The sequence below is a fragment of the Ruminococcus intestinalis genome (assembly GCF_014288065.1).
GTDB lineage: Bacteria > Bacillota > Clostridia > Oscillospirales > Acutalibacteraceae > Ruminococcoides > Ruminococcoides intestinale_A.
Genome location: NZ_JACOPS010000001.1, coordinates 576,715 through 692,057 on the forward strand (window position 1 = coordinate 576,715; position 115,343 = coordinate 692,057).

104 protein-coding genes, 4 tRNA genes and 1 other RNA gene (2 of these 109 only partly in view) are annotated in these 115,343 nt (G+C 38.9%); 23 read left to right on the forward strand and 86 right to left on the reverse strand.

Annotated features, from left to right (window positions below; genetic code table 11):
• From mutS to infC, 27 genes are all read right to left on the reverse strand, one after another.
• Nucleotides 1-1,633, reverse strand: partial view of a DNA mismatch repair protein MutS gene (mutS, locus tag H8R91_RS02910; RefSeq protein WP_186934796.1) — the 5' portion only. The gene continues 950 nt to the left of window position 1, outside the view; 1,633 of the gene's 2,583 nt are visible here — the first part of the coding sequence; it begins with the start codon at nt 1,631-1,633; its stop codon lies beyond the left edge, outside the window.
• Between the two features lie 29 nt (nt 1,634-1,662).
• Nucleotides 1,663-2,070: a YlbF/YmcA family competence regulator gene (locus H8R91_RS02915; protein ID WP_186934797.1), complete on the reverse strand. Its 408-nt coding sequence runs from the start codon at nt 2,068-2,070 to the stop codon at nt 1,663-1,665.
• A 15-nt stretch (nt 2,071-2,085) separates the two neighbouring features.
• Nucleotides 2,086-3,510 carry a tRNA (N6-isopentenyl adenosine(37)-C2)-methylthiotransferase MiaB gene (gene miaB / locus H8R91_RS02920; protein WP_022234913.1) on the reverse strand — a complete coding sequence of 475 codons (1,425 nt, stop codon included), beginning with the start codon at nt 3,508-3,510 and terminating at the stop codon, nt 2,086-2,088.
• 99 nt (nt 3,511-3,609) lie between these two features.
• Nucleotides 3,610-4,257, reverse strand: coding sequence for a sporulation protein YunB (yunB, locus tag H8R91_RS02925; protein WP_186934798.1), 648 nt, complete (start codon nt 4,255-4,257; stop codon nt 3,610-3,612).
• A 48-nt stretch (nt 4,258-4,305) separates the two neighbouring features.
• A complete protein-coding gene (locus tag H8R91_RS02930; RefSeq protein ID WP_186934799.1) occupies nt 4,306-4,779 on the reverse strand; it encodes a CD1247 N-terminal domain-containing protein in 474 nt (157 codons plus the stop codon).
• A gap of 21 nt (nt 4,780-4,800) precedes the next feature.
• Nucleotides 4,801-5,358: an elongation factor P gene (efp, locus tag H8R91_RS02935; protein ID WP_022234910.1), complete on the reverse strand. Its 558-nt coding sequence runs from the start codon at nt 5,356-5,358 to the stop codon at nt 4,801-4,803.
• A gap of 100 nt (nt 5,359-5,458) precedes the next feature.
• Nucleotides 5,459-6,538 (reverse strand): aminopeptidase P family protein, encoded by a 1,080-nt coding sequence (locus H8R91_RS02940; RefSeq protein WP_186934800.1) that lies wholly within the window; start codon nt 6,536-6,538, stop codon nt 5,459-5,461.
• Nucleotides 6,538-6,972, reverse strand: a complete 435-nt coding sequence (gene aroQ / locus H8R91_RS02945) for a type II 3-dehydroquinate dehydratase (RefSeq protein WP_186934801.1) — start codon at nt 6,970-6,972, stop codon at nt 6,538-6,540. The genes H8R91_RS02940 and aroQ overlap by 1 nt, the downstream gene beginning before the upstream one ends.
• A 67-nt stretch (nt 6,973-7,039) precedes the next feature.
• On the reverse strand, nt 7,040-7,216 hold the full coding sequence (gene rpsU, locus H8R91_RS02950) for a 30S ribosomal protein S21 (protein ID WP_022234907.1): 177 nt from the start codon (nt 7,214-7,216) through the stop codon (nt 7,040-7,042).
• A gap of 139 nt (nt 7,217-7,355) precedes the next feature.
• Nucleotides 7,356-9,767, reverse strand: coding sequence for a leucine--tRNA ligase (gene leuS, locus H8R91_RS02955; RefSeq protein WP_186934802.1), 2,412 nt, complete (start codon nt 9,765-9,767; stop codon nt 7,356-7,358).
• Nucleotides 9,768-9,790: 23 nt separating this feature from the next.
• Nucleotides 9,791-10,144 (reverse strand): ribosome silencing factor, encoded by a 354-nt coding sequence (rsfS, locus tag H8R91_RS02960; protein ID WP_022234905.1) that lies wholly within the window; start codon nt 10,142-10,144, stop codon nt 9,791-9,793.
• Nucleotides 10,141-10,725 (reverse strand): bis(5'-nucleosyl)-tetraphosphatase (symmetrical) YqeK, encoded by a 585-nt coding sequence (gene yqeK, locus H8R91_RS02965; protein WP_186934803.1) that lies wholly within the window; start codon nt 10,723-10,725, stop codon nt 10,141-10,143. Before yqeK ends, rsfS begins: the two co-directional genes overlap by 4 nt.
• A 4-nt stretch (nt 10,726-10,729) precedes the next feature.
• On the reverse strand, nt 10,730-11,335 hold the full coding sequence (nadD, locus tag H8R91_RS02970; protein WP_186934804.1) for a nicotinate (nicotinamide) nucleotide adenylyltransferase: 606 nt from the start codon (nt 11,333-11,335) through the stop codon (nt 10,730-10,732).
• Nucleotides 11,332-11,637: a ribosome assembly RNA-binding protein YhbY gene (yhbY, locus tag H8R91_RS02975; RefSeq protein WP_022234902.1), complete on the reverse strand. Its 306-nt coding sequence runs from the start codon at nt 11,635-11,637 to the stop codon at nt 11,332-11,334. Before yhbY ends, nadD begins: the two co-directional genes overlap by 4 nt.
• Nucleotides 11,638-11,667: 30 nt before the next feature.
• Nucleotides 11,668-12,261 carry an RdgB/HAM1 family non-canonical purine NTP pyrophosphatase gene (gene rdgB / locus H8R91_RS02980; RefSeq protein ID WP_186934805.1) on the reverse strand — a complete coding sequence of 198 codons (594 nt, stop codon included), beginning with the start codon at nt 12,259-12,261 and terminating at the stop codon, nt 11,668-11,670.
• A 10-nt stretch (nt 12,262-12,271) separates the two neighbouring features.
• Nucleotides 12,272-13,183: a signal recognition particle-docking protein FtsY gene (gene ftsY / locus H8R91_RS02985; protein ID WP_186934806.1), complete on the reverse strand. Its 912-nt coding sequence runs from the start codon at nt 13,181-13,183 to the stop codon at nt 12,272-12,274.
• Between the two features lie 15 nt (nt 13,184-13,198).
• Nucleotides 13,199-16,774: a chromosome segregation protein SMC gene (gene smc / locus H8R91_RS02990; RefSeq protein WP_186934807.1), complete on the reverse strand. Its 3,576-nt coding sequence runs from the start codon at nt 16,772-16,774 to the stop codon at nt 13,199-13,201.
• A 3-nt stretch (nt 16,775-16,777) separates the two neighbouring features.
• Nucleotides 16,778-17,764, reverse strand: coding sequence for an elongator complex protein 3 (locus tag H8R91_RS12390; protein WP_186934808.1), 987 nt, complete (start codon nt 17,762-17,764; stop codon nt 16,778-16,780).
• Nucleotides 17,765-17,774: 10 nt separating this feature from the next.
• Nucleotides 17,775-18,452 (reverse strand): ribonuclease III, encoded by a 678-nt coding sequence (rnc, locus tag H8R91_RS03000; RefSeq protein ID WP_186934809.1) that lies wholly within the window; start codon nt 18,450-18,452, stop codon nt 17,775-17,777.
• Nucleotides 18,453-18,457: 5 nt separating this feature from the next.
• Entirely contained in the window at nt 18,458-19,453 is a 996-nt protein-coding gene (plsX, locus tag H8R91_RS03005; RefSeq protein ID WP_186934810.1) for a phosphate acyltransferase PlsX, read from the reverse strand.
• Nucleotides 19,454-19,455: 2 nt separating this feature from the next.
• The gene (gene trmFO, locus H8R91_RS03010; RefSeq protein ID WP_186935003.1) at nt 19,456-20,817 is read right to left on the reverse strand and encodes a methylenetetrahydrofolate--tRNA-(uracil(54)-C(5))-methyltransferase (FADH(2)-oxidizing) TrmFO; all 1,362 of its coding nucleotides are present in this window, start codon (nt 20,815-20,817) and stop codon (nt 19,456-19,458) included.
• Complete coding sequence (gene topA / locus H8R91_RS03015) at nt 20,817-22,910, reverse strand: type I DNA topoisomerase (RefSeq protein WP_186934811.1); 2,094 nt, start codon at nt 22,908-22,910, stop codon at nt 20,817-20,819. Before topA ends, trmFO begins: the two co-directional genes overlap by 1 nt.
• A 13-nt stretch (nt 22,911-22,923) precedes the next feature.
• Complete coding sequence (dprA, locus tag H8R91_RS03020; protein ID WP_186934812.1) at nt 22,924-24,273, reverse strand: DNA-processing protein DprA; 1,350 nt, start codon at nt 24,271-24,273, stop codon at nt 22,924-22,926.
• A complete protein-coding gene (locus H8R91_RS03025; RefSeq protein ID WP_022234892.1) occupies nt 24,270-25,052 on the reverse strand; it encodes a TrmH family RNA methyltransferase in 783 nt (260 codons plus the stop codon). The genes dprA and H8R91_RS03025 overlap by 4 nt, the downstream gene beginning before the upstream one ends.
• A gap of 60 nt (nt 25,053-25,112) precedes the next feature.
• Nucleotides 25,113-25,463 carry a 50S ribosomal protein L20 gene (rplT, locus tag H8R91_RS03030; protein ID WP_022234891.1) on the reverse strand — a complete coding sequence of 117 codons (351 nt, stop codon included), beginning with the start codon at nt 25,461-25,463 and terminating at the stop codon, nt 25,113-25,115.
• A gap of 51 nt (nt 25,464-25,514) precedes the next feature.
• Entirely contained in the window at nt 25,515-25,712 is a 198-nt protein-coding gene (gene rpmI / locus H8R91_RS03035) for a 50S ribosomal protein L35 (protein ID WP_022234890.1), read from the reverse strand.
• Nucleotides 25,713-25,736: 24 nt separating this feature from the next.
• Nucleotides 25,737-26,294, reverse strand: coding sequence for a translation initiation factor IF-3 (gene infC / locus H8R91_RS03040; RefSeq protein ID WP_436286324.1), 558 nt, complete (start codon nt 26,292-26,294; stop codon nt 25,737-25,739).
• A 239-nt stretch (nt 26,295-26,533) separates the two neighbouring features.
• Here infC and H8R91_RS03045 point away from each other — a divergent pair, with 239 nt between their 5' ends.
• Together H8R91_RS03045 and H8R91_RS03050 are read left to right on the forward strand one after the other, a co-directional pair.
• Nucleotides 26,534-27,607 carry a CPBP family intramembrane glutamic endopeptidase gene (locus tag H8R91_RS03045; protein ID WP_186934814.1) on the forward strand — a complete coding sequence of 358 codons (1,074 nt, stop codon included), beginning with the start codon at nt 26,534-26,536 and terminating at the stop codon, nt 27,605-27,607.
• Nucleotides 27,604-28,053 carry a nucleoside deaminase gene (locus tag H8R91_RS03050; RefSeq protein ID WP_186934815.1) on the forward strand — a complete coding sequence of 150 codons (450 nt, stop codon included), beginning with the start codon at nt 27,604-27,606 and terminating at the stop codon, nt 28,051-28,053. Before H8R91_RS03045 ends, H8R91_RS03050 begins: the two co-directional genes overlap by 4 nt.
• 131 nt (nt 28,054-28,184) lie before the next feature.
• Here H8R91_RS03050 and H8R91_RS03055 read toward each other — a convergent pair whose 3' ends face one another.
• A complete protein-coding gene (locus H8R91_RS03055; protein ID WP_186934816.1) occupies nt 28,185-28,940 on the reverse strand; it encodes a carboxymuconolactone decarboxylase family protein in 756 nt (251 codons plus the stop codon).
• 673 nt (nt 28,941-29,613) lie between these two features.
• Nucleotides 29,614-32,730: an alpha-amylase family glycosyl hydrolase gene (locus H8R91_RS03060; protein ID WP_186934817.1), complete on the reverse strand. Its 3,117-nt coding sequence runs from the start codon at nt 32,728-32,730 to the stop codon at nt 29,614-29,616.
• Between the two features lie 718 nt (nt 32,731-33,448).
• On the opposite strand from H8R91_RS03060, the gene H8R91_RS03065 reads away from it, so the two are divergent.
• The 10 genes from H8R91_RS03065 (at nt 33,449) to H8R91_RS03110 (ending at nt 46,469) form a co-directional block, all read left to right on the forward strand.
• Entirely contained in the window at nt 33,449-39,811 is a 6,363-nt protein-coding gene (locus H8R91_RS03065) for an RHS repeat domain-containing protein (RefSeq protein ID WP_186934818.1), read from the forward strand.
• Between the two features lie 12 nt (nt 39,812-39,823).
• Complete coding sequence (locus H8R91_RS03070) at nt 39,824-40,369, forward strand: hypothetical protein (RefSeq protein WP_186934819.1); 546 nt, start codon at nt 39,824-39,826, stop codon at nt 40,367-40,369.
• Nucleotides 40,370-40,615: 246 nt separating this feature from the next.
• Nucleotides 40,616-40,774: a hypothetical protein gene (locus H8R91_RS03075; protein ID WP_186934820.1), complete on the forward strand. Its 159-nt coding sequence runs from the start codon at nt 40,616-40,618 to the stop codon at nt 40,772-40,774.
• 42 nt (nt 40,775-40,816) lie between these two features.
• Nucleotides 40,817-41,077 carry a helix-turn-helix domain-containing protein gene (locus H8R91_RS03080; RefSeq protein ID WP_186934821.1) on the forward strand — a complete coding sequence of 87 codons (261 nt, stop codon included), beginning with the start codon at nt 40,817-40,819 and terminating at the stop codon, nt 41,075-41,077.
• 204 nt (nt 41,078-41,281) lie between these two features.
• Nucleotides 41,282-41,632, forward strand: a complete 351-nt coding sequence (locus H8R91_RS03085) for a hypothetical protein (protein ID WP_186934822.1) — start codon at nt 41,282-41,284, stop codon at nt 41,630-41,632.
• Between the two features lie 393 nt (nt 41,633-42,025).
• On the forward strand, nt 42,026-43,093 hold the full coding sequence (locus H8R91_RS03090; RefSeq protein WP_186934823.1) for a hypothetical protein: 1,068 nt from the start codon (nt 42,026-42,028) through the stop codon (nt 43,091-43,093).
• 106 nt (nt 43,094-43,199) lie between these two features.
• Nucleotides 43,200-43,745, forward strand: a complete 546-nt coding sequence (locus H8R91_RS03095) for a hypothetical protein (RefSeq protein WP_186934824.1) — start codon at nt 43,200-43,202, stop codon at nt 43,743-43,745.
• Between the two features lie 142 nt (nt 43,746-43,887).
• Nucleotides 43,888-44,400, forward strand: coding sequence for a hypothetical protein (locus H8R91_RS03100; RefSeq protein WP_186934825.1), 513 nt, complete (start codon nt 43,888-43,890; stop codon nt 44,398-44,400).
• A 305-nt stretch (nt 44,401-44,705) separates the two neighbouring features.
• Nucleotides 44,706-45,758, forward strand: a complete 1,053-nt coding sequence (locus H8R91_RS03105) for a hypothetical protein (RefSeq protein ID WP_186934826.1) — start codon at nt 44,706-44,708, stop codon at nt 45,756-45,758.
• Nucleotides 45,759-45,935: 177 nt separating this feature from the next.
• Entirely contained in the window at nt 45,936-46,469 is a 534-nt protein-coding gene (locus H8R91_RS03110; protein WP_186934827.1) for a hypothetical protein, read from the forward strand.
• Between the two features lie 455 nt (nt 46,470-46,924).
• Here the strand turns inward: H8R91_RS03110 and H8R91_RS03115 are convergent.
• The 7 genes from H8R91_RS03115 to H8R91_RS03145 form a co-directional block, all read right to left on the reverse strand.
• Nucleotides 46,925-47,014: transfer RNA gene (locus tag H8R91_RS03115), tRNA-Ser, on the reverse strand.
• A 32-nt stretch (nt 47,015-47,046) separates the two neighbouring features.
• A tRNA-Ser gene (locus tag H8R91_RS03120) sits at nt 47,047-47,135 on the reverse strand.
• A 133-nt stretch (nt 47,136-47,268) separates the two neighbouring features.
• Nucleotides 47,269-47,357: transfer RNA gene (locus tag H8R91_RS03125), tRNA-Ser, on the reverse strand.
• A 104-nt stretch (nt 47,358-47,461) separates the two neighbouring features.
• Entirely contained in the window at nt 47,462-48,088 is a 627-nt protein-coding gene (locus H8R91_RS03130; RefSeq protein WP_186934828.1) for an epoxyqueuosine reductase QueH, read from the reverse strand.
• Between the two features lie 9 nt (nt 48,089-48,097).
• Entirely contained in the window at nt 48,098-48,757 is a 660-nt protein-coding gene (locus H8R91_RS03135) for an HAD family hydrolase (RefSeq protein ID WP_022235119.1), read from the reverse strand.
• Between the two features lies 1 nt (nt 48,758).
• Entirely contained in the window at nt 48,759-49,349 is a 591-nt protein-coding gene (locus tag H8R91_RS03140; RefSeq protein WP_186934829.1) for a cyclase family protein, read from the reverse strand.
• 108 nt (nt 49,350-49,457) lie between these two features.
• Nucleotides 49,458-50,630 (reverse strand): NAD(P)-dependent malic enzyme, encoded by a 1,173-nt coding sequence (locus tag H8R91_RS03145; protein ID WP_186934830.1) that lies wholly within the window; start codon nt 50,628-50,630, stop codon nt 49,458-49,460.
• A gap of 119 nt (nt 50,631-50,749) precedes the next feature.
• Here H8R91_RS03145 and rnpB point away from each other — a divergent pair.
• An RNA gene (gene rnpB, locus H8R91_RS03150) (RNase P RNA component class A) lies at nt 50,750-51,096 on the forward strand.
• A 390-nt stretch (nt 51,097-51,486) separates the two neighbouring features.
• Here rnpB and H8R91_RS03155 read toward each other — a convergent pair.
• The 6 genes from H8R91_RS03155 to feoB form a co-directional block, all read right to left on the reverse strand.
• Nucleotides 51,487-51,846 (reverse strand): helix-turn-helix domain-containing protein, encoded by a 360-nt coding sequence (locus H8R91_RS03155; RefSeq protein ID WP_186934831.1) that lies wholly within the window; start codon nt 51,844-51,846, stop codon nt 51,487-51,489.
• 167 nt (nt 51,847-52,013) lie between these two features.
• The gene (locus H8R91_RS03160; protein WP_186934832.1) at nt 52,014-53,369 is read right to left on the reverse strand and encodes a sodium-dependent transporter; all 1,356 of its coding nucleotides are present in this window, start codon (nt 53,367-53,369) and stop codon (nt 52,014-52,016) included.
• A gap of 86 nt (nt 53,370-53,455) precedes the next feature.
• The gene (locus H8R91_RS03165; RefSeq protein ID WP_186934833.1) at nt 53,456-53,767 is read right to left on the reverse strand and encodes a hypothetical protein; all 312 of its coding nucleotides are present in this window, start codon (nt 53,765-53,767) and stop codon (nt 53,456-53,458) included.
• Nucleotides 53,768-53,784: 17 nt separating this feature from the next.
• A complete protein-coding gene (locus H8R91_RS03170) occupies nt 53,785-54,255 on the reverse strand; it encodes a flavodoxin (RefSeq protein ID WP_186935004.1) in 471 nt (156 codons plus the stop codon).
• A 153-nt stretch (nt 54,256-54,408) separates the two neighbouring features.
• Complete coding sequence (locus tag H8R91_RS03175) at nt 54,409-54,549, reverse strand: FeoB-associated Cys-rich membrane protein (RefSeq protein ID WP_117704606.1); 141 nt, start codon at nt 54,547-54,549, stop codon at nt 54,409-54,411.
• A 12-nt stretch (nt 54,550-54,561) separates the two neighbouring features.
• Entirely contained in the window at nt 54,562-56,946 is a 2,385-nt protein-coding gene (feoB, locus tag H8R91_RS03180; protein WP_186934834.1) for a ferrous iron transport protein B, read from the reverse strand.
• Between the two features lie 190 nt (nt 56,947-57,136).
• Between feoB and H8R91_RS03185 the strand changes: the two genes are divergently transcribed.
• On the forward strand, nt 57,137-58,519 hold the full coding sequence (locus tag H8R91_RS03185; protein ID WP_186934835.1) for an MATE family efflux transporter: 1,383 nt from the start codon (nt 57,137-57,139) through the stop codon (nt 58,517-58,519).
• Between the two features lie 149 nt (nt 58,520-58,668).
• Here H8R91_RS03185 and H8R91_RS03190 read toward each other — a convergent pair whose 3' ends face one another.
• The 5 genes from H8R91_RS03190 to H8R91_RS03210 are packed head-to-tail and all read right to left on the reverse strand — an operon-like array spanning nt 58,669 to nt 65,438.
• Nucleotides 58,669-59,199 (reverse strand): HdeD family acid-resistance protein, encoded by a 531-nt coding sequence (locus tag H8R91_RS03190; protein ID WP_186934836.1) that lies wholly within the window; start codon nt 59,197-59,199, stop codon nt 58,669-58,671.
• 2 nt (nt 59,200-59,201) lie between these two features.
• Nucleotides 59,202-59,498, reverse strand: coding sequence for a hypothetical protein (locus H8R91_RS03195; RefSeq protein ID WP_186934837.1), 297 nt, complete (start codon nt 59,496-59,498; stop codon nt 59,202-59,204).
• Nucleotides 59,499-59,505: 7 nt separating this feature from the next.
• The gene (locus H8R91_RS03200) at nt 59,506-60,117 is read right to left on the reverse strand and encodes a hypothetical protein (protein ID WP_186934838.1); all 612 of its coding nucleotides are present in this window, start codon (nt 60,115-60,117) and stop codon (nt 59,506-59,508) included.
• A gap of 43 nt (nt 60,118-60,160) precedes the next feature.
• On the reverse strand, nt 60,161-60,664 hold the full coding sequence (locus H8R91_RS03205) for a hypothetical protein (RefSeq protein WP_186934839.1): 504 nt from the start codon (nt 60,662-60,664) through the stop codon (nt 60,161-60,163).
• Nucleotides 60,654-65,438, reverse strand: coding sequence for a phosphatidylinositol-specific phospholipase C domain-containing protein (locus tag H8R91_RS03210; RefSeq protein ID WP_186934840.1), 4,785 nt, complete (start codon nt 65,436-65,438; stop codon nt 60,654-60,656). The genes H8R91_RS03205 and H8R91_RS03210 overlap by 11 nt, the downstream gene beginning before the upstream one ends.
• A gap of 180 nt (nt 65,439-65,618) precedes the next feature.
• On the opposite strand from H8R91_RS03210, the gene H8R91_RS03215 reads away from it, so the two are divergent.
• Nucleotides 65,619-66,332 carry a LytR/AlgR family response regulator transcription factor gene (locus H8R91_RS03215; RefSeq protein WP_186934841.1) on the forward strand — a complete coding sequence of 238 codons (714 nt, stop codon included), beginning with the start codon at nt 65,619-65,621 and terminating at the stop codon, nt 66,330-66,332.
• Between the two features lie 13 nt (nt 66,333-66,345).
• Nucleotides 66,346-67,653, forward strand: coding sequence for a sensor histidine kinase (locus tag H8R91_RS03220; protein ID WP_243237726.1), 1,308 nt, complete (start codon nt 66,346-66,348; stop codon nt 67,651-67,653).
• A gap of 77 nt (nt 67,654-67,730) precedes the next feature.
• Here the strand turns inward: H8R91_RS03220 and H8R91_RS03225 are convergent, their stop codons facing one another.
• The gene (locus H8R91_RS03225; protein ID WP_186934843.1) at nt 67,731-68,072 is read right to left on the reverse strand and encodes a hypothetical protein; all 342 of its coding nucleotides are present in this window, start codon (nt 68,070-68,072) and stop codon (nt 67,731-67,733) included.
• A gap of 198 nt (nt 68,073-68,270) precedes the next feature.
• Complete coding sequence (locus H8R91_RS03230; protein WP_186934844.1) at nt 68,271-70,370, reverse strand: RICIN domain-containing protein; 2,100 nt, start codon at nt 70,368-70,370, stop codon at nt 68,271-68,273.
• Nucleotides 70,371-70,969: 599 nt separating this feature from the next.
• Here H8R91_RS03230 and H8R91_RS03235 point away from each other — a divergent pair.
• Genes H8R91_RS03235 through H8R91_RS03245 form a run of 3 tightly spaced genes read left to right on the forward strand, consistent with a single transcriptional unit; the run spans nt 70,970 to nt 71,906 of the window.
• Entirely contained in the window at nt 70,970-71,260 is a 291-nt protein-coding gene (locus H8R91_RS03235) for a plasmid mobilization protein (RefSeq protein ID WP_436286325.1), read from the forward strand.
• Entirely contained in the window at nt 71,260-71,514 is a 255-nt protein-coding gene (locus H8R91_RS03240; protein WP_186934846.1) for a hypothetical protein, read from the forward strand. The genes H8R91_RS03235 and H8R91_RS03240 overlap by 1 nt, the downstream gene beginning before the upstream one ends.
• 29 nt (nt 71,515-71,543) lie before the next feature.
• Entirely contained in the window at nt 71,544-71,906 is a 363-nt protein-coding gene (locus H8R91_RS03245; protein WP_186934847.1) for a relaxase/mobilization nuclease domain-containing protein, read from the forward strand.
• A gap of 246 nt (nt 71,907-72,152) precedes the next feature.
• Here the strand turns inward: H8R91_RS03245 and H8R91_RS03250 are convergent.
• From H8R91_RS03250 to H8R91_RS03265, 4 genes are all read right to left on the reverse strand, one after another.
• Nucleotides 72,153-72,239, reverse strand: a tRNA-Leu gene (locus H8R91_RS03250).
• A 534-nt stretch (nt 72,240-72,773) separates the two neighbouring features.
• Nucleotides 72,774-73,403, reverse strand: a complete 630-nt coding sequence (upp, locus tag H8R91_RS03255) for a uracil phosphoribosyltransferase (protein ID WP_370744007.1) — start codon at nt 73,401-73,403, stop codon at nt 72,774-72,776.
• Nucleotides 73,404-73,486: 83 nt separating this feature from the next.
• The gene (locus tag H8R91_RS03260; protein WP_186934848.1) at nt 73,487-75,046 is read right to left on the reverse strand and encodes a glycoside hydrolase family 32 protein; all 1,560 of its coding nucleotides are present in this window, start codon (nt 75,044-75,046) and stop codon (nt 73,487-73,489) included.
• Nucleotides 75,047-75,162: 116 nt separating this feature from the next.
• Nucleotides 75,163-77,745, reverse strand: coding sequence for a translation factor GTPase family protein (locus H8R91_RS03265; RefSeq protein ID WP_186934849.1), 2,583 nt, complete (start codon nt 77,743-77,745; stop codon nt 75,163-75,165).
• Between the two features lie 452 nt (nt 77,746-78,197).
• Here H8R91_RS03265 and H8R91_RS03270 point away from each other — a divergent pair, with 452 nt between their 5' ends.
• Entirely contained in the window at nt 78,198-78,410 is a 213-nt protein-coding gene (locus H8R91_RS03270) for a hypothetical protein (RefSeq protein WP_022235137.1), read from the forward strand.
• Here the strand turns inward: H8R91_RS03270 and H8R91_RS03275 are convergent.
• Both H8R91_RS03275 and H8R91_RS03280 read right to left on the reverse strand, forming a co-directional pair.
• Complete coding sequence (locus tag H8R91_RS03275; RefSeq protein WP_186934850.1) at nt 78,405-79,304, reverse strand: RluA family pseudouridine synthase; 900 nt, start codon at nt 79,302-79,304, stop codon at nt 78,405-78,407. The two genes, H8R91_RS03270 and H8R91_RS03275, sit on opposite strands and share 6 nt — an antisense overlap.
• Nucleotides 79,297-79,581, reverse strand: coding sequence for a DUF1294 domain-containing protein (locus H8R91_RS03280; RefSeq protein WP_186934851.1), 285 nt, complete (start codon nt 79,579-79,581; stop codon nt 79,297-79,299). Before H8R91_RS03280 ends, H8R91_RS03275 begins: the two co-directional genes overlap by 8 nt.
• Nucleotides 79,582-79,607: 26 nt before the next feature.
• Between H8R91_RS03280 and H8R91_RS03285 the strand changes: the two genes are divergently transcribed.
• Nucleotides 79,608-80,882: a glycoside hydrolase family 10-like protein gene (locus H8R91_RS03285; RefSeq protein ID WP_186934852.1), complete on the forward strand. Its 1,275-nt coding sequence runs from the start codon at nt 79,608-79,610 to the stop codon at nt 80,880-80,882.
• Here H8R91_RS03285 and mtaB read toward each other — a convergent pair.
• Nucleotides 80,858-82,150 (reverse strand): tRNA (N(6)-L-threonylcarbamoyladenosine(37)-C(2))-methylthiotransferase MtaB, encoded by a 1,293-nt coding sequence (gene mtaB / locus H8R91_RS03290; protein ID WP_186934853.1) that lies wholly within the window; start codon nt 82,148-82,150, stop codon nt 80,858-80,860. The genes H8R91_RS03285 and mtaB overlap by 25 nt on opposite strands.
• 120 nt (nt 82,151-82,270) lie before the next feature.
• Here mtaB and H8R91_RS03295 point away from each other — a divergent pair, with 120 nt between their 5' ends.
• Nucleotides 82,271-82,507 (forward strand): hypothetical protein, encoded by a 237-nt coding sequence (locus H8R91_RS03295; protein WP_022235142.1) that lies wholly within the window; start codon nt 82,271-82,273, stop codon nt 82,505-82,507.
• Between the two features lie 55 nt (nt 82,508-82,562).
• On the opposite strand, the gene hisE is transcribed toward H8R91_RS03295, so the two are convergent.
• The 27 genes from hisE to H8R91_RS03430 all read right to left on the reverse strand — a co-directional run bounded on the left by hisE (nt 82,563) and on the right by H8R91_RS03430 (nt 112,409).
• Nucleotides 82,563-82,895, reverse strand: coding sequence for a phosphoribosyl-ATP diphosphatase (hisE, locus tag H8R91_RS03300; protein WP_022235143.1), 333 nt, complete (start codon nt 82,893-82,895; stop codon nt 82,563-82,565).
• A 20-nt stretch (nt 82,896-82,915) separates the two neighbouring features.
• On the reverse strand, nt 82,916-83,242 hold the full coding sequence (gene hisI, locus H8R91_RS03305; protein ID WP_022235144.1) for a phosphoribosyl-AMP cyclohydrolase: 327 nt from the start codon (nt 83,240-83,242) through the stop codon (nt 82,916-82,918).
• Nucleotides 83,243-83,252: 10 nt separating this feature from the next.
• Complete coding sequence (gene hisA / locus H8R91_RS03310; RefSeq protein ID WP_186934854.1) at nt 83,253-83,972, reverse strand: 1-(5-phosphoribosyl)-5-[(5-phosphoribosylamino)methylideneamino]imidazole-4-carboxamide isomerase; 720 nt, start codon at nt 83,970-83,972, stop codon at nt 83,253-83,255.
• Nucleotides 83,973-84,551, reverse strand: coding sequence for an imidazoleglycerol-phosphate dehydratase HisB (gene hisB / locus H8R91_RS03315; protein ID WP_186934855.1), 579 nt, complete (start codon nt 84,549-84,551; stop codon nt 83,973-83,975).
• 181 nt (nt 84,552-84,732) lie between these two features.
• The gene (gene hisD, locus H8R91_RS03320; protein WP_186934856.1) at nt 84,733-86,034 is read right to left on the reverse strand and encodes a histidinol dehydrogenase; all 1,302 of its coding nucleotides are present in this window, start codon (nt 86,032-86,034) and stop codon (nt 84,733-84,735) included.
• Nucleotides 86,031-86,660, reverse strand: a complete 630-nt coding sequence (gene hisG / locus H8R91_RS03325; RefSeq protein ID WP_022235148.1) for an ATP phosphoribosyltransferase — start codon at nt 86,658-86,660, stop codon at nt 86,031-86,033. The genes hisD and hisG overlap by 4 nt, the downstream gene beginning before the upstream one ends.
• A gap of 20 nt (nt 86,661-86,680) precedes the next feature.
• Entirely contained in the window at nt 86,681-87,850 is a 1,170-nt protein-coding gene (gene hisZ / locus H8R91_RS03330; RefSeq protein ID WP_186934857.1) for an ATP phosphoribosyltransferase regulatory subunit, read from the reverse strand.
• A gap of 137 nt (nt 87,851-87,987) precedes the next feature.
• Nucleotides 87,988-89,316 (reverse strand): AI-2E family transporter, encoded by a 1,329-nt coding sequence (locus H8R91_RS03335; RefSeq protein WP_186934858.1) that lies wholly within the window; start codon nt 89,314-89,316, stop codon nt 87,988-87,990.
• Between the two features lie 15 nt (nt 89,317-89,331).
• Nucleotides 89,332-93,702, reverse strand: coding sequence for a PolC-type DNA polymerase III (locus H8R91_RS03340; protein ID WP_186934859.1), 4,371 nt, complete (start codon nt 93,700-93,702; stop codon nt 89,332-89,334).
• Nucleotides 93,703-93,719: 17 nt separating this feature from the next.
• Entirely contained in the window at nt 93,720-94,763 is a 1,044-nt protein-coding gene (ispG, locus tag H8R91_RS03345) for a flavodoxin-dependent (E)-4-hydroxy-3-methylbut-2-enyl-diphosphate synthase (protein ID WP_022235152.1), read from the reverse strand.
• Nucleotides 94,764-94,779: 16 nt separating this feature from the next.
• Nucleotides 94,780-96,153 (reverse strand): RIP metalloprotease RseP, encoded by a 1,374-nt coding sequence (gene rseP / locus H8R91_RS03350; protein WP_186934860.1) that lies wholly within the window; start codon nt 96,151-96,153, stop codon nt 94,780-94,782.
• A 42-nt stretch (nt 96,154-96,195) separates the two neighbouring features.
• Entirely contained in the window at nt 96,196-97,347 is a 1,152-nt protein-coding gene (locus H8R91_RS03355; protein ID WP_186934861.1) for a 1-deoxy-D-xylulose-5-phosphate reductoisomerase, read from the reverse strand.
• A 3-nt stretch (nt 97,348-97,350) separates the two neighbouring features.
• A complete protein-coding gene (locus H8R91_RS03360) occupies nt 97,351-98,181 on the reverse strand; it encodes a phosphatidate cytidylyltransferase (RefSeq protein ID WP_186934862.1) in 831 nt (276 codons plus the stop codon).
• Nucleotides 98,182-98,200: 19 nt separating this feature from the next.
• A complete protein-coding gene (gene uppS / locus H8R91_RS03365; RefSeq protein ID WP_022235156.1) occupies nt 98,201-98,944 on the reverse strand; it encodes an undecaprenyl pyrophosphate synthase in 744 nt (247 codons plus the stop codon).
• A gap of 1 nt (nt 98,945) precedes the next feature.
• Entirely contained in the window at nt 98,946-99,500 is a 555-nt protein-coding gene (gene frr, locus H8R91_RS03370; RefSeq protein ID WP_022235157.1) for a ribosome recycling factor, read from the reverse strand.
• Nucleotides 99,501-99,531: 31 nt separating this feature from the next.
• Entirely contained in the window at nt 99,532-100,245 is a 714-nt protein-coding gene (gene pyrH, locus H8R91_RS03375; protein WP_022235158.1) for a UMP kinase, read from the reverse strand.
• A gap of 98 nt (nt 100,246-100,343) precedes the next feature.
• A complete protein-coding gene (locus H8R91_RS03380) occupies nt 100,344-100,802 on the reverse strand; it encodes a YaiI/YqxD family protein (protein ID WP_022235159.1) in 459 nt (152 codons plus the stop codon).
• Between the two features lie 113 nt (nt 100,803-100,915).
• A complete protein-coding gene (locus H8R91_RS12480) occupies nt 100,916-102,259 on the reverse strand; it encodes a peptidylprolyl isomerase (RefSeq protein WP_436286321.1) in 1,344 nt (447 codons plus the stop codon).
• 283 nt (nt 102,260-102,542) lie between these two features.
• Entirely contained in the window at nt 102,543-102,959 is a 417-nt protein-coding gene (locus tag H8R91_RS03390; protein WP_022235161.1) for a hypothetical protein, read from the reverse strand.
• Nucleotides 102,960-102,999: 40 nt separating this feature from the next.
• Entirely contained in the window at nt 103,000-104,337 is a 1,338-nt protein-coding gene (locus H8R91_RS03395; RefSeq protein WP_022235162.1) for a glucose-6-phosphate isomerase, read from the reverse strand.
• 149 nt (nt 104,338-104,486) lie between these two features.
• Nucleotides 104,487-105,635, reverse strand: coding sequence for a D-alanyl-D-alanine carboxypeptidase family protein (locus H8R91_RS03400; RefSeq protein ID WP_186934863.1), 1,149 nt, complete (start codon nt 105,633-105,635; stop codon nt 104,487-104,489).
• A 56-nt stretch (nt 105,636-105,691) separates the two neighbouring features.
• Nucleotides 105,692-106,192, reverse strand: coding sequence for a zinc-ribbon domain-containing protein (locus tag H8R91_RS03405; RefSeq protein ID WP_022235164.1), 501 nt, complete (start codon nt 106,190-106,192; stop codon nt 105,692-105,694).
• Nucleotides 106,193-106,273: 81 nt separating this feature from the next.
• Nucleotides 106,274-106,741, reverse strand: a complete 468-nt coding sequence (gene ispF / locus H8R91_RS03410) for a 2-C-methyl-D-erythritol 2,4-cyclodiphosphate synthase (RefSeq protein ID WP_186934864.1) — start codon at nt 106,739-106,741, stop codon at nt 106,274-106,276.
• 15 nt (nt 106,742-106,756) lie between these two features.
• Nucleotides 106,757-107,464 carry a 2-C-methyl-D-erythritol 4-phosphate cytidylyltransferase gene (gene ispD, locus H8R91_RS03415; protein WP_186934865.1) on the reverse strand — a complete coding sequence of 236 codons (708 nt, stop codon included), beginning with the start codon at nt 107,462-107,464 and terminating at the stop codon, nt 106,757-106,759.
• A gap of 24 nt (nt 107,465-107,488) precedes the next feature.
• The gene (locus tag H8R91_RS03420; RefSeq protein ID WP_022235167.1) at nt 107,489-108,760 is read right to left on the reverse strand and encodes an O-acetylhomoserine aminocarboxypropyltransferase/cysteine synthase family protein; all 1,272 of its coding nucleotides are present in this window, start codon (nt 108,758-108,760) and stop codon (nt 107,489-107,491) included.
• Between the two features lie 24 nt (nt 108,761-108,784).
• Complete coding sequence (locus H8R91_RS03425) at nt 108,785-109,300, reverse strand: hypothetical protein (RefSeq protein WP_186934866.1); 516 nt, start codon at nt 109,298-109,300, stop codon at nt 108,785-108,787.
• A 190-nt stretch (nt 109,301-109,490) separates the two neighbouring features.
• Nucleotides 109,491-112,409 carry a CHAP domain-containing protein gene (locus tag H8R91_RS03430; RefSeq protein ID WP_186934867.1) on the reverse strand — a complete coding sequence of 973 codons (2,919 nt, stop codon included), beginning with the start codon at nt 112,407-112,409 and terminating at the stop codon, nt 109,491-109,493.
• 151 nt (nt 112,410-112,560) lie between these two features.
• Here H8R91_RS03430 and H8R91_RS03435 point away from each other — a divergent pair, with 151 nt between their 5' ends.
• Nucleotides 112,561-112,776 (forward strand): helix-turn-helix domain-containing protein, encoded by a 216-nt coding sequence (locus H8R91_RS03435; RefSeq protein WP_186934868.1) that lies wholly within the window; start codon nt 112,561-112,563, stop codon nt 112,774-112,776.
• 291 nt (nt 112,777-113,067) lie between these two features.
• Here H8R91_RS03435 and H8R91_RS03440 read toward each other — a convergent pair whose 3' ends face one another.
• From H8R91_RS03440 to H8R91_RS03450, 3 genes are all read right to left on the reverse strand, one after another.
• Complete coding sequence (locus H8R91_RS03440) at nt 113,068-113,640, reverse strand: dipicolinate synthase subunit B (RefSeq protein ID WP_022235170.1); 573 nt, start codon at nt 113,638-113,640, stop codon at nt 113,068-113,070.
• On the reverse strand, nt 113,637-114,512 hold the full coding sequence (gene dpsA / locus H8R91_RS03445) for a dipicolinate synthase subunit DpsA (protein ID WP_186934869.1): 876 nt from the start codon (nt 114,510-114,512) through the stop codon (nt 113,637-113,639). The genes H8R91_RS03440 and dpsA overlap by 4 nt, the downstream gene beginning before the upstream one ends.
• Before the next feature lie 292 nt (nt 114,513-114,804).
• Nucleotides 114,805-115,343: the end of a methionine gamma-lyase family protein gene (locus H8R91_RS03450; RefSeq protein WP_207722720.1), read on the reverse strand. Its footprint extends 727 nt past the window's final position; only the last 539 of its 1,266 coding nucleotides appear in the window; the start codon falls outside the window, past its right edge; the stop codon is at nt 114,805-114,807.

A 115,343-nucleotide genomic window follows, 5' to 3' on the forward strand; every position in this document is an offset into this window, starting at 1 on the left:
TCTCAAGGTTATCGGCAACCGTTTTTCTTACATTGTCGAACAGAGTGTATTCCATAGCAACAGAACGGTCTTTTGCGCCTAAAATTCTGCCCTCTATGTCTTTTAAGTCCTGAGTAATATAGCGTTCGCAGTTTGTTAAAGTCTGCTTTCTTATGTAGGTTTCGGGTACAAGGTCTTTGTATGAATTGGTTACCTCAATATAGTAACCGAACACTTTATTGTAGCCGACCCTTAATTTCGGAATACCGGTCTTTTCCCTTTGCTCCGCTTCAATTCTTGCAAGTATGCCTTTAGAATCGTTCATATCGGTAAGCAAAATATCAAGGTCAGGGTTGTATCCTTTTTTAATCATTCCGCCCTCACGCACAGAGAATGGCGGTTCTTCGACTATGGCGGAATCTATGAGATTATAAATATCTTCAAGCAGGTCAATTTCTTTATATACCTTTTTAAGATATTTGGCACTGCAGTCAGCAACCAATTCCGAAAGCTGCGGTAATTTTTGCAGAGCCGCCGCAAGCGAACGGAGCTCCCTGCCGTTTGCCGAGCCGTAAACAATTCTTGTCATAAGTCGCTCAATATCAAAAATACCGCTCAATGCGTCCATAATATCAAGCCTTAGCATATTGTTGTTTACAAGTTCTTCAACCGCAGACTGTCGATTGTTGATAGCCGATACATTGAGCAGAGGATGCTCAAGCCACGAACGAATAAGTCGCTTTCCCATTGCGGTTTTGGTTTTGTCAAGCACCCACAAAAGCGAACCTCGTTTTTCTTTATTGAGCATTGTTGCGGTAAGTTCAAGATTACGCTGTGTGTTGTAATCAAGATTCATAAACTGCTTGTCGCTGTAAAGCTCAATTTTATTTATGCGTTCAAGTCCGTTTTTCTGGGTTTCTTTCAAATAATTTATAAGTGCGCCGATAGCGTTTATAAGCACCTGCGAATCGGCAATACACTGCATTTCTTCCCCAAACTGCATATTTACCGTATCGGTGCAAAGTTTATTGTCAAAACTCTCATCCCGGAGCATTTCAACTCCGGCTGAAAGTTTCGATTTTATAAATGCAGGCAAAGACTTGATTTTAACAATATCTCCGCCTATTAAAATTTCTCTCGGATTATAACTTGCAAGCTGACTTGTAAGAGAATTTACCGAATCACTGCCCGATATTTCGGTTGCGTAAAGCTCGCCTGTTGAAATATCGCAAAAGCAGAGTCCGATTTTTTTGCTGTCAGAAAACATACAGCAAATGTAGTTGTTTCTGCCCTCGTCAAGCATACTCGACTCCATTACCGTACCCGGAGTAATTACTCTTATAATATCACGCTTTACAAGTCCCTTTGCAGTGGCAGGGTCTTCGGTCTGTTCACAGATTGCAACCTTGTAGCCTTTGGCGACAAGTCTTGCAATATATCCCTCACAGCTATGAAAGGGTACACCGCACATCGGTGCCCGTTCAGCCTGACCGCAATCTCTGCCTGTGAGTGTAAGCTCAAGCTCCTTTGACGCAATTTTGGCGTCATCGTAAAACATCTCGTAGAAATCTCCCAGACGGAAGAAAAGAATACTGTCTTTATTCTGCTCTTTAATTTTAAAATACTGTTTCATCATAGGAGATAACTCTGCCAATGTTTTCACACCCTTTCAAGGAAAATCTATCAGCCGCAACCGCCGCAAGTGCTGCAGCTTCCGGAGCATGATGATGTCGAGTAATCGGCTGTTTCAGGGTCTGCGCCCTCTGCCGACTGCTGAATAATGGCAAGAACTCTGTTTGCAACCATATCAAAAGCGTCTTTTGCCTCGTTGTAAGCAATCATATTCTTGTTTGACATAATCTTAGAGTAGTCCTCTCTCATCTGGCTGTTAAGGAGTGCGAGTTTATCGCTGTCCTTATCTTTTTTAGATGCCTCGTTGTTGATAGACATTCTCTTCATATTAAAATCGCCGATAAGGTTCTGAAGATCCATATCTGCGTCAGCGTCTGCCTGTGCTTTTTGGAGAGCGATATACGACTCTTCCTGCTGAATAAGTTTGCCAAGCTCTCTTGCCTTTTCAATAATATCCATAATTTTATCCTTTCCTTACACAAGTTCGCCCTTGAGTATCCAATTTCTCGCCTGTGTAATCTTAACATTCTGAAATGTGCCTATAAGGCTCTTATCGCCTTTAAGCTCCACTATTATATTGCCACTTGTTCTGCCGTTTAATTCACCGTTTTTGCCTGTTTCCGATTCAATAAGTACCTTTTCGGTGTTATTAACCATAGACGCACACCTTTTTGCTGCGATTTCTTCCTGAACATCAAGCAGTTCTCTGAACCATTTTGATTTTTCCTCTGCTGAAATCGGGTCATCCATCTTAGCGGCAGGTGTGCCCACTCTCGGTGAATAAATGAAAGTGAACAAAGATGTAAATTCCACTTCACGAATAAGTGAAAGTGTTTCTTTGAAATCCTCATAGGTTTCACCCGGGAAACCTACTATAATATCGCTTGTGAGCGATACTCCGTCAATTTTTTCTTTGGCATAATTTACAATATCAAGGTATTTTTTTCTGTCATAATGCCTGTTCATCGCTTTTAAAATTCTGTCCGAACCGCTCTGGAAAGGCAAATGCAGATGTTTACTGATATGTGTGCCGTTAGCAATTGTATCAATAAGTTCTTTTGAACAATCCTTTGGATGCGATGTCATAAATCTAAGCCAATAGTCGCCGTCAATAGAATCAATTTCGTGCAAAAGCTGAGCGAAAGTAGGCTTATCGGCAAGAGTTTTGCCGTAAGAGTTTACATTCTGACCAAGCAAAGTAATATCTTTGTAGCCTGCTGAAATCATCTGCCTTGCTTCATCAAGGATAAGCGACTTTTCACGACTGCGTTCTCTGCCTCTTACATAAGGCACAATGCAGTATGTGCAGAAATTGTTGCAGCCGTACATAATTGAAAGCCAGCCCTTGAAAGTGCCGTCACGCTTGACAGGTATTCCCTCGTAAACCTTTTTGTCATCATTGTCACGCTCATATACACGCTTGCCGTCTGCAAGTGTATGATACAAAAGCTGTGGGAAACGGTGCAGAGAATGAGTACCGAAAACAAGACTTACAAACGGAAAGCTCTTATACATCTTGTTTGCGATATGCTCCTGCTCCATCATACATCCGCACAAAGCAATGACAATCTGCGGATGTTTTCTCTTCAAAGACTTTAACGCACCGACATTTCCAAAAACTCTGTCCTCGGCGTGTTCTCTGATTGCGCAGGTATTAAAAAGAATAAAATCGGCGTCGTCCACGGTTTCGGAAAATTCAAAGCCCGCTATTTCAAGCATACCTTTAATTCTCTCACTGTCAGCAACATTCTGCTGACAGCCGTAGGTGCGTATATAAGCCACAGGCTTATCGCCACGCTTTCTATCCTGCATAATCTGAGAAATCAATCTCATATATTCAAACTGTTGGTCTGAAATAACATCAGAGGTAACATTACCAAGTATTGTGTTTTCAGGCAAAACAATGCACTCCTAATCCATTTTATTAACTAAAATATTGTATCACAAATTACGGCAATTTTCAATATTTTTCTTAAGTTTTTAATATTTATACAAGTATTATACAGATTTGTACCAATTGCCGTTGTATTCGGGAGTGGTGCCGACGATTATGTTTTGTGCTATTTCAAAATCGGTGGAAAATGTCATATTGCCCGAGTAGTCAAGAGATGTTGTCATAATTTTTGATGTAAGAATAAGACGGATATGGTGAATTGTCTGATTAATTCCCGCCGATTCAAAGGTGCTTACGATTTCAGAGGAAAAACTGCCCGTAAGGTTAAACGATACATTTATCATCGGCCCGTAGTTTGAAAGCACGGTAATATCAGTGAAAGAACCGAGCGGTATGTCGATTTCCACATCGTATATTTTTGCAATTTCCTGCTGTACGCTTAGCATTATATCCGCCTTAAGCTCATTGATTTTAAACGAATCGGTTGTTATTGCCTGTACTTTGCCGTCTTTGGAATATTGTATTTTTGCTAAATCGTCATAGTTATAATTAAAACTTCTTATACTGCTGTTTACAGCCTCGCAAACTGAGTTTACGGAGATAATTTCCGCCTGTATTCTGATGTATTCGCATTTAAATTCCGCAAGCTGTTGTTCACAGAAAACTATAATTAAAACGAGCACTAAAACTATCGACAAAAGAACACATTTAAGCCTTTTAAATTTTATCTTCTTTCTCTTGTAAAAAAGCAAAAAAACACCCCTCGATATTCTATACGAGAGGTGTAAATTTTGTTAATATTATTCTTCCGAAGAATTACAATTGCTGCCGCAACCCTCGCAGTCAGCCGGGTCACACTCTTCGCCGTCAAAGATGTCAGAGAAGTCAAACTCAAGAAGTTCACCGCAGTTAGGGCACTCAATTTCGCCCTCAAGGAGAACATCCTCGGATACATTAAGCTTTTGACCGCATGAATCGCAAGTCACTTCATAAAAAACATCGTCTTCGTTTTCTTCGTCATCTTCATCGTCATCATAGTCAAAGTCATCATCTTCGCCGTAAAGCTCTGTTTCAGCCTCTGCAAGATCCTGGTCAATCTCATCAACCTGAGCCGAAAGCTCGTCATAGAGGTCTTCCATATCTGTTACAGAATATGACATATCGTCAAGAAGATCGATAATTGCGTTCATAACCTTAACTTCCGGTTTTGATTCATCAAGGTTTAAACCTTCGCAAAGTTCGCGAATATAAGCAATTTTTTCTGTTAAATTCATAATAATTCCTCCGCAAAGCGATTAAGCTCTGCCCATATACTCACCGGTTCTTGTGTCGATCTGGATTGTTTCGCCCTCGTCAATAAAGAGAGGAACCTTAATCTCAGCACCTGTTTCAAGAGTAGCAGGCTTTGTAGCGTTGGTTGCTGTATCACCCTTAAAGCCGGGGTCAGTCTTTGTAACCTTAAGCTCTACAAAGTTAGGCGGCTCTATACCGAATACGCTGCCCTTGTAAGAAAGAACCTTACAAACCATATTCTCTTTAACGAACTTGAAGTTGTCGCCGAGAACGCTCTTGTTAATCGGGATCTGCTCCCATGTTTCTGTATCCATAAAGTAATAAAGATCACCGTCTGAATAGCTGTACTCCATATCCTTTCTGTCAATAAATGCAGTAGGATATTTATCGTTAGGGTTAAAAGTCTTTTCAACAACCGCACCTGTAATAACATTTCTGATCTTTGTTCTTACGAAAGCGGCACCCTTACCTGGCTTTACATGCTGGAATTCGATGATTGATACAACCTGACCATCCATTTCAAATGTAACGCCGTTTCTGAAATCACCTGCTGATATCATAAGTAATACCTCCTAAAATATACATAATTACAGCAAAATAATCCTTGCCATTATGTGTCATATGCTATTATACATAAAAAATAAACAAATTGCAAGCATTTTAAAGAATTATTAGTTCTTTTGGCAAAGATACAAAGTTATTATATCCTTTTTCGGTGACATAAAGCATATCTTCAATTCTTACACCGAACTTCTTTGGCAGGTAAATTCCGGGTTCGTCGGTAATTACCATACCCTCTTCAAGGATTATTTCTCCCCTCGGAGAAACATTTGGCAGCTCGTGAATTTCAAGTCCTACGCCGTGACCCGTCGAATGACCGAAACACTCTCCGTAGCCTGCCTCTGTTATAATATCTCTTGCAATTTTATCAATTTCAGAGCAAGTTTTGCCTGCCTTTACTTCATCTAACACGGCAAGTTGAGCCTTTAATACAATATTGTAAATCTCTCTTTGCTCATCTGTAGCAAAATTAACCGCAACGGTTCTTGTCGTGTCGGAGTGATAGCCGTCATAAACAGCCCCGAAATCCATAGTAAACAAATCTCCCGATTTAACAACATCGTCACTCGGTACGCCGTGTGGCAACGAAGTTTTACTGCCTGTGATTGTTATTAAATCAAAAGAAATTCTTTCCGCACCGTACTGCTTCATCAGATATTCAAATTCAACAGCAATCTTTCTTTCGCTTACACCCGGTTTAATGTAATTTAAAATTTCATTATATGCCTTTTCGGCAATCTGTTGAGCCTTTAAAATTTTGTCAAACTCAGATTTATCTTTAATAATTCTGATGTTTGAAACAGCCTTATCAAGCGCACTGTCACAGTAAAATTCAATTCCCTTTTCGGCAAAATGCTCTTTGTACAAATCATTTTCCGCAACGGTAAATGTATCTGCCTCTGCAACGATTTTTGTGACACATTCTTTTTTAAGAATTTCGCTTATATCAGCAATCAGCTTTTTAAAGCAGATTACTTCACAGCCGACTGCGAATTTCTGTGCCGCCTCAAAGTATCTGAAATCCACAAGCAAATATGCTTTGTCGCTTGTCAGTAAAAATACACCCTCGCTGTGATGAAAGCCGCTGAAATATCCGACATTGATTTCATTTTTTATTAAAACTGCGGTGTCGGGTGATTTTATAAAAGCTCTTAACTTTTCTGTTCTCAAGCTGTTCATTACTTCATCAAGTCCTTTAAAGCTGTAATTGCAAGGAAGTAGCTGTTTTTGCCAAAGCCTGCAATCTGACCTGCGCATACAGGTGCAATTACAGATGTGTGTCTGAATTCTTCCCTTGCGTGGATATTTGACATATGCACCTCTACAAATGGAATCTTTACACAAGCAATAGCATCTCTTAATGCATAGCTATAATGTGTAAGAGCGCCCGCATTTATTACCGCACCGTCAAAGTTTTTTCTTGCGGCATGAATTTTATCAATAAGGTCGCCCTCGTGATTTGACTGATAAATCTCAACAGAAAAGCCCTGCTCATTTGCAAATGCCTTAATCTGCTCGGAAATGCTTTGAGCGGTTTCCTCTCCGTAAATGCCTTTTTCTCTTACTCCTACCATATTAAGGTTAGGTCCTAAAATAACAAGAATTTTTTTCATTTTTATTCACCAAATTTCCTGATAAAATGACAAAAAGCGGACAGTAAAAACTGTCCGCTTATTTTGATTACCTGAATTTTCTCTTACGAGCTGCTTCGGACTTCTTTTTACGCTTTACAGAAGGCTTTTCATAAGCTTCTCTCTTGCGCACCTCAGCAATAACGCCAGCTCTTGCACACTGCTTTTTGAATCTTCTTAAAGCACTCTCAAGAGATTCGTTATCCTTAAGTCTGATTTCTGCCATCTATCTTCCCTCCCATCTGCCATTTGGCATGGGTAATTTGCATATGTTGCATTTGATATTATACAATAAACAATTCTTATTGTCAATAGAAATGTAGAAATTTAGGGAAAATTAAGTAAATTTATAAATAAAATAAAAATTATGGCTTAACTACAAGGTTTACAAGCTTATTAGGAACATAAATTTCTTTGATGATATTCATATTCTCTATAGCTTTAGCCACATTTGCGTCTGCCTTTGCCATATCAAGAACTGCGTTCTTTTCTGACTCAACAGGAATGTTAAGCTTTGTCTTAATTTTACCGTTTACCTGTACAACGATTTCTATTGTTTCGTCTTTGCACTTAGCCTCATCGTACTCAGGCCATTTCTGCTCTGCTACTATACCGTCGCCGAGTTTGCACATTTCAAATACTTCTTCTGTAACATGCGGTGCAAACGGGTTAAGGAGAATTGTGAAGATTCTAAGTTCCTCCTTAGTGATTGCGCCTGTAGCAGTAATATCATTGATAAGTGCCATAAGTGTTGCGATTGCGGTATTGAACTTAATGTTCTCAATGTCATCGCTGACTTTTTTGATAGCCTTGTGGAATGATGATTCAAGTTCCGGACGGATGCTGTCTGCATCGTTAAGAATTGTCTGGAGGTTGTAATAACGCTCAATAAATCTGCGGCAGCCTCTGATGCTTGTCTGGCTCCAAGGAGCGGCCTTTTCAAAGTCGCCGATAAACATTTCGTAAAGACGGAGTGTATCTGCACCGTATTCGTCTACGATTTCGTCAGGATTTACTACATTGCCTCTTGACTTACTCATCTTCTCGCCGTTTTCGCCGAGAATCATACCGTGTGATGTTCTCTTTGCATATGGCTCGGGAGTATTTACAACGCCGATGTCGTAGAGGAATTTATGCCAGAAACGGCTGTAAAGCAAGTGGAGTGTAGTGTGCTCCATACCGCCGTTGTACCAGTCAACAGGTGACCAATACTTGATAGCCTCTTTTGACGCAAGTGCTTTGTCATTGTGTGGGTCCATATATCTTAAGAAATACCATGACGAACCTGCCCACTGTGGCATTGTATCGGTTTCACGCATTGCCTTGCCGCCGCAGCACGGGCAAGTTGTTTCAAGCCAGTCTGTCATTTTAGCAAGCGGTGATTCGCCGTTATCTGTCGGCTCATATGATTCTACCATAGGAAGTCTGAGCGGGAGTTCACTTTCGTCAATCGGAACATAACCGCACTTGTCGCAGTGAACAATCGGAATAGGCTCGCCCCAATAACGCTGACGGGAGAATACCCAGTCACGGAGTTTGTAGTTTACCTTTGAGTGACCTTTACCCTCCGACTCAAGCCAAGAGATAATCTTTTTCTTAGCTTCGTCAACAGTAAGACCGTCAAGCATACCCGAATTAACCATAATACCTGTTGCACAGTCTGTATAAGCCTCTTCCTGCACATTGCCGCCCTTAACAACCTCAATGATAGGAAGGTCGAATTTCTTTGCAAATTCCCAGTCACGGGTATCGTGAGCAGGAACAGCCATAATAGCGCCCGTACCGTAAGATACAAGTACATAGTCGGAAATAAAGATAGGAATTTCCTTGTTGTTCACAGGGTTAATAGCCTTAACGCCCTCAACAAGAACACCTGTTTTGTCCTTGGCAACCTCTGTTCTTTCAAAGTCGGACTTTCTTGCCGCAGCTGCCTGATATTCACGGATAGCGTCAATATTAGATAGCTTGTCTGCCCACTTTTCAATGAGAGGGTGTTCCGGAGAAATTACCATATATGTTGCACCGTAAAGAGTATCTGCTCTTGTGGTGTAAATTGTAAGTGTGTCGCCTGTGGTTGTCTTGAAATCAACCTCTGCGCCCGTACTTCTGCCAATCCAGTTTTTCTGCTGTGCTTTAACTCTTTCAGGATAATTTACAAGGTCAAGGTCATTGATAAGTCTGTCTGCATAAGCTGTAATCTTAAGCATCCACTGTGACTTTACCTTATGAACAACCTCACTGCCGCAGCGCTCGCAAACGCCGTTTACAACCTCTTCGTTTGCAAGAACGCACTTACACGAAGTACACCAGTTTACATTCATTTCCTTTTTGTAAGCAAGACCATGCTTGAAAAGCTGAATAAAAATCCACTGTGTCCACTTGTAGTAGTCAGGGTCGGTTGTATTAATCTCACGGCTCCAGTCAAAAGAGATACCGAGTGATTGAATCTGCTTTTTAAAGCGGGCAATATTTTGCTTTGTAACGATTTCGGGATGAATATGGTTTTTGATTGCGTAGTTTTCGGTAGGAAGACCAAATGCGTCCCAGCCGATCGGATAAAGTACATTGTAGCCCTGAAGTCTGCGCTTTCTTGCTACGGTGTCAAGTGCCGTATAAGGTCTTGGATGACCTACATGAAGTCCCTGTCCCGACGGATAAGGAAACTCAATAAGAGCATAGAATTTTTCTTTTTCAGAGTTGTCCTCTGCGTGGAAAACGCCCTTATCTTCCCAAATTTTTTGCCATTTGCCCTCAATGGGCTTATGATTATATTTCAAAATTGAGTCCTCCTCAAGATTTATTAGTCAACAATATCGGAAATGTCAATTTCCTTACCGTCCTGCCAGAGTCTTTCAAGGTCGTAAAACTCTCTTGCCTCGTCTGAAAAAATATGAACGATAACATCGACATAGTCAAGCAATATCCATGAATTTGAACGGTAGCCCTCGATATGACTTACAGAAATGCCTGCCTCGTCAAGCTGATACTCAACCTCGTCCGCAATAGCTTTTACATGGGTTGAGCTTGTACCTGTCGCAATTACCATATAGTCTGCAAGCGAAGAAATATCGCCAATTTCGATTAACTTGATGTTAAGACCTTTTTTGCTGCTTATAGCCTTAGCTGTCAGAATTGATTGCTCGTAAGAATTCATTTGGCTGTTCCTTTCGTTGAATTATTTATTACAATTTCGTTGTAACAGGCAAGGGCGTCGGGGTGAATTATCATTGCCCTTTTAGACAAGTCTTTTAAAGTGAACTGCAATCCGTACAGCATTGCGTTTTCAAGAGATTTGCCTGCCTTTTTGCGCATTGTTTTTATGCCGTTATAATCTCTTTCGGCAGAAGTAAAATCCGCTATAAAAATTATTTTTTCAAGCAAAGACATACCTGCTCTGCCTGTGGTGTGGTATCTTACTGCGTTTAAAATATCTTCGTCTGTAATTTTAAGAATATCACGAATATACACACTTCCGCTTATACCGTGCCACAGCTTTGTCGATTTTTCCTGCACATTATCTAAAATTATACCACCATCTGTCATAATTTGCAACTGTTCTTCTTTAGGTGTTTCTTTGGTAATGTCGTGCAGTATGCCTGCAACGGCTGCTTTTTCGGTATCCGCACCGTATTTTTTGGCAAGTCTTACAGCCTCTTTAGAAACATTTACGCTGTGCGTATAGCGGTAATCGCTCATTCTTGATTTTATAAGTTTCTTATATTCGTCTGAATTCATAAAATCACACCCTGTATAAATTATTTTCCTTAATATAATTAAAAACCCTGCTGTCAATCAGATTTTCCAATGCCGCACCGTTGTCGATGTTGTCACGAACATAGGTTGACGAAACCGTTAAAACCGAGTGATTAAGTATAATCGCCTTTGCACCCATTTTTTTGAGAACATTATCGTAATGTTCTTTAAGTTCGGATACGCTGTCATCATCTCTCGGAACGGCGATTACGGTAGCAAGCCTGAAAATTATTTCAGGATTTTTCCAATTTTGCATAGATAAAAACATATCTGCGCCGACGATAAAATAAAAATCATCGTTTTCGTTTTGACTTTTTAAAAGCTGCAATGTACGGTAAGTGTAACTTTTGCCCTCTAATTTTATTTCAAAATCGGATACTTCCGCATACGGAAGTTCGGCACTTGCAAGGCGGCACATATTAAGTCTGTGCTCGCACGAAACAAGGTTTGCGCTTTCTTTATGCGGCGGCACAAAAGTAGGCATAAGAATAACCTTATCGAGTTTTGCGGCATCGTGGCTGTACTTCGCCATTTGAATGTGACCGTTGTGTATTGGGTTAAAAGTACCGCCGAGTATTCCTATTCTGCTCATTTTCTTCTGTTCTTAGGGAGAACAATTTTAGGCTCGTCCTCATTCTTTTTATAGAGAACAAATTTTGAACCGATAACCTGTACAACTTCCGCACCGCATTTTTCGGCGATAAGTTCGGCAGCTTCTCTTGAAGAATAACCGCTGTTCTCAAGCACTTTGCCCTTTATAAGCTCTCTTGCCTTGAGTGCGTCGTCTGCCTGCTTTACAATGTTATCTGTGATTTCACCCTTACCGATCATAAGGATAGTTTCAATAGGATTTGCAAGACCACGAAGGTATGCACGCTGTTTACTTGTGAGCATTTAACTGCTCCTTTCTGAAATTTATATAAATTATTTGTCAAATCTGTTTTTCAGTTCAGCCTGTAACTTGCGTAAAGCAATTCCTCTGTGGCTGATTTTGTCTTTTTCTTCGGCTGTAAGTTCGGCAAAGCTTTTTCCGTTGCAGTCAAAAATCGGGTCATATCCAAAACCGCCGTTGCCGTTCGGAGTATGAGAAATTGTACCGTTACATATGCCGTCAACTTCAATTTTTTCTTTGTCGGATAAAATACAGCAGATTGCTGATGTAAAATGCGCTGTTCTCTTTTCGTCGGGCACACCCTGCATTTCTTCTAACAATTTAGTGTACTTTTCTTCGTCAGTGGCATTTTCTCCGCAGTATCTTGCGGAATACACACCCGGCCTGCCGTCAAGTGCGTCAACCGATAACCCTGAATCGTCGGCTATGGCAGGCATACCCGTTGCTTTGAAAGCGGCATTTGCTTTTATAAAAGCGTTTTCGGCAAAGGTTGTACCTGTTTCTTCAACTTCGCCGAGGTTTACACCTGCCTCTTTTGCGGAAACCGCATCTATGCCGAGGGGCTTTAAAATTCTTTCAAGTTCTTTTAATTTTTTTGCGTTATTGGTTGCAATGATAAATTTCATACCGCACCTCTTAATTCTGCGCAAAGAGAGCCTTTGCAAAGTCCTCTGCATCAAACGGCTGTAAATCGTCTATCTGCTCACCTACGCCGATGTATTTAACAGGAATACCGAGTCCCTCTTTGATTGCAAGTACAACGCCGCCCTTGGCTGTACCGTCAAGTTTTGTAAGAACAATACCCGTAATGCCTGTTGCAAGGCTGAACTGTTCAGCCTGATTAACGGCATTCTGTCCTGTGGTTGCATCAAGTACAAGTAACTTTTCTTTCGATGCGTCCGGCAGTTCTCTGTCTATAATTCTGTTGATTTTTGCAAGCTCGTCCATAAGTGGTTTTTTATTGTGAAGTCTGCCCGCCGTATCGCAGATAATAACATCTGCGTGTCTTGCCTTAGCGGCTGAAATGGCGTCATAAATTACAGCGGCAGGGTCGCTGCCCTCGTTCTGCTTTATTATTTCACAGTGACTTCTGTCTGCCCAAATTTCAAGCTGCTCGATAGCTGCGGCTCTGAATGTATCGCCTGCGGCAAGGATAACTTTTTTGCCCTGTTTTGTAAGGTGATTTGCAAGTTTTCCGATTGTGGTTGTTTTACCTACACCGTTTACACCTATGACAAGGATAATAGACGGTGTGGTTGAAAGGTCGAGTTCTTCTCCGCCTCTCAACATATCGGAAACCGTTTCTTCAAGAAGTCTGTGAATTTCATTAGGATTTTTAATACCCTCTTTTTTAACTTTCTTTTTAAGCTCTTCACATATTTTTTCGGCTGTCGGTACGCCTACATCGCCCATTACAAGCAACTCTTCGAGTTCTTCAAAAAGTTCATCGTCAATCTTGGTAAAAGATTTGAGCATTGAGTCAATCTGACCGATAACCGCATCTCTTGTCTTTTTTAAACCTTCTTTAATTTTATTAAAAAAGCCCATAAAATCATCCCTTCATTAGTTAGCCTTAATGCCGAGTTTTTCGGCAATCTCGGTAGAACGCAGTTCAAGCAGTTTGGATACACCCTCGTCCTGCATAGTAACACCGTACAGTACATCTGCTTCTTCCATTGTGCCTCGTCTGTGAGTAATACAGATAAACTGCGTTGTATGGGTTAAATTTCTCATATAGTTTGCAAAGCGGTCAACATTTACATCATCAAGCGCCGCCTCAATTTCGTCCATAACGCAGAAAGGTGCGGGTCTGACTTTCATAATCGCAAAGTAAAGCGCTATGGCTACAAGTGCTTTTTCACCGCCCGACAGTGCGTCAAGATGAACAACGATTTTTCCGGGCGGATGTACAATAATGTCGATGCCGCTGTTGAGAATATCCTCCGGCTCTGAAAGCGAGAGCGATGCGGTACCGCCGCCGAACAGTTCTTTGAATGTGAAAGTGAAGTTTTTATTGATTTCTTCAAAACTCTCTACAAACACTTCTTTCATCTGTTTGGTAAGGTCGGTGATAAGTCGCTCAATTTCTCGTTTTGACTTTTCCACATCATTTACCTGTGTGCTCATAAATTCAAAGCGTTCTGAAACCTCTTTGTATTCTTCAATTGCGGATACATTTACATTTCCGAGATTTTTAATTTTTTGCTTTAGCTCGTTAAGCCTTTTCTGAGCTGCATTGGAATCGGGAATTTCTATCGCCTGTTCTTCCGCTTCACGCTTTGTAAGCTCATATTCTTCCCAAAGTTTGGAAATAATATTATCGTACTGATTTTGCAAGTTGATTTTTCTTTCCTCAAGTCTTGAAAGCTCTCTGCCCGACACTTCTCTTTCGGAGGTTTTGTCACGCTCAAGCGCTCTTAATTCAACACTTCTCTTTTCGTAAGTATCTTTTTCACAATTAATACTTGAAATCCTTGCGTTGTGCTCAGCAATTCTCTCTGACTTGTCTTTTATTTGAGCCTCAAGTTCGTCTATGTTTTTCTGAATCAAAGCATTTTTGTTTTTATAGTCCTCAATTTGTGCATTGAGTTCTCTCTGTTTTTCTCCGAAGTTATTTGATGAATTTTCCGCAAAAAGGATTTCGGAATTGAGTGCGTCAATATCCTTTTGAGCGGTTACAATTTCAAGTCGCACATTCTGTAATTGAGATGCAATTTCTTCTCGCTCCTCAATCATTTTGGCACGACTGCCCGTAATGCTGTTTACCTTTTCTTCTGCCTCGGAAATTCTGCGGTTAAGCTGTGCCAGCTGTTCGCCTGCATTTTTTCTGTCCTCTGATAGGATATTTACTTTATTTGTATATTCTTCAATCTGTTTATCAAAATTTTGCAAAGCAAGTTTTGAGTTTGAAAGCTCGTTTTCGCACGCTCTGCTTTCGGCTTCCATTCTTGCAAGGCTTTGTTTCTTGTTTGAAAGGTCTGCTCTTGTACCGAGCAATTCAGCCTCAACGGCGGCATAATCCTGTGCCGCCTCACTGCACAATCTCTGTGCCTGCGCAGACTTTTCTTCAATGGCTTTTGTCTGTTCTTTTAAATCTTTAATTTCACTTGCACGGCTTAGCAAACCTGTATTTCTGTTGAGCGAACCGCCTGTGAGCGAACCGCCCGCATTTACAACCTGTCCGTCAAGTGTAACGATTTTAAAACGGTACGAATATTTTTTGGCAATCTCGGTTGCGGAATTAAGATTGTCTGCAATTACAATTTTGCCGAGCAAAGAAGATAAAATATTTTTGAATTTGTTATCGCAGCTGCAAAGGTCGCTTGCAACACCGATAAAGCCATAGTTTGCTTCAAGTCCGTTTTCTCTAAGTTCTCTTGCCTTGATTGTATTAAGCGGCAGAAAAGTTGCTCGTCCGCCGTCCGATGATTTAAGATAAGCAATAGCCGATTTAGCATCGCTTTCGGTTTCCGTAACAATGTTTTGCATTGCCGCTCCAAGTGCGGTTTCAATTGCAACGCCGTACTTTTGCGGTACGGAAATTACTCGGGAAACAGGGCCGCACACACCTTTTAATCTTCCGCTTTTTGATGCGTTTACCACAACTTTAACGCTCTTTGAAAAGCCTTCAAGGTTGCGTTCGAGATTTTCAAGGAAGTTGATTTTTCTTATATGTTCCTTGCTGTCAAGCAAAAGTCTGTCGCTTTCAGCCTTGTAGCTGTCACGCTTGTGTGCTTTTGACTGCAATTTAAGTTCAAGTCCCTGAATTGAATTTGTAATTGATGTAATTTCTTCCCGCAGATTTGTAAGATTTATTGTGTACTGCTCAGAAATTTCTTCAAGCTCGTGTACTCTTGCAATTCCGTCTTTGTTTGCGGTTGTAAGGCTTTCGATTCTTTCTTCAAGGTCGGAAATCGAGCTTTCCGCCGTCATATCAATTACCCTTGCATCGGCAGACTTCGTTGTAAGCATAGAAAGTTCGGAAGTAAGCTGTTGCAGTTTGTCGCCGCTCTTGCCCGTATCAAGGTTGATAACATTCAGCTTTTCGGAAAGTGCGGTATATTCTTTCTGCTTTTCAATTATTTTTGTGTCAAGTTCAGCGATTTTCTCGTTCTTTTCTGCAATTTGAGTAGAAATAAGCTGTGAATTTTGCTGTGCGTTTTGGATTTCGTTTTCAACACGCTTTATGTTTTCTTCGTTATGAAGAATATCGTTCTTTGAAACCGAAAGCTGTGAACGCATATCGGAAATGAGTGCATCAAGTTCTGAAATAAGATGTCTTACTTCGTCGGATTTTACGGCAAGCTGTCCGTTTTTTAGATATATTTCTTCCGACTCTTTTTGAATCTGCTCGAGCATTTTTTCGGCATCATCATATTGTGCGTGAGCAATGGCAATTTTTTCGTCCTGTGTTTTAAGCGCCGCCTGACTTTTGTCAAGGGTAAGCAGCCAAAGCGCTATTTCAAGTCCACGCTTTTCTTCGGAGTATTTTAAAAATTCCTGTGCTTTTTCCGATTGTCTTTTAAGAGGACCGACACGCTCTTCGAGTTCTGTCACGATGTCACGCAGTCTTAAAAGGTTTTCCTCCGTGCTTTTCAGCTTTCGCTCCGCATCTGTTTTTCTGTAGCGATAGCGTGAAATACCTGCCGCCTCTTCAAAAATTTCTCGTCTGTCCTCGCCTTTTGAAGATACAATGCTGTCGATTTTACCCTGTCCTATCATAGAGTAACCGTCACGGCCAAGACCTGTATCCATAAAAAGCTCGTTAATGTCTTTTAGTCTGACCTGTGCTTTGTTAATGAGATATTCGCTCTCACCGCTTCGATAATAACGGCGAGTAATTGAAACTTCGTCGCCGTCGAATGCCAGCACTCTGTCTTTGTTTTCTATGTTAAGCGAAACTTCGGCATAGCCGAGTTTTTTTCTTTTGTCGGTTCCGTTAAAAACAACATCTTCCATCTTTGAACAGCGCAAACTCTTTGGAGATTGCTCGCCGAGCACCCAACGGATAGCGTCACTGATGTTGCTTTTGCCTGAGCCGTTCGGACCTACAACAGCGGTAATGCCCTGCTCAAAAGATAATTTAGTTTTATCAGGAAAGGTTTTAAAGCCTTGAATTTCAAGTGATTTTAATCGCATTTATTACCTCTGTTTTATGTAGATTTCGTATTCGTCAAGACTTTGGTCTGTCTTGATTTTCAGCTTGTAACCCATATTGTTAAGTCTGATTATGTTTGATTTATTCTGTCCCGCAAGTTTTGAAACCGAATGAGGATTTACATATGCCTCAAAAAAATCAACCTCTTTGTCGGGATAATTTTTAATCAGTTTAGTTATTTTATCAAAGAAGATTTTGTTTTCGCAAAGTTCTTTAAATGCAGGGTGATAATTATTGCCGAGGCTGTTATTTTCAAGACTTTCGGAATAATGAAGTCCGAGCCTTATTATACGGATGTTTTCGCTTTTAAATTTTAAAATGAGCTTTGAGCAAAGTTCAACCGATTGCTCAAGTGTGTAAGGAATAAACTTTTTACTGTTATAAAGATTTGCAAGTTCGGTATCCTGCATAATAACAGTCGGATATATCCTTACAGTATCCGGTCTGAGCTTTATAAATTCATCGGCAGTATAAATGTCTTTATAAAAATCAGAACCGTACAGTCCCGTCATCATCTGCAGTCCGAGTGATATGCCGTAATTTTTTATAATGCGGCAGGCATTTCTTACATCATCCGCCGTATGTCCTCTTTCATTGAGTTTAAGCACTTCATCATCCATAGATTGAGCGCCGAGTTCAATTGAAGTTACTTTATAGCTTTTCAAAAGACTTACAATTTCATCGTCAATGCAGTCGGGACGGGTAGATAACCGAATACCTTTAAAGCGGTTGATAAACGGCTTGGTCGCATCTAAAAGTTCGAGCATATATTCTCTGTCAATTGCTGTAAAACTGCCGCCGAAAAATGCAATCTCCGCCTCTTTGGTATTTTCTTTTAAAGAATCTACGGCGATTTTTACGGCATTTGTCACATCATCGGCATTTGGCTGATACGCTTGCCCCACAATGTTTCTTTGATTACAGAAAGTGCATTTGTGAGGGCATCCGTTGTGCGGTATAAAAAGCGCCACATTAGAATGTTTAATAACCCATCAACTCCAGTGCTTCTCTTGCCGCCTGCTGTTCAGCCTCTTTTTTACTTTTTCCGCCGCCTTTGCCTATAACATTGCTGTTAAGGTGAACCTCTACGACAAAGTGCTTGTTGTGGTCGGGGCCCGATTCGTCAACGAGTACATATTCGAGCAATTCCCCGGGATTTTTCTGAATAATCTCCTGTAAAGTGGTTTTGTAATCGTTTACGGGTCTTTTCTTTGATGCCTTAATCGCAGGGATTACAAAGTTAAGAATATGCTTAGAGGCAGGCTCGATTCCACCGTCAATATAAATAGCCGCAATCAGCGCCTCAAATGCATCTGAAAGTATTGACGGGCGTTCTGCACCGCCGTTGTGGCGCTCGCCTTTGCTCAAAATAAGATACTTACCCAGTCCGAGTTGTTTTGCAAATACGAAAAGGCTCTTTTCGCATACAAGCGAGGCTCTTAGTTTGGTAAGCTCGCCCTCCGGAAGCTCGGGGCAGTTTTTGAAAATGTAGTCAGAAACTACAATTGAAAGAACCGCATCACCTAAGAATTCAAGTCTTTCGTTATATTTGATATGTTTTGATTTGTGTTCGTTTGCATAAGAAGAATGTGTGAGTGCCTCTTCGAGCAAACTTATATCTTTAAATTTATAGCCGATTTTATTTTCAAGTTCCTGCACTTAAATCAGTCCTCCGAATTAATAACCTTTGAAATTTCACCGATCGCATCAGCAAGCACATAATCTCTTGAAAGTCTGATTGCGTTTTTAACGGTGACGGCTTTTGCACTGCCGTGCGCCTTGAACACAGGTTTTGATGCACCCAAAACAGGCGCACCGCCGTATGTGTTGTGGTCAAGTTTTTTCTTAAGTTTTTTTATATCGCCGAGCACGAGCGAAGCCGAAAGTTTGCCTTTAAGACTGCCTGTAAACAAGTTCTTGATCTCGTTCATAACAACCATTGCAACACCCTCATAGGTTTTTAAAATAAGATTGCCTGTAAAGCCGTCGCATACCACAACATCGCAAATCCCCTGCGGAATATCTCTGCCCTCAACATTGCCGACAAAGTTTAAGTTGCTTTCTTTCAAAAGCTGATATGTAGTTTGATAAAGCTCTGTTCCTTTGTGATCTTCGGTGCCGACATTTGCAAGGCCTACCCTTGGGTTATCAATCTTCATAACTCTGTTCATATAAATTGAGCCCATTACCGCAAATTGAACGAGCATTTCGGGACGGCAATCTACATTTGCACCGCCGTCAACAAGCATAAAGAAACCGTTTGCGGACGGCATAACGGGAGAGAATGCAGGTCGTTTAATGCCTTTAATTCTCTTAACCGCAAGAGTTGCACCCATACAAAGAGCACCGCTGTTGCCTGCGGAAACAAAAGCGTCACCCTCGCCGTTTTTAAGCAAATTAAATCCTACAGCCATTGAGCTGTCTTTCTTTGATTTAAGAACCGCATCGGCATGGTCGTCCATAGTAATAACTTCTGTGCAGTGATGAATTTCTATTCTGTCAAGAGATATATTATTGTCATTTGCAACCTTAAGAATTTTACCCTCGTCGCCTGTGAGAATAATTGATAAATCGTCAAATTCCGCAACAGCCTCCGCACAACCCTTGATTATTTCAAGCGGTGCATTATCTCCGCCGAAGGCATCTACTATAATTTTCATTTTTACACCTCTAAATTCATATGTGTAAGATAAGCCTCAAGGCTTTTAAGCGCTCTGTCCGAATATGCTTTTCCTCGCTCCTGCTTGTCACGGGGACGATTTTCGAGAGCAGGAAGTACACCGAAATTTGCGCCCATAGGCTGGAATTTCTCCACATATTTGTCGGATATATAGCCCGCAAGAGCGCCGAGCATTGTGTCAGTCGGTAAAATCACAGGTTCTTGACTGTTTAATCTTCGCACTGCGTTTATGCCCGCAAGTATTCCCGAAGCCGCCGATTCCATATAGCCCTCAACACCTGTAAGCTGACCTGCAAAAAACAAGTTTTCATTTTCTCTCAAAGAAAAATCGGCATTGAGCAGTTTAGGTGAATTAATAAATGTGTTCCTGTGCATTACACCGTAGCGGTAAAATTCCGCTTTGTGCAATGCAGGAATCAGTGAAAATACCCTTTTCTGTTCACCAAATTTCAGGTTTGTTTGAAATCCTACAAGGTTATACATAGTACCTTCGCAATTCTCTTTTCTAAGCTGAAGAACTGCCCAAGGTCTGTGCCCTGTTTTAGGATTTACAAGACCGACAGGTTTCATCGGTCCGAATCGCAAGGTGTTTTCACCACGCTGTGCCATAACTTCAACAGGCATACAGCCCTCGTACACCTTAGGATTGTTTACATCAAAGCTGTGCAAAGGTGCTCTTTCAGCGGTTACAAGTGCCTGATAAAAAGTTTCGTACTCTTCTTTATTCATCGGGCAATTTATATAATCGTCGCCACTGCCTTTATCGTATCTTGATGCATAGAAAGCATAATCCATATCAATGCTTTCGGCACTCACAATCGGAGCGGCGGCATCAAAGAAAGAAAGCGAAGTACCGAATCGCTCTATTATTTTTTCGGCAAGAGCGTCCGAAGTAAGCGGACCCGTAGCAATAATTGTAATTGCATCATCGGGAATTTCTGTGATTTCTTCTTCAAAAACGGTTATGTTTTCATCGGCTCTTATTCCGTCGGTTACAAGTCTTGAAAAAATATCTCTGTCAACCGCAAGAGCACCGCCGGCAGGCACTTGGCATTTGTCTGCGCATTTCATAAGGAAAGAATCAAGTCTGCGCATTTCTTCCTTTAAAAGTCCTGCGGCACTTTCTGTTCGCATTGCCTTTAATGAATTTGAACACACAAGTTCGCCGAATAAATCGGAATGATGAGCAGGCGTTTTTTTCTTCGGTTTCATTTCATAAAGGTGAACCTTTATTCCGTGTGATGAGATCTGTTTAGCGGCTTCACAGCCTGCAAGACCTGCACCTATTACATTGATATAACCTTTTTCCAAAAAGTTCACCTTTCCTTTTAAAGTCGTATTAATTATTCTCCGTCTTTCTCAACGAATTCCTTTTCAAATCCGCAGCCCTCTGTTGCACAATAAAGTTTCGGCTTTTTACCCTTTTTCTTAAAGAGTATGCCGCCGCACTGCGGACATCTTTCATTTACGGGTTCGTTCCAGCTTACAAAATCACATTCCGGATAATTTGAACAGCCGTAGAACACACGCTTTTTCTTTGTGTGCTTAACAATAACATCACCGTTGCATTTAGGGCATTTAACGCCTGTCTTTTCAACAAACTTAAGAACATTCTTACATTCGGGGTAACCCGGGCAGGCAATAAATTTGCCGTATCTGCCAACCTTAACAACCATCTGTCTGCCGCATTTGTCGCAGATAATGTCTGTCTGATCTTCTTTAAGCTGGAGTTTCACACCCTCCATCTCTTCCTTGGCTTTCTTGAGAGTTTTGTCAAAATCGGAGTAGAATTCGTCAAGCAATTCCACCCATTCTTCCTGACCGTGCTCAACCTCGTCAAGCTTTTCTTCCATTTGTGCGGTGAATTTATAGTTTACAATCTTCGGAAAGCGCTCTTTTAAAAGGTTTGTCATAACCTCGCCGAGCTCTGTCGGATACAAAGTTTTTGCCTCACGCTTTACATACTCACGGCTTGTAATTGTTGTAATTGTTGCCGCATAAGTTGACGGTCTGCCGATACCGTATTCCTCAAGTGCCTTAATTAACGATGCCTCGGTGTATCTTGCGGGCGGCTGTGTGAAGTGCTGATTCTTTTTAAGCTCCTTGCACTTTACAGGCATATCTTTTTCAAGCGGAGGGAGCTGTGTGGATTTTTCTTCTTCCGTATCTTTGCTTTCTACATACAAGGTTGTAAAGCCCTCAAAGTCAACATAGTATCCCGATGCCTTGAAAATGTATTCTTTAGCCGAAATTTCAGCCTGTGTGGTTTTCTGAATACAATCAGACATCTGTGACGCCATAAATCTGTTCCAAATAAGATTGTACAGCTTAAACTGGTCAGATGTAAGGCTTGCCTTTACATCTTCCGGAGAAAGGCTCGGCATTGAAGGTCTTATAGCCTCGTGTCCGTCCTGTGCATTGCTCTTGGTTTTAAATACTCTCGGTTTTGCCGGCAGGAATTTTTCACCGAATCTGTTTAAAATATACTGTGCCGCCTCTTCCTTTGCAACATCTGAAATTCTTAAAGAGTCGGTTCTCATATATGTGATAAGACCCGTTGCACCCATTCCCTCAATGTCAACACCTTCGTACAGCTCCTGGGCAACTTTCATTGTTCTTCTTGATTGGAAGCCGAGTTTTCTTGACGCCTCCTGCTGTAATGTTGATGTAATGAAAGGCGGTGCGGGGGTTTTTCTTCTTGTGCCGTGCTTTACTTTTGTAATCATATATTCGGCATCGGCAAGATCCTGTTCAATCTTTTCTGCCTGTTCTTGATTTTCAATTTTTATCTTGCCGTTGGCATCGGAATAAAGAGAAGCCGAAAACGACTTTCTGCTGCCCTTAGGAATAAACTTAGCGTCAATAGTCCAATATTCTTCGGGCTTGAATTTTCTGATTTCTTCTTCTCTGTCAACAATAATTCTTACCGCAACAGACTGTACTCTGCCGGCTGAAAGTCCTCTTCTGATTTTTTGAGAAATGAAAGGACTTAACTTATAACCTACAAGTCTGTCAAGAATACGCCTTGCCTGTTGAGCGTTTACAAGGTCGATATTTATAGAACGGGGATGAGCCATACCGTTTGTTACGCCGTTTTTGGTAATCTCGTTAAATTCAACTCTGTTGTTGTCATCAAGCGGCAAGCCGAGAATATACGCAAGGTGCCAAGAAATTGCCTCTCCCTCTCTATCAGGGTCGGTTGCGAGGTAAATCTTGTCGCTTTTTTCTGCGAGCTCTTTAAGTTCTTCTACAAGTTTTTCTTTACCTTTGATGATTTCGTATTTTGGTGCAAATTTTTTCTTTATATCAACGCTGAGTCTGGTTTTAGGCAAATCTCTTACATGTCCCATAGACGCAATTACTTCGTAATTTCCGCCGAGGTATTTTTTGATTGTTTTAGCCTTAGCAGGTGACTCAACAATTACTAAATCTGACATTTACTGCCTCCGTTTATTTTAATACATACATTCTGCCCTGCATCGCCGTTACCAAACCTTTCATTTCAAGTTGAGTAAGGGCCGTAAGCACTTTAAATACAGGGATACCGAGTTCGCTTACTATTTTATCTATATGAACAGGCTTGTCGCCGATAGTACCGTAAACTGTTACGGCTGCATCGGACAAACCCAATGCTTTCAAATCTGAAATACTTTTCCGCACATCTGCGTTTTCTTTATTATTAACATCAGCGGAAACGCTGCTGCTTTTGCGTGCGACATTTTTAGTTTCTTTTACAGCCTTTTCGGGCTTTAAGGTTTTATCGGAAGATACGCTTGCATTAATCCTTTCAGACTTTGCCTTATCTTTTTTATTTGTGCTGTTTTTTGATTTTGCAGTCTTTTTGCCTTTTACAGGCACTGCCTCAAGGTCGGTAAAACTTATATTATCAAAATCAAGTTTTTCGTCCTCAACATATAACCCTCTGTTTGAGTTAAACTCGCTCAAAACATCCATAAAATCAGTTACAGGGCAGGCAAGCCCGTTTTTTATAAGAGTATTAGAGCCCTCGTTCTGCGGACTGTTGTTTCCGAGCAGAGCAAAAACTTCTTTGCCCTGGTCGATTGCCATTCTTGCGGTAATCAGCGAACCGCTTTTTATTCCCGCCTCCATTACAACAAGACCGTCCGAAAGAGCGGATATGATTCTGTTGCGAGCGGGAAAATTATATCTTAGCGGCGGTTCATCGGGCGGATATTCGGATATAACCGCACCGTTTTGCGCAATTGCATTTCTCATACCCTCGTTTTCGGTAAGATATTTATAGTTGATACCGCAGCCAAGCACGCATACGGTAATTCCGTTTGCAGAAAGTGCTCCTCGGTGCGACGCACAGTCAACGCCGAGCGCACCTCCGCTTATAATAACAACGCTGTACTTAGCAAGAGCATATGCAAATTTGTATGAATTATCCGTACCATATCTTGTTGCCCGCCTTGTGCCAACAATTGAAACGCTTAGGCGGTTGTCAAGCTCCGGAAGTTGTCCGTTTACATAAAGAACGGCAGGCGGAGTATCAATATTAATTAATTTTTGCGGGTAATGCTCGTCGTCAATCGCAATTACCGAATATTTCAGTTCGCTGCATTTGCTTAATATCTCATCCGCAACCGAAACCTTAGTGTTGTTAAGTTTTCGCATTTCGTTCGGTGTAAAGATACCGCAGTGTTTCCACTCTTTTTCTCCGCCGTGAACAAACTCGGCAATGTCATTGTAAAGTTTAAAAATTCTCTTTACCTTTATATTGTTATAACCGAGTGCTTTTGAAATCCATATCCAGTAACGAGCATTTTCAGAAATCATTTCATCATTTCCCACATCAGTATTGCAGCAGCCACAGATGCGTTGAGTGATTCTGCCTTGCCCTCCATGTGTATGGTGATTTTGTTTTGGCAGGCTTTTTCTGTTTCTGCTTTTATTCCGTTGCCCTCGTTGCCTACAACGATTGCGCACGGAGTTTGAAATTTTACATCCGTAAGACTGACAGCGTCGCTGTTTACAACGGCAGCATACGAATTAATCTGCGGATTTTCGTTAAGGAAATCCTTAATTGAACTTTTGATTATAAAAGGTATTCTGAACACAGCGCCCATACTGCCTCTTACAACCTTTGGATTGTAAATATCGCAACAGTCACAGGAAAGTATAACTCCGCTGACATTAAATGCCTCTGCCGAGCGCAAAACAGTGCCTAGATTGCTTGGATCCTGCACATTATCAAGCGCCAAATATTTACTGTCACCCTTTATTGTATCAAACTCATTGGTTTTGTCAAGTGTTTTTATAACCGAAAGAAAGCCCTGTGGCGATTGAGTATCACTCATAAGGGCAAAAATGTTTTCATTTACACAGATTACATTCTTTGCTTTTTCTTCAAGTAAAGCAAAGTCCTCACCGTGCTTTTGCATAGCTTTTTCGGTTACAAATAATGTCTGAATTTCCGCACCGCTGAAAACTGCGTCCATACAGATTCTTAACCCCTCCGCTAAAAAAAGACCGCTCTTGCGGCGTTCTTTTGCACTTGACTTGAGTTTTACGGCTTTTTTTACATTAGAATTGTCTTTGCTTGTAACAAACAGCATCTTTTTTCTCCTAAAATGCCAATTGCGTTTGGTGTTACCCAAACGCAATTACAGTTTAAATTAAGCGTTTTTAGCCTGCTCAACAAGAGCTGTAAAAGCCTTAGGATCAGCAATAGCAATCTCTGAAAGCATCTTACGGTTCAATGTAATGCCGGCTTTTTTAAGACCATTCATAAATGTTGAATAGTTTGTGCCGTTTGCCTTGCAAGCTGCAGAAATACGAGTAATCCAAAGACGACGGAAATCTCTCTTTCTCTGCTTACGGCCGATATATGCATAGTTGCCGGATTTCATAACAGCCTGTTTAGCCATTTTGAAATGTCTTGATTTAGAACCCCAGTAGCCCTTGGCAAGCTTTAATACCTTTTTTCTTCTTTTGCGAGTCATCATCGCACCCTTTACACGTGCCATTATATATTACCTCCGATTATTATTTAAATAAAAAGCAGTACAAGCGATAAATTATTTATAAGGAATTAAACGCTTGATCTGAGCTACATTTGTCTTATCTGTAACAGCAGTCTGGCGTAAACCTCTCTTACGCTTTGTTGTTTTCTTGTTAAGAATGTGGCTCTTGTTTGCGTGTGCACGGATTACATTACCGTTCTTAGAAAGTTTAAAACGCTTTTTAGCACCACTGTGAGTTTTAATTTTAGGCATAATAAATATCCTCCTTAGCTGTGATTACTTATTGGACTTTGGTGCAAGAAACATAAGCATATTGCGACCTTCAAGCTTTGCAGGCTTTTCTACCGAGGCAAACTCTGCACAAGCTTCAGCAAAGCGGTTCATAGTTTCAAGACCGATTTCAGGATGTCCCATTTCTCTTCCTCTAAAACGGATAGATACCTTAACTTTATCGCCGTGCTTAATAAACTTAGTAGCATTGTTAAGTTTGGTGTTGAAGTCGTGTGTATCAATGTTTAAAGAGAGTCTAACTTCCTTAATATCAACAACATGCTGATTTTTTCTTGCTTCCTTTTCCCTTTTAGCCTGCTCAAAACGGTATTTGCCGTAGTCCATAATTTTACATACAGGCGGAACGCTCTGCGGAGCAATCTTAACAAGGTCAAGATTTTTTTGTTCTGCAAGTGCGAGAGCTTCCTTTGATGACATAATACCGAGCTGCTTTCCGTCCGAGCTGATTACTCTAAGCTCTTTATCACGGATTTCCTCGTTAATCTGAATATCTTTCTTGCTGATGGTTAAGCACCTCCAAAGTACCTTTTCAAAAAAAATAATGCGGACAGAAATACACCGTCCGCATTGCAATACAAATAAACTATTATGTTTAAGGTATTGACCCGTGCAGACGACACCCCACAGGTGAAAGCATTTCTGCTTTGCTTTATTGTACTTACACATTATATAACCGATTACCTGAAAAGTCAAGGGATTTTTCATTATTTTTTCATTATCGGAAAATATTTCTTGAAATATATGTGTTACTATGCTAAAATTATACCATTGGAGTGATGAAAATGCAATACGCAAATTATCAGCCCTATCCTTATTATCAAAATCATATGCAAAGTCCGCAGGAAATCAAAAAAGCGCACGATTTAAAGACTTTGCAAAAAAAATCAAGCGGATTGGGCTTTTATATTCTTACCTATTTTTTATCAATGAATATCATTGTAGTCGGTATAACATTTTTATTAACCGTGTCTACGATGCTGAATACGGATATTTCTAATTTCGATACCGAAACTTTAACGCAGTATATAATAAGTAAATTGACTTCCGATCCTGTTTTTTATTATATGCAGATTTTCGCAGCAGCCGCCTCGGCGACAATCACCGGACTGATATATTTAAAACTAAGCAAAACGCATATTTCAGACTGCCTGTCGGTTAAATCCGTAAAACCCGCTATGCTTATCGCCCTCGTACTTATGGGTATGGGCGTTTCAATGGTTTCAAATGTTGCCGCCGACCTTGTAAGTTCCAACTTTTCGTTAATCGGCATTGAATACAGTCTGAATATGAATATGTCATCAAGGTCTGTATTTGAAAATATTTTATATGTTGTTGCCATAGCCGTTACCCCTGCATTTGCCGAGGAATTTGCTTTTCGAGGTATTTTAATGGGTTCGCTTAGAAAATACGGAAATTCATTTGCAATAATTGTATCTGCCGTCATGTTCGGCGCAATGCACGGAAATATTATTCAGATTCCGTTTGCGTTTATACTCGGACTTATTTTTGCTTATATTGACTGCAAGGCAAACTCAATTATTCCGTCAATAATTATTCACTTTATAAATAACTTCTACTCGGTAATTATGGATATTTTGCAAAGTCAGAACATTGTTACCACCCGTTCTTTCTATATAATATACTATTCAATATTTACCGCAATGCTTGTGTTCGGAGTTTTGGCTTTCCTTTATATAATGAAAAAGGATAAAAATTTCCTTAGCATAAGCGATACCTCGAATGTTGTTTCTCTCTCACTTAAAGAAAAGATAAAATGTTTCTTTACAAGTGCAGGTACAGCTACAATAGTTGTTATCTTGATTCTTGAAACTATCATTGCTTCTGTAGCGCTATGAGTGAATTTAATATAAAGTATATGGAAAAGGCGCTTGAGCTTGCAAGAGAGGCTTTTCAAGATGACGAAGTGCCTGTCGGTGCGGTGATTGTGCGTAATGGCGAAATCGTTGCTACAGGCAGGAACAGACGAGAAAAAGAAAAGAACGCACTTTTGCACGCAGAAACCGACGCAATTAACAATGCCTGTAAGGTGCTCGGCGGTTGGCGGCTTTGGAACTGCGATATATATGTAACCCTTGAGCCTTGTCCGATGTGCGCAGGCGCAATTATAAACGCTCATATTCCGAATGTGTATTTCGGTGCGTACGATTTCAAAAACGGTTCTTGCGGTACTATAACAAATCTTTTTGAAATGCCGTATAATTTCAAACCGAATTGTAAAGGCGGTATTATGCAGGAAGAGTGCGCCGACCTTCTAAAAAGTTTTTTCAAGCGGTTGAGATAGTTTTATTTGGAAAATATAATAACAAAAGCAAAACCGATAAGCGATTTTCAGCTTATCGGTTTTTTAGGTTCTTAGTAAAACGGTTTTAATTACTTGATAAAGCAGTTTGCTAAACCATAATTAAATAATAATTATTTTAATTTAGAATAATCTTCATCACTTACAGGTTCAAGCCATTCGTTTGATGTATTTGTACCCGGAACTTCTACTGCAAGGTGTGAGAACCAACTGTCGGGTGCCGCACCGTGCCAATGCTTAATGCCTGTAGGAATATTTATTACATCACCCGGGTTTAACTCAACAGCCTCTTTGCCCCATTCCTGATAATATCCTCTGCCGCCTACGCAAACAAGTATCTGTCCGCCGCCATTTTCAGCATTATGAATATGCCAATTATTACGGCACTTCGGCTCGAAAGTTACATTATAAATACCGACCTGTGCTGTAGACAACGGTGCAAGATAGCTCTGACCGATAAAATATTTTGCAAATGCGTCATTAGGTGCGCCAATCGGGAAAAGAATTGACTGCTGATATTTTTCCTTTTCGCTCAAATCTTCCGCATCATCAGCCCATACTTCGGTAGCCATTCTGAATGCTGCCCAAGCCTTTGGCCAGCCGGCATAGAATGCGGCGTGTGTGAGAATTTCTGCAATTTCCGTTTTTGTAATACCGTTCTTTTTTGCTGACATAAGGTGATATTTAAAGGATGAGTCGGTTAATCCCTGTGCCATAAGTGCGGTTACTGTTACGAGTGAGCGGTCACGAAGTGAAAGTTTATCTTCTCTTGACCATACTTCACCGAAAAGTACATCGTCATTAAGTTCTGCAAATTTAGGTGCAAATTTTCCGAGCGAATCTCTGCCTGCGGTTTGTTTTACAGCCATAATCATACCTCCAAGTTTAAAATAAAAGTATTATTTTACCGTGATATAAAATTATCACTTCTTTATCAGTATTATAATACTTAAAGCTGACTTTAAGTCAAGAGATAAATAAAAATTTTTGGTTCTGTTTTTTAATATTGGAAAATTATGGTTTAGCGGAGTGTCGGTCGGTGATTGAAATTTAGCTAATGCTAAATAATCCTCCCAAAAGCAAAAAAGTTTACTCAATTTTTTCAAAAATTGCGGGTTTGGGCAGTGCGCATAAAAATCTTCCGATATGAAAATTTATCAGGCACAAAAAGCCATGCTGTTTGCGTGCTTGCACCGAGTTTAAAAAAACAGGCGGTAGCCTTTTAGAGAAAATTTGCTTATTTATTCTTTATTGAATGGCTTTCTTGTTGCTATCGCATTTTTAAAGGCTAATGCCGTTGCGTTTAAGCCGCCAAACAGCAAGCTGTTTGGCTATCGTCAGATTGCGTAAGCGGAAAGTATTTGTGGGCTTTGCCCACACCCATGAACTTTGAAAAGGTCGACCAAACTTTTATAATTGCTTGATAAAGCAATCAGCCAAACAATAATTTACCACAACTTTTGATAAAAAATCAAAATTTTTACATAAAAAAAGCGAGCATACTTTTGGTATGCCCGCAAAATGAGAATTTAAACTTTAAAATCACTCTTCGTAAGTGCCTGACCAAGCCTGTGCTTTTCCGTCATAAAGATTTTTACCTTCTACAACCTTTACATTCTTAGTCTTTTTAACCCAAGTGCTTTCTGTATTCTTAAAAAGGAAACTTTCTGTACCCGGATAAATAGGTTCGGGAAGTTCGTATTTCCAGATGTCTGTGCCCTCAATTTGAGTCATTTTATATGCCTCTTCGGAAAGACCGTTGCCCCAACCGTAAATATAAACTTCTCCCCACTTTGTTTTTGAATTATCAAAATATACTACATCAAGTGTCCATTCGGGAGCCTCTTCTTTTACATACGGACCGACTGTTGCTGTTGCTTTGTCTGTTGCTTCATCAACGCTTTCAAGGTTGTAGCAATTGTTTGTGCTGCTTACAGTTGCTGTCCAAGCGTTGTATACAGGGCCTGAACTTGACGCCTTTGTCATTTCGTCAACCATATCTAATGCTCTGTAGAAAGTAACACTTGTAAGTGTGTTTGCTACCTCTGCCTTAAATACATTCGGATAATCGTCGGTATCCTGCTCAAGCAGATAAGACTTCTTTGTATTGTTATCAAAAGCATAGAGATTTGTACCCATTGATGTCATCCAAGGAAGCTGTGTCTTTAAGTAAAGTGTGTAAGTAGAAGGTGCGGGAGCAGTTGTCGGCTGTGTAGAAGGCTTGGTTGCCTCTGTAGGTTTTGCAGGCTGTGTAGGCTGTGTAGGTTGTTCAGCCTTATAAACTTCGCCTGTTTTGCCTGTGTCCTCTCTAATACCGGAAATATATCTCTGGATCATTGTTACATCTCTGATATCTACAACACCGTCAGCTGTAACATCGCTCAATGCATATATAAGCTGTGAAGGCTTTACGGACTCTGCAACAATAAACTGGAGTGAGGTTACATCCTGAACATTAAATTTTCCGTCTGTGTTTACATCACCGTATTTATATGTTTTGTCGCCTCTTGTAACTTCAGTTGCAGGCTGTGATTCAACAGTAGGTACAAGTGTTGTTTCTTCCCATGAAGTTGTCTTTGTAAGACCGAAAATTCTAGAAGTTCCTTTTAATTTAAGGCCTTTTTCCGACGGATACTGACGAGGAGCAGAGTTTACATTTGAGCTGTCGCAGAAGATAACTCTTGTGTTTGGAGAGTGTGCAAGGTCAAAATTTGACTCAGACTCGTTTTCATCTGCATCTGTTGCAATACAGGTTGTAGGAACTTCTGCATAGTAATAACCTGTTGCCTTATCATAGTTCATCTTTGTACCCGGCCAGTTTGATGCCTTATAAGTTTCTTCCTTTGAAGATTCTTCGTCATAGATGTAAACATAGTAAGGAGCTTTCCATTTTGAGCTTGTTTCTCTTTTTTCAGAAGCAAAGAATACATACACACCTGAACTTGCAGATTTCTGCTTGGTATATTTGTAAGTAGTGGTTGTTGTATTTTTGCCGTCTGTTGCTGTAAGAGTAAGGTTGATTGTTTCGCCGTAAGCGTAGTCTGAACCTACTCTGATTGCAATGTCACCTGTGTAAGCTACAGGCTTAGAATTGTCAATGCAGTATGTACCTGATGCTGCGTTGTCAAGACCGAGGTTGAGTGTAATTGTGTCACCCTTGAAATCACCGCTCTCTACAGAACAAGTATTTCTCGGAGTTGTTGTGCCGTTGTAAACAACAGCTACACCTGTTGAACCGATATTACCTGTAAGAACGCCGTTAGCTACAGTGAATTTAGCGCCTGAAATTGTATCTGTGTAAGTACCGTTTGCAAGGCCTGTGCCTGAAATACTTACAGACTTTTCGTTGCCGTCGCAGTTAGCAAGAACTACACCGCTTGTGCCTCTTGCAACATAAGCTACATTGTCAACGGCACCGAGTTTTTCACTCTGACCAACAAAGAGGTTATGGAACTTATTAATTTCAGAAACAGCTGTGCTCTTATAAGTTATATCGCCTGCTGCCTCACCCATTAACGATGCACCCGGACGGGCAAAGTAAAGAGAAGTAGCGTCTTTTCTTGCGGCTATGATAGCCCATGCTTTAGTGATGTTTTCGTCAGATACTTTAGCGGTATTGCTGATACCGCCTGAACCCGACTCGCCCTCGTATGTATCGTGCGACTCTGCCCAAAGAACTACATCGGATGCGGCAACGCCTGACTTGTAGCTTGAGTTTGCGGCATTTGATGCCTTGCCTTTTACCACATTTGCGAGTACGGAGTCACCTGTTTTGTTATCTGTTACATTAATGTACTTTGTGTAAGAACTGTAACTTCTGCCGGAACCGCAGTTGTTAAGAATCTCACCGTAAATATAAAGATTGTCGCCTGTTTTTGCTTTGTAATATGAGCCTGCAGACTCTGTAATGTTCTTCCAATAATCAGAAGCATATTCACCGTCATCGGGAGTTTCAATGTGTTTCGCCGCATCAAAACGGAAACCGTCAACACCGCAGTCGATACATTCCTTAAGGAGTGAGATAACCTTATCCTGAACAACTTTGCTGTTTGTGTTGAGGTCAGGGCAGGAAGTAACATGTCCCTGAACTACATTTTTTACACTGCTGTCTGATGCAACAATATCGTTGTTACGGAAGAAAGCACTTGCATTGTCGTAAATTTCAGGATCATATGTTTTAACCTGTGAGCTTACAACATTAGGTGTATCTTCGCTTTCATTGCCCATATGGTTAGAAACAATGTCGCAAATAATTTTTACACCGTACTTTTCAGCCTCTGTACAAAGGTCTTTGAGTTCGTCTTTTGTACCGAACCATGCGTTTTTAGCTACAGAAAGGCTTACAGGCTGATAAAGTTTCCACCACTGACCTGTAACATCTCTTGATGTTGAGTAGTCTTTCGGCTGCTGAACAGGTGAAGTCTGAACTGTAGAATAACCGGCTGCTGCAATTGCAGGCAGGTTTTCCTTAATTGTTTTGTATGACCAGTTAAAAGCGTGTAAAATTACGCCGTCCTGAACATTTCTTTGCAGATTATTGTCCGCTGCGGAAACCGCATTATCATTTTCAGCTGCGGATGCGGTCAATGCCATTGCAGATGCAGAAGAAACGATAGTTGCCGCAAGCACAATGCTTGTCAGCTTTTTAAGTTTACTCATAAACGAAATCCGTCCTTTCCAAGTATTTGATTTCCTTTTAATTATACCAAAATACTCCACAAAAATATATGTTTTATTTTAACAAATTAGCCGCAGTATTTTTAGTTATTATGACAAAGAAACGCTTTATTATATACGCAAGAAACAAGCATAGTAAATAAATTTATTTTTATTTGAATCGGACAAAAAATTCGGCTCACGCCGCAAGTTTCTCGTGGCAGTTATTTCTTGTCTGTTTGTATTCTTATTTTACTCTCCGTACATTTTCAACCGAAGTGCAGGGCAGAAATAGATGGTAAAACCTACAAAGCCGAGATTACAGTAAACTAATAACTATTTGGTATATATAAATGAAAGGACGGATTAATATGAAATTTAAAAGAGTTTGCATAGCATTGATAATATAAAAAGGCTTGTGAAAAAATTAGATGTAAGCTATGATCATCTGTTTTTGCAGTTTCAAGATAAGAAAACAGTAAAAAAGATAAATGAAATTGTGAAAGATAAAATAAGATTTTAAAAGGCTGTTACAAAATTTGTAGCAGTCTAAAATATTGCACAATTAAAACAATAATACATAGTGTAATAAGACGAATTTGTGCAATATAATTAATTGTTGTTGCTTATTTATCTTTTGTATGGTAGAATTAAGCTAAGGTTAAAAACAGTCACATTTTTAAAACCCATATAATATTTAAAATAATGAGGAGGAATTTAAATGAAAAAAGCAATAATAACAAAAAGGATAGTTTCGATATTTCTTTCATCAATTACAGCTTTTATGTTGCCGTCACAAGCATTTGCAACAAATTTATCTGATAAAAATATCAAATATTCTTCGTTTGATGATATTCAGGGTAACGGAGAAAAAGTTGCAAATATTGTAATGGAATTAGAAGAAGAGCGTACTGAAAATACAAAACTATTTTTACTTGATGATGGGTCAAAAATGTTAGCTGAATATACTGAACCTATTCATTATAAAAACGATAATAATGAATGGGCAGAATATAATAATACACTTGTTGCGGAAAATGCATTGTATTCAGCTGACTATGATACTGATTACACTAATAAAAGCAGTAATCTTAATATCAAATTGTCGAAAAAGGCTAAGCCACAGAATATGATAAATATTTCTGATGACGAATATTCTATTTCTTGGGGATATGAAAACACCAATAAAAGTAATATCATAATTGATAATAATGATGTTGATTTAAATGAAAATGATAAATTTACTTCAGTTGAAAATATTACATCTCAAGTAACATACGAAAATGTTTATAAAAATGTTGATTTGCAATATTTTGTAACTACAACAGGTGTCAAAGAAAATATTATCTTAAAAAATTCTGATGTTCAAAATGAATTTTATATTTCTTATAAAACAAAAAAGCTTACTGCAAAACAAACTGACGATTATACAATCACATTATATAATAAAGATAATACACCGGTGTATATGATTAATGCACCCTATATGGTTGATGAAAAAGGAGAAGCAAGTTCTCAGTTAAAGCTTGAAATATTAAATCAAAATGGAGTCAATCTGAATATTAGGCTTACTGCTGATTATGATTATGTTCATTCATCAAATAGGAGTTATCCAATTACAATTGATCCGGAACTCACAAATAAATTTTCAAGTGAATTATATTTAAACGAGGTTTACGGTAACAGCACACTTAACCACGGTCCGTATTATATTTCAAATGATCATTATATTGTTGCAAATTTATTAAAATTACCCGAACTTGATGAAGGAGAAAAAATAATAAGTGCAAAATATAATTTTGAGATAAAAAACGGTAGTTCTTTATTTGCAAATGAAACAGATAGCCCAATAATAATCAATGCACATAAACTTAACGGAATTGAAAATGGCGTAGTTTCATATGAATCCGATATTTTAGATTATGACTCTTTGTCATATAACGATAACAGTAAATTTACTTTTGATCTCACAAAGCTTACTAAAGAATGGTACGATAACGGAGATAAAGTTGACGGTTTTGTAATTGAAGGACTTGATACAGCAGAATCAAGAATTGCAAATCTAAAAGAATCTACAAGAACATCTGCAACACCTTCTATAACAATAATTTACAAGGATTATTCAGGCACAGAAAGTAATCTTTCATATCATACTGTTTCAGCCGGATATAATGCTCAAGCAAAGGTATCCGATTATCTTGGAAATCTTGTTGTTTCTCAAAAATTATATGAAGGAACAGGTGCAAGAATGCCGGTCACTATATCGGCAACATATAACAGCATAAAAAACAATGATATTAGTGGTTGCGGTTGGTATTTTTCTTTTGAACAGTGTATAAAGGAAACTAATAAAAATCTTTCAAATGCCGGATACAACTATATATACATAGATACTGAAGGAACAAGTCATTATTTGAAAAAGAGTAGTAGTGAAGAAAAATGGCTTGATGAGGATGGATTAGGTATTACGCTCTCTGTCAAAGAGGACTGCATTATAGTTGAAAACGGTAATACAACACAAACATTTGATACAGTTGCAAATGGCGGTAAAATACTAAGTGAAACGGATAAAAACGGTAATACAGTTACTTATTCTTACACAAATGGTTATTTATCATCAATTACTGACGGTTCGGGAAGGATTATTCAACTTGGTTATACAGGGAAACCGGACGGTTCTAAACGAATTAATCAAGTTACTTTACCTGATAATGAGAAAATATCAATTTATTATAATTCATCTGAAATTGATACAATAAGTGCATTTGTGTTTCCTGATAAAAAGACATCTGCTTTTTACTACGATAAAAATAATAAGATTACAAAGGAACAACTTCAAAATCGCACATTAGAAAATACTGCTGTTATAAGTAAACACTGCTTTATATACAATGAAAAAGGACAAGTAACAAAAATAACCGAATACGGAAAAAATAATTCTGAAGGTAATTATCTTAATATTACTTACAGCAATGACAACACAACTATTTTTGAAGATCGCAACGGATTAAAGACGACATATACCTTTGACAATAAAGGCGTTTTGATGTCGGTATTAAATGCAAACGGATATCTTGAAAGCAATCATTCGTCAGGATTGCAGAACACAAGTGGAGCTGATTCTTTTACTAAGAATATCTTGACGGAATCATATGAATTTAGTACAATAGGTACAAATAAATATTATACTAAATCTAATGGTAAGATTAACGGAGTACAAAGCAAAGACGGTATTTGTGAAATTGATTCTTCAAAACCGAGTAAAGAAGATGGTACTTTTCAATATTTCGGTTCAAATTCAATTAAAATAAGTAATCCTGTTAGCGAAAACAACGCCTCTTTCTATACTTCTGCTTTTCACGATATAAGTATAACAGATGAAAATTATATAGGCAAAGAATTAACTCTTTCCGCTTATGTTAAAACAAAGAATGTTAAATGGAAAACATTAGATGAAGCATTTGGAGCTTTGCTTGAGGTTGAGTTTTATGATTTTTTTGCAAATTTGCTTGACTCCAAAACAAGCATAGGTATATCAGAAACAGAAGATTGGCAACGCATAAGTGTTACTGTAACTGTTCCTGAAAGCACAAGAACAATGCGTATAAAGTGTAGTGTTAAAAATGCAACCGGTACAGCTTGGTTTGACTGCTTGCAGCTTGAGGAAGGCAATTGTGCTAATGATTTTAATGCTTTGCAAAACAGCAATTTTGAAAGCAATGATTATTGGTTTACAAATGATAAAAAATCAATTTCTACTAAAGAAGGGGTTGTTTCATTAGGCGGCAAAGAGGGCGTGTTTGTTGAACCTACATCGGTATCTGAAACTATGCAAAGTGAAAATAAAGAAATTGAAGAATCAACATCAGTAAAAATAGTTGATGTTGCTGTGCCTAATTCTTATATTTATGAATATGATGATTATGGTAATGTGATAAGTGAGTTTCACGGTACTGTTGACAAAAAGGTTAAGAAGTATTATTTCGATGAGCCAACTGAAGAAACAAATACAAGTCAAACAGAAACCACACAGCCTATTGCGACTTCAGGCGAAGGAGAAACTGAAAGTAATGACAATAATTCTTACATTTACCAAAATATAAATGTAGATAGAGCATATGTTTCTTTCAATCTTGTTGGTGAGGCACAAGCTAAATCTGTTCCTCTTACTAATGATACAAGAACTTTTGGCATTGTTCTTAATATTTTCTATGATGGAAATTCAATTCCTGAAACTCATTATCAAGAGTTTAATGCATATACAACACAAAAGCAAACTGTCAATATGACGGTTGCTCCAAATTTAATGGATAAAGTTATCGATTATGTTTCTTTTGCATTTGTTTATAACAATAATAGCAATACTATGAAAATTAGCAATTCAATGCTCAACATAATCAGTTATCCGGTTAAATTTGAAAGTGATACTGTTGAAGATAGTTCTACCGAAAAAGGAAATACAGGAAATTCTGACATTGAATATGATGGATATTTTTACTGTGAAGCTTTGTCGGAATCGCCTAATTACAATAATACATATATTCAAAATAATATGACATATGATACAAGCGGTAACTATGCTACAGCTAAAACTAATCAGGCTGGAAACACAGTTTATTATTCATATGATGTTAATGGTAATGTAACTTCTGCTGAAGATGGCGAAGAAAATCAAACAAGTTACACTTATAATAAAGACAACAGTATGGCAAGTGTAAGTAGTGAAGAAGTCAGAAATGAATATTCGTATGACGAAAAAGGAAGTATTGTTACTATTACTCATAACGGATTCAACTATGATTTTAGTTATGATGATTATGGAAATTTGTTATCAACAAATGTTGGAAATGCAGCTCTTACTACTAACACTTATTTAAAAAATAATGGTGAGCTACAAAAAACTGATTTTGCTAACGGCGATTATGTTGAATATTGTTATGATAACTTTAATAGAATTACTCAATTAAAAGGTGAAAACGGCGTAATAGCAGAGTTCATTTATAACAAGAAAGGTAAAGTAGCAAAGGTTGTTGACTATTCGGCAAAACGCACAACAATGTACTACTATGATTTTACAGGTGCTGTGTCAGGTAATTATTGCCAGACGGAAGATGATATTGTTCTATACTTTCTCGGGGTTAATGAAAATGGCGAAAAAGTCGAGAAAACTAATATTGCCGGTTTTGAAAGAACAATTACGAGCGGTGTTGATAACGGAGCTCCCTTTGTAGAAAGCGATGGAGTATCTGTTAGCAGAAAATCTGATGAATTTGAGAGAGTTACCTCTGTGGAAACAGAAGATACACAAAAAAATGCCGTATTCATTACAAACTATGAGTACACAAGCGGAAATTCTGCAAATTCAACAACATCTCTTGTAAGTAAGATTACTCAAAAATATAAAAATAATAGCTTAGTTAATTATGAATACTCGTACGATGGAAATGGCAATATCACCGATGTAAAACGAAATGGTACAAAAATTGCTCAGTACGGTTATGACGGATTAAATCAGATTACTAATTATGCAGACAGTACAACAGGCATTTTCGCACGATTTAATTATGATAATTCAGGTAATATTACAAAGATTAATATTTACAAATTAAAACAAAACGGTTGGATTCCGTCTGATTTGATTTCAGTAAAAACATATACTTACTCTGATACGAATTGGAAAGATAAGCTAACTGAATATAACGGAACGAACATTACTTATGACGAATCAGGTAATCCTCTTTCTTATCGTGACGGAATGTCATTTGCTTGGGAAAAGGGAAGAAACTTGAAAACTGTCAGCACAGGAAGTAATACTATTACTATGCAGTATGACAGCGAGGGATTGAGAACACAGAAAAAGTATAATGATGAACGAATCAATTATTATTACGATAATAACAAAAACCTTACAGGAATGGACGCCTCAGGTATTGTTCTTTTCTTCCATTATGACTCAAATGGAAATGTTATAGCAATGTCCCGTTATGGTAATAAGTATTATTATGTAAAAAATTTGCAAGGTGATATAGAGAAAATTGTAGATAGTTCAGGTAAAACTGTTGTAACTTATACATATGATGTATTCGGTAAAATCATATCACAAACAGATACCTCGGACTGTGATCTCGCAAATATAAATCCGTTCCGTTATCGAGGATATGTGTATGACAGTGAAACCGGTTTGTATTATCTCAAGAGCCGTTACTATGACCCGGTTACAGGCAGATTTTTAAATGCAGATATGTATTGTGACACTCAATCAAATATCTTTGGAACAAATATGTTTGCATACTGCAACAATAACTGGGTAAATCAGATTGACCCTGAGGGTACAGACGCTTATATGGTACAATTTGGTAATGCGGTTAGATTATTTGATACAGCATTTTTACCAGGAACAATAAGATTGGAATTATGTGATTACTTCGACCTTGATTTAAATTCTCTTGGTTCGCATTTTTCTGTCAAATTTGGACATACCTCTTTGTTGTTGCAAGATTCGGCGAATAATTGGTGGTACTTTTATTGGGGACCAAAACACGTAATACTTAGACCTTGTGGAAAAGATGATTTTGGAAGTTATATGGAGTTATCGTCTTATCTATGCGGCTTTGACCCACGTCAACATCATAATTACTATGTTTATGCAACAAATTCAATTGAAAAATCTTATTATACTAAATGTAACGATGAAAAAGTAACAGATTGGTTGTATATAGGTGGTAATTTTGCCAAATCGTTTAAATATGCTTATGAAAAGGTAATGAAAATGTATTCTTGGTCAAATGCCAATAATCTAAAATTTACTTGCTACGAAAACGGTAAACGCATAGTAATTTTTGATGTTTGTGAAAGAGCGCGTGATTATAGGACTGGCAATGAATGGCTTAATGATTTACATACAACTAATTACGAATTAAATAGAGAATATGATTTAGATGGATATAATTGTGTACAAGTATCAATGGAAACTTTATTGAAGGGAAAATTTTATAGCTACTATGAACATCTAAGAAATATACTTAATGAAAATAAAGATAAACGTATTCCTAATTATGTTTACGAAAAGCTAAAATCAAATTAAGTAGGTGATTTAATGAATATTACATTTATGGTAGTAACAGTATTTTTATTTTTCTTTGGATTAATATTTTTAGGCAAGCTTATAATTTCCGGCTATGTTACATACCTCCTTTCGGTTAAGTTTGGCGATGAATACATAACTTCTCAGATGAAGAGAGATACCTATATATTTGGCATTGTGGCTGACTTAGCAGCGATTGGCATTGTTTCTTCGGTTTTAATAATTTTAAGCAATACTACAAATATCTCTGTAATTCAAATTGATGATATAACATTTCTGCAGTATTACTTCTGTCTGTTCTTCTATGCCATTTATCCTGAATATTCATACTTGGGCGTTAACAATCAAGCATTTGCTGAGGGCTTTTACATTATTCTTGCCTTGATTGCGGTTTCTCTCATAGCAAGCTGTATTATGTATTACTTTTTCGTGTTCAGAAAATCCGAATTAAGCAAGCCAAAAAAATTCTATTCGGTTTTTATTTTAACTATTACAACTGCACCGTATTATTTTCTATTTTCATTTGCAAGTTTTGTAGACCCTCTGGCTTTGCTATAAGTCATAGAACAGTAGATTAATATCAGCGGATAATAGTTGGTATAAGGAATATAGTTTAAAGCAAATTCCAATTAATTAGCAAAAATTACAACTTAAAATTAAAAAATCAACTAAAGGCTGTTACAAAATTTGTAGCAGCCTTTAATACTATGATAATAATTAAAACCCGATTTTTCTACATAAAGTCTAAAAGTGTGATACTATATAATCATAAACTAAAAATCAAAAAGAAAGAAGTGCTGTAAAATGAAAATCGAAAAATTATATAAATTAACTCTCAATTATGACTATACCGAAAACGATAAAATGGTGTTTAAATACGCTTTTGATATGCTATTTGATATAGGATTGGAAAGAAATAAAGCTGAAACCATAAAATTTATACAAGCGATAATAGATGAATGATATTTCAATAGGCAGGAACTATATAAAGAAAGGAGTAGAAAAATGGATATGTCGTTTGCTTATAACCTTAATCTTGCAAGAAAACGCTGCGGATTCACTCAAACAGATATGAGCAAAAAATTGCATATTGACCGAACAACATATACGAAGTGGGAAACAGCAAAATCCGAACCGAGCATTGATAATATAAAAAGACTTGTGAAAAAATTAGATGTAAGCTATGATCATCTGTTTTTGCAGTTTCAAGATAAGAAAACAGTAAAAAAGATAAATGAACTTGTGAAAGATAAAATAAGATTTTAAAAGGCTGTTACAAAATTTGTAGCAGCCTAAAATATTGCACAATTAAAACAATAATACGTAGTGTAATAAGATGAATTTATGCAAAATAATTAATTGTTGTTGCTTATTTATCTTTTGTATGGTAGAATTAAGCTGAGATTAAAAATAGTCATATTTTTAAAAACCTTATAATATTTAAATCAATAATAGGAATTAGGTGATTATATGAAAAAAACTATAACAACAATACTTATAGCTGTCACATCAATATTCTACCTCTTTTCCGGTTGTTCGTTTGCCGATAAAATTCCGGTCGGTGTTTATCTTTGTGAAACGCCATATATAAGACTTGAGTATCTCAGCGAAGAAATAGAAGGAGATAAAATTGAAATTAACGGTACGATTTATCAAGCAGAAAATCTAACCGGACCTGATGACAAAATTCGGTTTGTTGAACCTGATGATTATAATAACTATCTCGCAGTATTTAGGTATCAATATAATTCAGAAAACAGGCAACTGATTTTAACTGACCAAGAAACAGGCAACAGATATTATCTGAACAAAATTGAGTAATTTTTTATCAATCAAAATAAATATGTTGATGACTTAATTAATACAACGCACTCAAAATAGAGTGTTATGAAATAGTACGCAAGCAAAAATTACAACTTAAAATCAAAAATTTAACTAAGAAAATGCTTGTGTACCTAATTATATCTACAACGAATTGAAAAAAACAAGCTAATGTTAAGAGGTGTTTTTATGAATTATATTGGTTTTTTGCGATGTGTTTTGCAATGTTAGTAGGTAGTTTTTTGAAACTGATTATTACGAATACAGCCTTATCTGTGTTTTGGCAGAATAAATTAAATTGTAGCTGTTATGAATTTGATATATTAAAAGTTTCAGAGTAATTAATACATAATGATTACTGTATTTGTAAATTTCTAAGGAGAAAGTGATATTATGAAAGTAAAAAAGAAATTATCGCCGTTACTCATATGTTTAATTATATTATCTGCTTTGCTTTTGGTTATTGCTTTTTTTGTTTTGAGCAAAGAAAAAGTTGACCTTAAACAAGATAGCGATACTTCGTATTATAACAGCTATGAATACGGTTGTAACAGTATGCGTATTTATAACGGTAAAAGGTTTCCTATGTCAGATGATTATATGGTATATAAGGACGGCAATTTATATGTAAAAGACCCTATGTATTTTAGGGCTGATATTTATTATTCTGACAGAAAAGAAAATGTTTCAACTTCAATTACTTCGCAAAGAATAGAGAATATTGAAGTTTATTGCGATGACGGCAGTTTGTATATGGAAAATCACGCAACACAAGAAAAGCAAAAATTAGATGAACAAAGCCAAATCCTTTTCTTTGATGGCGACAGGGTTTTATATTCAGTTGACAAAAAGAAACTTGTAATTGTTGATGCTAAGAATATAAACGACAGGAAAGAAATAGATTATATCGGTGAAATATTCTATATTTCTATAAACAGCAATACACTTAATGTTATTACAAAAAATGAATACAAATATGAAATTTTTCAATATGATGTGGATACATATTTGCAGAAATCACACTTCGAACATAGTACATTGAGTAACTTGGACGAGCCGGCTATTATTAATGATTACTTTTTATATTGCTGCAAAGATCTGATAAACACTTCTGAAGAATGTACTTTCTTAAAATACAATTTAAAAACCGGAGAAATATCACGAGCAGCCTTACATAATTATGTTCAATCAGTTACTTACAATAATAATAAAATTTATTTTTCGGCTGAAAAGTCAGAGTGGAATATAGTAAGAACAACCGTTGAGGATGAAAATAACGGTTTGTGGGAGGTCGATATAGAAACCGGAACTAAAAAGAAGCTTTCTGATGAATGTGTATTTGACGATTTGCTTGCAACAGAAAATTATCTTTATTGCTACAGAAAAGACTATTTACTGCCACGAGGAATGGATAACGCTCGGTATAAGGGATATATTTTAAAGCAAATTCCAATTAGTTAGCAAAAATTACAACTTAAAATCAAAAATTCAACTAAGAAAAGGCTTGTGTACCTAATTATATCTACAACGAATTATAAAAGCAAGCTAATGTTAAGAGGTGTTTTTAATGAATTATGTTTTTATGTCTGTTATGATTTGCTTTTTATTTTTAGCCATTTCTATTGCTATTAAATGTGTAACTTGTTTTATAACTTCAGAAATACTTTCAAATACTTTGTGTAAAAGCAACTTTACAAAAGAAATGAAAAAGAAGACTATAATTTGTGGCTTTATATCTGACTTATTATCTGTTGTTATTCTACCACTTATTTTGATTATTCAAAATCTGTTGGGGTATGATAGTTTTTTGAAATTTGACGATATAACCATATATAATTGTATTTTTTATATTTTTTATATTGCAGTATATCCTGATTACTCAACCATTGCTTCTGATGTTGATTGGTATATTTATTCTGTTCAGCCTCTATTATACTTAATTATTCTTTCGGCTTTGATAGGATTACTAATTAATTACTTGTTTATATTTAAAAAATCTAATTTAAGCAAAATGCAAAAAATATGTTCTTTGGGTATATTGGCTATTACTACAGCTCCGTATTATTTTATGATTTCATTCGGACCATTAGTTGATCCATTAGCAAAAATTTAATATTGTAATTGTGATTATAAAAAGTTAACAAAAATGTATTCTTGGTCAAATGCCAATAATCTAAAATTTACTTTTTAGAATTCATTCCAAACAATATATTCGGTGAATTAAAAGAAATTAAATAACGAAAGGTGATTTTACTATGGATATAATTTTATATATATTACCGGTTTTTCTCATAGTTTTGCTTTTGCCAAAATATTTTATGGTACTGTTGGCGAAATGTGTGGATAACGCTTTGTTTAGAGAAAAAATAATTGATAAAGAAATCAGGAGAAAACTTTACCGCAATGGAGTGTTTGCTGATCTAATAGCATCTTTTAGTATGATTGTGATTGGCTTTATTCAGAACATAATTGAGTCCCCAAGCTATTACTTTACAGATTTAGAAGACTATTTTGAGTGTTTTAATCTTAATGTTTTTTCATTTTTTAACGCACCTTTTTACTCCAGCCAAAGTATGTTTAAAGGTTCTTTTCTTTTTATTTTAGTGACAATTATAATATCAGCTCTAATCAGCTTGTTTTTTGATTATTTCACAATATTCAGAAATCCGGATCTAACAAAAAAGCAAAAAATCTGTACTCTGATTATTTTTGTGTTAATGACTGCTCCATACTATTTCCTGATTTCTCCTACTTTATTTTATAATTGATATATATAATAAAATCCTTTTTATAAATACAATTTGATAACCGGAGGTTTTTCACGAATAGTTGAACATAATTATCTTACTAAGAGCAGAGGAAAACAAGGTTATGATGAAGAAGATATATTTACACTAATGATGGTTTATGCTTCCAAAAAATGGTATTGATGAAAGTTTAAACCTTTGGGAATGGTGCCAAATATAGTCTTTAGTGAATTAGCAGTATATATAAAAACCGGAAAACAAATTCGGTGCAAGATAGATAAAGCTTTAGAAATCATTCGTGGTAATAAATATAGGTGGGTGATTTTATGAAAAAGTACAAAAAGAAATTATTGTTGATTTCGGTTATATTATCTCTTATAATAATAATTTTATTGCTAACTTTTTATAATTCAGGTGATAATTTTAAACCGGATTCAGATCATAGCTTTTATAAATCCGAATATATGGTTTATTCTGACGGAATGATCACTATAAAAAATCCAAACAATTACGAATTTGATATATATAAATTAGGTGAGAGCAAGCATAGTTATAAATGCAAAGAACTTTCTGATATTTCTAAATATGCAGCTGAAGCAAAAGGTAATTATGTTATTTATGATGATCATGGACTAACAATATACGATAATGGAAAGAAAAGTGAACATCTGATAGCTAATAATTATGATATATCAGAATTAGGAAATAATTGCGTTTATTATACTAAGAATAATCAGATTTATTGCTATAATATTTTAAATGAAGATACTTGTATAATAAACGATGTTCCGTATGAAGATATAAATTCATTAGTTTTTGCCGATAAATATTTATTAGTGTATTATAATGATAATCATTTTCGGAAAATAAATATTTATGATGAAAATAATAAATTAATATCAGATTTTAAACTACATTCCGACTCTTTAGATTTTCATGATTTTGATGATGTTTATATAGATTTAATCAAAGAGCAAATAATTGTTTATCCGGGTCGGGGAGAGAATACTGAAGTGCTTTTTTATACTTTTAATGGTGAAAAATATCAGAATGAATATTTTAATTATTATTTTAATAATACCATTTGGAGTGTAGACCATAGCTGTTTTCAAGGAAAATATGTTACTTACAGCTTGAGAGAGAGAAAAACAACTGTTATTTATGACAAGACAATAAGAAGTCAGGATAATGGTTTGTATATTGAAAATTTAGAAACGGGTGAAACAAAAAAATTATCAGAAAAATGCGAGTTTGATGATATTTTAGTGACTGATAATTATGTTTATTGTTATAAGATTAATTATTTTATTCCTAAGTCTATTCTGTATGTAAAAGATTTAACTGTAGGCTATGAACTTACTCAGATACCGATTCCATAATGTCTTGATTATAATCTTTTTGATTATAATTGCGTACAGGTATCAATGCAAACTTTATTGAGGGGGAATTTTTATAGCTACTATGAACATCGAAGAAATATACTTAATGAAAGTAAAAATAGATTTATTCCTAATTATGTTTACGAAAAGCTAAAATCAAATTAAGTAGGTGATTTAATGAATATTACATTTATGGTAGTAACAGTATTTTTATTTTTCTTTGGATTAATATTTTTAGGCAAGCTTATAATTTCCGGCTATGTTACATACCTCCTTTCGGTTAAGTTTGGCGATGAATACATAACTTCTCAGATGAAGAGAGATACCTATATATTTGGCATTGTGGCTGACTTATCAGCGATTGGCATTGTTTCTTTAGTTTTAATAATTTTAAGCAAAACTACAAATATCTCTGTAATTCAAATTGATGATATGACATTTCTGCAGTATTACTTCTGTCTGTTCTTCTATGCCATTTATCCTGAATATTCATACTTGGGCGTTAACAATCAAGCATTTGCTGAGGGCTTTTACATTATTCTTGCCTTGATTGCGGTTTCTCTCATAGCAAGCTGTATTATGTATTACTTTTTCGTGTTCAGAAAATCCGAATTAAGCAAGCCAAAAAAATTCTATTCGGTTTTTATTTTAACTATTACAACTGCACCGTATTATTTCCTATTTTCATTTGCAAGTTTTGGAAACTTATAAGTCATAGAACAGTAGATTAATATCAGCGGATAATAGTTGTTATAAGGAATATTGTTTAAAGCAAATTCCAATTAATTAGCAAAAATTACAACTTAAAATCAAAAATTTAACTAAGAAAAGGCTGCTACAAATTTTGTAACAGCCTTTAATACTATGATAATAATTAAAACCCGACTTTTCTACATAAAGTCTAAAAGTGTGATACAATACAAAATAATGTGAGCCTGTCAAAAGTGTGAAGGAATAGAGATAAAAAGACTCCATTCGAGCCAACTTGTGAAAGTTCGCATAAAACAATCACCCTGTTGGGAGATAGTGTGACATAGACTGTAGAGTATGAAAGCGTTATTCACCTACATCTGTTCATTGTCGAGGAAAGTTTTTACTGAACGCCAAAAAACTTTTATTAGTAAATAAAAAGGATAGTCTGAAGTATAAAACCTCAGACTATCCTTTGGCGGAGGACAAGGGATTTGAACCCTCGCGCCGCGTTAGCGACCTACTCCCTTAGCAGGGGAGCCTCTTAACCACTTGAGTAATCCTCCGTGTAGTTAAACTACAAAAAATATTGAATAAATGGCGGAGAGAAAGGGATTCGAACCCTTGGTCCCTTGCGGGATCACTAGTTTTCAAGACTAGCTCCTTAAACCACTCGGACATCTCTCCGTATTGAATGTTATCACAACTCAACGATATTAATTATATCACTTTGTGATATATTTGTCAACAGTTAAAATAAATTTTTATATAAAATATTTTAAACCGTATATATAAAGCGATAAGAAAATCGGCAATCAAGTGGCGGAGAGAAAGGGATTCGAACCCTTGGTCCCTTGCGGGATCACTAGTTTTCAAGACTAGCTCCTTAAACCACTCGGACATCTCTCCGTATTGCCGATTATCTTACGCAACGATATATTTTATACCATTTTTTCAGCCGTTTGTCAAGATTTTTTTGAATTTTTTTCAAACTTTTTCAAAATTCTGTAAATTTATTCTTTTTCCGCCGCCTCACGCTTTGAAAAAACACAGCCGCAGTAATTTTGTCTGTACAAATTATGCTCGGCAGAAAGTACGATTGAGCGTTTGTAACCCTCTTTTTTCTTAAAATCACTGTTTAACCACTTTACATTGTAAACATCAGCGAAACGCTCGCCTATTTGATTCAGTAACGGTGCGTTTTTCAGCGGACTTATCGTCAAAGTGGTTGTAAAGTAATCGAAATTCATTTTCCGGGCAATGCGGGCGGTCTTTTCAAGGCGCAGTTCAAAGCATTTTTTACACCTTTCCCCTCCCTCGGGTTCGTTTTCAAGACCTTTTACGGCAGAAAAATATTCTAAAGGAGAATATTCGCCCTCAATAATATTTACGGGATACTTAAAATTCATTTCGGAAATAAAGCGTTTTTCTTCGTTTAATCTGTGCTGATATTCAGCCTTTTCGGAAATATTGGGATTATAAAAGAAAACCGTGATTTTAAAATACTGCGACAAATACTCAAGACAATAGCTTGAACAAGGCGCACAACAGACATGCAAAAGCAGTGTCGGAGCAGTATTTGTCTTTTGAAGATTTGAGATTATTCCGTCAAGAATTTTCTGATAATTTACCTTGTTCATCGCTCGTCCTTATTTCTGTGCCAAAATCATATTCAAAAGTTCGTCGGCGGTTGCGGCAACCTGCGGAGCGCCTGCCTCCGTAAGCTCTTTCCTGCCTCTGAATCCCCATTCAACGCCAAGCATACTTACGCCTGCATTCTTTGCGGTGAACACATCAACATCGCTGTCGCCGATATAAATACACTCGCTCTGCTTTACATTGTGCTTGCTCAAAATTGCGTTTAAAGCCTCGCCGTCGGGTTTGCACTTATATTCCTTTTTGTTGCCCCAAGCCTCGGTAAACTTATGGTTCGGGAACACTTTTGCAAGGATAGCGCCTACAAATTCATCGGGTTTGTTTGAAAGTACGGCAGTCATAATGCCGTTTTTGTCGAGCTGCTCCAAAAGTTCGGTACAGCCCTTGTACTCGGCTGTATGGTCGTTGCTGTGAGCGCCGTAGTAAGTGTTAAATCCGTTCATAACCGTATCAAAAAGTGCCTTATCTTCGCTTTTCTCGCCCATTGCACGCTTTACAAGCATTTCTCTGCCGTTGCCTACAAAATGATTGTAATTCTCCATAGGATGTACAGGCAAGCCTGCCTGCTTAAGTCCCTCATTGGTGGCAATACCAAGGTCAACAAGAGAATTTACAAGTGTGCCGTCCAAATCAAATACTACCATTTTTACCATATCAAAGACCTCTTTCCTGTTCAAACAAAATTGCACGGCAAGGTGCCGCCTCCAGACCGCCAAGCTTAATAGGAAATGCAAAAAGCTCATAGTCGCCGTCTGCTATATCCGATAAATCAAGGTTTTCCAAAATCGCAATGCCTGCATTTGCAAGGATTTTGTGCGTTTCGTTTTCGTCAAATTCGGGTGCGATTGACTGTGCGTCCGTGCCAATCATAACCACATCGCTGTCAGCGAGCACTCTGGCGGCAAAAGCAGACACAAAAGCCTTGCAGTTGCCGTGCAAAAGCAGTTTCTTACGGCTGTGCGCAAGAATTTTGTCCATATCTTCGCCCGTAAGAATACCGTTGACCGTGACTACCGTACATTTGCCCGTAAAGGTATTAAGGCGCATTTTGGATATAGAACTGCCGTCGCTCGAAAAATGCAGAGGAGCGTCAATATGAGTGCCTGTGTGGGTGCTCATACTAATGGCAGAAAGATTGTAATCATCGCCGTTTTCAATACTTTTTATTCTGTTTACCTCGGTCTGCGGGTCGCCCTCGTAGACCTTGCTTGTGAGAATATCCCTTGAAATATCGTGAATTATCAAGCTATGCACCAACTTTTTGTCTTAATACATCTATTATACTATATAATTACAAAAAATTCAAATACAAAAGGGACTGCCTTTCGACAGCCCCGTAAATTTATACATTTATCAAATTCTTGCAACGCCTGTTTCGATAGCGGCTTTTTTAACAGCCTCGGCAACAGTCTTACCGATTCTCTTATCGAAAGCCTCGGGAAGAATGTAGTCGGCATTAAGCTCACTGTCGCTTACAAGTGAAGCGATTGCAAATGAAGCGGCAACTTTCATCTCTTCGTTGATGTCGCTTGCACGGCAGTCAAGAGCACCTCTGAAAATGCCCGGGAAAGCGAGAACATTGTTAATCTGGTTCGGGAAGTCACTTCTGCCTGTACCTACAACGGCAGCGCCTGCTTTCTTGGCAAGGTCAGGCATAATTTCAGGAGTAGGATTAGCCATAGCAAAGAGGATTGGGTCTTTTGCCATAGAAGCAACCATTTCTTCGCTTACACAGCCTGCGGCTGAAATACCGAGAAATACATCTGCGCCCTTCATAGCGTCTGCGAGTGTGCCTGTCATATGTTCAAGGTTAGTAATTTCTGCCATTTCACGCTTAACGGCATTAAGTCTTTCGTCACCCTTGCAGATGATACCCTTACTGTCGCAAAGTATAATGTTCTTAACGCCCATATTTAAAAGGTGCTTGGCAATGGCAATGCCTGCTGCGCCTGCGCCGTTCATAACCACCTTAATATCCTCAAACTTTTTGCCAACGAGCTTTAAAGCATTGATAAGTCCTGCGGCAACGATAACTGCTGTACCGTGCTGGTCATCGTGGAAAATCGGAATGTCGCACTTTTCTTTGAGCTTTTTCTCAATTTCAAAGCAACGGGGAGCGGCAATATCCTCAAGGTTAATACCGCCGAATGAACCGCTGATAAGGTAAATTGCATTTACGATTTCGTCAACATCTTTACTTCTTACGCAGATAGGAAATGCGTCAACATCGCCGAACTCTTTAAAGAGAGCGCATTTGCCCTCCATAACAGGCATACCTGCCTCGGGGCCGATGTCGCCAAGACCGAGAACCGCTGTACCGTCTGTTACTACTGCAACAAGATTGTTTCTTCTTGTAAGCTCAAAAGACTTGTCGTAATCTTTCTGAATTTCAAGGCAAGGCTCGGCAACGCCCGGTGTATATGCAAGAGATAAATCCTCGGCATTAGAAATAGGAACTCTTGATATTACCTCGATTTTACCGTTCCATTCGTAATGCTTTTCGAGTGATTTCTGTCTTATGTCCATTATAAACTCTCCTTTGTTACAAATCTTTATTTATTATAAACTGAAAAATCGGATATATCAAGCTATTTTATGAAAATTTAAGTTGACATTTTGCAAAAAATCATATAGTATTATAGATATGAGTGTATTGAACAGCTGCGGGAAATTGCCGAAAGGCGTTTTGCGAGGAAAGTCCGGGCTTCACAGAGCAAAAATAACGGCTAACGGCCGCCGGAGGCGACTCCAGGGATAGTGCAACAGAAAATTACCGCCACTTTTGTGGTAAGGATGGAAAGGTGAGGTAAGAGCTCACCGGAGATAGCGAGAGTTATCTGCCGTGTAAACCCTATTTGAAGCAACACCGTGGTAGGACATTATACGCTTGCTCGGCGTGTCCTTAGGAGGTGGCATTGAGCAGTTCCGGCAACGGGCTGCCAAGATAGATAGCTGTTCACGACAGAACCCGGCTTACAGATACAGTCATATTTTTTAAAGACTGCTGCATTTTTGCAGTGGTTTTTATTTTTTTTGCTTTTTGCGTTCTGTTCTGAATGTCAGCATTAGTAAATTATGGTTTAGCGGAGTGTCGGTCGGGCATTGAAATTTAGCTAAGGCTAAATTATCCTCCCAAAAACAAAAAGTTTACTCAATTTTTTCAAAAATAATGCTTTTCAGCAAATAAAATTCACTGTTATTTTGCAGTAAAAAGAAAATACAAAAAGCACTCACAATCGGCGACCGACTGCGAATGTTCGGTTAGTATTTTTTAATAAGTTTTCTTTATTTAGTTTTATTAGGGTTCAGATTATGAAGCAGGCAGGTGCAAAAAATAAAGCGGTTATCCTCAATATTTTAAGCACCCTACTGCATTGATTTTTTAAGGTTGAGCGTTTCTCTTTGTAAAATAATCCACAAGATTTGCTCTTGCAAAACCTTCGTTGTAAAAACTCGGGTTGAGTTCATATATAAAAGAAGTGTTCTGCTCCTTGCCGAATTTGCTCGCACGAAAGCCGCCGGACTTTGAGATAATCTCTCTGTCCTCAAGTTTTCGCACACACTTGCGTACTGTATTGTCTGACATTGCGCAAGCTGTTGCAATTGTATGAATAGACGGATAGCAAATGCCTGTATCGTCACTGCAACGCACAAGATAGCTTAGAACGGCAAGCTCGGACGGAGTGAGCATAAGGCAGAAAACCTCGTTTGGTAATGTAAAAAAGTTTTTAATGTTTTTCAAAATTATCACCTCAATTACATTGCAAAAAAGGTAAAAGTTGCACTAATTGCAATAATTTTTCTGAAAATATTTCTGAAAATTTTAGAATTACGGTTTAACTAACTGTTTAGACAAAAAAATCTCCCGATACGCAAGATTAATGCAATATCGGGAGATTTGATTTTAAATTATTTTATAAAGCCCTGTACAAGTACAATAAGCACAAGAATCGGGAGTACAAATTGGAAATAAGGCTTTAAAAATCTTGCAAATTTCATACCCTTGCCTGTATTACATTCAGTAAGGTAATTGTCAAATCCCCAACCGAATTTTGTAACGCAGAACAGCAGATAAATAAGTGAACCTACAGGCAACAGAATGTTGCTTACGAGAAAGTCCTCAATACCGAGAACATTCTGTCCGAACAACTCAAAACCGCTCCAAATGTTAAATCCGAAAACGCAAGGCAGGCTTGCAATCAGAATTATAACCGCATTTATGACTACCGACTTCTTACGGCTGATGCCGAACATATCAATGCAGAACGAAATAATATTTTCAAACACGGCAATGATTGTTGAGAAACAGGCAAATGTCATAAACAAAAAGAACAGTGTGCCCCAAATTCTTCCGCCTGCCATATTTACAAATACATTCGGCAGAGTAATAAATATGAGTGCAGGGCCTTGGTCGGGCTCAACTCCGTATGAGAAACACGCAGGGAAAATAATAAGTCCCGCCATAATTGCCACAAAAGTATCGAGTGCGCAGATTTTCACGGACTCGCCCGGAAGAGTATTGTTCTTAGACATATAGCTGCCGAAGATTTCCATAGCCGCAATACCGAGGCTCAAAGTAAAGAAACTCTGATTCATAGCGGCGGAAACAATGTTGCCGATACCTATTTCGGATACTTTTTCAAAATCGGGAACAAGGTAAAACTTAAGTCCCTCGCCTGCACCGCTAAGCAAAATGCTGTTTACGGCAAGTGCGAGAATGAGCACAAGCAAAGCAATCATCATAACCTTGCTCACCTTTTCTATTCCCTTTTGAATACCTCTGCTGCACACCAAAAAGCCGAGTATGGTAATAATAGCCATCCATATAACCATTTCAATCGGGTTTGACTGCAACTGAGAGAATACACCGCTGACTTGCTCAGAGGTCATTCCGCTTTCAAAAGTGCCTGTTGCAAATTTGTAAAAATAGCTTGTCATCCACCCTGAAACGGTTGTGTAGTACATCATCAGCAGATAACAGCCAAGCATACAGAACCAACCGTGAATATGCCATTTGCTTTTTGGCTTTTCAAGTTTTTTGTAGCCGAGCACGGCGCTTTTTCGGCTTGCTCTGCCCACTGCAAGCTCCATTGTCAATACGGGAATACCCATAAGAACGAGGAAAATAAGATAGAGCAAAACAAAAAGACCACCGCCGTTTTCACCAGCAACATACGGGAATCGCCATACATTGCCGATACCGATTGCACAGCCCGCACTTACAAGAATAAATCCAAGCCGTGACTTAAAACTTTCTCTTTCCATAGAAACTCTCCTAAAAACAAACTGTTACAATTATATAAAAAATAATCATACACTGTCAAGCATAATGTAAAATATTTATCTGTATTTTAATTTTCGCTTAATGGCACATAGAGCTTATTTTTCGGGATTTTGTCACCGAAGTTATCGCAAAGTTTCCATTCGATCGGTTTTTCGCTTAAATTCATTTTAGATTTATAAGCCATCTTGCTTTGAAGCTGTTTTTTCGGCATAAGATAAGTTTTGCTGTCTTTGATAAACACAGTACCCGTTTCTATAAAGCAAAAAGTGACATTGTACTTTTCACATTCCTCTCTAAGGTGCTTTACCCAATCAAAATTACACGGTCGTGCGCCGTCATAGTTTTCTTCGCCGCACCAACACTCATACAGCCTATCCATAGCTTTACCTTATTAAATTAGAGCTTTTCTGCCCAATCGGCAAGGGCTTTTTCGCTCATACCGTTGATTACTTTACCCTCAACCCAATTTGCGCCCGGGCAGCTCGGCTTTAGATTTGCCAAAGTCTTACCCATTCCGCTGCCGCCGGAAGTTGCAAACGGAATAACCTTTTTACCGTCTAAGTCAACATTTTCTACAAATGTGTTGATAATTGTTGGAGCAACATACCACCAGATTGGGAAACCGATAAAAATTGTATCGTAATTTGCAAGACTGTTAGGAAGCTGGGCAATCTGCGGACGAAAGCTTTTATCGTTCATTTCAACCGAAGAACGGCTGTTTTTGTTTGTCCAGTCGAGGTCGGCTCTTGTGTAAGGCGTCTGCGGCTTGATTTCAAACAAGTCTGCGCCTGTTGCCTTTGCAAGCTTTTCTGCCATTGCCTTAGTGTTACCGCTTGGTGAAAAATATGCTATTAACTTTTTCATTATAATCAACCTTTCAAAGAAATTCAGCTTGTATTTAAACTGTATTTATATTATACTCCTTTGTTTTACAAATGTCTAATGCCTATTTCAAATTGCTTGCTATGCCATTTGGTAATCACAAAAAAGCAAGGCGGAAATTAAACCGCCTTGCTTAAATTATTTTTTATTGCATTTTAGCGTGCAGGCTGAGCAATTACCGCCACACTTTGAAATCATCTTATCCTTTTTAGCTTTTCTTACGGCGAGAATAACCAAAAGAGCTACAATTACTAAAATTATAATACTCGGTATATCCATATTCGCCCTCCGTTAAGCCAAGCCAAAGGCAAGACCGACTGCGTGAATAAGAAAAGCCACACACCATGCGATTGCGCACTGAATAATAACAGTTGCGACAGCCGCCTTAGTGCTGCCCATTTCTCGCTTTACGGTTGCAATAGCGGCAACGCAAGGAGTGTAAAGCAAAGTAAATACAAGGAATACAGCGGCGGTAAAAGGAGTAAACAATGTACTTACAAGCTCGGCATTTCCGCCCATAAGTACAGTAAGTGTAGACACAACGCTTTCTTTTGCGGTAAAGCCTGTAATGAGAGCTGTTGATACTCGCCAATCGCCAAATCCGAGCGGAGCAAAAATAGGAGCAACCAAGCTGCCAATCATTGCAAGCAGGCTCTGTTCGGGTGATTCGGCAACATTAAATCTTGCGTCAAAGGTCTGCAAAAACCAAATTATAATTGACGCTACAAAAATAATTGTAAATGCCTTTTCTATAAATCCCTTTGCCTTTTCCCAAATGAGATGCACAACGCTCTTTGCCGATGGAAGTCGGTAATTAGGCAGCTCCATTACAAACGGAACAGGCTCGCCCTTGAACTTTGTGCTTTTTAAAATCAAAGCATAAATAATGGCACAAATAATGCCGAATATGTATAGCCCCACCATTACAAGCGCCTGATACTGCCTTGGGAAAAATACGCTTATAATCAGCGAATAAATCGGCAGTTTTGCACTGCAACTCATAAACGGAGTGAGCAGGATTGTCATTTTTCTATCTCTTTCGCTTGAGAGTGTTCGTGTTGACATAATTGCAGGAACAGAACAGCCAAAGCCTATAAGCATTGGCACAAAACTTCTGCCTGACAGTCCTATTTTTCTTAACAGCTTATCCATTACAAAGGCAACCCTTGCCATATACCCCGTATCCTCAAGAATAGACAAAAAGAAAAACAGAGTTACGATTGTAGGCAAAAAGCTGATTACACTGCCCACACCGTTGCATATGCCGTCTACAACAAGCGAATGCACAACAGGGTTAATCTGTACGGCGGTGAGTGCGTTGTCTATAAGCGATATAACAGAATCTACGCCTAAACTCATTAGGTCAGAGAGCCATGCGCCCACAAGGTTAAAGGTCATAACGAATATGAGTGCCATAATTGCAATAAAGCAAGGAATAGCGGTATATCTGCCCGTAAGCAATCGGTCAATTTTCATACTTCGCTTATGCTCTTTGCTTTCGTGCGGACGGACAACTGTTTTTTGACACATTTTTTCTATAAAGCTGAATCGCATATTTGAAATGGCGGCCTCTCGGTCAAGTCCCGTTTCATCTTCCATTACGGATACAATGTGCTCAAATGCCTGCTTTTTGTCATCGGTCAGGTTAAGCAGCTTTTCAATAGGCACATCGTTTTCTATCAGCTTTGTTGCGGCAAATCGCAGCGGCAGTCCCGATTGCTTTGCCTCAGGCTCTATCATATGCACTACGGCGTGTATGCAGCGGTGAACCGCTCCGACAGGGTCTTTTTTATCTACACTGTCTGTGCAAAAATCTATTCGCCCCGGCTTTTCCATAAATCTTGCCACATGAAGTGCGTGACTTACAAGCTCGTCTATACCCTCATTTTTTACGGCTGAAATAGGAATAACAGGTATTCCGAGAATTTGCTCAAGCTCGTTTACTCTGATACTTCCGCCGTTTTCTCGCACCTCGTCCATCATATTCAGCGCAAGCACCATAGGAATACCAAGTTCCATAAGCTGCATAGTAAGGCATAGATTTCGCTCAAGGTTTGAGGCGTCTACAATATTTATAATTCCGCTCGGCTTATCTTTTATCAAGAAATCTCGTGTAACTATTTCTTCGCTCGAATACGGCGACAATGAGTAAATACCCGGCAAGTCGGTAACTGTTGCCTCAGGGTGATTTTTAATTGTGCCGTCTTTTCTGTCTACGGTAACACCCGGAAAATTGCCCACATGCTGATTAGCGCCCGTAAGCTGATTAAACAAAGTGCTTTTGCCGCAGTTTTGGTTTCCTGCAAGCGCAAATGTAAGTTTGCTGTCTTTCGGCAGTGCTTTGCTTTCATCGTGAATATGATAATCGTTTGCCTCGCCAAGCTCGCCTACTCGTGGATGCGGAATAGATTTATGCCTTTGCGGTTTGCTGTCGGCAACAACTTTTCGTTCGTGTATGTTTTCAATTTCAATTTTCTTAGCCTCATCAAGTCGGAGCGTAAGCTCATAGCCTCTCACTTCAATTTGAATCGGATCGCCCATCGGCGCTATTTTCTGCAAAGTAATTTCAGTGCCGGGTGTAAGTCCCATATCAAGCAAATGGTGTCTTAATGCTCCGTCACCGCCAACCCTTGTAATAAAAGCACTTTGTTTTGGCTTTAGTTTATCCATTTCCATAAATAATGCCACCCCTATAAATGCAAATGTTCATTTCATTTTTTCATTTCATAATTTTTCTTTCCTTATATTATAATAAACCTTATGTCTATATGCAACAACTTAGGTGTTGAAAAATGTAAAAATAAGGAATATAATTTATTATATATGAAATATATATGTTATGTGTGAATACGAAAAGGTGGATTGAATGGAAAAAGAATTAAAAAAGCAAAAACTTGATATGCTCAACGGCAGTATATGGAACAAACTGCCTGTTTTTGCCCTGCCGATTGCGGCAACGGGAATACTCGAACAGCTTTTTAATGCGTCCGATATAGCAATAGTAGGCAACTTTGCACAAACCGACAAAACCGCAGCGGTAGCGGCAGTCGGCGCAAACAGTCCTATCATAGGACTGATACTGAACTTATTTATCGGCATAGCGCTCGGCGCAAATGTAGTAATAGCAAACGCTGTCGGTCGAGATGACAAACAGACGGTGCAAAAAGCCGTGCACACTTCTATGGTAGTGTCGGTAATCGGCGGTGTATTGGTTGCGATAATCGGCGAACTTATAGCCGAGCCACTTCTTACGGCGCTTAATGTGCCAAATGATGTGCTTGAGCTTGCACTGTTGTACTTGCGAATATATTTTCTCGGAATGCCTGTCATACTGCTGTACAACTTTGAGGCGGCAATTTTCAGAAGTATAGGCGAAACCAAAATGCCGCTTATTGCGCTTACGCTGTCGGGAATTTTGAATGTACTGCTTAATCTGTTCTTCGTAATCGTACTTAAAATGTCGGTAAACGGAGTAGCAACCGCAACAGTGCTTGCAAATGTTGTGAGCGCAGGCATTCTTTATATAAAGCTCGTAAAAAGCGACAAATACATAAAAGTAGAATTTAAAAAGCTAAGAATAGACGGAAAAGTCTTTGCGAAAATTATGCAGATAGGACTTCCCGCAGGAATACAGAGTGCGGTGTTTGCCGTTGCGAATATTGTAATTCAAGGTGCGATTAACAGCCTCGGCACTACCGTAATAGCTGCCTCAAGTGCGGCATTCAACATAGAGATTATCGCTTACAATGTAATGAACTCGTTTAGTCAGGCTTGCACAACATTTGTCGGACAAAACTTTGGCGCAAATAAGATTGGCCGTTGTAAAAAAACTCTTTTCCTCTGCCTTATTGAGGACGCAATTGCATCGGGCACGGCAATACTTATAGTGCTTATAACAGGAAAATTTTTGCTGTCAATATTCAACAACAACCCCGAAGTAATAGAAATAGGCTATACAAGACTTGTAATTATTTTTATAGCTTACATATTCTCAATGCTGTATGAGGTAATGTCGGGATACTTAAGAGGCTTCGGATTTTCACTTGTTCCTGCAATTCTCACTACCGTAGGCGTATGCGTGTTGCGAATAATATGGATAAATACCGTATTTACCGCAAACAGAACTTTTGTAACGATAATGACCGCTTACCCTGTCAGCTTAGCTACAACGGCAGTGCTGATATTTATAGCGTTGATTATCTACAGACCGTCAAAAAGATTTGCAAATAAGGGTAAAGAAAAAGCGTAATTGATTGATAAATCAATCTGCTAAAATATAATTTACCGATATTACTCCAACATTTACTCCGGAACCAAATATAAAAAGCACAACAGCCTCTTGATGTAAAAACACCGAGAGGCTGTTGTTTTATATAAGGGAAATGAGTGGATAGCAAATTAATTTTTAAATGCCGAAAGAATCAGTCTTATACCGTATGTCATAAGCAAAATGCCCATAAACAGTCCGAGTGTTTGCGCTGTGAATATAAGATTAAATATTCCGTATATGCCTGCAAGCAGTACGAGCACTCCGCATATAAGCGGAAGTACCCATACACTTGAACCTGATTTTTTAACCTTGAATGATGTTGCTATAGAGGAAATTCCGTCTACAATAAGCCATACCGCAAAAATCGCAAGGATTAATATATCAAACATCACTCTTATGCCGGGCATAAACATTGCGAGCGCAGACACAACCGCCGCAGCTATGCCTGCTATAAGACCTAAAGTTCCCATTAAAGCTTTTTCTTTATTATTACCGTCGTTGCGTGAAACTGCATACGAAACAATTGTGGAAATTCCCCATAATCCGAGAATTATCGTTACAATCCAACCGATGTTAAGAAATGTAAGTCCGGGATAAAATATGCAATAAATTGACGCAAGAACAGTCAAAATACCCAAAATACAATTAAATACCTTCATAGTCACCTCATATGTTTATTGTGAATAAAAAATAATAATATAACAAATGCAAGCAATGCAATGCACAACAGCAAGGCTATCAGCAAATATGTTTGTGTTCCCGTTACCATACTCGTGTTATCCTGTACGGGTACGGTCGGGACTGTGGAATACGGTTGAGTTGTCGGTGATAAAATGTTAGCCGTAATCTGCGTACTGCCCTCATCCCTTGCCGTTACCGAAACGGTAGCCGTTATAAAGACTGCGGCAATCACCGTACAAACCGCAATTGTGCTAAGCAATTTTTTAAAATCAGTCATTTCATAATCATATTGTTACAATTGAGCTGTGGAATGTCATTGTACCGCTGTAATTGCCTGCAATAGCGTCAAGGTCTTGTCCGTAGAGTGCCTGCTGATTAAGTACAAGTGTACCCTCCTGAACCTGACCCTGTGAATCGGCGCTGAAGGTTGTAAAGTGGAAACCGTTTGCACCCGGAGCACCTGCGTCATTGATAGCGATTTTGTCGGCAACATTATCGTCATTTACTTTTTCCGAATAAATATCATACTTAATTTTGAACGGGTTGGTTGCGTCTTTCTGTGTAATGTAGAACTTATCGTCAATGTCCTGACCGTTAATATAAACAGATACAAAGTTGTTATCGTTAAGTTTAAGCTCTGTTGCAGTCACATCAAAGTTGAGATACTTGTTGCTCTGTGTATCTGTCTGCGGCTGTGTAAGAGTGCCGAAATCAACCATATCGGGGATTGTAATAACATAGCTTACATCTCCCGGTTGTGTACCCTCAATTCTTGCGGTAACTTCTGTGGAAGAATCGGGATTTTCGTTTGTAAGGGTTGCCGCCGATACGGAAACCACGCCTGTTGCGGCGAGCATAGCCGCCATAATTGCCGATATAAATTTTACTTTTTTCATATAAACACTTCTTTCTTTATTTTTTACCGAATTTATCGGTATTTTACTTAACTTTGAGTGTGAACTCCGATTCCGCCGAATTGAGTCTTTGATGCGAATCGTCAAGAGTTACACATTCATACAAAACCATTGCTTGATACTCGCCTTTCTCAAGCGACTTTGAAAGCGGTACATCTGTAAGACCGCTGCCGGGTTCAAGCAAATCCGATTTATAAAGCACAGTTCCGTCGGAAAGCCTTAGCGTTGCGTATAAGCCGCAGGTGTTTGACTTTGGATTACCGATACTGATGTGCAGAGAGGTATCGCCCGCATTCATTTCAGCAGTGCTGTAGCCGGGTATCTGCACGCCTGTTTTTTCGGTATTGTCACTGCCTTTTGAGTTTTCGTCTATGCCTGTATCCCAATCAGTGCGTATCTCCCCTACCACACCCTGTGTGGGTGCGGCAGGTTGAGAGTTTATGTTATTGTAGATTAATACTGCACTTAGCGCTCCGATTGCAACAATAAGTGCCGCTATAATTGCAATATATATTTTTTTATTTTTCAATGCGTCCTCTTTTCTTCAATACAGCAAAGGCAAGCAAAGCGATAATAGCCGTAAATGAAATTGTATAAATCACGGTTGCACCAGTCTTTATTGTTGTATTGTCAATCTGTGTATTGCCTGTGTTGTTGCCGCCGCTTGACGAGGTTTCCACAAGTGCAAAATCAGTCGGCTGTGATAATGTAAACACTGCTTTTCCGTTTTCAAAAGAGTCGGGCTTTATGTATTTTATGCCGCCGTCGCCGTCAAGTACCGCAAGGCTTACATTTTTGCCGCTTACCGGCAAGGTGAGTTTTAAATTATTGTCACACCAAAATTCCGCAAATGCAGAGTTTCCGTTATTGTCCGAAAGTGTGCCCTTGTAAAAATCAAGAATTTTTCCGTCCTTAATAAGCGACTCGAATTTTTTATACTGTTCGTCATCTGTTGAATAAGCAGTGTAGCTTACATTGAGTGACGAGTGCATATTGCCTGATAGAGTAATACCACTGCCTACAGATTTAACACTGTACTTTAGGAAGTTGCCTTTGATGTACGGATAACCTCTGTTAAAGTCAGAGCAAATAAAGTTTATACTGTCATCTGTAACACTGTTTAACTTATCCGCAAGGCTTGCGCTTGCCATTTCAACCGTTCTTTCGTATGCAATATTTGTACTGTCGGCTTTTGCCTGTGAATCCGTGCCTACTGCATTGAGTGAATTTTGTGCTGTGTAAAATACATTCTTGACTGTTACACCGTCAGTTCCCGCAACGCCGTTCAAGCCGACAATTGAACCCTTTGCAGAATTGATTTTGCAAAGTACATTGCCGCAGTTATAGGAGCTTTCAATTTTGCCGCTGTTCCTGCCGACTAAACCGCCTGCAACCGTTGAAGTATCGAGTCCTGTCTTGCCTGTGTTTGCACAACCGTAAATTTCGCCTGTGTTAATTGCCGAAATACCGCCGCACTCGTTGCCCTTTACGATTGAGCAATTTCGTGTGCCTGTAATTTTACCGTTGTTAATACCCGCAACACCGCCGCAGACATCTGCGTTAAGAATCGAGTTAAGATCCGATGCGTTGATTTTTAAATTTTTGATAAAGATTGTACCCGATACAGCGTTTATACCGCTTACGCAATGGTCAATCACACCGTCATTTACAGCCGCAATTCCGCCGCCTGTTTTTGCACTGCCCTTAAAGTCGCAGTCATAAACAAACAAATCTTTTACAATGCCTTTTTCTCCGATAAATTCAAACAGTCCGCCGTATTCGCCTGTGGAAATATTAAGTGCGCCTATGCTGTAGCCGTTGCCGTCAAATGTGCCGTTAAACGGTTTGTTTTCAGCAACAGAGCCGATTCCCTGTGCCCAGCTTGAATTTTCATCTGCGTAAATATTATTTACAAGAATATAATTCTTGTCGCCGTATCGCTTGTAATCGGTTCTTACAACCTGTGAAAGTTTTACAAGGTCGCTGTAGGTTTTTATAATAAATCTGCCGTCGTCGTCCTTGTCAAACTCATCGGGTGTTCTCTCAAAGTTTGAATATGTATTGTCAAAGTCCGCATAATAAACCGTACCGCCGTTAAATACGGGGTAATCGTCAGGAGTAAGACCGTTGTCTATGTTCTGATACCAAGCCTGTGTGCCGTCGGTAACACCGTTGTTGAGTTTAAAAGCAACTTCACCGCACTTAAATTCGGAAATTGTTTTTTCGTTTGCCGATAACCCCAACTTGCTGTCTGTACCGAACGGAGTGTTTCCCGTATCTTTGTTGTAATAATTGTTTGCGATATTCGACTTGTTAAAATTCCTTGCCCAACCGATAATTGCGCCGCAATGTCTGCCGCTGTCATTATCGCTTATCTTTGTGTAATTGTAACAGTTTTCGATTGTCGGGTTTGTATTGTTAAGGTAGCCGAGAATACCGCCGACATATGCGCCGCTTTGCGTTGCTGTAACTGTGCCTGAGTTTGCGCAGTTTTTAACTCTTGCGCCGCCGTTTGAGTAAGCTATTACGCCGCCGATACAATCGGAAGAATTATTGAGGTGAATGCTTCCGTAGTACATACATTTCTCAATATCTGTTTTATCATTTCCTACAGAGCCGATAATGCCGCCTGCGTGCGTTACCTGCGAACCGTATTTGTCATTATTTATATTTACATAAGAAACTACATTTTTGACAGAACCCAAATTAATGTAGCCGACAACACCGCCGATATGACTTGCGGAATTTTTGACTGTAATGTCGCCGTAAACCGTAATATCGGAAACACTGCCATCGTTTACAGAACCGAAAAGTCCTGTGTAATCTGAAGCCTTGCTTATATTAAGATTTAAAATACTGTGTCCTTTGCCGTTAAAATTGCCTTTATAATTATTGACAGGCGCCCATTCCTTATTTTCAAGGTCAATGTTTGCGGCAAGTTCTGCGTTTGCACCTGCATTTTGCTTATCAAAATCAGCATAGCTGTGGTCGCCGTTTACAAGTGATGAGAACCAGAAAAGCTGACCTGCGTTGTTTATCGTATACACATCGGTGCTCTTATTATAAACGGCAGGCTGATACTGACCGCAAATTGTGCAAAAGCCCTTTTCATTATATGTATGAGTGTGTTGGGATACAAAGTTTGTCATATAAATTCTTTCGCTTAGTTTTGCGTCAATATAGTTTGCCATAACAAAACCAATGCTTTGTATAGCGCTTGATGTGGCAGGCTGTGACAAAAAGCTGTCCTCCATAAGCGACCTGTTTACTATTCTTGGCTGATTAATATTATCCTTAGCACCCGAATAGTTAAAAAGATAATTTCCTTGCTCGGTATATTTATTCTTAGTAGCATCGGAAATTGTGCTGTAAAAATAAAGGAGTTTTGTATCTGCGTCGCGCTCGCCGTAATTATCCTGTACATAAATATTGCTGTTTCCTACACGAACGGCATTTTTATTAAGAGAATAATCATTATCGTCCCATCTGCTTGCATCCATACCGAAAGCGTCCATTACAGAAAAGCCTAAATCTTTGCTTTCTGCTTTTTTTATGTAACTGTCCGAAAAATCAAGTCTGCGAATAAATACAATTTTTCCTCTTACATCCTTGAGCTTAGGCGAATACTCACTTCCGCCCTTCTGCGGTTTGTAAATCGGATAATTTTTATTATTCAGATATTGCTTTAAAACAATATCACCGATAATTTCGTCGCTGCCGTTTGAATCTCCTTTCAAGGTCATCACGACAGTTTCGTAAGGATGTTCTTTAAGAAAATCCTTGGCAGTGTCCATTATATTACGCAGAGTCATATCACTGCCGTCCCTGTTGTGGCAGGTGTAAAAATTTTCTCCGTGAATAATAGTAGGATTACTGTTTTCGTTAATTGATTCTTTTCTGTTAATTCTTATATCCCATGCTCTTACTCCCGAATTAAGCTGTTCGTCAGGATAAAGCCGCTGACAACATACGATTGAGAGTTGTTCTGCGACATCAGTCATATAAGTTGCGCCTGTGTCATGCGTTCCGGGCATATTAACCTCTGAAAGATACATATCATCAGGCAAATGTGACATCCAATTGCCGCTGTTTATTGCATAGCTTTTATCGGTTTTGTTTTTTACATCTTCGGCAGTATATGAATTTAATGAATTCATGTTAAGAAATTTCAAATCCCACTTAAAAGCTTTTTTGGAAAGAATAAGTTTTACATCATTGTTATCGTTTTTATTTTCATATCCCTCAATCGAAAGATACAGCTTGTTGCCTACATTATAAATGTAATAAACATTAGCTTCGGAATCAACAGGAATAAATCTCCAAAGCTGACTCAAATGATTGTCGCCTAAATTTTCCCAAACATGAATAACAGCCTTATCGGGGTTATTCGTACCGTCTACATCCCATACGGCGTCATACGAGAGTGACGGATCATAAATGTTATACGGAACATTCTCGTTAATATCATAACTTCTCAGTCTGTAAGCTCTTCTTGAGCTGACCCATTCCGCAGTAATTTTAGGAGTTGTGCCGGTGTAATAAAGCTGCAGGCAATTACCTTCAACTTTTGCGTCATTATTTACATTTACATCACTGATATAATCTTTTGGATAAAGCATAAAAACAGGAGCGTTTTCCTGCGGCCTTATTTTATTGGAATCTCCGCCGGGAATCTGCTGTTCTCCGAAATTTTCGGATACATCGTCCGTAGCCCTAACAACCCACTCTGTTTTTTTAGATGTCAATGCAATTTTTGATTCTTGTTTATAAGCATTATTCTCCGTACCGACATAAAGATTGTTGTTTTTTTGGTCGGTAATTTTAGCAATTATGTAGTATGTATCTGCTTTGTTCGGTACAGGCTCAAATCTGAAATATTGATTATCATTTTTCAATGTGTCGTCCCATTGATGAATAACATTACCTACCTCCGACTTTTTATGTTCAACATCGAGCCATTTTTTAAAATCATCACATTTTATACCGTAATAATCATCTTTTTGCTGAAGCTTCATCTTACATTGCTTACCGCCGAGATAATCAAGATGAGCTACATTTGCTCCATATCCTGTACCGTTGATGTTCCAACGGAACTCGTTGCGGGCAAGCGGCTTATCGGTGTCATTATCAGGCAAATTAAGATAAATATAATACAGCTTGGCTGTATCAAACTTTGCCGATTTTGAGGCATCCATACTTTTTAGCTCTGCCGCATTTGCAGTCACTGCAAAAGTGCCGAGCGTAATAATCGCTGTGAGCAGCAGTGCCGTGAACGATTTAGTCAGTCTGATTGCTTTGTTCATTTGTTTCCCTTCTTTAACAATATTTTTATTTTTTATAATTATACCTATATTTTGCGGTTTATTCTATACAAATAGCACGAATTGCAGAAATCCGTCACAAATTGATACGCAAAGACAAGATTTTTACAAAAAAATGTGGTACAATGTTGAATATAGTTATATCATACCGAGGGGATTACAATGCGCATTGCTGTTATTGACGATCTGAAAAGTGACAGACAATTGCTGATAAGCAGGCTTAACAAGTTACTTTCGGATAATAGCATTAACGGAGAAATATACGAATTTGAAAAAGGAATTGATTTTATAAATGCCTCAAAGCAAACAGCATTTGAAGTTGCATTTATGGATATTTACATAGATAAAGAAAACGGAATAGAAATTTCAAAACTGCTTAGGGAATTTGATAAGGAATGTATCCTGATTTTTACAACCACTTCGTCGGACTATGCACTCGAGGGCTTTAAAGTAAGGGCATTTGACTACCTTGTCAAACCATATACGACAGATGAACTTAAAATTGCATTTACGGATATTTTAAACCGCCTGCCGTCATCGGACAAATATATAGAAGTAAAAGTAATAGGCGGCACACAGAGAATCAGGCTGAATGAAATAATCTACGCCGAACATTTTAAGCACTGCATCAACATATACAAAAGCGACTGTGCAACCACCGTGGTTCGCAGTACATTTGCGGAGTTCAGCAAACAGCTTGAAAGCGACGAAAGATTTTTTATGTGCAACCGTGGAGTAATTCTTAATTTTGATTACGCAAGCGATTTTGACGGAACGGAATTTATACTGAACAACGGAGTGAGAATTTCGGTCAGCCGAAGTCTTACAAAATCCGCAAAAAGTCGGTTCGCCGATTTTATCTTTAACAAGAGGTGATATTGTGACGGAAATGCTACGACCTATGCTTGAGCTTGCCGTGCTGATACCCGGCACTTTACTTGCATATCTGCCTATGAAACAGCATTTAAAAATAAAAATGGGCGCATTGACGGCAATTTGGCTGTCAACACTCCTTATGCTTTGCATAGTGGGCGGACTGTTTTGTTATTCGTTTGAAATAAAAACAATTTCTTTTATCCTGCCTGCCTTTATGCTTATGACCATTGCCTACTGCGCAACGCTTAGGACATCTATATTGAAATCCGCAAATATTGCACTTGCCGTGTGCGGCGTTTATGCCTGCCTTGCAAGCATAACACGAGCCATTGACTCAATAGTTTATCCTAAAAATATCGAGCCTTGGTTCGGGCTTACGGGCGGAATTGTTTTCAATATTTTTTGCTGGATATTTGTAATGCTTGCGTTTTACCCTGCCTCTCACGCAGTATGCGACCTAATAGATGACGAAAACATTGCTCACACATGGTATGTGTTCTGGATATTGCCCACTGTTTTTATCGCCATAAACATATTTATAATACCGTGGAATCCAAACATTCTGCATACAGGAAGAATTATGCAGGGATATATTGTAATCTGTTGTACGATGCTCGGTTTGCTTTTGCTTTTTTACGCTCTGTTTTACATAATGGCAAAAAGCCTTAATAACAATCACAAGCTCACGCAGGAAAACACAATTCTGTATATGCAGCAAGAGCAGTACAACACGCTTAATAAGGCGATTGAAGAAACCCGACATGCCCGTCACGATATGCGGCATCATCTGTCGATTCTTAATTCGTTTGTTAAACGAAAAGATTGGGCAGACCTTGAAAATTATTTAAGCAAAATGAGCAAGAGTATTCCGAGTTCGGAACTCAAGCTGTGCGAAAACAATGCGATTGACGGAGTAGCGGGGCATTATTATCATAGGTATAAAGATTTGGAAATACCGTGTGTATTCAAGCTCGAACTTCCAAAAGAGCTTTCCGTATCTGAAATTGATATTTGCCTTGTGCTCTCTAATTTGCTTGAAAATGCGCTTGAGGCAAGTATGCGAACCGCACCCGACAAACGAAGAATAAACGTGCTTGCAAGAATGCACTCGGATAATGTAGTGCTTATTAAAGTAGAAAACTTCTACAACGGAGTTGTAAAAGAAAAGAACGGAATTTTTGAATCAAGCAAACACAGCGGCGAAGGCATCGGCACACAATCCGTCCGCCGCATAGCCGAAAAGGGCGGCGGCTACTGCCGTTTCACGCAAAAAGACGGCATCTTCACCGCCGATGTAATGCTTAGAGGAAAAAGTAAATAGTTGCAGGAAAATAAAAAGCACAGACTTTCGTTATTTTGAAAAGCCTGTGCTTTTTAATTTTAAATACTGAATTTTATTCATATCCCCTTATCCTTACCGCAAAAACCGTTTTTTAAATTTTCCGGTAAAAATCGTTTATTATGATTTTGTGAAGATTTTAATATTTTGTTAAAAGCTGAAATTATATTACTTGAATCGTTGCACTCAAACCAAGTGTGTCCAACAGTTTTTGCAAGTTTATATTTGCCGAATTTTTGAAATTCTGAAATCAAACAGTCGGATTGTTCTTTACTTGTAAAAGCGTATTCAGTTGATATAAGCACAAACTTCTCTTTAAATTTGTGCTGCACATCCCAATCTCTGTCCCAAAGATGCTTATCATCGTGAACTTCATTATTCGGTTTCGTACTGAATTTCATATTATTAGTTTCGTAAAATCCATTATTATCGGGTATATAAATTTTATCTTTTCTTTTTTCGGAAACATCGGAAAAGTATTCGCAAAAAGTTTTCACATCAAGTGAATATTAGCGCATATAAACATAATTGTCAATATATTTGATATGTATTAAAAAATCCTATCTGACTGCAATAGCCAGATAGGATTTTTTAAAGTGTTATCCGAGTGAGGGGATAAGTTGTGCAAGATATTTCTGAATTTGTGTCACATCTGCTATTGAAACACTTCCATCGCCGTTTGTATCTGCAACAGCAAGCTGTTCATCATCAAAATCTATGATGTTTGCAAGATGTTTTTGAAGTTCGGTGGCATCTGCAATGCTTACTATTCCATCGCTATTTACATCTCCAATTAACTGATCTTTATACTCGATTTCAAAATCCATACTATCAGATACAACATTATTATCCGATATAATTCTAACAGAGTACTTTCCGCTATCAAGAAATGTTATAAAACTATTTTCAGTCAAATTATTTTTAGATATGACTCCATTGTTTGATTTATTTATTATTTCAAGATTATAAGACTTAGCTTTTAACACTTCATCCCAATTAAAAACTACTGATTTATTATTCATAATTCTTGTATTAATTTTAGGTTTTACTGTAAACGAAACGACATTACTCATCCTTACATCATAATAATTACCAGTATCCACATACGCTTCAAAATTACCTGCTGGAAGCTGAATGTCGGTTTCCGTTTTATTTGCAGGAATATTCCAAAGATTCAAATAGCTGTCATTTTCCCAGTGCTTTTCATTCCAAATCCTCAAATTATAATAATTCTCTCCGTAAACATTATTCCAAGAGAATTTAATATTTTTGGAATCAACATTAACATTTAACACAGGCGAGCTTAACTTACATTCTTCTCCGTTATAAAATGAAAAAATTTGAGATTCGCTATAATTCCTACTCCACAAATCAATGTTATTGCCTTCGTCAGGTATACATTGATATAAATCTAAAAATAAGCCAGATAGTTTTGACTGTAACATATATCCGCCGTTATAAGAGAAAATATACCATCTTTGCGCATCGTGAGAATGGTCTGTAAAAACTTGAACATTTGCTCCACCTTCGTATGATGCACCTTGAACATCCAAGCACTTTCCATCTAAACAAGAAACAATTTTATATGAACCATCAGTCTGTCTTAAAAATCGCCAAACCTGATTCGCCGTGCCGTTTTCGTGTCCTATAACAACATTATTGTTTTCATCATTCTCAATTGGTAACCAATGATATAAATTAAAAATTGGTGCCGTAAAATCATTACCAATATTTAACGCAAACGAATTAGAGTCAACCTTATAAATTGAAAAAATTTGAGCATCAGAATCATTTTCTATGTTCATCTGTACATTAGTTCCATCTGTCGCATTTCCTCCGTTAACTTCCAGAACACAATTTGATATTTTAGACTTAAGAACAACACCGCCATTACGCTCAATAACATACCATCGTTGAGCATCATGACCATGATCGACAAAAGCCTGGACATTTGCTCCAGGAGATGTTGAAGCACCATCAACATCTAAACAATCTTGATTTGATGCACTTATGATTTTATAACTACCATCAGACTGTCTTTCAAATTTCCAAATCTGGTCAGGACAATCATAATATTTACCACATTTTATATCTACATTTTTGTTCTGCTCAACAGTTAATGGTTTCCACATTGCTTTGTTCATTATTAAAGCAAAAAAATCAGTGCCTAAATCTACTGGATTGTTGCCAGTTTCAATCCCCGGGCTTTTTCTGATATAAGAAAAACTATATCCAAATAAACTACTTCCTATAGTGGTCGTATTGTCCCATTTTACAACACACTTATCTGGTATCCATACACCATTTGTTACATTTCCATTTCCGTTACAGTCAACAAATGTTATTGTACTTCCAGATACACTCGTTACAAATATGGAGTGACCGCCACTTCCATTGTTTCCGTAACGTACAATATCCCCTGCTTTTACGCTGTTGAAATCATATGATACCGACCAAGTAGAAGGATAAGAGCCAAACACTTCATATCCCATTAATCGTGCAAAACCAAAGCATTGTGAACCGCCATCAAAGGAGCTATACCATGTACTGTAATTTGGATATTTTGAGCGAAGTGAATTTAGTTTACTGTCAAATTCCGATTGAGTCAATGCGCTTGCCGTGATTGGTGACATAGTAATTACACTTATTATAATCACCACAAGCAATACTGATGTGATTTTTCTTAGTTTTTGTTTCATTAATTTATGCCCCCTAAAATAAAAAGTGCGCAGCCGAAGCCACGCACGAAAAACGCACTGCTCCGATTGCTGCGACACAAACTTAAACATCTAATACAAGTATGCTTAATAGAGCATGCATTTTTACCGAAATAAAAATACACACTTGTATAGATGAAAATATAAAGTTTATGTCGCAATTTAATTCTATCACATTTAATATTAAAATGCAATAATCATATAAAAATTTAGTAACTATTTTTCAGAAATGAGCCTTGATGCAGGGCGCAATCTCCGGTAAAATAAATGCTCACTCAAATTGTTTTTCTGCTGTAAGTGCTCTTTGACAAATGCATAAACGCAAAACAAATCCCTGCGTGGATACTGTCAAGGTATATCTATACAGTATTTACGCAGGGGTTTTTATATATCATTGAAAGGAGTTGTTGCTGTATGATAGCAGTAGAATACTATCCCGTTGGGATAGGCAAACATATTGTTTGTATATACGACCGCCGCAATACGGCAGCCGATATACAAACGCTTGTCGGGGAATCCCCGAACCCCTTATTTTACAGAAAGAGAGGATTACAACCAAAACAATTACTAAAAACAAACTGGTGGCATTGAGATTTTGTGAAAACGAATACAATCTAATAAAATCAAAAGCGGATAAGGCAAGTATGAATTTTACTAAATTTGTCACACACTCGGCATTGAATAAGCAAATAACGATTGTTGACGGATTACCCGAAATTCTTAAAGAGGTTAAAGCAATCGGCAGAAATCTTAATCAGCTTACGACTATTTGCAATATGGGCAAAATTATCTGTCCTGAGCTATCGGATTTGAAAGAACAATATTCAAACGCTGTTGTTATGCTTGATGAGATAGCAAGGAGGTGTTCGTAATGGCAACCTTTGTAGCTATTTCCGAAAAAACGCAAACTGCAACGGCAATGAAAAGAGTTCTTGATTATGTAATGCAGGATAAGAAAACTATGTTTTATGACAGGGAGAATGACCGTTCATATAAGCTTGTCAGCGGTCAGAATTGTATTCCGAAAGCCGCTTTCAATGAATTTTTGGCGACAAAACATCGTTTCAATAAAGCAAAAGGCGTGTTCTTCAAACAGTATGTGCAATCCTTCAAGCCGATTGCGTAGCAACTCCTCAGCAGATACATCAGATAGGTTTGGAAACGGCAAAAGCCTTTGAAGGATTTGAGGTAGTCGTGGCTACGCATATCGACCGTGACCATTGGCATAATCACTTTGTTGTAAATTCTGTGAACAGCGAAACGGGATTAAAGATTCAGATAAATGAGAAAGGCTTGGAAGAACTGCGGAATCGTTCGGATCAAATATGTCAGCAGTTCGTGCTTGAAGTATTAACGCCCTATCAGAAACCGAAACAACGCTCAATGAATCAACGAGAATATAGGACTGCAATTCGTGGTGACAGTAAAAAGCTCCGACTTATGAACGCTATAGATATGGCGGTTGTTCATAGCCAGAGCAAAGAAAAATTTATCGAGAATATTGGGATACTGTGTTAAATGGATTGACAGATATAAATATATAACTTACACGACACCTGACGGTCAGCGGGAAAAAGAAAATCAACCAAATCATAAAAATATAGCATAAAATCAAGGCAGAGAGTATATGTGTAAACTCTCTGCCTTGATTCAAATCTCATAAACAATGTATTTATTGATTTTGCTGTTAAAGTTAGGATATTGGAAATAATAGACAAATCCGAACCTTTCACCGATTGGTTTAAGGTTCGGATTATTTTCGTTTGGTGCAGGTAACAGGACTTGAACCTGCATGAAATTGCTTTCATATGGACCTGAACCATACGCGTCTGCCAATTCCGCCATACCTGCATATTTATTAATTTGTGTTCTTGCGACAGGTTAGTCTGCCTACAAAATCTATTAAAATAGATTTTGCATAAGTTCGTATTGCCAAATCACAGATTTGGATACTCACTTAAATTCCGCCATACCTGCATATCTATTAATTTGTGTTCTTGTGACAAATTAGCAATACTAAAAAATATTATGCCAACAGAATTATTATATCAAATCAATTAATAAAAGTCAATCGGATAGGCGAGATTTTTATATTTTGTTTTACAGCAGACAGCACAAAAATGCTGTCCGCCTTAATCAAATATAACTTAGACCGTGAGAATAAATATCATTCCAATTTCTGTGTATAACTATATATGCTGTCAGGTCAGTATCATTATACACTATATTATATCAAAGAAAATTGACCTACTGCTTTGAAGGCAGTTGCTCTGTCATAAAAAGGAGTAACCGTAAATTTGAGCCGCCCCAAAAAGTTAGACTGAAAATCTAACTTTTTGTAGGTCGGTTTTTTATGGCTACTCCTATATTTATCAGCGTTTTTTATTATTTAGTACCGAAAATTCTGTCGCCGGCATCACCAAGGCCCGGACGAATGTATGCGTTATCATCAAGCTCACGATCGAGTGCTCCAACATAAAGCTGAATGTCAGGGTGCGCTTTCATAAGGGTTTCAACGCCCTTAGGTGCTGCGATAATTGACATAAATTTAATTTTTTGACCGCCGTGCTCTTTGATGTAATCTACAGCGGCAACTGCCGAACCGCCTGTTGCAAGCATAGGGTCTACAACAACAATCTGTCTTTGGTCGATCGGCTCGGGAAGTTTGCAGTAATATTCGTGAGGCTCGTGAGTGACAGGGTCACGATAAAGTCCGATGTGACCTACTCTTGCTGACGGTACAAGTGCGAGAATACCGTTTACCATACCAAGACCGGCTCTTAAAATCGGTACTACGGCAAGTTTTTTACCTGAAATTACAGGCTGTTTTGACTCTTCAAGCGGAGTTTTAATATTAATTTCCTGTGTTTCAAGGTCAGAAAGTGCCTCGTATCCCATAAGCATAGCAATCTCTTCAACAAGTTTTCTAAACTCGTTTGTAGATGTGCTCTCTTTTCTGAGCAATGTGATTTTGTGTCGGATAAGCGGGTGTGTCATATATGAAACAGACATAATTTTCCTCCGTATTTTTTAATATTTTATAAACTTTATATATAATATCACATTTTCTAAATATATTCAAGCAGTAAATAAAATTTTTAGTGAATTGAATTTAACTCGGAAACACTTATATTGTGAATTATTGCGTTTTTTGATTCGATACTCAAGCTGTTCAGATTACTGTCGGCGATATATGTCATACCCATAAATACAGTGCCGAAGTCGGCGAAAATTTCAGTATATAAAGTATCGAAAATTATTCTCAAATCTACTGTGCCGTTCTCACATTTAAGCGGTGCGGATTTATCAAGACACTGCAATATTTTATCATCTGCATTAAAAGATATTTTAAGACCGAAAAGCTCCAAAGAAAAAGATTTTTCTGCACTTGCAGAAACAGAAATATCGCAGGCTTTGCTTTGAATACTCTTAATAAACGGCATATCCGAATTAATCACAACATCGGTTTTGACATCTCTGTTTTTATAAAGCGTTTCAAATTCTTTTACAGGCAATGCCGATAGATACGGTTCACCGTTAATTGTTTTTATAGTCATATTTTGCGGTATGTTAAGACAACTGCCAAACGGATTATTCGGTATTACAAATGACGCAAAAGCAGTTCTCACTCGTCTGCCGTTAGGTATATCCGACCAGGATTGAGCGGCATATGACGCATTACCGAAATTCAGTCTTTTTTGTTCGGTTTCAATAATAAATTTATTGCCGTCAAACGAGCCGATATAATACCTGTCGGAGGCGGCTGAAAATATCCATTTAATATTTTTGCTGTCGCCGTCTGCGCAAAGTGGATAAAAGTCGGGACATTCCCCATCGTCGGGTAATGTAATTTCCTGTATTTGCGACCAATCAAGCAGATTTTTGGATTTTAAAATCGCAAAGCTGTGACTGTCAAGGAACAGCACCATAATATAACTGTCATCAGGTTCACAGTATATTACTTTAGGGTCACGGTTTTCTTTTATAATATTTTTAATTATAGGATTTTTGTCATATTTAATCAGCGTTTTGCCGCCGTCATTACTGTAAGCAAGACATTGTGTAAACGGTTTGCCTTTAGAGGTTTCTGATGTATTTCCCGCAGAAGTATAAAAATATAAGATTGCAGGCTCATTACCTCTCTGTAATCCTGTCAGATTTTTCTTGTCAATTATTGCACTGCCCGAAAACATTGTGCCGTCTTTATCGGGAAAAAGTACATCTCCGATTTCCTGCCAATGTATAAGGTCATCACTTACTGCGCCACCCCAATGCATATTTTCCCATGTTGTGGCAACCGGATTGTGCTGAAAATACATTAGATATTTTCCGTTTGCATACACAAGTCCATTCGGGTCATTTATCCAACCCTTGGCGGCTGTAAAATGCACCGAGGGTCTGTATTTTCCGTCATAATCGAATTGTATTTTATCGGCTTTATCAAAGCAAATATTCATCATAGGATTGGATATAATTTTCACCTTGTTACCCTTAAATCTTCTCATATTAACAGGAAATTTATAATCGGGAGAAGCATTGTCAAGTTTTAAAACTATATCATAAACGAGTTCATTGTCAATATAAAAATACAGCCTTTTATTTTGTGCGTTATCGCTTGTCGGGAACAATATATAATTAGTATCACATAAAAATTCCATTTTATCACCTTGAAAAATCAGTAATATTAATAACAATTTAATTATATTATCAGTATTTATATTTGTCAATACTTCACAAAGCAAAAGCCGACAGATTGTATTCTGCCAACTTTCGTTTAATCGTTATTTATAATATTTCTGATTTCTTCTTCCGCCTGTCTTACTTCTTTAAGAAAAGCAAGTGAGGATACACGCAATGCGCCGTTTCCGAGAATTATCATTTGCTCAAGTGCGTCAGAAGTGACAACACGCACTCTGTTGTTTTTCGCAAGTTTATGTGATACTTTCTCTATGTACATATCAGCCGTTTCCGCCTCTTTGGTGTAAACAATGCTGATTCCGTTCACGGTTTCCACTTCTCTGTACTGCCCTTTTACACGGTAAGCATCAAATACGAGAATGAGATTGCACTTGCTGTATCCCTGATAATTGCAAAGAATATTTATAAGCACCTGCCTTGCACCGTCAAGACTGCGTTCCGTCAATTCTTTGAGGTGCTCCCAGGCAAAAATCACATTGTATCCGTCTACAAGCAAATATTCCGTGCCGTTGTACTGCGGATTTTTCATTAATTTTTCAGCCGCCTTGTCTATTGCGGAAACCGCAGTAACCTTTCGCTTTTCGGGTGCTTTTTTATGAGTAATTGGGCCGTAAGTCTGCTCAAAAATTTGCATAAGTTCTTTGTCAAGAGCAAAAACATCGTCCTGATTTTTGCATTTTTCAAAGGCGTTTTTGCAGTTTGTACTTACGCTGTCCTCCTTAACGGGTTCAAGAATACTCGGCAAATGCATATGCTGTTCAACTTCATTCCAAGGCACATTGTAACCTGCACCGTGCGAGCAAAAGACAGAGCCGCAGGGATTTTCCAAGTCGGCATCGCAGTCATAACCGATACCTTCAATAACTTCTTCTGCATTGTGACACGGCTCATATCCCTTTAAAATACACGCAAGTTTGCCCTTGCCGTGAGTGTATTGCATAACCTCTTTTGTGTAACTTCCCATTTCCGAAACAGGGCAGGTGCCGCTCAAAACCGTAACATCTCCCCTGCTTTCCGGTGATGAAAATGTACCGTTCATACGCTGAATATCCGTCATTGCCCTGCCGATATTTTCATTGGGAACTTCAAGCGTAAATTCATAAACAGGTTCAAGCAAAACGCTTTTTGCCGAGCGCAAGCCTTGTCTTACAGCTCTGTAAGTTGCCTGTCTGAAATCTCCGCCCTCGGTATGCTTTGCGTGCGCTTTGCCCGATACAAGCGTAATTTCAACATCAGTAATCGGTGAACCTGTCAACACTCCGATGTGCGTTTTTTCGTGCAGATGAGTAAGAATAAGCCTTTGCCAATTACGGTCAAGCAAATCTTCTTTACAGCGTGAATTAATGATAATTCCACTGCCACGCTTAAGCGGTTTTATCAGCAGATGAACCTCCGCATAGTGCTTGAGCGGTTCAAAATGGCCTACTCCCTCAACGGTATTTTCAACAGTTTCTTTATAAATAATACTGCCTGTGCTGAATTCAACCTTCATACCAAAGCGTTCGTAAATTATACTTTTGAGCACTTCAAGCTGAATTTCGCCCATAAGCTGAATATGAATTTCCGCAAGTCGGCTGTTCCAAACCACATTAAGCTGTGGATCTTCATTCTCTATAATCTTAAGTTTTGTAAGGGCAGTGTGTGGGTCTGTTCCGTCCAAAAGGTCGACACGATAAGTGAGAACAGGCTCAAGCATTGGCAAATCGGAATCCGATTCCGCACCGAGCCCGTCACCGGGTTTTGCAAAGGTAATGCCTGTTACTGCGCAGACAGTACCTGCCGCCGCCTCGTCAATCGCAGTGAATTTCTCTCCCGAATACACTCTGATTCGGTTCACTTTTTCGGCATTGACATTTTTGTCGCTCTTAAGCACTTCACGCACCTTTAAACTTCCGCCCGTCACTTTCAAAAAAGTAAGTCTGTTGCCATGATTATCCTCTGCGATTTTAAAGACTTTCGCACCGAATTCATCGGGATAATCGGGCATTTGTGTATATAAGTCAACGCAATCTATAAATTCACGCACGCCGTCAAGCTTCAGTGCCGAACCGAACATACACGGAAAAATTTTGCGCTGTTTAATCGCTCTTACAATATCCGAATTTTCAACGCTGTCGGTTTCGTAAAATTTCTCGAGAATTTTATCGTCACATACAGCAACGCTCTCGCGAAAAGCATCCGTATTTCGGTATGTAAAATCAATGCAGTTTTCATCAAGATTTGTTCTAAGCTGTGCCATAACCGCAAGTTTATCCGCACCGTCAAGATCCATTTTATTTACAAAAATAAAACACGGCACATTGTATCTTTTAAGGAGTTTCCAGAGCGTTGCAGTGTGACTTTGCACACCGTTTGTACCGCTGATTACAAGAATTGCATAATCGAGAACCTGCAAGGTGCGCTCCGCCTCGGCTGAAAAATCAATATGTCCCGGGGTGTCAAGCAGAGTAAATTCGGTATCGTTGTACTTCATTACAGCCTGTTTTGAAAATATGGTAATGCCTCTGTCACGCTCAAGCGAAAATGTGTCGAGAAAAGAATCCCTGTGGTCAACTCTGCCAAGTTTTGTAATATTGCCCGAACAGTACATAAGCGCCTCTGAAAGCGTAGTTTTACCCGAGTCAACATGAGCAAGTATTCCGACTGCGATTTTCTTCATTTTATCACCGTACCCTGCAAAATAATACAAAAATCAATTAATAAAATTATATCACAGCAAACGCAACTTGTAAATTATCCAATTGTATTTTTATAACTTAGCAATCATCGGTCGGGTAAACACAGCATAAGCCAAGCCAATCTTCTTTAACTCGTTTTCCGATAAATTTGTAATTTTAATCATTTTTCTTAACTTCTTTTAAAGTTGTTTTTATTAAGTTAGTATTAGCTAACTTTCCTTTTAAAAAAAGCTGTGTGTAAAGCATCGTGTAAATACTTGTTCACACAGGTTATGTTTTTAGATATTAAGGTTTATACTATATAATTAGCACTTACAGTTTTTTCTGCGTAAACGGCTAACCTTTTGCCGCTTTGCGACATTTCATCGGCAAGATTAAAAATATCACCGAATTATTACGGCATTGCGTAAAATAATAACTATGGGGTGATTTTATGAAAAGTAAAAATAAAACAAACAATGCGGCAAAAGAAAATGAATTTGCAAACGCAAATAAAAATCTTGAGCGCTGTCTTGACCAAATGGCGAACGCTTATTCAACCTACGACTGCACAGGGCTAATTCCGAGCAAGCCCGAAAACGAGGCACAGCTTGAGTCATACAAAGAAGTTTACAACTACCTGCCGACCGATGCGGACACTTTATAAAACAAGGTTGTTTTTGAGAGCGGCATTTATTTCCCGAGAAATATTTTTCATATCATCGGGAATCGGCGCAGTGACAGTAATCGGCTGTTTTGTTATCGGGTGCACAAAATCAAGTTTACCGCAGTGCAAAGCCTGCCTTTGAATTTTATCAAGTCTGCCTCCGTACAAATCATCGCCCTCAAGCGGATGACCGAGGTATGCCATATGGCAGCGAATCTGATGCGTTCTGCCTGTTTCAAGCACAAGACTTACCAGCGTGCAGTCTTTGCCCTTTACAAGGACTTTGTAATGCGTAACGGACGGTGCGCCGTCTGATGTGACCTCTCGCACCATTTTGGAGTCTTTTTTTAACGCAATCGGTGCATTTACAGTGCCGTTTTCATTTATAATTCCCGAGCAGACTGCAATATATGTTTTATTAAGAGCAAATTTTACAGCATTTGCAGTGTATCGGTCTTTGGCAATAAAAACTATGCCGGAAGTATCCTTGTCGAGCCTGTTGATTGCACGAAAAGTGAACTCCTTACCTTTGCTCTGTGCATAAAATGCCACAAGATTGGCAAGCGTGTCGCTTTGGTGCTGTTTTACAGGGTGAACAGGCATTGAATACGGCTTGTTTACAATTAAAATATAGTCGTCTTCGTACAAAATGTCAAGCTCGCCCTCGACAGGCTCAATACCGATTTTTTCATCGGGCAGACTGATTTCTACAGTTTTTCCCGCCGACACAGTATCTATCGTTCGCAAAATTTTTCCGTCCATCAAAATACCGTCTTTTTCACGCTTTAATCGTGTTATCATTCTTGATGAAAGTCCACAGAACGAGCGCAGAAAGCTAAGGGCATTCACCCCGTTATATTCGGTTGGAACGGTAAAAATCAGCTTATCAGACATAAATATATCTCCATATCAGAAATACTAAAATACATTGAAGTGCAAAAATTACAGGAATACCAATCATAAATTTCGGATGTTTGGTTTTGTGGCGGATAATCAGCATAGTTATATACATAGACACACTGCCGCCGAGCGCTGAAAGCAAAAGCAAGGTGCTTTCAGGAATTCTCCACTTTCTTTTAATTGCTTTTACTTTATCTGATATTGTTACAATGATTGATACAAGGTTTATCAGTACAAGATAAATCAGTAACAATTGTGAATAAATTTCCATATTACACCTCAAAAGGAAGGATTTAGATGTCTGTAAAAAAACTTGCACCTGTAATTGTATCTGCCGTTCTGCTGATAACCGCCCTTGTGGCACGAGCGTACTCGGTGAAAAACGAAGTAAAACCAACCTCAACCGCAACGGTTGACACTGCCACAATCGACAGTGCAGTCGATGAGCAGCCGAAAAAAGCCGAAAAAGAAATGCGTGGCGTGTGGGTTTCTTACATAGAACTTGATATGCAGAACGAAACGGACAAAAGTGAAGCCTCATTCAGAGAAAAATTTAAAAACATAGCAATCAACAGCAAGAATGCAGGATTTAACACGCTTATAGTACAAGTCCGTCCGTTTTGTGACGCACTGTACGATTCAAAGTTTTTTCCGTATTCGCACATTTTGAGCGGCGAACAGGGAGTAAATCCGGGTTATGACGCACTTGAGGTAATGTGCGAGGTCTGTTCGCAGCTTGACCTTGATATTCACGCATGGGTGAACCCGTACAGAATCAGCACAGACAGCACTCCGCAAGCCTTGAGTGAAACCAATCCGTATGTGATTGACAACGAAATAGGCGAAGAAACCGAAAACGGAATTTTTTTAAATCCAGCAAACAAAATGGCACGAAACCTTATAATCGACGGTGTAACCGAAATTGTAAGGAATTACGATGTTGACGGAATACAATTTGACGATTATTTTTATCCCACGCAAGACAGTGATTTTGACGATACGGAATATGCCGATTATGTGGGAACCGTAGGCGAAATGAACTGTATGTCAATTGATAATTGGCGGCTTGCCAATGTAAACACGCTGATTTGCGATACCTACAGAGCAATTCATAAAATCAGTGATGATGTGGAATTCGGCATTTCCCCGCAGGGAAATATCGACAACAATGCACAGATTTACGCTGATGTAAAAACATGGTGTATCTGCAAAGGTTTTGTGGACTATATCTGCCCGCAGCTTTATTACAGCCTTGACAATCCCGCATTGACATTTGAAGATTCCCTCACCGCATGGTCTGATCTTGATATTAATAAATCGGTAAAACTATATGTCGGATTGGCGGGCTATAAAGCAAACAGCGATGCCGACGAGGGCACTTGGCTTTACAGCAACAATATTCTTGCCGACGAATATAAAATAGCTGTTAATAACGAAAAAGTCAGCGGAATTATGCTCTACTCATACTCCGCACTTAAAGACGAAAACGCAAGTACGGAAATTGCTAATCTTACAAAGGCTATGAGCAATAATTCAGATGCCGAAAATCAAACAACAGTCCCTATACAGTAATCATCTTCGGCAGATGTAATTTTAACATTCACAATCTGACCGCAAAGGTTTTCGTCGTCGGATATAATATGAACAGGGGTGTAGTTTTTTGTGTAACCCTCAAGATAGCCGTGGCGAAGTCGCTCAATAAGCACAGACTCAGTAAGACCGACCTGTGTTTTCAGAAATTCCGCTCTTGACTCGGCAACAAGCTCGCCCATCTCTTTGGCTCTCTGCTCCTTGATATTCGGCGCTATCTGGTTAGGCGCTTTGTCGGCAACCGTGCCTTTTCTTCTTGAATACGGGAACACATGTACCTTTGCAAAGCCTGTCTGCTTTACAAAATTCATAGAATCTTTAAAGTCATCTTCGGTTTCGCCTGCAAAACCTACCATAACATCGGTGGTTATTGAAGAATTGTCAAATGTCTTTCTGATGTTAGATACAATCTTGCTGTACTCGGCGGTATCGTAATGTCTGTTCATTGCTTTTAATGTGTTGTCGCAGCCGCTCTGCAGTGAAAGGTGGAACTGTGGGCAAAACTTAGGTTGAGCGGCAAGCCTTTTTATCATCGGTTCGTCCATTTGCTCCGGCTCAACAGAACCAAGTCTGACACGCTCGATTCCCTCTTGTGCGCACACACATTCTACGGCATCGGCAAGGTTAAGTCCCTCGTCCTGACCGTATGCGGAAAGATTGATACCTACAAGCACAACCTCAAGATAACCGTTGTTTGCGATTTTTTCCACTTCGGCTTTAAGCGCCTCTATGCTCTTTGAACGAACTCTGCCTCTCGCAAAAGGAATAATGCAGTATGAGCAGAAGCGGTTACAGCCGTCCTCGATTTTTATAAATGCTCTTGTATGCTCGCCGAGAGAAGATATGGATAAATCTTCAAATTTCTCGTTTTTTACAGGGTGCGGTGATATAAAAACATTTTTCATATGATTTTCAATATATTCGTAAATTGCGGGAACAAGCTCCGCTCTTTTTGCGTTTCCGAGCACTATGTCGCAATTCTCAAAATTTTCCTGTCTGTCGGGAAAAGCCTGCGGCATACAGCCTGTGAGCACAATAATTCCGTCAGGATTTTCTCTGCGGATTTTATTGATAAGTTTACGGTTCTTAGCGTCGCTTACCGAAGTTACGGTGCAACTGTTTACAACAGTAATATCGGCAGGTGTGTTTGGCTTGGCAAGTTCAAATCCGTTTTTCAGAAGATCCTCACGCATTGCCTGTGATTCATACTGGTTTACTTTACAACCGAGGGTAATTATATTAAAATTCATACTGATTTTCCTTTTTTTCGTATAATATGTGGATTTTAAAATATTGCTTATTTTGTTATTGAATTAATGTCAAAAAAATGGTATTATAGTGCTGTTATTATTTTAACGAGGTGATATAAGATGTTTAATATTCCGATTACAATTACAAGTCAAAAAGAAATTATGGATGTATTTGAAATTTTCACAAAATTTCCCCACGAAACTATAATGATAAAAAACGGCGATGTCGCCATTGACGGACACTCTATTATGGGATTTTTCTCGTTAGATATTAACAAGCCTGTTGAGCTTGTTTTAAGTTCCGAGCCGACAGAAAGCTTTACAAATGCGCTTTCAAAATATATGGTTGCCGCATAAATAAAATTTACACATTTTTAAACCCTATGACATTTGCCATAGGGTTTTTGTTTTATCAGGAATTTTTATCAACAGTATGGAACTTCTTTAAGTTACCTGTCTTTTCGCTGCGCTTGTCAAGCTCTGCAAGCACATCTTCAAGAGGGATGTTCTGCTGAACCATCATAACCGTAAGATGATAAATAAGGTCTGCAATCTCATAAACAGTTTCGCTGTTGTCGCCGTTCTTTGCGGCAATAATTGTTTCACTGCACTCCTCGCCTACTTTTTTGAGAATTTTGTCAATTCCCTTGTCAAGCAGGTAACAAGTATATGAACCTTCCTTTGGATTATCTCGTCTGTTTACAACTGTCTGATAAAGTGCTGAAAGAATTTCATTCTCGTTCACTTGTATTCACCCTTTATATATTATTTTAATTGTGTATAAAAACAGGAATGATTGCCTGTGTGACAAGCTGCGCCTGTCTGCTCAACCGTAATAAGCAAAGTATCGTCATCGCAATCTCCGAAAATTTCAATTACTTTTTGAAGATGTCCCGAAGTAGCGCCCTTGTTCCAAAGCTCCTGACGGCTTCTTGACCAAAACCATGTGTATCCTGTTTCAAAGGTCTTTTTCATACTCTCTTTATTCATATAGGCAAGCATAAGCACTTCGCCTGTTGATTTTTCCTGAATAATTGCAGGAATTAAATCTGATTTCACAAAAAATTTATCAAAATCAATATTTTTTTCCATAGTGTTTTCCTTAAATCTTGCTTGTAATTTTAATAGCCTGTTTCAAATCGAGGTTGCCTGTGTAGATAGCCTTGCCGCAGATTGCGCCGTAAACATCAAGCTCCGCAAGGTTAATTATGTCTTTAAGAACAGACACGCCGCCGCTTGCTACTACTCGGCAGTTTACCTCGTGAACAAGGTCGTCAAGTTGCTTTAAATTAGGGCCTGCAAGTGTACCGTCCTGGTCAATATCGGTAAACACAATCTGACCAACGCCAATATCCTCCATACGCTTTGCAAGCTCTATGTAGTTGATTTCCGACTCGTCAATCCAACCCTCGGCACAAACCATACCGTTTTTAGCATCAATGCCAACAACAATTTTGTCGCCAAAAGCCTTTACCGCCTCAATTACAAAGTCAGGATTTTTTACAGCCGCCGAACCCAATATAACCTTGTCGATGCCGTTGTTAAGGTAGCGTTCAATAGCAGCCATATCACGAATACCGCCGCCTACTTCTACCTTAAGTCCGCTCTGCTTTGCCACATCAATGATGAGGTCTGCATTTGCGAGAGTAGCGTCCTTAGCGCCGTCAAGGTCAACCATATGCATATACTGTGCGCCTGCAGCTTTAAACTGTTCAGCCGCTTTATAAGGTGTGTCGCACACCTTTTCTACTGTTGAGTAATCACCTTTAAAAAGTCTTACGCAGTTACCGTCTTTAATATCTATTGCAGGTAAAATAATCATTTATAACACTCCTTTAGTGGAAAGAGGTTTATTTGAGGTATTTTCCTTTACGGCAAGTCTTAATGCGTGAGCAACCGCTTTATAAATTGCTTCTGTAATATGGTGAGAATTGTCACCGTACAAAGACTTTATGTGCAGAGTAATGCCTGCATTGTAAGCAAGTGCTCTCATAAACTCAACAGTCATTGCACAATTATACTGACCGCACATTTCCTGCGGAAATTCTGCGTCAAATACAAGGAAAGGTCTGCCGCTTATATCGACAGAGGCAAACGCAAGCGCCTCGTCCATCGGTACATAAAAACTGCCGAAACGGTCGATAGAAGATTTATCTTTTAAAATTTGAGAAAATGCCTTGCCGAGGACTATACCCGTATCCTCAACTGTATGATGCTCGTCAACATACAAATCGCCCTTAACCTTAAGCTCAAGACCAAAGCCTGCGTGTGTGGCAAACGAATTGAGCATATGGTCAAAAAATCCAATGCCTGTGTCAATTGAAATATCTCCGCCCTCAAGACAAAGTGAAAGCTTGATGTCGGTTTCTTTGGTTTTACGGCTGATTTCTGTTTGGCGCATTTTCTCACCTCAAATAAGTTATCTAAACAGAGCCTAAAAGCTCAGTCTATATGATTATATCCTTTTTAAAGACGATTTACAATAAATATTACAAAATTTTAATAATTTCCGTAAATTTAAATCAAATAATTTTTTGACAAAACACTCTGTCAAATCACTATTCATTTTAACTCAAAATCATTTATTCAAAATCAATGTCCTCAAATCTGACTTTGATTGAATTTGCGTGTGCTGTAAGTCCCTCTGTGTCCGCAAAGCGAACTACATCCTGCGCATCGTTTCTTAATGCTTCTTCTGTGTAGCAGATAAAGCTTGATTTCTTAACAAAGCTGTCAACCGAGAGCGGTGAGAAAAATCTTGCTGTACCGCTTGTAGGAAGAACATGGTTAGGACCTGCAAAATAGTCGCCGAGAGGTTCAGGTGAATAGTTGCCGAGGAATACCGAACCTGCGTTGTCGAGTTTGCCTACATACTCCATCGGATTTTCACAGCATACTTCGAGATGCTCCGGAGCAAGCTCGTTTGCGAAAAGTACGGCCTGTTTAATATCACTGCACACAATAATCGCACCAAAATTGTCGAGTGACGAATTTATGATCTCGTTTCTTGAAAGGGTTTGAACCTGTCTTTCAAGTTCTTTTACAGTCTGATTTGCAAGTTCTTCGCAGTCTGTAAGAAGAATTGCAGACGCAAGTTTGTCGTGCTCTGCCTGGCTCATAAGGTCGGCGGCAAGGAACTTAGGATTAGCCGATTTATCGGCAATAATAAGAATTTCGCTCGGGCCTGCAATCATATCAATATCAACTGTACCGTACAAAAGTTTTTTGGCTGTGGCAACAAAGATATTGCCCGGACCTACAATCTTGTCAACCTTAGGTACGCTCTCTGTGCCGTATGCCATAGCAGCAACAGCCTGTGCGCCGCCCATAAGGAAAATTCTGTCAACACCCGCAAGCTTGGCGGCTGCAAGAATATTTGGGTTTGGCTTGCCGTTTTTCATAGGAGGTGTGCACATTACAATTTCCTCAACACCTGCAATTTTAGCGGGAATTGCATTCATAAGTACAGATGACGGATACGCAGCTGTACCGCCGGGAACATATATGCCGACACGCTTCAAACCTCTGATACGCTGTCCCATAATAACGCCGTTATTCTTTGTGGTAAGCCAGCTCTGCTGAACCTGACGCTTATGGAAATCCTCAATATTCTTTGCGGCTTTTCTTACTGTTTCGATATATTTAGGGTCACATTCAGAAATTACGGCGTCGATTTCATCAGCAGAAATCTCTGCCTTTTCAGGTGCTTTGCCGTCAAATTTAACGGTGTAGTCATATACTGCCTTGTCGCCGTTTGTCTTAACATTTTCAATGATTTCAGATACAATCGGAATAACATTCTTGTCTGAATTTTGCGCTCTGCTTTTGAGAAGCTCTATAAAATCGTATTCCTTTTTTCCGTCAGCAATTACAGTAGTAATCATTTTGTTACAGCCTCCAGTTTCTTTTGAAGTTCCTCAATTTCAGCCTTGCGAAGTTTAAGGCTTGCTGTGTTTGCAATCAGTCTTGCCGAAATTTCAGTTACCCACTCAATAACCTCAAGTCCGTTTGCCTTTAGTGTTGAGCCGGTTTCTACAATATCTACAATGCCGTCAGAAAGTCCGACAAGCGGAGCAAGCTCTACAGAGCCTTCGATTTTAATAATTCTGACATCCATATTTTTATCGTCAAAAAATGCACGGGTTACATTCGGATACTTTGTGGCAATAGTCTTTGTGTTGTATCCGCTGTAAAAATCTGTGCCTTTTTTAGTAGCAAGGGCAAATCTGCATTTGCCAAAGCCTAAGTCGAGCAATTCATAAAAAGAATTGCCGTTTTCGAGAATGGTGTCTTTACCTACAACACCGAGGTCGCACACACCATGCTCAACATATGTAATAACATCGGCCGCCTTTGCAAGCACAACCTCAAAGTCGTTGTCACCGATAGGAAGAATCAATCTTCTGCCCTTATTGATAACCTCGTCGCAGTTGTAACCGATTTTTTGAAAAAGCTCAATAGTTGTTTTCTCAAGTCTGCCCTTTGTAAGAGCTATTCTTAATGGTTTCATTTAGAAAATCCTTTCGCACTTCAGCCGATTATTTGTACTTTGTCTATACCCATTTTTTCCGCAAAAGCCTTTGCCTCTTCAAGAGTTTCGAGCACGCAGAAACGGGCGTTAATTCCGTTTTTCTGCATATCGGCAACAGCATTGATTGCTTTAATCTCTGCGCCGTCATTTGCATATACAAGAACATCGGGTACATCAGTATAGCTTGTGTTTTTGTCCGAGAGCAGTTTTTCTGTGATTGCGTCCGTATCAATCGCAAAACCCGCTGCGCCCATAGGAGCGTCAAATTCAGAAAGGAGGTCATCGTATCTGCCGCCCGAAAGAACTGCGTCACCTATGCCTGAAATATATCCGCAGAAAACAAAACCTGTATAATAATCGTTTCTCTGTACAAGACCGAGGTCAACAATGAGTTTGTCCCCAAGTCCGAGAGTTTTAAGCGAATCATAGAGTGTATGTAAATAATTGAGTGCGTCAACAGCCTTTGTGCCGCTGCAAAGCTCTGTTGCCTTGTCAAACACTTCGTCACCGCCAAAGAGCGACGGCAAACTTCTGATAGCGGTTACAGCCTTGCAAGGCTCAAGTTTGTCAAGCAGGTTATTAAGAGCAGAATAATTTTTGCCCTCAATGGTAACTCTGATTTTCTCTTTGAAATCCTCGTCAATATCTATTTCACTGATAAGTGCGTTAAATACCTGTGCGTGTCCAAGCTCGATTCTGAAATCATCGGCAACGCTCATAATAGCTCTGATTGCTGTAGAGAGCACCTCAAGGTCTGCCCTCTTGCCCTTTACGCCGAGCAATTCAACGCCCATCTGCATAAATTCATTTCTTCTGCCCATAAGAGTAGGGTTATTTCTGTACACTGCCTGCTTATAGTAAAGTCTTACAGGCATAATGCTGTTTTTAAGTCTTGACGACACCATTCTTGCAATCGGAAGTGTTGAATCGGGACGCATAACAAGAAGTCTGCCTTTGTTGTCAACTGATTTAAACATTGACTGCTGGTCAATTCCGCTGCATTCCATTGAAAAAATATCGTAAAATTCAATGCCCGGTGTGATTACTTTCTTAAAACCACCCTTTGTAAATACCTTTTCTATTTTGCCGCATACATCGTCCATTGCCGAACACTCCGCAAAAAGAAAATCTTTCATTCCTTCGGGGGTAATTTTTAAATTCTTTTTCATAAAAACCTCTTTATAAAACGCTTTAGTGTGCTAATATGCTAATATAATAACATATAAAAATGTACTTGTCAATTTTATAACAAAAATATTTTTAATTACAGAGCAGCAAACAATTTTACTGCTCTGCAAAATAAATATTATTCTTTGTCGTCTTTATTATCGTCATCGCTTTCGGAATTTGTATGTTTATCGGGTTTGATAAACTTCAAAAGCTTTTCCTTTTGAGCGTTTTCCTTTTCTTCTCTTATCTTCTTTTGTTCTGTGGCAATCTTTACATAATTCAGTACCTCAAAGTCAAGTGCCTCCTGAGCAATTTTGCCTTTGTTGTCAATAGCGTTTTTAACTCTTTTGCCGATCAGCGTATAAATTACCGCATATATAGGAGTACCTAAAATAAAGCCTACCATACCGAATAAACTTCCGCCGACGATAACGCTGAAAAGTACCCAGAAACTTGAAAGTCCGACCTGACTGCCGATAATCTTCGGCTTGAAAAGGTTGCCGTCAAGCTGTTGAATAACAAATACAATCGCAATGAATATAATCATATCCCACGGGCTTTCAAGGAAAAGAATAATAGCACTCGGGATTGCACCTATGAAAGGTCCGAAAAAAGGAATAATATTTGTTACGCCGATAAGAACCGCAATCAATGCGGCATACGGCAATTGGAAAATAGACATTGTAATGAATGTGAGCACTCCGATAAAAGCGGCGTCAATAATGTCGCCAACAAGGAATCTACCGCATTTTGTATCGGTAATATCGACAATCTCATAAACTTTAGGCAAGAATTTTATCGGAATAAACGCAACGGCAAGGCGCTTTACCTGTCTGCACAGCATTTCCTTTGCTGACAGGAAGTAAACGGAAATTACAATACCCATAATAAAGTTATAAATTCCCGCCGTGGTGTTTGTAATCATAGGTAGAAGAGTATCAAACAACACATTTTTTGAGAAATTTGCAATTGTAGTGCCGTTTAAATTTTTTGCAATCTCTTTGCCGAGTTGAGCAAAAGATGCGTCAATATCAATGTTTGCATTATAAGTCTTATTAGCCCAATCGGCAACGCTTGAAAGCCATTCATATACTGAATTAAAATATGACGGCACTCTTTCAACAAGGCTCGAAATATTGTCGCCGATCTGCGGAACAAGAATGGCAATCAAAAATCCGAGTACGGCAATTACCGCCGTATATGTGCAAATTATAGATAAAGGTTTGCGCATTTTCGCAAAAAAAGCTTTTTTGTTTTTCAAAAATCCGAATACTTTTGAATAAAAGAATTTGTAAGGAAAATTCAAAATATACGCAAACAAAAATCCTATTACAAACGGTGTCAGAATAGATGCAAGCATACAAATTGCGTTCCAGACCACACTGAAATTATCCTTTACAAACAGCAAAAATATTGTAAAAAGAATGCAAATCAGTACATTTTTTAATGTAAAAAGTTTTTTCATTTATTACGCCACTCCTTAAAACAATGACATCTGAGAGCTTTCCGGAAGTCCCTCAAGTGCGCCGATATTTTTCAGCGACTCAATAATAGACTTGGAAACCTTTGTCTTTATCTGCATTTCTTCAATGGAAAGGTATGTATTTACCTTTCCCGATTCAGCGAGAGATATTGCGGCGCTTTCGCCAAGTCCGGGAATTGTTGAAAACGGAAGTCTTATTTTGCCGTCCTCAACCTTGAACATTTTAGCCTCGGATTTGTAAATGTCAACAGGCAGAACTTCAATTTTTCTTGCAAGCATTTCATTTACAATCTGAAGTGTAGCGTACTCCTGATCTTCTTTTGTAGACGATTCGTGGGCGCTTTGCTTTTGCTTTATAAGTTTCATTCTGTTTTTAACAGCCTGATGTCCCTGCATAAGCACAACACCGTCAAGGTTTTCGCTTCGTACCGTAAAGTAAGCTGCGTAATATTCAACAGGCTTATGCACCTTGTACCAGCCAAGTCGCAATGTAGCAATCATATATGCGGCGGCGTGGGCTTTCGGGAACATATACTGAATTTTCATACAGGAATCAATGTACCATTCGGGAACATTGTTATCTCTCATCGCCTTGAAATGTTCTTCGGTAAGCAATTTTGTCGCATTACCTTTACGGACAATTTCCATTATCTTAAATGCCATACCCGGCTCAAGTCCCTTATGCATAAGGTAAGTCATAATGGAATCTCGAGTACCGATAACGCTTGAAATATCGCAGGTATGATTATGAATAAGCTCCTGCGCATTGCCAAGCCATACACCTGTTCCGTGTGACAAACCTGCAATCTGCAAAAGGTCGGTAAATGTTTTTGGCTTAGCCTCTACCAACATTCCTCGTACAAAGGAAGTGCCGCATTCGGGCAAGCTGAATGTACCTGTTTCTGAGCCTATATCTTCGGGAGTTACACCGAGAGCTTTGGTTGATGTAAACAGGCTCATAACCTCGGGGTCACTCATTGATACTTTCATAACGGGAATACCCGTATAAAGTTCAAGATAGTGATAAATTGTCGGAACATCGTGTCCGAGCTCATCAAGTTTTGTAATTGTATCGTGAATAGAATGGAAGTCGAAGTGAGTGGTAATATTGTCGGACTTCATATCGTTTGCAGGGTGCTGAACAGGACAGAAGTCGTAAACTTCGCTTGTTCTCGGTACAACAACCATACCGCCCGGGTGCTGACCCGTTGTACGCTTAACGCCCGTACAGCCGAGAGCAAGTCGCTTGATTTCAGCCTTATGAAGAATCATACCCTTATCGTTGGCATAACCCTTTACATAGCCGATAGCGGTTTTTTCCGCAACGGTAGAAATAGTACCCGCCTTAAACACATTGTTTTTACCGAACAGTTCCTCTGTGTATCTGTGCGATTTTGACTGATACTCACCGCTGAAATTAAGGTCAATATCAGGCACTTTGTCGCCTTTAAATCCAAGGAATGTTTCAAACGGAATTTCGTGACCGTCCTGGTCCATAAGAGTGCCGCACTCGGGGCAATTCTTAGGAGGCATATCAAAACCCGAACCGTAACTGCCGTCTGTAATAAATTCGCTGTGCTTACATTTTGGGCATATATAGTGCGGGCAAAGCGGATTTACTTCGGAAATACCCGACATTGTCGCAACGAATGACGAACCTACAGAACCTCTGGAACCTACAAGATAACCGTGTGCCTCGCTGTCGGCAACGAGTTTTTGAGCGGTCATATAAAGTACGGAGAAACCGTAGGTTGTAATTGAATTAAGTTCTTTGTCAAGACGAGCCTTAACAATTTCAGGAAGAGGGTCACCGTATTTTTCCTTTGCCCTTTCCCATGTGATAGAAACGAGTTCTTCCTCCGCACCCTCAATGTTAGGCGGGAAAGTTCCCTTCGGAATAGGTCTTATCGACTCGCACATATCGGCAATTTTGCGTGGATTTGTGACAACAACTTCGTATGCCTTTTCTTTGCCGAGGTACTCAAATTCTTTGAGCATTTCCGCTGTGGTTCTAAGGTAAAGCGGAGCTTGGTCTTCGGCATCTTTAAAGCCCTGACCCGCCATAAGAATTTTTCTGTAATCGGCGTCTTTCGGGTCCATAAAATGAACATCGCAAGTAGCACAAACAGGCTTGCCGAGTTCTTTGCCGAGTTTTACTATAGTCTTATCAATTTCGTGGAGTTCTGCCTCATTGGCAAATCTGCCCTCACGAATCATAAAATTATTGTTTCCCGCAGGCTGAATTTCAAGGTAGTCATAAAATGATGCAATTGCTTTGATTTCAGGCCACGGCTTTCCGAGAAGTATAGCCTGATACAGCTGACCTGCACAACAAGCCGAGCCGATTATAAGTCCCTCACGGTGCTTAACAAGCTCACTCTTAGGTATTCTCGGTTTTTTATAAAAATATGTGAGATGAGCGTAAGAAATCAATTTATACAAATTCTTTAGACCTGTTAAATTCTTTACAAGAATTATTTGGTGATAAGTCGGCAGTTTTTTGAAGTCACCGCCGCCTGCAATCTGTGTATTGATTTCGTTGGTTTTTGTAATATTGTAGTCATCTTTAAGACGGGTACAAAGATTTATAAAAATTCTTGCAAGCATTTCCGCATCGTCGGTTGCACGGTGATGATTAAAGTCGCCAAGTCGCAAATACTTTGCAACGGTATCCAGCTTGCAGTTTTTAATATCGGTCAAAATGGCTCTTGAAATTGCAACGGTGTCAATGGAAGTGTAGTTGTACTCCCTGTTCATATTTTCGCAAGCCTTACGGATAAACGAGGTATCAAACGGTGCATTATGCGCAACAAGCACATTGTCGCCTGCAAATTCAAGAAATGCGCTAACCGCCTCGCTCTGTGACGGTGCGTCTTTTACCATAGCGTCGGTAATGCCCGTAAGCTCGGTTATCTTTGCGGGAATCGGCATACCCGGATTTGCAAAAGTTGAAAAAGTATCGGTTATCTGTCCGTTTTCAACCTTTACGGCACCGATTTCTGTGATTTTGTCACGATTTGCGGAAAGACCGGTAGTTTCAATATCAAAGCAGATAAATGTGCCGTCAAGCGGTTCTTCGCTATTGCCCGAAACAGATTCTACAAGGTCATCCATAAAGTAAGCCTCTGTGCCGTAAATAACCTTGATTTTTTCGCCGTCTTTATTAATTTTATCGGCGGCTTTCATAGCGTCAGGGAAAGCCTGTGCAACACCGTGGTCTGTGATTGCAACTGCCGGGTGTCCCCAATCGGCGGCTCTTTTTACAAGGTCGCCTGCCGAGGTTACTGCGTCCATCTGCGACATATTCGTATGCAAATGCAGTTCGACACGCTTCTCCTCCGCTTTATCCACAACCTTAACCTTATTTGCAGTGCCGATTGACCTTGCAATAAGCATAAGCTCGCCTGCGTAGCGGTCATATTCGACATCGCCCTGAACAACTACAGTGTCACCTTTTTTCAGGTTATCAAGAATTGCGGTGTCTTTGATTGTTCCGAAAACTTTTACGGATGTAGAACCCGAATAGTCGGTAATGTCGATTACAAAAATATTTTTATCTCCCGACTTTGTTACCTTTTTTTCAATATCAAAAATATCGCCCCATACGACTATTCTGCCTGTGTCGGCAACAATTGTGCTGATTGGCTCGATTTTACCTCGTATAGACCTGCCGTAAAAAGGTTTTATTGAGGCTTCAACAATCTGCGGCAGCAAAAACTTGCCCTCCCGCACTTCAATTTCCTGCACTGCATCGGAATTTCTCTTTTCCTTTACAGCTTTTGTAACAGCCTCATTGCTCGCAGTATCGTGCACGCTTTCTTCAATCTTTTGTCTTTCGATTTTTTCTGCGGCATTTTTCATTGTCTGCATATATTCTTCGCTCTGTCCGTCAACTTCAAGCGTACCTGTATATATAATGTTGATTTCAAGCGAAAATTCCTCTGCAACAAGCCTTTTAAGAGCCTTGTCAAAACCCTTGGCATCTAAAAGGCTTTTGCCGCCGTTATTAAGTGTGATTTGCAAATTACCTTCCTCATAGGTAACAAATGCGTTGTTAAGTGTGCCGTTAATACTCGGAATATCACGCTTAACCGCCTTATACAGCTCAGGAAAATAATCTGCTGAAAAAAGTTTAGAATCATAAATCGGATTAATTCTGACAGAGCCGAGATTTAATTCGGATTTAGAAATTTGTTTTTCGGCAGCAAAAAGGTTATCCCTCAACACAAGACCGCCAAATTTGGCAGTCATTGTGATTGAGCGATTATTACTGTTAATATTAAGTTTTAAAAGCTCGGCTGATGATATATCATCAGCGAGCGGTTTATCCGCAAGATACGGATTAAAGACTTCTCCGAGTGTTTTCATATTCTTCCTTATAAGAATTATAATTTATCGATTTCATCCATAAGAGCGTCAACAAGCTGCTCCTCGGGAACTTTTCTGATTACTTCACCTTTTTTGAATACAAGACCGCAGCCGTCACCGCCTGCAATTCCGATGTCAGCCTCTCTTGCTTCTCCGGGGCCGTTTACAACACAGCCCATTACGGCCACTTTAATATTCTTTTTACAGTCTTTAAGTCTGTTTTCAACCTCTCCCGCAATTTTTACAAGGTCAATTCTTGTTCTGCCGCAGGTCGGGCAGGATACAAACTGCACACCGCTCTTTTTAAGTCCGAGCGCTTTTAAAATATCGTTAGCGGCATAGATTTCCTTTACAGGGTCAGCCGTAAGAGAAACTCTGATTGTGTCGCCGATTCCGTGAAGTAACAGCGAACCGATACCTGCAGCCGACTTGATAATGCCCATTCGTTCGGTACCTGCCTCGGTAACGCCAAGGTGGAGCGGATAATCGCACTGCTCATTTGCAAGCTCATAAGCCTTAACCATAAACGGAACGGTTGAGCTTTTCATTGAAAGAACAATATCGTTAAAATCGAACTTTTCAAGCAAAGACGCATGATAAAGCGCACTGTCGCAAAGCGCCTGCGGTGTGGGGTGACCATACTTTGCGAGAATTTCCTTTTCAAGCGAGCCGGAATTTACGCCGATTCTGATAGGAATATTTCTCTGACGGCAAGCATCGGCAACCGCCTTTACCCTGTCATCAGAACCGATATTGCCCGGATTTATACGAATTTTGTCAACACCAGCGGCACAAGCCTCAAGCGCCAATTTATAATCGAAATGTATGTCGGCAACAACGGGAATTGTAAGAGCCTGCTTTAATGCCGGAATAAGTTTAACCGCATCCTTGTTAGGAATAGCGGCTCTTATAATCTGACAACCTGCTTTTTCAAGCTCAACCGCCTGTTTAACCGAACCCTCAATATCAGTTGACGGTACATTCAGCATTGACTGAACGCTTACTTGTGCACCTCCGCCGACAAGCACATTGCCGACCTTAACTTGTTTTTTACTTCCCACTGTAATTCCTCCTGTGCTACAGGCTTAGCTGTCCGGTAAACAGCTGCCATATATCCTTACAGGTTACAACAACCATAAATCCCATAAGAATAATAAAGCCTGCTGCATTGATATATTTCTCAACCTTTCTCGGTATCGGCTTTCTGAATATCCACTCAATAAGCAAAAGCAAAAATCTTCCGCCGTCAAGTGCCGGGAACGGGAGCATATTGAATATACCGAGATTTATTGTAATCAAGGTCATTACATTTAAAATATTAAATACCGCAGAACCGAAGTTTGTTTCAAGTCCCTGTGAGGCAACCTGTGTTACCGCAGATGCAATGCCGACAGGACCTGACATATCTTTAAATCCAAATCTGCCCTGCGCAATCCATACAACCGACTGCCATACCATTCTGCCGACTGACAAAGCTTCGGAAAATCCCTGTTTAATTACAGAAGTGAATGTTTTGTCGATTGGCTCAACATAAAAATCAAGAGAAACCGACGGCTTATCTGCCTCTTTATCCTCTTCGTTTTTATAGTAAGTAAAGAACTGAACATCGTTTAGCTCAACTTCTTTGCCGTCCCTTATTACCGTAACAGTTGCAGTATAACGCTGACGGGTATCTTTTTCGGTAATTGTCGGTAGAGTATAGTCTGTTACACCGATTGTATCATAAAGTTTTTTGACGGTATCGTCCATCACCTTTTTAGCCTCGGTTTTGTCGGCGGAATTATTCACCGCCGTACAACCGTCGGTTGTGATATTGTAAAGTTTCAGGAGCGTATCGTCATCGGGCTTTTTATCGGTTGCGATTTTACTGTACTCCGTACAGATTGCATTTGCGCAGTCCTGCTTATATACGGATACAGACTTACCGTCAACATTTTCACAGTTTACACCTGCAAACGAAAAAGATAAATCCTTTGAATTGTAAATATCATATCCGTTGACCTTAACGATTTTATCGCCGATCTGTAAACCGCAGTTTGCGGAATAAGAGCGTGGGTCAAACTGTTCAACAGTCGTAGAAGAGTATGCCTCCTGCGGAATGACCATTATAAAAGAAAAAATTATGCCAAGAATTATATTCATTACCGCACCCGCAATAATGACTATCATTCGTTTCCAGACCTTTGCATTATTAAACGAGCGTGGCTCGGGACTGTCTTCGTCCTCGCCCTCCATTGCACAATATCCGCCAATCGGGAAAAGTCTTAAAGAATACTGTGTTTCGCCCTTTTTAAAACTAAAAAGCTTTGGCCCCATTCCAAGTGCAAATTCATTTACCTTAATGCCCGAAAGCTTTGCCGTAATGAAATGTCCGAACTCATGTAATCCTATAATCAGCTCAAAAAGCAGCACCGCAATTACTACCAAGGCTATAGTTACTAATATTTGCATATTTGGTCAATCAACTCCAGATAAAAATTCCGCAAAATCTAATTATTTGTTTACCGTTCTGCGTACAAACTCTCTTGCAAGTGCGTCTGCGTTCAGAACATCCTCAACATTTTTTTGATTAATTGTCTTTACGGCATTTAATGATTCCGTAACAAGACTGCCGATTTCAAGGAAAGATATTTTTCCCCGACGGAATAAAGCGTTTGCCTCTTCATTTGCGCCGTTTACCACAGCCGTAGCCGTACCGCCTGTATCAAGGGCTTTCTTGCATGCTGTAAGACATTCAAAAGTCTTGTAATCAGGCTCAAAAAATGTCATTTTGGCAATATCCGCAAGTTTAAGCTCGCCCACAGGCGACTCATAACGGTCGGGATATGTAACCGCATACTGAATAGGTATACGCATATCGGGCAAGCCGAGTTGAGCGATAACCGAATTATCGTCATACTCAACAAGCGAATGGATTATACTTTCTCTGTGAACCACAACATCAATTCTGTCGCCCTCAACATCAAAAAGTCTGCTTGCCTCTATAATTTCAAGTCCCTTATTCATCATTGTAGCAGAGTCGATGGTTATTTTTGCACCCATGCTCCAATTCGGATGATTAAGCGCCTGCTCTACCGTTACATTTTTAAGTTCGTCACGGGTTCTGCCAAAGAAAGGACCGCCCGATGCCGTAAGTATCAGCTTTTTAAGCGCCTTATTCTGCGGCATCCCCTGCAAGCATTGAAAAATTGCCGAGTGCTCGCTGTCAACAGGCAAAAGCCTTACATTATTATCCCTGACAGCATCCGTAACAAGATGTCCGCCCGCAACAAGAGTTTCCTTATTTGCAAGCGCAATATCTTTTTTGGCATTTGCCGCCGCAATTGTGGGTAGCAAGCCTACCATTCCCACAACGGAATTAAGTACAAGTTCGCAGCTTTTTTCGGTTGCCGCCGCAATAAGTCCGTCCATTCCGCCGAGAACTTTTGTATTGGTATCTTTGACCGCAAGCTGTAATTCTTTTGCTTTTTCTTCGTCAAAAAGCACTGCAATCTGCGGCTTATACTTTCTTATCTGCTGTTCCGTTAGCTTTACATTTGAATTTGCGGTAAGCGCTGTAACATTCAAATTAAGTTTATCGACAACATCAAGCGTTTGAGTACCGATTGAACCTGTTGAACCTAAAACGGAAATATTTTTAATCATAATTTACACCACCGTAGCAAAAGGCAAAAACTGATTGATTGCAAGCATAACAGGAGCGGTAAAAATAATGCTGTCAAATCTGTCGAGCATACCGCCGTGACCGGGAAATACAGAACTGTAGTCCTTAATGCCTACACTTCTCTTGATAAGAGAAAAACTCAAGTCGCCGAAAATAGAAACCACGGCGTCAACAACACCGAGAATGATAAGAGCAACAAAGTTAAACTTATATTCGGGAGCAATTACAAACGCAAAGAGCAAACCGAGTACAACGGCAGTCAATACGCAGAAAATTACTCCGCCGACTGCGCCCTCAACCGTTTTTTTAGGGCTGACATTCGGACAAAGTTTATGTTTGCCAAAGCTTGCGCCGATAAAAAATCCGCCTGCGTCCGCCATCCAAGGAAGTGAAAAAATAGTGGCAAAGTAAAAACTCAACGGCTTGCAATTAAGGCAAAGAGCCGAAAACGCACTCATTCCGAATGTGATAAGAAGTGTGCCGAACATCGCATACGCAAAGTCAAGATAATTGATTTGCTTGTGATTGTATATCAGCATAGCAAACCCCACTATCATAAAAACGGCAATAATCGGATATACCAAGCCCGTATTTAATACTATGGGAATTACTGCTGCAAATAGTATGCACGGAACCGAAATAAAATATTTTTTCAACAGCTTGTTAGCGTGTAAGTATTCGCCTGTCATAAACGCCGTAACCGCAGCTACCGCAAAGGCGATTACGAGCGGCTGTATTTCTCCCAAAAACAGCAAAACTAAAATTATGGAAATGCCGACAACCGCTGTAAGAAGTCTTGCTTTTAATGATTTCATAACTGATCTACCTGCTTCTTTATACTCCTCCAAAGCGCCTGTTGCGTTGAGAGTATATATTAATAGCCTCGTCAAGGTCCGATTTTTCAAAATCAGGCCAGAGCTTATTCATTATGACAAACTCGGTATAAGCCGCCTGCCATAGCATAAAGTTTGAAATTCTGTATTCACCGCTCGGCCTGATAATCAAATCGGGATCGGGCTGACCGGCGGTATAAAGATAATTTGAAAAAAGCGATTCGTCAATATTTTCAACATCAATCTTACCGCTTTTTACATCTGTGCTTATATTTTTAACGGCACGCACAATTTCGTCACGGCTGCCGTAATTCATAGCAATATTAAGCACCATACCGTCACGGTCTTTTGAACTTTCCTCGTTTTCAATCATAAGATTTTGCAAATCTAAGCTGAAATGAGATTTATCTCCGATAAATTTTACAACAATGCTGTCATCTTTGAAGTCCTCAAGCGCCTCATTAAGGTAAGACTTAAAAAGTTTCATAAGAGCGCTGACTTCATCCTCCGGGCGTTTCCAGTTTTCAGTTGAAAAAGCATAAACGGTAAGATATTTTATACCGATGTCCGAGCAATATCTTGTGATTTTTCTGAAAGTTTTTGCGCCCTCACGATGTCCGACAGAACGAGGCAGACTGCGCTTTTTTGCCCATCTGCCGTTACCGTCCATTATAATACCTATGTGTTCGGGTAAAATTATATCCGTTTTTTTAGCTTCTTCAGACTTTGAATTCCAAAAAGCCATATTACATCTCCAAAATTTCTTTCTGCTTTGCGGCTGAAATTGTGTCTATATTCTTGATATACTTGTCTGTAAGCTCCTGCGCTTTCTTTTCGCCCTGCTTTAAATCGTCCTCTGTAAGCTCGCCGCTCTTCTTCATAGCCTTAAGTTTGTCGATTAAGTCACGGCGAACATTTCTTACCTGTACCTTTGTATCTTCGGAAATCTTCATAATGTCTTTTACGATTTCCTTTCTTCTGTCCTCTGTAAGAGGCGGGAATACAAGGCGGATAACCTTACCGTCGTTCTGTGGGTTAATACCGATGTCAGATGTAAGAATAGCCTTTTCAATCTGTCTTAAAACAGACATATCCCAAGGCTGAACTGTGAGAGTTCTTGCCTCTGTTACCGAAACTGCCGCAAGCTGGTTTACAGGAGTAGGTGCACCGTAATAATCAACCTTTACCTTATCGAGTACGCCGGGGTTTGCTCTGCCGGCTCTGATTTCAGAAAACTCCTGCTGCATATGAGATACTCTTCTCTCCATTGATTCAGAAGCCTTTTTAATCTGTGTTTGCATAATGTTTCCTCCGTTAGTTCATCATAAAATATTAGTCTATAGCATCAACTACAGTACCGATGTTTTCACCGCATACCGCACGATAAATATTCTCAGGGTCTTCAAGGCTGAAAACGAGAACAGGGAGCTTGTTGTCCTTACAAAGTGAAGCTGCTGTGCTGTCCATTACCGCAAGGTCCTTGTTGAGAACCTCGTGGAAAGAAACAACATCGTACTTCTTAGCATTTGGATTTGTTTTAGGGTCGCTGTCATATACGCCGTCAACCATTGTAGCTTTCATCATAATGTCAGCCTCAATCTCGTTTGCACGCAGAGCGGCAGCTGTGTCTGTGCTGAAGAATGGGTTACCTGTACCGCAGCCGAAGATTACAACCTTGCCTGATTGGAGATGGCACATAGCCTTGTTGCGAATGTAAGGCTCTGCAACCTGGCGCATTGAAATAGCGGTCTGAACTCTTACTACGCAGCCGAGCTGCTCAAGTGCGTCTGCTACGCCGAGAGCGTTGATTGCGGTTGCAAGCATACCCATATGGTCTGCTCTTGTTCTGTCCATATCACCTGAACTTCTGCCTCTCCAGAAGTTACCGCCGCCAACAACGATACCTACCTGAACGCCTGCGTCTACGCACTTTTTGATTGGTTTACATATTTCAACAACTTTGTCGAAGTCGATACCTGTTTTCTGATCACCTGCAAGTGATTCGCCTGAAAGTTTTAATAAAATTCTATTGTATTTTGGTTTCATAACTTAACACCCCACTGTGTAATATAATTACTATAATAATACTATAAAATGCCTGTTTTGTAAAGAAAATTAAGACAATATTTTCTATTTTGCGTTCTTTATTTTAAATCGTGTGACAATATTCCGCATAAAAGACTTTCAAATGCCGATTCAAACCTTAAATCGTCCTCTTTTGTACGCTTTTTAGGCCCTTTGAGATGATTTTTTGAAGATGACATTCTTGCCTTTTTGTTGATATGCCGCTCCATTAAAAGTCCGTCGATATTCTCGTTTGTAAATATTTTTCCCGACTGATGAATTGCATAACCGCCTTTGCCGAGTACAAGAGCCGCAACTCCGTAATCCTGCGTAACAGCAATATCTCCGCTTTGACAAAGATTTGCAAGCGCAATGTCAACAGCGTCGGCGCCTGCACCGATTACTTTAATTTCACTGTAATTTGATGAAAGAATGTGGTTTGTATCGCAAAGCAAAATGACAGGCACTCTGTGCTTTTTAGCAATCTTTTCAACTTGTTTTACAACGGGACAAGCGTCTGCATCTACCAATATTTTCAAGCGTTTACCTCCTTTTTATATCGTAATGTTTTTATTAAAGTTACACAAACATTGAAATAAATTCTAAGACAATAACCTAAAAACGGACTTGAAAAAATCAAGTCCGTTTAGTTTTAATCTGTAATTTTAATTGAATTTATAACAGGCTGATTTTCTGCGTCTACAGAACCGTTGCTGTCGGTTGTTACCGCATTTTTACAGATTTTATCGACAATATCCATACCGTCGGTTACATATCCGAAGCAAGCGTACTGACCGTCAAGATATGTGCTGTCTGACTGAACAATAAAGAACTGTGAACTTGCGCTGTCCATATCTGTTGAACGAGCCATAGAAATCGCACCTCTTGTATGTGAAAGGTTATTTTCTACGCCGTTCTGCGAAAATTCGCCCTTGATTGTGTTATCCGAACCGCCTGTACCGTTTCCTAACGGGTCGCCGCCCTGCATCATAAATCCGTCAATAATACGGTGGAATGTAAGTCCGTCATAAAAACCGCTGTTTGCAAGATTTATAAAGTTTGCAACCGTAATCGGAGCAACATCACCGTCAAGCTCTACCTTAATTACGCCGTAATCACGAATATTAATCTCTGCGTGATGAGTACCCTTTGCCTCATCGGTGCCTATGGTGGCAGATGTATTTGTTCCGACAGTTACAGAAGCATCCGTAGCTGTTGGGGTATTGTTATTTTTATTTGAAGTTACGGCAAAAACAACTATAACAGCAATAAGAAAAACAGCAACGGCTGAAATTGCAATCCACGCTTTCTTTTTATCCGATTTTTGCGGTTTAGCCAAAGACAGCACTATATCATCAACTGCTTTATCGGCAGTATCGGAAAGTTTTTTCTGTGCCGCAGCGCTTTTAACTATATCCGATGATGCCGTCATTAAGAAAACAATATCTCTTTTACTGAAATTTCCGTTTGACAGTCTTAACTGTTTTTTTACATTTTCTCTGCCGTAATCAAGAGAATTTTGCACTTTATCTTCAGAAATTTTTAAAACATCGGCAATTTTCTTTGCATCATAATCGCATAATAAATTAAGAGCAAGTGCGATTCTTTGATTTGCTCCTACGGCTTTAAGAGCATTCACAAAAAGTTTTTTCTGTTCGTCTGTAATTGCAGATACAGATGATATTTTGTCTTTATCCGCAAAAGGCTGTAACTTTGCAGGAATATTGTCAGAGTTTTTTTCATCGGAAATAAAGCCTTTGCAAACTCTTGCGGTTTCGTATGTTACAATTTCGTCAAGGTTATCGACTTTAGAATTTTTTTCTATGGCAGAAAAAACAGCCTTAAAAGATTTTTTAAATGCATTTTCAGCTTTTTGACTGTCTGAAATTACAGTTGAACAGAAAAAGCAGACATAATTCTGATATTTTTCGGCAATAAAATCAAGTGATTTTTTATCGCCGAGTGACGCTTTTAAAATTAATTTTTTTAAATTCATCGTTATTCCCTTCCCATTTAGTTTTTCTGTAAAATTATATAAACTAAAACTGACAGCAAGATATAATTTTTGTGAATTTCAAGTGAAAAAGTTTTGAAAGTTGAAAAAAGTCAGATTTTAGCAGAATATTTTACTGCTTAATTATAATAGTTTGGTCAACCTTTTATAATATCTAATGAAGTATTCAGCTAAACCATAATTTATCAATCATACCGCAACGCAAAATTGCAGAAAAAACGGGCTGCCCTGCAAAAGAGAGCAGTCCGTTAAAACTTGAAATTAATTATACCTTCTGGCAAACAGCGTTGATAGATTCAGGAAGCTCTGACTCCTCTGCTGAAATAAGAAGAACGATGTTTGTCGATGAAGCCTCTGAAAGCTCCTGCAACTTCTTTGTGAAAGTTTCTACACCGTCAACACCTGTAGGGCAAATTTTGAATGTTGAGTCAACAAGAATGTCTGTAACATCATAGTTGCCTGCGCAGATACCGCTGATAAAACCAAAGAGCATATCGTAACCCTCAATGAGGTACTGCTCGGTATCAATAAGTCTTGCCTTGTGTGTTACATCGTAAGTAAGCTTTGCGCCCTTTTCAATTACAACAACATTACCTGCAGAAGCAGCAACTGCCTCATTAGCAAGAGCGATAAGTTTTTTTGTTTTGCCTGTTCCTTTTTTACCGATAAGTAAAGTAACCATATTATTTCCTCCAGAATATTAAACTTATTTACAAAAGAAATTACTTGAGTCTTGCCTCAAGAGCAGCCTTCTGATCCTCATAACCCGGTTTGCCGAGGAGAGCAAACATATTCTTCTTGTAGCTTTCTACGCCGGGTTGGTTAAATGGATTTACGCCAAGCATATAGCCGGAAATAGCACAAGCCTTTTCAAAGAAATAGATGAGATAGCCAAGCTCTGATTCGTTCATCTCAGGAACATTGAGAACGATGTTAGGTACACCGCCGTCGTTATGAGCAAGAACCGTACCCTCAAAAGCTTTCTGATTTACATATCCCATTGTCTTTCCCGAAAGGAAGTTAAGACCATCAACATTAGTAGGATCTGTGCCGAGTGTAACTTCTTTTTTACATTTATCAAAGAGAACAACAGTTTCAAACATAGTTCTTCTGCCGTCCTGAATGTACTGACCAAGTGAGTGAAGATCTGTTGAGAAGATAACGCTTGCAGGGAAAATGCCCTTGTTATCCTTGCCTTCACTCTCTGCAAAAAGCTGCTTAAACCATTCAGACATCATTGTGTAAGCAGGCTCGTAAGATACCATAACCTCCATTGTTTTACCCTTACGGTAAAGAATATTACGGAGTGCCGCATATTTGTAACAATCGTTTGTAGCGAGGTCGTCATTGTCAAATTCTTTCTGAGCAGTTGCCGCACCCTGCATAAGAGCATCAATGTCAGCGCCTGAAACAGCAATCGGAAGAAGACCTACTGCTGTAAGTACAGAGAAACGACCGCCTACATCATCAGGAACTACGAATGTTTCGTAACCCTCTTCGTCTGCAAGAGCCTTAAGTGTGCCCTTAGCCTTATCTGTTGTGCAGTAAATACGCTCTCTTGCGCCCTCTTTGCCATACTTTTTCTCAAGCATTTCACGGAATACACGGAATGCGATGGCAGGCTCGGTTGTAGTACCTGATTTTGAAATCATATTTACAGATACATCTTTACCCTCGCAAAGCTCCATAATCTCTGCAAGTGCAGATGAGCTGATTGAGTTACCTGTAAAGTAAATCTGCGGTGTATCCTTACAAGTAAGGTTGTAGTTCTGTGAAGTAAGAAATTCAATTGCGGCTCTTGCACCGAGGTATGAACCGCCGATACCGATTACAATAAATACATCGGAATCTTTTTTAATCTTCTCGGCAGCAGCCTTAATTCTTGCAAACTCCTCTTTGTCATAATCTGTAGGAAGATTAAGCCAGCCGAGGAAATCGTTTCCAAGACCTGTACCGTCGTGAAGCACCTTGTGAGCAGCCTTTACTTCAGCAGCCACACCCTCATACTCGTGTTCATTAACGAAACCTTTTAAATATTTGTCTGTAAGTTTTGTAGCCATTATTAATTCCCCCAAAATTCCCTTTCGGAATAATACTGCGTAATATACCGTAAAAACGGTGATAAAAGCAACATAAAATCCGAAACAAGTATCTTTGCTGTCTTATTATACTATAATTCCCGACTTTTTGCAAGGTCATTTTGTATATTTTATAAAGAAATTATAGAATTTAATAAAGCCGAGAAAACTGAGGCAAAAGAAATCTTTTCTGCGTCCTGCAAAGCGGTAATTTCAAAGCTTTTTACGGCATTGCCGTCAAGGCTGTATGTAACCGTGCCAAGCTTTTGTCCGCTCACAACGGGGGCTTCTATGCTTTCGGGCAAATCAATTTTTGAAACTATCTTTGAACTGCTGTTTTTATCAAGAACAATGCTTGCGTTTACATCACAGCCAATACCGATATTTCCCTGCATACCGTTTTCAACCTTAATTGTTTTCGGTAAATCTTCGGGTGCTTTCAACTGTGTTACCGAAAAGTTTGCAAAACCGTAATCGAGCAAAGCTGCTGCGTCCGAAAAACGCTCTTTACCCGAGTTACAGCCGAGAACTACCGCAACAAGGCTCATATCTCCCCTTTTTGCCGACGCCGACATACAACAGCCGGCATCATTTGTAGTGCCTGTTTTCAGTCCCGTTATGCCGTTATAAGTTTTCAGAAGTTTATTTGTATTTACAATCTGTGTTTTTCCGTCACGAAGATTATCAAGCCATATTGAAGTGTAATCAAAAATCATTTCGTGCTTCATAAGTTCTCTCGACATTACCGCAACATCATAAGCTGAGGTAATGTGTCCGTCCTCGTCAAGTCCGTTGCAGTTTTTAAATACCGTGTCTTTCATTCCGAGCTGACTTGCCTTTTCATTCATTTTCTCTACAAACACTTCTTCACTACCGCACAGATGCTCTGCAAGCGCAACCGCCGCATCGTTTGCCGATGCAACAACCGTCGCTTTTATCATATCGTCTGCGCTCATAGTTTCGCCCTCTTCGAGCCATATGTCGCTGCCGCCCATTGACGCTGCGTGCGCCGAGGCGGTGATTGTATCGTCAAGGCTCAATTTTCCGTTGTCGATTGCCTCGCAAACAAGCAGCATTGTCATAACCTTTGTAATGGATGCGCAGGGACGCTGTTCGTGCGGATTTTTTTCAAACAATATTTTGCCCGATGAAGTTTCCATAAGCACGGCCGACGGCGCTGTAATCGTTTCTTCCGTCACAGCATTGACATCAACCGAAAATACAGGTATCGCCGTAAAAATTATTGCAATAATCAAAGCCAACGATAATTTTTTTATCATAAAAACACCTCGTTCAATAATATGAACGAGGTGTGGCTTGTATGATTTAAGTTAAATCATTTAAGAAAACCGAGGCTGCGAATAATCGGAATTTCGATTGACTTGTTGGCAAGTGACTTGAAAAGACAGATATAATTGCAAACAAGAACGATAACCTCACAAACAGCTGCCGCAATCGCAAAAATACAAGTCCATGATAAAACAGCTCCGATTACGCCGAGGAAAAACATTACAACAAATGATTTAAGTCCCTGCTTGATATGGAAATCAAGATACTTAGACTTTCTTGAGCTCTGTGCAATAAGTGCAACAATAATACCGAGTATGCTTGATACATAAATCACTGCTGCCAAAAGCTTGTTTTCAGAAACATCTTCGGCAGAAAATTCAGCTGTATGGTCATATTGATCTACAACAGGAGCGGGAGCTGCCGCATACTGATTGTACTGTGGCTGCTGTGCCTGTGGTTCTGCCTGCTGTGCAACAGAAAAACCGCAATTCTGGCAAAAAACAGCGTTGTCTTCCATCTGTGCGTTACATCTTGGACAATTTTTCATTTTTGTGTGCCTCCATTATTTTTGTGTATGATACAAACATTCATAGTTTAATATGTATGCTCAATATCCTTAATTAATTCATTATTCGATAATACAAACAGCGTGAGCGGAAATGCCCTCAAGCCTGCCTGTAAAACCGAGCTTTTCTTCTGTGGTTGCCTTTACGCTTACCTGCGAAATATCAATGCCGCAAGCATTTGCAATATTTTCTCTCATGGCATAGATATAATCCTTAAGCTTCGGCTTTTGGGCAATTACCGTAGAATCAATATTGCCGATTTTGTAGCCGTTTTCGTCAAGGATTCTGCAAACCTCTTTGAGCAAAGCGATGCTGTCTGCGCCTTTGTACCTTTCATCGGTATCGGGAAAATGTTTGCCTATATCACCGAGAGCCGTAGCGCCGAGCAAGCTGTCCATTACTGCGTGAACAAGCACATCGGCATCGGAATGACCGAGCAAGCCAAACTCATACGGAATTTCTGTTCCGCCTAAAATGAGTTTTCTGTTTTCTGCAAATTTATGAACATCGTAACCGTGACCAATCCTCATATGTTATCCTTTCGTTCAGAAATTACCGTTCTTAATGCGGTTTTTAAGTATGCTTTCCGCAAGAATTACATCTACGGGAGTGGTGAGTTTTATATTTTCTTCACTGCCCTTTACAACGAGAACTTCGCCGCCCATATTTTCGATAAGAGCGCAGTCGTCGGTAAATTCAAGGCTGTTTTCTCCTGCATTTTCAAGAGCAAACATATACAAATCTCTTTCAAAAACCTGCGGAGTCTGCACTGCTCTAAGCTGTGAGCGGAGCGGTGTGCTCTCAATCTTATTAAATCCGTCAACGATTTTGATTGTATCCGTAACGGATGTTCCGAGGGTTGCCGCACCGGTTTCAAAAGCCGCCTCAACAACTCTTTCGATTTCGTCAACAGTAATAAGCGGACGGGCGCCGTCGTGAATAGCAAAATATTTTGCCTTTTCATTTGCCGCCTTAATGCCGTTGCGCACGCTTGCGGAGCGTGAAGAACCGCCGAGCACAACTTTGCTGACCTTTGTAAATCCGTTTTGATTTACAAGTTCGTTAATGCGGTCAACATCCTGCTCACGGCAAACTATAACAATTTCTTTTATAAGGTAGCATTTCTGAAATGCTTTTAAAGTATATTCAATAGCCGGCTTGTCAAGAAGCGGAATAAACTGTTTGCTGTCTGCAATTCCCATTCTTACAGAGCCGCCCGCCGCAACTATTACAGCAGAAACATAAGCTGACATAAAATCAACTCCCGAGTATAATTTTTAAATTTTTTCAAACGCCTGTGCAAGGTCTGCGATAATATCATCCGCGTTTTCAATACCTACAGAAAGGCGGATAAGGTCAGGAGCTACTCCTGCCTCAATAAGCTGTTCGTCTGTCATCTGACGGTGTGTGTGGCTTGCGGGGTGAAGAATACATGACCTCGCGTCGGCAACATGAGTAACGATTGTGATAAACTTAAGCGAATCCATAAACTTTATTGATTCTTCTCTGCCGCCCTTGATACCGAAAGCAAGTACACCGCAAGAACCATTCGGAAGATACTTTTTAGCAAGCTCGTGGTACTTGTCATCTTCAAGGTCAGGATAGCTAACCCAAGCTACATTTTCGTTGTTTTTAAGATATTTTGCAACGGCAAGTGCGTTCTCGCAATGCTTTTTCATTCTAAGGTGAAGTGACTCAAGACCGATATTGAGGTAATAAGCGTGCTGCGGTGACTGAATAGCACCGAGGTCACGCATAAGCTGTGAAGTAGCCTTTGTGATGTAAGCCGCCTTACCGAAACGCTCGGCATAAACAATACCGTGGTATGAATCGTCGGGAGTTGTAAGTCCCGGATATTTGTCAGCATGAGCAAGCCAGTCAAAATTACCGCTGTCAACAATACAGCCGCCAACCGCTGTTGCGTGACCGTCCATATACTTGGTTGTTGAGTGTGTAACAATGTCTGCACCGAACTCAAACGGACGGCAGTTTACGGGAGTGGCAAATGTGTTGTCTACAATAAGCGGAACACCGTGCGAATGTGCAAGTCTTGCAAATTTTTCAATATCAAAAACAGAAACAGTCGGATTAGTGATTGTTTCACCGAATACAACCTTAGTGTTTGGCTTAAAGAGCTTGGCAAGTTCTTCTTCAGGGAGATCCTGGTCTACAAATGTGCATTCAATGCCCATCTTCTTGAGGGTAGTACCAAAGAGATTGTATGTACCGCCGTAAATTGAAGATGAGGCGATAAGATGGTCGCCTGCCTCGCAGATATTAAACACAGCAAAGAAGTTTGCAGCCTGACCGCTTGAAGTGAGCATTGCAGCCACGCCGCCCTCCATAGCGCAGATTTTAGCGGCTACGCTGTCATTGGTAGGGTTTTGAAGTCTTGTGTAAAAATATCCCTCTGCCTCAAGGTCAAAGAGCTTACCCATTTCTTCGCTTGTGTCGTACTTAAAAGTAGTGCTCTGATAAATCGGCAATTCTCTCGGCTCGCCTTTGTGCGGCTGCCAGCCTGCCTGTACGCATTTTGTTTCAATATTCATTGTTTTTCCTCCAAAATAATTAATTTAACCAAATAAACCTTTTATAAAACCCGTTATAAAATCTGTGCCGTACACTGCAAGAGCAACAAGCGCAAGAAACGCAATGGCTGAAAGAACTCTTACGGTGGTGCGTTTAACGCCGCTCATCTTCTCGAATTTTTCGTCAAGAGTAGGCTCGTTACTGTCTTTTTGCTCAACCGCATCTTCAAGAACCTGAGTATCATCTTCTTTAATTGCGCCGATTCCTATACATATATCGTAGGCTTTTTCATATGCGGCATAAGGAACCAAAATATCGCTTTCGGCAGAATTTTTATTTATAAATTCCTGCTTTTTAAGCTGTTTGTCCTTAATAACGCTGTCGCAAGGGATAGAATTGTCTTCAAGTGCGGTTTTAACACGCTCAAGCTCAAATCCCTCGGCAGAAAGGAGATATACGGGAGTATTCTCATCGGTAATGCTCTCAAGAGGAGAATTACAGTTACTGCACACTGCGTCCTCATCATTGTGCAAATGCTTGCATTTAGTACATAGCTTCATAAAAATGTTTCCTTTTTTTATAAAAAATATCACAATAATTTATTTGCAATTCGTATTATTTACCATTTTATCACAAAAAAGCATATGTAGCAATACCTCATTGCTAACAAATTAGAAATTTCAGATTAATTTTTTGCCTTTACACATAAAAGCACGGCAAGTTGCCTTGCCGTGCAGAGATTATAATGTTTTATAAATAAATATATCCAAGCAAAGTTCCGTATCTACTTTGCATTTTCGATGTTGACAAAGTTTTATATCCACTATAGTATTTTATACCACTTTCAATATTGTACTGATAATCATAAGTAACTCTATCCCAGTTTGATTCTGTAATAGTAACAGAATCCCCTTCAACTTTTTCTACAAAAGCTACGTGTCCATATTGCCCTTTAGACCATACAGCTATTGAATTTTTTCGTGGTGTTGCACCAACAGCATAACCATTGTTTTTGGCTACACTATACCAAGTATTAGCATTATTTCTACAAGGAATATTAATACCTAATATTTCATTAGCTCGTCCCCATGCATACCATGTACATTGTCCATATAAATTGCATTGAGCGAATGGATTAGATGCATTATAAGAAGCTGAATATAAATTTGGTGCAGGATTATTTGATTCGCTTGGTTTAGTTGTAGTATAGTAATCTCTATGCGAGTAGCCTTCAATAGTACCACCGCCATGTCGATTAGCACCTCTCACTTTAAGCCATTCCGCACTTGTGCTGCCTATGACTGTAACCTGCTGTCCTTCGTTAAATCCACCAATTGACGAATAGGTTTTACCCGGTCCGCTTCTGACATTTACATTGCCAATATCTCCTGTGTTACAAACCCACATAGTGGTTTCAGGTTCAACATAAGGATTGGACTTAACAATTTCCCATTTTTGCATATCATTTTCAGGATTATATGTACCAAAGAATATGTTTGCTCCGTTATCTTTACCTCCGGCTTCAATAGCACCATTCTGATACATATTCAAACGAATAATATAATAACCGTCATAGGTTTTTGTAAACAACCATTCTTGAGCTTCCCAGTCGTTATTTTCCCATAAATCAATATTTTTACCTATTGCAATAGGATCGCTATATGATGAACCTCTGTTTACATCAATAAGAAGATTATTTGATGTAGCACTGCGAAGCATATACCTGTTGTCGTCTATTCTGTCAATTACAATTTTTTGATTATTATTTGAATTACCGTCACCCGACCAAAGGTGAACATTAGTACCGTTAGAAGTACCGCCTTGATGATCAAGATAAGAACTTGTACCTTTTAATTTCAAACAATAAGTACCATTTTCCAAGTAAGTTGTTGTTCTGTTTACACGAATTGTTGATGTTGAATAAACAGAAGCATTTGAAGATTTAGCAGTAATTATAGCAGTGCCGGCATTATTAGCAGTTACTAAACCATTTTGATTTACAGAAGCAACATCTGAATTTGACGAACTCCAAACAATCGTTTTATCAGTTGCATTAGCCGGTGAAACAGTAGCATTTAATTGCAAGGTAGCTCCGTTATTCATTACAGCCGGATATTTATTATCAATTTCTACTTTTGACGGTTCAACATTACGGTTAGTTACCGTAACAGAAAAACTTGTTTTTACACCATTTTTAGAAATTCCAATAATTTTTACTGTACCAATGGAATTACCTGTCATTATACCGTTTGAATCAACAGAAACAATATCGTCATCATTACTTATCCAATAAACTGTTTTATCTGTAGCGTTTTCGGGCAATACTTTATATTCAATCTGCTTTTGTTCATTAAGATATATACTGCTTGAATTTTGAACTTCTATTGAAGATACTTCAACCTTTTGAGCTGTTGGCACAACAGTTTCAGTAGGTTTAGTATCAACAGGAGTGTTTTCTATAGGAAATTTTGTTATATGACCTGAAATATACATCTGAATTAATGTAACATCAAGTACATCTATATATCCATCACCATTTAAGTCACCGGTATTAAAGATATAACTAAAAGCGGGCATATCGGCAATATATCCTTGCAGATGTGTTGCATCAGAAATTGTAACAAAATTATCACCGTTAATATCACCTAACTTTGAACTTGTGCTTTCATTAATTTTTATATTTTCCTTTTTAATAAAACCTGACACAGAATCATTTCTTACAAAATAGAATCCATCTTTTTCAAACAGTACATTAACTTCTGTATTAGCTGATAATGTAGCTCTGATTTTTTTATCGACTCCCGTACTTGATAATAATGATTCATCGGACGCATTATGATATAATGAAGATGATGTTATGCAAATAGCTTTTTTATTTATATTGTAACATTCATTTGCATTAGGAATTGAACCACTGACATTTGCAACATCCTTTTTTATGTAAGCTGAAACAAATTTACCCGTACTCAAAAAAGGATACATTACAAGGTAAAAATCGTTCTCTTCACATAAAATTTCTAAATCATCATTTTCCCAAACTTCCCAAACAGTTGCAGAATTACTATCCGGAAGCATATATGCAACAGCTTTCTGATTTGCTGCGCCATTAAATTTATTTAGTATTTCAGTATCGGGTATACCATAACCTGTAATTTTACTACTTGAAATTGCATATTGTCGTTCTCTAACCCCATAATTATTTCCATTTTCATCAGCAGCATTGCCTTCAATAGTATAAATCATATCGTCATCAAATTTTTTAACGATACCAACATGGGAACAATTATTGAAGAAAATCAAATCTCCGGGCTTTGGTTCATATTCGCCTTTATTTTTCCACAATCCTTTGTTTTGAAACCATGTTCTGCCGGTTGAACAAGACGCAAATTTTGGAATAACATTAGTTGAAATATTTGCTTGGTTGGCACACCAACTTACGAACATGGCACACCATGCTCCGTTTGGATATCCGTACCAATCACCGTATTTTGAGTAAAAAGTACCGTCATCGTAGGTTGTTTCTAAATAACCTACTTCATTTTCAGCAATAGTAAGCATATTGTTGATTTTGTCAGATTGAACAGCGTTAGCCGGATTCAATCCCATAAAAGAAAAAGAAATGCAAAGTACTAACAATAGGCTCATAATTTTTAGACTTTTCTTATACATAATTTACCTCCATTTTTTAGAATTATTTCCTCACAGTAAAAACTGTGTTTAAAAAAATTAAGAATATATTTTTACATAATTACTGCATTTTGCAGTAATTATTAATACAACAATGTGCGGTATGCTATACTAAAACAGAGGTGATACAATTATGTATAGACGCATACGGGAATTGCGTGAAGACGCCGATTTGACTCAAAAACAAATGAGTGCTATTCTTCACTGTTCTCAGCAAGTATATAGTAATTACGAACTCGGTCAGCGTGATATACCTACATCTATACTAATCGCCCTTGCAAAGCATTTTGAAACCAGCACCGATTATATACTCGGCTTAACAGATAAAAAAGAAAATAATTCTCAATAACAGCAAAAATTTTGAAAGCTTTGCTGTTATTTTTATCTAAATTTTACTGCATTTTGCGGTATTTGTCAATATATTTTATAATATTATCAAAAATTTCCTTTTTCATAAGTCATTCTCTTCTTTTCTGTCTTTAGAATATATCGGCAATCGTGCCAATTATTTATAAAAAACATTTTTTTGCCATAAAAATCCCCTTTACGGTAATTTTGATTGCATTATACCGTAAAGGGGCGTTTTGTATATTTTCCGTTTTTGACTGACTTATTCAGAAATCGGAACTGTCGTTTTATATCATATAAATATCGGCTGATGTTGTTTGCCTTGCAGTGCAAGCTCTACACATTCTTCTATTTTAGAAAAATCAGCCACAAGTGAATTTGGCTTTTTAATGCAATTATCCTGCCGCATCGGGACAAAATAAATGTTCTTTGTGTTCATAAGTCTGCCTATGTTCTGCGCAGACGCTCCGAGTGCGTCGTTTGTTGCAACGCACAAAAGTACAGGCCGCAGAATACGCAGATGTGATTTTGCCGCCATTGTTACCGAGGTGTCGGTTACGCCGAGCGACAGCTTTGCAAGTGTGTTGCCTGTGCAAGGTGCTATCAGAAGTAAATCGCACATTTTTTTCGGTCCTATCGGCTCTGTCTGCACCGAGGTGTGAAGTACCTTTTCTCCTGTTATATCCTCGCAAGTTTTAACCATTTCCTCTGCCTTGCCAAATCGAGTATCTGTTGAGTAGGCGTTACCTGACATTATCGGAAGTACCCTGTAGCCTGAATCAACAAGCTTCTGCATTTGTTCAAAGGCTTGTGAAAAGGTGCAAAAGGAACCGCACATTGCATAGCCAATGGTTGCTTTTGTCACCTGTAAACCTCCTTGATTATGTTAAAAATCGTTTTTCTGATAATTTCTCCCGCTGCCTTTGGTGCGGTTCTGCCGGGCAATGACAAGGCACGAACGGCATCGGTTTTGTACCTGCGTGCCGCCTCAAAATCCACTCCTCCCGGAAGTGAGGCAAGGTCTATTATAATGGTGTTGCGGTCTGTATTCATAAGCAAGTCGCTGTCAAAAATCATAACGGGAATTGTGTTGAAAACAAGGTCGTATCCCTTTACGCTTTTGAGAGCATTTGTGTTGATGTGTTTGCAGCCGAGTACGTCTATATACGCAAAATCAACCTCGTTTCTTGCGCTTACCGTGACCTGTGCATTAAGAGATTTTAGCATTTTTGCAAGCATTTTTCCTATTCTGCCAAATCCGCAAACAAGGCATTTGCTGTCAAAAATCGTACCCTCGTACTCATTCATCGCAATTTCAACCGCTCCCTCGGCGGTGAGCAACGCATTGGCAACCGCAAATTCCTCTTTTGCCGAATAATCGTAAACCTCGCAGTCTGCAAGCTGCGGATATGCTTTTAAAAATTTATTTTTCATAGCAACAAATATCGGCTTTTCTTTTAAAAGAGAAATCATTTCTTCGTCAAGCCTTGTTTTGTTGTCCGAAAACGGCGTGTTTACCGTACCGTCCGCACAAATTGACGGCAAAGGGAAAATTATTGCATCTGATTTTGAAATTGCGGTTTTTATGTCGGATATTTCAATCGCACCGAGGCTTTTCAGCTTATCAAAACCGCCGAGAATTACATCGTAACAACAGTCTGATATTGACTTTGCAAGAAAAAGCTGCCGTTTATCTCCACCAATTATGCCAAAGGCTTTTAGCTCTGATTTTTTCATTTTTAACACCCGCACAATAATTATTCTCTACAATGGTATATTATGCAAAGTTGGAATTTATGTGTTATTTAAAAGAGGTTCTGTCTTAAATGCTTTGGAAGATTATTAAATTATGGTTTAGCGGAATAAATCGGAAAAGCAATTATAAAAGTTTGGTCGACCTTTTCAAGGCTTGACCTAAATTTTTTAATTATTAAATCGAAACTTTCTGCCTTTTGATAAAAAACCTCAAAAGAAAAAACTGCCCATACATTATGAGCAGTTCGGTGAAAATAAAATGTCAAATTATATTTTAATTTTCTTCGCTTATCTTTAATATCTTATCCGCCGCAAGCATTACGCCGAGTTTGCCCGAACAGAAATTAAGTCCGCCCTGCATCCATACTGCGTACGGTTCTCTTAACGGTGCGTCTGCGGAAAGTTCGATTGACGAGCCGAGTGTAAACGCACCCGCCGCCATAATTACCTGACTTTCATAACCCGGCATATCCGACGGTTCGGGCTTTACAAAGCTGTCTACGGCAGAGCCGCTCTGTATTCCCTCGCAGAAACTGCAAAGCTTTTCTTCGTTTCCGAGCATAATAAGCTGAATAATATCTCCCCTGTTTTCACTGTATTTAGGGGTTGTATCATAACCGAGAATTTCAAAAAGAGCCGATGCAAACACTGCCGTCTTTAATGCCTCGCAAGACACAAACGGAGCGTGATAAGCCCCCATAAAGAGTTCACGGTTGTTGCCGAGCGTTGCACCGATTTCCTTACCCGTACCCGGAGTTGTAAGTCTGTATGCGCACATCTCGACAAGTTCTTTTTTACCTGCGATATATCCTC

Excerpts from the sequence above, each read along its gene's own strand:
- smc (WP_186934807.1), bottom strand. The coding sequence starts at position 16,774 with ATGCGATTAAAATCACTTGAAATTCAAGGCTTTAAAACCTTTCCTGAT.
- H8R91_RS03090 (WP_186934823.1), top strand. The coding sequence starts at position 42,026 with ATGAAAGTAAAAAAGAAATTATCGCCGTTACTCATATGTTTAATTATA.
- rplT (WP_022234891.1), bottom strand. The coding sequence starts at position 25,463 with ATGGCACGTGTAAAGGGTGCGATGATGACTCGCAAAAGAAGAAAAAAG.
- H8R91_RS03110 (WP_186934827.1), top strand. The coding sequence starts at position 45,936 with ATGAATATTACATTTATGGTAGTAACAGTATTTTTATTTTTCTTTGGA.
- H8R91_RS02915 (WP_186934797.1), bottom strand. The coding sequence starts at position 2,070 with ATGGATATTATTGAAAAGGCAAGAGAGCTTGGCAAACTTATTCAGCAG.
- topA (WP_186934811.1), bottom strand. The coding sequence starts at position 22,910 with ATGTCAGATTTAGTAATTGTTGAGTCACCTGCTAAGGCTAAAACAATC.
- H8R91_RS03080 (WP_186934821.1), top strand. The coding sequence starts at position 40,817 with ATGGATATGTCGTTTGCTTATAACCTTAATCTTGCAAGAAAACGCTGC.
- rseP (WP_186934860.1), bottom strand. The coding sequence starts at position 96,153 with ATGCAAATATTAGTAACTATAGCCTTGGTAGTAATTGCGGTGCTGCTT.
- H8R91_RS03265 (WP_186934849.1), bottom strand. The coding sequence starts at position 77,745 with ATGAAGAAAATCGCAGTCGGAATACTTGCTCATGTTGACTCGGGTAAA.
- H8R91_RS03045 (WP_186934814.1), top strand. The coding sequence starts at position 26,534 with ATGCAATACGCAAATTATCAGCCCTATCCTTATTATCAAAATCATATG.
- H8R91_RS03055 (WP_186934816.1), bottom strand. The coding sequence starts at position 28,940 with ATGGCTGTAAAACAAACCGCAGGCAGAGATTCGCTCGGAAAATTTGCA.
- H8R91_RS03435 (WP_186934868.1), top strand. The coding sequence starts at position 112,561 with ATGTATAGACGCATACGGGAATTGCGTGAAGACGCCGATTTGACTCAA.
- efp (WP_022234910.1), bottom strand. The coding sequence starts at position 5,358 with ATGATATCAGCAGGTGATTTCAGAAACGGCGTTACATTTGAAATGGAT.
- nadD (WP_186934804.1), bottom strand. The coding sequence starts at position 11,335 with ATGAGCAGAATAGGAATACTCGGCGGTACTTTTAACCCAATACACAAC.
- H8R91_RS03075 (WP_186934820.1), top strand. The coding sequence starts at position 40,616 with ATGAAAATCGAAAAATTATATAAATTAACTCTCAATTATGACTATACC.
- H8R91_RS03135 (WP_022235119.1), bottom strand. The coding sequence starts at position 48,757 with ATGGTAAAAATGGTAGTATTTGATTTGGACGGCACACTTGTAAATTCT.
- yqeK (WP_186934803.1), bottom strand. The coding sequence starts at position 10,725 with ATGAATTCAGACGAATATAAGAAACTTATAAAATCAAGAATGAGCGAT.
- hisD (WP_186934856.1), bottom strand. The coding sequence starts at position 86,034 with ATGATTACTACTGTAATTGCTGACGGAAAAAAGGAATACGATTTTATA.
- ispD (WP_186934865.1), bottom strand. The coding sequence starts at position 107,464 with ATGTCAGCTTATGTTTCTGCTGTAATAGTTGCGGCGGGCGGCTCTGTA.
- H8R91_RS03065 (WP_186934818.1), top strand. The coding sequence starts at position 33,449 with ATGAAAAAAGCAATAATAACAAAAAGGATAGTTTCGATATTTCTTTCA.
- rpmI (WP_022234890.1), bottom strand. The coding sequence starts at position 25,712 with ATGCCTAAAATTAAAACTCACAGTGGTGCTAAAAAGCGTTTTAAACTT.
- H8R91_RS03165 (WP_186934833.1), bottom strand. The coding sequence starts at position 53,767 with ATGGATAGGCTGTATGAGTGTTGGTGCGGCGAAGAAAACTATGACGGC.
- H8R91_RS03230 (WP_186934844.1), bottom strand. The coding sequence starts at position 70,370 with ATGAAACAAAAACTAAGAAAAATCACATCAGTATTGCTTGTGGTGATT.
- aroQ (WP_186934801.1), bottom strand. The coding sequence starts at position 6,972 with ATGAAAAAAATTCTTGTTATTTTAGGACCTAACCTTAATATGGTAGGA.
- uppS (WP_022235156.1), bottom strand. The coding sequence starts at position 98,944 with ATGGCTTTTTGGAATTCAAAGTCTGAAGAAGCTAAAAAAACGGATATA.
- hisG (WP_022235148.1), bottom strand. The coding sequence starts at position 86,660 with ATGAAACCATTAAGAATAGCTCTTACAAAGGGCAGACTTGAGAAAACA.
- H8R91_RS03395 (WP_022235162.1), bottom strand. The coding sequence starts at position 104,337 with ATGGCTACAAAACTTACAGACAAATATTTAAAAGGTTTCGTTAATGAA.
- H8R91_RS03175 (WP_117704606.1), bottom strand. The coding sequence starts at position 54,549 with ATGGATATACCGAGTATTATAATTTTAGTAATTGTAGCTCTTTTGGTT.
- ftsY (WP_186934806.1), bottom strand. The coding sequence starts at position 13,183 with ATGGGCTTTTTTAATAAAATTAAAGAAGGTTTAAAAAAGACAAGAGAT.
- H8R91_RS03405 (WP_022235164.1), bottom strand. The coding sequence starts at position 106,192 with ATGAAAAATTGTCCAAGATGTAACGCACAGATGGAAGACAACGCTGTT.
- H8R91_RS03190 (WP_186934836.1), bottom strand. The coding sequence starts at position 59,199 with ATGAAGGTATTTAATTGTATTTTGGGTATTTTGACTGTTCTTGCGTCA.
- hisZ (WP_186934857.1), bottom strand. The coding sequence starts at position 87,850 with ATGAAAAAGAATTTAAAAATTACCCCCGAAGGAATGAAAGATTTTCTT.
- yhbY (WP_022234902.1), bottom strand. The coding sequence starts at position 11,637 with ATGCTCACAAGTAAACAGCGTGCATACCTTCGTGGTCTTGCAAATCCT.
- H8R91_RS03270 (WP_022235137.1), top strand. The coding sequence starts at position 78,198 with ATGAAAAGTAAAAATAAAACAAACAATGCGGCAAAAGAAAATGAATTT.
- H8R91_RS03340 (WP_186934859.1), bottom strand. The coding sequence starts at position 93,702 with ATGAAAACACTCGGAGAAGTCTTTAATCCGTATCTTGCGGATAAACCG.
- dprA (WP_186934812.1), bottom strand. The coding sequence starts at position 24,273 with ATGATTTCTGAAAATGCTCGTTACTGGATATGGATTTCAAAAGCACTC.
- H8R91_RS03160 (WP_186934832.1), bottom strand. The coding sequence starts at position 53,369 with ATGGAAAGAGAAAGTTTTAAGTCACGGCTTGGATTTATTCTTGTAAGT.
- frr (WP_022235157.1), bottom strand. The coding sequence starts at position 99,500 with ATGCAAACACAGATTAAAAAGGCTTCTGAATCAATGGAGAGAAGAGTA.
- H8R91_RS03210 (WP_186934840.1), bottom strand. The coding sequence starts at position 65,438 with ATGAACAAAGCAATCAGACTGACTAAATCGTTCACGGCACTGCTGCTC.
- rsfS (WP_022234905.1), bottom strand. The coding sequence starts at position 10,144 with ATGAATTCTTACGAGCAATCAATTCTGACAGCTAAGGCTATAAGCAGC.
- H8R91_RS03070 (WP_186934819.1), top strand. The coding sequence starts at position 39,824 with ATGAATATTACATTTATGGTAGTAACAGTATTTTTATTTTTCTTTGGA.
- H8R91_RS03285 (WP_186934852.1), top strand. The coding sequence starts at position 79,608 with ATGTCTGTAAAAAAACTTGCACCTGTAATTGTATCTGCCGTTCTGCTG.
- H8R91_RS02930 (WP_186934799.1), bottom strand. The coding sequence starts at position 4,779 with ATGAATTTAACAGAAAAAATTGCTTATATTCGCGAACTTTGCGAAGGT.
- H8R91_RS03260 (WP_186934848.1), bottom strand. The coding sequence starts at position 75,046 with ATGGAATTTTTATGTGATACTAATTATATATTGTTCCCGACAAGCGAT.
- H8R91_RS03195 (WP_186934837.1), bottom strand. The coding sequence starts at position 59,498 with ATGACTGATTTTAAAAAATTGCTTAGCACAATTGCGGTTTGTACGGTG.
- H8R91_RS03105 (WP_186934826.1), top strand. The coding sequence starts at position 44,706 with ATGAAAAAGTACAAAAAGAAATTATTGTTGATTTCGGTTATATTATCT.
- H8R91_RS03145 (WP_186934830.1), bottom strand. The coding sequence starts at position 50,630 with ATGGACATAAGACAGAAATCACTCGAAAAGCATTACGAATGGAACGGT.
- H8R91_RS03425 (WP_186934866.1), bottom strand. The coding sequence starts at position 109,300 with ATGAAGCTATGTACTAAATGCAAGCATTTGCACAATGATGAGGACGCA.
- feoB (WP_186934834.1), bottom strand. The coding sequence starts at position 56,946 with ATGGAAATGGATAAACTAAAGCCAAAACAAAGTGCTTTTATTACAAGG.
- H8R91_RS03295 (WP_022235142.1), top strand. The coding sequence starts at position 82,271 with ATGTTTAATATTCCGATTACAATTACAAGTCAAAAAGAAATTATGGAT.
- H8R91_RS03225 (WP_186934843.1), bottom strand. The coding sequence starts at position 68,072 with ATGAAATTCAGTACGAAACCGAATAATGAAGTTCACGATGATAAGCAT.
- H8R91_RS03240 (WP_186934846.1), top strand. The coding sequence starts at position 71,260 with ATGGCAACCTTTGTAGCTATTTCCGAAAAAACGCAAACTGCAACGGCA.
- rdgB (WP_186934805.1), bottom strand. The coding sequence starts at position 12,261 with ATGAAATTTATCATTGCAACCAATAACGCAAAAAAATTAAAAGAACTT.
- H8R91_RS02940 (WP_186934800.1), bottom strand. The coding sequence starts at position 6,538 with ATGAACAGCTTGAGAACAGAAAAGTTAAGAGCTTTTATAAAATCACCC.
- H8R91_RS03100 (WP_186934825.1), top strand. The coding sequence starts at position 43,888 with ATGGATATAATTTTATATATATTACCGGTTTTTCTCATAGTTTTGCTT.
- plsX (WP_186934810.1), bottom strand. The coding sequence starts at position 19,453 with ATGAAAATTATAGTAGATGCCTTCGGCGGAGATAATGCACCGCTTGAA.
- H8R91_RS03220 (WP_243237726.1), top strand. The coding sequence starts at position 66,346 with ATGCTACGACCTATGCTTGAGCTTGCCGTGCTGATACCCGGCACTTTA.
- H8R91_RS03130 (WP_186934828.1), bottom strand. The coding sequence starts at position 48,088 with ATGAACAAGGTAAATTATCAGAAAATTCTTGACGGAATAATCTCAAAT.
- H8R91_RS03420 (WP_022235167.1), bottom strand. The coding sequence starts at position 108,760 with ATGAATATTGAAACAAAATGCGTACAGGCAGGCTGGCAGCCGCACAAA.
- H8R91_RS03095 (WP_186934824.1), top strand. The coding sequence starts at position 43,200 with ATGAATTATGTTTTTATGTCTGTTATGATTTGCTTTTTATTTTTAGCC.
- H8R91_RS03400 (WP_186934863.1), bottom strand. The coding sequence starts at position 105,635 with ATGATAAAAAAATTATCGTTGGCTTTGATTATTGCAATAATTTTTACG.
- dpsA (WP_186934869.1), bottom strand. The coding sequence starts at position 114,512 with ATGAAAAAATCAGAGCTAAAAGCCTTTGGCATAATTGGTGGAGATAAA.
- hisI (WP_022235144.1), bottom strand. The coding sequence starts at position 83,242 with ATGGAAAAAAATATTGATTTTGATAAATTTTTTGTGAAATCAGATTTA.
- H8R91_RS12480 (WP_436286321.1), bottom strand. The coding sequence starts at position 102,259 with ATGAATTTAAAAAAATTAATTTTAAAAGCGTCACTCGGCGATAAAAAA.
- ispF (WP_186934864.1), bottom strand. The coding sequence starts at position 106,741 with ATGAGGATTGGTCACGGTTACGATGTTCATAAATTTGCAGAAAACAGA.
- H8R91_RS03050 (WP_186934815.1), top strand. The coding sequence starts at position 27,604 with ATGAGTGAATTTAATATAAAGTATATGGAAAAGGCGCTTGAGCTTGCA.
- rpsU (WP_022234907.1), bottom strand. The coding sequence starts at position 7,216 with ATGGCAGAAATCAGACTTAAGGATAACGAATCTCTTGAGAGTGCTTTA.
- H8R91_RS03185 (WP_186934835.1), top strand. The coding sequence starts at position 57,137 with ATGGAAAAAGAATTAAAAAAGCAAAAACTTGATATGCTCAACGGCAGT.
- H8R91_RS03025 (WP_022234892.1), bottom strand. The coding sequence starts at position 25,052 with ATGCTGTTTGTTACAAGCAAAGACAATTCTAATGTAAAAAAAGCCGTA.
- hisA (WP_186934854.1), bottom strand. The coding sequence starts at position 83,972 with ATGATTATTTTACCTGCAATAGATATTAAAGACGGTAACTGCGTAAGA.
- H8R91_RS03280 (WP_186934851.1), bottom strand. The coding sequence starts at position 79,581 with ATGGAAATTTATTCACAATTGTTACTGATTTATCTTGTACTGATAAAC.
- H8R91_RS03355 (WP_186934861.1), bottom strand. The coding sequence starts at position 97,347 with ATGATTAAAAATATTTCCGTTTTAGGTTCAACAGGTTCAATCGGTACT.
- H8R91_RS03215 (WP_186934841.1), top strand. The coding sequence starts at position 65,619 with ATGCGCATTGCTGTTATTGACGATCTGAAAAGTGACAGACAATTGCTG.
- H8R91_RS03335 (WP_186934858.1), bottom strand. The coding sequence starts at position 89,316 with ATGAAAAAACTTTTTACATTAAAAAATGTACTGATTTGCATTCTTTTT.
- H8R91_RS03430 (WP_186934867.1), bottom strand. The coding sequence starts at position 112,409 with ATGTATAAGAAAAGTCTAAAAATTATGAGCCTATTGTTAGTACTTTGC.
- mtaB (WP_186934853.1), bottom strand. The coding sequence starts at position 82,150 with ATGAATTTTAATATAATTACCCTCGGTTGTAAAGTAAACCAGTATGAA.
- H8R91_RS03390 (WP_022235161.1), bottom strand. The coding sequence starts at position 102,959 with ATGGTTACTTTACTTATCGGTAAAAAAGGAACAGGCAAAACAAAAAAA.
- pyrH (WP_022235158.1), bottom strand. The coding sequence starts at position 100,245 with ATGAAACCAAAATACAATAGAATTTTATTAAAACTTTCAGGCGAATCA.
- H8R91_RS03085 (WP_186934822.1), top strand. The coding sequence starts at position 41,282 with ATGAAAAAAACTATAACAACAATACTTATAGCTGTCACATCAATATTC.
- H8R91_RS03360 (WP_186934862.1), bottom strand. The coding sequence starts at position 98,181 with ATGAAATCATTAAAAGCAAGACTTCTTACAGCGGTTGTCGGCATTTCC.
- hisB (WP_186934855.1), bottom strand. The coding sequence starts at position 84,551 with ATGCGCCAAACAGAAATCAGCCGTAAAACCAAAGAAACCGACATCAAG.
- H8R91_RS03200 (WP_186934838.1), bottom strand. The coding sequence starts at position 60,117 with ATGAAAAAAGTAAAATTTATATCGGCAATTATGGCGGCTATGCTCGCC.
- H8R91_RS03275 (WP_186934850.1), bottom strand. The coding sequence starts at position 79,304 with ATGTCTGATAAGCTGATTTTTACCGTTCCAACCGAATATAACGGGGTG.
- H8R91_RS03060 (WP_186934817.1), bottom strand. The coding sequence starts at position 32,730 with ATGAGTAAACTTAAAAAGCTGACAAGCATTGTGCTTGCGGCAACTATC.